This window comes from Gottfriedia sp. ABJ_BB2_2, from assembly GCF_055484705.1.
Window position 1 is genome coordinate 1 of record NZ_JBVFKR010000003.1, and the last position, 115,343, is coordinate 115,343.

Genomic DNA, 115,343 nt, shown 5'->3' on the forward strand with positions numbered 1-115,343 from the left:
ATATGGGACCAAATGAAAACTTCCCACAAACATTGCCAGCATATATGGGACCAAATGAAAACTTCCCACAAACATTGCCAGCATATATGGGACCAAATGAAAACTTCCCACAAACATTGCCAGCATACCAAGGACCAATGGATTATCCTAAGTTCCAAGGTAATAATGGTCCAGTTGTTTCGCCATATTCTGAGGGACCAAATGGCCCAATGTATCGTGGGCAACCAAATCCGTATTTTGATCCGAATTCACAATTATTTACTCCATATGCTCAAAATCAATCTTCTTATGGAGTACCATACTTTGAGGAAGACGAAAATTAAATTGATTGATTTTGTACAGACGATTTCTAACAAGAAATCGTCTGTTTTTTATGATTGCCTTATAATAGTTAGCAACCCATCAATTAACAATTTAAAAATCTCCTAATTGGTCAACCTAACTATGTAATACTTTTGCAGTGTTACAATTAGCTGTAGACAAAGGGAGGTTTTTATTTTGAATAAAAAAGGTCTAATCGTAGCTACTGGTACTGTTATAACTGCATTAGCTTTATCTGGATGTGGCACTGATAATAATGCAATGAATGACCGTAATGACAAAGTTGGATACGAAAGAGTGAACTTCGACAATAGACCGACTAACCCTTATGCGGTGAACGATCGTTATGTAAATGATTTAGATTATCCAAATAATAGAGATATGTATGCAAAACAAAATGTTCATTTTGGTAACGACCGTATTAACGAAGGATTAAATAGTGAATATAAAAATGATGGGATTATCCGTGATGGACATACTTCACGAAATGCCAATAATTATAACAATCAATATTCATTAACTGATCAAACTCGTTATAATACAAATAATAATGTAAATGATAATACGCTCATACCATTTACGAATATTAGCACGAACACTAGAATGAGCGAAGGGGATAGAATATACGCAGACCAAATCTCAAAACGAGTAGAACAAATGACAAATGTAAATGAAGCAAATACAATTGTTGTTGGAAATCAATTACTTGTTGCTGTAGATTTAACAAATAAGAACGTAGACGAAGGTGCTCTTCGTTCAAAAATCAAAAAAACATTATCACCATATACAAGTGGTAAAAAAGTATACGTTACGTTTGATGGTAATGTACGAAATGATATCATGAATATTCCAAACGACACGAATAATATCATTCGTAACACAAAAAATGATGTTAAAGATATGTATCAAGGTGTTAAACGTGGCGTAAAAGATATTACTAATAATAAGTAATGTTAAAAGGAAGAGGCTTAAAAGCTTCTTCCTTTTTTAATAACATTGAGTTGCGTATTAAATCTCATCTGTATAAATTGTTTCCAAAGTAATAAAATAAATGAAAAAAGAATTGAAAAGAGTAATATTGTGTGCTAAAGTGTATTTATCCTAAAAATGACCAGAAAACAAATCTGGTCAGTTTGTCAAAAAGGAGGGACTATGTGAGTAATGTGAAGAAGCAGTTTATTTTAGAGGCAGCAACAAAATCTTTTACAATATTTGGCTATAAGGCGACAACCATGAGTCAAATCGCAAAACAAGCCAATGTTGGTAAAGGAACAATTTATACTTTTTTCAAAAATAAAGAAGAATTATTTGATGAAATCATCAATAACTTAATTATTGAAATGAAATTTTTAGCTGAACAATCAATTCGAGATGAAGATTCATTTATCGAGAAAGCTCATAAAGGGTTAGAAGTATTTATCGCATTCCATAGTGAACATGATTTAACAATTAAGCTGATTCAAGAACAAAAAGAATTAGGTACAACAGCAGTACATGATGCGCTTAAACGTTTAAACAATTCAATTATTATTTACATTAAAAAGAAAATTGAAGAAGCAATAGAGAAAAAAGAAATTGTTGCATGTGATCCTGAAATGACGGCTTTAATTATGTTACGTCTTTATACCACATTGAAAATTGAATGGGAAAAAGAACATGAAGCACTTAGTCCAAAGAAAATAACAGAACTATTTAATTTTTATATTCTAAATGGATTATCAAAATGATATCCATTTAATTTATAGTATAAAATGACCAAATGAACAAAATGGTCAGTTAGTACAAGGGGGAATATAGTTTGAACTCACAATTTGGAAAGGAATTTAGCAATATTGTTCGCAATAAGAAACTTTTAGTTCCTATCATTGCAGTATTGTTAGTGCCATTACTTTATAGTGGTATGTTTTTATGGGCATTTTGGGATCCATACGATAAATTAGATCAAATTCCAGTAGCGGTCGTTAATCTTGATGAAGGTACAGAATTAGAAGGTAAACAAATTCAAGTCGGTAATGAATTGATCGAGAATTTAAAGAATGACGATAATTTTAAATGGACATTTGTCGATAACGAAAAAGCAATGAAAGGCTTGAAAAATCAAGACTATTACATGGCTGTCAGAATTCCAAAAGATTTTTCTAAAAATGCAGCTACAGTAACTGAAAATTCACCTAAGAAATTGACAATGGAATATATTCCAAATGAAGGATTTAACTTCTTATCAGGTCAAATAGGTGGTACTGCTGCTGAAAAAATTAAAGAAAAAATAGCAAACACAATTTCAAGAACTTATGTTGAAACAATATACGATCAAATCGGTGAGTTAACTGATGGAATATCGAAAGCAAGCGATGGATCGTCAAAGCTTGACAAAGGTGTAGGCGATGCCAAAGAAGGATCAACAAAACTTTCGAATGGTTTAAAAGAACTTTCAAGTAAGTCAGTAGAATTAAAAGAAGGCGTTGGCAAGCTTGATGACGGTTCTAAACAAGAATTAAATGGATTAACTCAATATACTTCAGGGGTTAGTCAAGTAAATAACGGACTAAAACAATTAGAATCAAATGCTGGACCACTAGGGTCAGGTATTAATCAATTGGCACAAGGGTCAAATCAAGTTAACACTGGTTTAAGTCAGTTAAATGGAAAAATGCCGGCACTGCAAGAAGGTTCAGCTCAATTACTTGAAGGATCAAAATCGATTTCTTTAGGACTAAAAGAATGGAATAAAGGTGCAACATCGGCAGCAGCGGGTGCAAAACAAGTAGCTGATGGTATTGAACAGCTTCAAAAAGAAATGGCACCATTATTAGCTTCATTACCTGCAGAACAACAAGCAATCTACAAAGCAAAAATTGAAGCTTTAGTTTCAGGCAGTAAATCTGTTTCAACTGGTATTTCTCAACTATCTGCAGGCGCAGAAAAATTATCTGCTGGAGGAGAGAGTTTATCAGGTGGCGCACAAAAACTGAACGATTCTCACAAAGAACTTGCAAATGGTGTATCAAAATTAGCTAAAGGTCAGTCTGAGGTTACAAATGGCTTGACACAATTAAATGATAAGGCACCACTTTTAGTTGATGGAATCAATCAGCTAGCGGATGGCGCAAATAAATTAAATGATAACTCATCTAAACTATTAGGTGGAATGAGTCAAATTTCTAATGGTATTTCAACATTAAATGGAAATACTCCGCAATTAGTATCAGGTGTAGATCAATTAAAAGACGGTTCAATTCAATTAGAAGATGGATTAACTAAAATTAAAGATGGAACTAGTGAATTATCAAGCAAGCTTGGCGATGCGAAGTCTAAAACGAGTGATGTATCAACAAATGATGATCAATTAGATATGTATTCTGATCCAGTTACTCTTGAAAAAGATAGTGTAAATGCAGTTCCTAATTATGGAACAGGTTTTACACCGTATTTCTTATCAATGGGACTATATGTTGGTGGATTATTACTTTCAGTAGTATTCCCACTAAGAGAAGCAGCTTCTAAGCCTCGTAATCCGTTTAGCTGGTATGCTGGGAAAACGAGCATCCTAATTGGTGTTGGGATCATTCAATCATTCATAGCAAGTATTGCATTAATTACATTATTAGGATTAGATGTAAAATCTTTACCGTATTACCTATTAATCAGCTTAGTAGCAAGCTTTGCATTTTTAGCTTTAATCCAAGTGTTAGTAACTGTATTCGGTGACGCAGGTCGATTCCTTGCAATTATTGCGTTAATTTTACAGTTAACAACAAGTGCAGGTACATTCCCATTAGAATTAGTACCAGATTTCTTACAACATTTTAATGCATTTTTACCAATGACTTACACAGTAAATGCATTTAAAGCAGTTATTTCTACTGGAGACTTCAGCTTTATGTGGCAAAATGTCGGTATTCTAGTAGGATTTATCGTGTTATTTAGTGCAATTACTTTAACGTATTTTGTAGTAAGCTTCAAAAAACAACACGGTAGTCAAATAAATGAAAATCAAACGATTAATGCTTAAATCGATGAAACCCTATCAATTTGATAGGGTTTTTGTTTGTTAGTACTGTTTAAATAATTCTATAAATTCTGCTCTGTTCAATGAAGTATGTTGATTTCCACTCCAGGATGCTCGCTTTCCATGGGGCGTACGCTGAGCCTCCTCGGCGCATTCTCGCCTGTGGGGTCTCACCTGTCCCGCATCTCCCATAGGAGTCGAGCATCCTTCCGTTCCAATCAACTTCTATTTGTCACATGTTTTGACTAAATGGAACAGTACATTTTTCTAAAGTATCTAAAAACATTAACGGTTAGAAATGTTTGGTTAAATTTTTAGGGTTCTCCCCTGTACCGTTTCACCTACTAGAGTCGAGTATACTAAAGTGGAAACTTTTATCGTCATTTTTTATAGACTCTTTTAGTCTCAATAGACTTGCTTTGCCATAAGTGCATGAGATAATAGAGGTATGATTAGATGGAAGGAGATCGGATTAATGATTAAACAAATCGATCATCAAGATGGTCATACTGCAAAACAAATTTTGGATGTTCAAATTCCGGCATACAAAGTAGAAGCACAGATTATTGGGTTTGATGGAATCCCACAATTAAAGGATACTGTTGAAACAATCGAGACTTCAACTGAACTATTTATTGGTTATATCCATGAGAATCAATTAATAGCTTTTTTATCATACTCAAAAGATGAAACTGAGTATCTAATATGTAGATTGGTTGTACATCCTGCCTTTTTTAAACAAGGCATCGCCAGGAAATTACTAAGATACTTTATGAGTGAAATTGTTGTTCCGCATGAAAAAGTAATAGTAAGTACAGGGGCAGATAATGTTCCGGCTATTAATTTATATAAAAGTGAAGGATTTGCATTTCTAAAAAATATTGAAGTCGCTCCTAACTTCTATATTTCTTTATTTGAAAGAGGAATGGCAGTTAACTAAAAAGTGAAAAAATTCAAAAAATGTTCAAATATTAAAGAAATACATCAATGATATAATGATAAAATTATATTAATAGGAAGAACTAGAAGTTCTTTTTTACACTTTGAATATCACATTGTTTGCTATTCGTTAACCCCCTTTTAGCTCATAAAGGTGACTCTTTATGAGCTTTTTTTTGTTTGATTGAAATAGGATAAAGTAACAAAAAATGGTCAAACTAAAAAAGCTTGTACAATATGTCTATAGGAGTTGATGTTTGTGAATAAGTTTATTTTGATTCTAGTATGTTTACTTTTCTTATTTATTCCAACACAAACTGAAACATTGGCAGAGCTCAATAAGGTGGATTCATACGATTATTCTAGTGAAGAAAAGGGAATCACGATCATTCTACATAAAGTTTACGTGAATGGTGAAGTGATAGAGGAAATATATGTTAATCAACACAAAACTTTAAATCAAGTTAAACGAGAATTTAAAGATTGGAAAGTAATAGAGGAAAATGATGATGAAATCGTTTTACTGAAAAAAATAGATGACCTTTCACCAACTTTAAAATCAAAAGGCTATATTGGAATTAATGGAAAAGGCATGTTGAATTTATATATTGGGATACCTAGCGGGAATAATATAATTGAATCATTCTTTCAGATTGACACGAATAAGTTAGAAGTCAATAAACAGAAACAACTAGAAAGAGGCATTAAAATATCAACGAAAAAAAGATACGACCATATTTTAAATTATTTAAGAGAATATGCACGAAAAGATACGTAATAGTATCACAAAATAATGGACTTGTCTTAACAAGTCCATTTTTGTATTTTAGACAAAACTAAAAATTAGATTTTCGGTCTTAATATTTCCACTCGTCTCGTAAGATTGAATAGGAAATCGTAGAGTGAGCAATTCCATCTTGAATTAAATAATCTCTCAATAAACCTTCATTTACGAACCCTAATTTTTCAAGTAGTTTTTGAGAAGGTATATTTTCTGGATATACGATTGCACCAATTCGGTTGAGGTTCAATTGATCAAAAGCATATGTACAGATTGCTTTTACAGCTTCAGAAGCATAACCATGTCCCCACGAATCAGGATGGAGCTCATATCCTACCTCGGCTCTTTTGTTTCGTTCTTGATAGGCATTCAGGCCACATGAGCCAATTAGCGTATTCGTTTCTTTATTTACAATCCCCCAACGAATGCCTTTTTTTGTTGCAAACATCTCTTTAAAGTAATGAATAAGATCCAGTACTTCACTACTATTGTTGATAGAATCAAGCCCATAAAAGCGGGTCACATCTTCTATGGTCAATATTGAATACATCCGATTCAAATCAGTTACTTCTATTTCCCTTAAAAAAAGGCGTTCTGTTGTAATGAACGGAAACATATCAAATAATAGCCTCCTTATATGTGAATTATATTTCTATTTTCGACATTTTCGACGGTCGTATATTTTTTTCCTTCTTCTTTATATGGTACAATGGAATACATGTAAAAAGGGGAGAGTACCATGTACGAATATATAATTGGAAAGATAGATTGGGTAGGTCCTGAATATATTGTGATCGACCATAATGGAATAGGATATCAATTAGTAACGCCGAATCCATTCGTTTTTAGACCTTCAAATGAAGAAATAAAAGTTTACACACATCATTATGTTAGAGAAGATATAATGATGCTATATGGTTTTAAAACAATGGATGAACGTACTTTATTTCAAAAACTATTAAGTGTTTCAGGAATCGGCCCAAAAGGTGCTTTAGCAATCGTTGCAACTGGTGAGCCAAATAAAATCGTTCAAGCGATTGAGGAAGAAGATGAAACATTTTTAACAAAATTTCCAGGTGTCGGTAAAAAGACTGCTAGACAAATGATACTTGATCTAAAAGGGAAACTTGAAAAAGTATTTGGCGTTATGCAGGTTGATTTATTTACTGATATTGATGCAATAGAAGAAAAAGAACAAGCGGCTTCATCATTAGATGATGCTATAGAAGCATTAAAAGCATTGGGTTATGCAGACAAAGAAACGAAAAAATTAATACCGATTTTAAAAACAGAAAATCTGTCAACTGATGAATATATTAAAAAAGCTCTTCAATTATTATTGCAAGCTAAGAGGTGATATAAATGGATGACCGGATTTTATCTAGTGAGAGTCAAGGTGAAGAATTTGATCAAGAGCTTTCTTTACGACCTCAGTCACTTAGAGAATACATAGGACAAGATAAAGTAAAAAAGAATTTACAAGTTTTCATAGAAGCTGCCAAAATGCGAAGTGAATCTTTAGACCATGTTCTATTATATGGTCCTCCTGGATTAGGTAAAACTACATTAGCTGCAATAATAGCAAATGAACTTGGCGTTGGGTTTAAAACAACATCAGGTCCAGCCATCGAGCGACCTGGTGATTTAGCTGCTGTTTTAACTTCTCTTTTGCCTGGGGATGTTTTGTTTATCGATGAAATACACCGCCTCCCAAGAACAGTTGAAGAAGTACTTTACCCAGCAATGGAGGATTTTTTCTTTGACATTGTAATTGGTAAGGATGCTACTGCTCGCTCGGTTCGAATTGATTTACCGCCTTTTACTTTAATTGGCGCAACAACTAGAGCTGGATTACTATCAGCACCACTGCGAGATCGATTTGGTGTATTAAATCGATTAGAGTTTTATACAGTAGAACAGCTAGCGTTAATTGTAAAACGAACTGCTGAATTATTTGGAATGGAAATTGAAAAAGATGCTACATTAGAAATCGCTAGAAGATCTCGAGGAACACCTAGGATTGCAAATCGTTTACTACGTAGAGTGAGAGATTTTGCTCAAGTTCAAGGAAGTGGAATCATCACTTTTGACATTGCGAAAAGCTCGCTAATTCAAATGCAGGTTGATGAGGTTGGACTTGACCATATTGATCATAAATTACTTTTAGCTATTATTGAGCGTTTTAGAGGTGGTCCTGTTGGACTGGATACAATTGCAGCTTCAATTGGAGAAGAATCACAAACAATTGAAGACGTTTACGAGCCCTACTTACTTCAAATAGGATTTCTTCAAAGAACGCCAAGAGGAAGAATTGTGACTGATTTAACTTACAAACACTTCGGATTAGAGGTTCCAAAACAATGATAGAAATGTCAAAAGTACTGATAACACTTGGAATTGTTTTACTTGTTGTAGGGCTATCACTACGATTTTTTGGAAAAATACCAGGTGACATATTTGTCAAAAAAGGTAATGTATCTTTTTACTTTCCAATCGTAACATGCATTATTATAAGCGTTATTTTATCACTTATTTTCTCAATTTTTGGGAGAAAATAGGTTAAAGGTAAAAGTTTAGGAAGAGTGGAGAGGCTGTTAGGAACGAAATTGAAAATTCGTTTCTTTATCTCCCATTCTGTTATTAATATAGAAATAGGTGAAAGTATGGATGTACAATTATTTGATTTCGATTTACCAGAAGAGTTAATTGCACAAACACCTCTGTTAGATCGTGAAGCATCTAGATTAATGGTATTAAATAAAGAAACTGGTAAAGTAGAACATAAGCAATTTCCAGATGTATTAGCATATCTGCAAGAAGGGGATTGCCTAGTATTAAATGAGACAAAAGTTATGCCAGCTAGATTATTTGGTGAAAAAGAGGATACTGGTGCGCAAATTGAAGTTTTATTACTTCAGCAAGAAGAAAAGGATGTTTGGGAAACACTAGTAAAGCCTGCAAAAAGAGTGAAAGAAGGCACGATTATTCGTTTTGGTGATGGTCGTTTAAAAGCTGAGTGTGTTGGATCAAGTGAACAAGGTGGAAGAAAATTAAAGTTTCATTATGAAGGTATTTTTTATGAAATACTTGATCAACTTGGTGAAATGCCACTGCCTCCTTATATTAAAGAAAAATTGGATGATAAAGATCGCTATCAAACAGTCTTTGCAAAGGAAATTGGTTCTGCAGCTGCACCGACAGCAGGTTTACATTTTACGAAAGAACTTTTAAACAGAGTTCAAGAGAAAGGCGTTAAACTTGCTTTTATTACGCTACATGTAGGATTAGGTACTTTTAGACCTGTAAGTGTCGACTCAATTGAAGAACATGATATGCATGCCGAATACTACTTTATGTCTGATGAGACTGCAAAGCTATTAAATGAAACGAAGGCAAATGGGGGAAGAATAATAACAGTTGGAACAACATCCACTCGTACTGTTGAAACGATTGCAACGGCAAATGATGGAAAATTTGTAGGCAGTAGTGGTTGGACGTCTATCTTTATCTACCCTGGTTATCAATTTATGGGGATAAATGGTATGATTACGAACTTCCATTTACCAAAATCTACTTTAATTATGTTAATCAGTGCTTTAGCAGGAAGAGAGGCAGTTCTCTCTGCTTATAAACAAGCAGTTGAACAAAAATATCGCTTTTTTAGCTTTGGCGATGCAATGTTAATACTTTAAGAATTGAAAGGAATCTAACAATGACAGCAATACGTTATGAACATATAAAAACTTGTAAACAAACAGGTGCAAGACTAGGAATCGTCCATACACCGCATGGTTCTTTTGAGACGCCTGCATTTATGCCAGTAGGTACATTAGCAACAGTAAAGACAATGTCTCCTGAAGATTTAAAAGCAATGGGAGCAGGTATTATTTTAAGTAATACATATCACCTTTGGCTAAGACCAGGTCATGAAATTATAAAAAACGCAGGTGGATTACATAAATTCATGAACTGGGATCGACCAATATTAACGGATTCTGGCGGATTCCAAGTTTTTAGCTTAAGTCAATTCCGTAAAATTGAGGAAGAAGGCGTACATTTCCGTAATCACTTAAATGGGGATAAGCTATTCTTATCACCAGAAAAAGCAATGGAAATACAAAATGCATTAGGCTCTGATATTATGATGGCATTTGATGAATGCCCTCCATATCCTGCTGAATTTGATTATATGAAACGTTCAGTTGAGCGTACGAGTAGATGGGCAGAGCGATGCTTAAATTCACATGCACGTCCAGAGGATCAAGGATTATTTGGTATCGTTCAAGGTGGAGAGTATGAAGAGCTTCGTAAACAAAGTGCAAAGGATTTAGTTTCATTAGATTTCCCAGGATATGCAATTGGGGGATTATCAGTTGGTGAACCGAAGGACGTAATGAATAGAGTGTTAGAGTTTACCACACCATTACTTCCTACGAATAAACCACGATATTTAATGGGTGTAGGGTCTCCAGATTCATTAATTGACGGTGCAATTCGCGGTGTGGACATGTTTGATTGTGTACTTCCAACTCGTATTGCAAGAAATGGTACATGTATGACAAGTGAAGGTAGATTAGTCATTAAAAATGCCAAATATGCAGAAGATTACTCACCACTGGATCCAAATTGTGATTGTTATACATGTAAGAACTATACAAGAGCATACATCCGACACTTAATTCGCTGTGAAGAAACATTTGGAATGAGATTGACTACTTATCATAACTTACATTTTCTGTTACAATTAATGGAACAAGTTCGTCAAGCAATCCGTGAAGACCGTTTAGGGGATTTCAGAGAAGAATTCTTCGAACAATATGGCTTCAATAAACCGAATGCTAGGAACTTTTAATTTTACATAATGAAAGGAAGAAAAAAATGTCAGGTGGAATAGCAGGGATTTTACCATTAATATTAATGTTTGTAATTTTCTACTTCTTATTAATCCGTCCTCAACAAAAGCGTCAAAAAGCAACTGCTGCAATGCAAGCTTCAATTGCTAAAGGTGATGCGATTGTAACAATTGGTGGATTACATGGAACAGTTGATGCGATCAACGAAGAAAATAACACAATCACATTAAAAACAGCAGATGGTTCACGTTTAGTTTTTGATAGAAATGCAATCCGTGAATCAAAAGCGAATGCATAAATTGTATTGATGAAACATAAAAACGCTAGTTTATTTTATAAGCTAGCGTTTTTTCCATTTTCTAATGGATTAGCGATTATAGGATTTATTACTTGCTGTATTTACCCCGAAAATAGATCCTAACATACAAATGGCAATAAAGATTGCGTGATACATTAGCTGCTCTTTAGAAAATGTACGGTCAAACCCTAGGAATTGTACAAAAAATACAAATACAGAATAAGCTCCACTAGTTAATAAACCTAGTAACCATCCTTTTTCCTTCCCTTTAGCACCTGTTACAAACCCACCAATTAACATAATAATAAAAGATAGGACAAAAGTTGTCGTTGTCACACTTGCTTCAGACAGTGAAGTTAGTCTAAGTAATAATGATAAAATTAAACTAATTGATAATACTAATAACAAAATGGTCAAAACACCATAAGAGACAGCTACTGCTGTTTTTTTCATCTATAATTCCCCCCTTGTACACTCTTTAATACAAGCATATTCATGAGTTGGATTTTTAGAATACTTATAGCGTAAATACAAATAGTAAAATATATAGAACTTACATAGTAGCGTATTTTGTCTTCGTTTTATAGAAAAACTGAAATTAATGATTCGTAATGGGCATGAGGTGAGTAGTAAATGGATATTGGTTCAATGACGATTCGTACGATAGTCATCTATTTAATCATCGCTTTTTTCTTTCGGATTATGGGGAAAAGAGAGATTGGAGAATTAAGTTTATTAGACTTAGTCGTTTTTATTTTATTAACTGAAATTGCAGCAATTGGGATTGATAGACATCAAGAACCAATTTTCGAAGTTGTATATCCTATGTTACTAATTGTCATCATTCAAATTATATTTTCTATCATTTCTTTAAAAAGTGAAAAGTTTAGAAAATTATTAGATGGATCGCCTGTTTTAATTATTAGTAATGGGAAAGTGCTAGAAAAAGAAATGAAAAAACAAAGATATACGTTTGACGACCTCCTTTTACAATTAAGAGAAAAGGATGTTGGTGATATTAGAGATGTTGAGTATGCTATTTTAGAGCCGACAGGGAAACTGTCTATTTTTAAAAAGAATACTGAAGAGAGTGCATTCAGTGCATTAACGTTTCCTCTTATTCTAGATGGAATCGTGCAAGAAGATAATCTATCTCATTATAATAAAGATAAAATATGGTTACTTCAGCAATTAAAAAACCATGGCTATACACATTTTGAGCAAATATCATATTGTAGTGTAAGAGATGGAGAAGTGTTTTTTGATAAGAAAGAGGATAAATGATATAAGTGACCCCTCAGGATGCCCATAGGATGAGGGGCATGCATGAGGACGTCGGGGTTTTAGCATGTCTACCAGGCTTTTGCCCCACGGAAAGGGATCAACATAGTGTTGTAATCCAACTTACGCATTCATTAACATCAACAAAAAAGAATTTGATCATTAGGGGAATGTGCAGAGTCTCTAATGCTTACAGAGTAGCTAAAAGTAGCGGTCAAAAAAAGTGCCTTTATACAATTGTATAATAGACACTTTTTTTGTGGAAAAAATTATTTAAAAACAAAAGATTATCTAGTAATGATTTTTTTGAAGAATGGAAGTCGAATGATTTCATCCTTCTTAATTAAATTAAATAGAAAAATCAATAGTATGTACATTAACGTTACGATTGAAATACTTGATAATGTTTGTACTAATAAAGATGAAGAGAACACTACATAGTGTTTAATAAAATTACCTAAGTATATACAAGCCCCTAATACAACTAAGCAGTATGCATAATCTTTTAAATAGATTGTAAATTGAATTGCTTTTAATACGGTAAAGAAGTGAAGTACTGTGATTGTGACAATACTGATGTTCATTGCTAAAGCGACTCCGTTTATACCAAATTTTGGGTTAGTAGCAAGTAAAATAATACAGGCAATTTTTACTACTGAACCAACAAAACTATTAATCATTGCTGAATTTGCAAGATTTAATGCCTGAAGAACTGCTTGAAGTGGTCCTTGGAAATAATAAAAGATGAAGCAAGGTGCAAGTAGCAAAATGAAAGGAGTTGCTTGGTCACTTTTATACATTAAAGTTAAAATTGGAGATGCAAAAACATAGAGAATAACAACAGACCAACCACCAGCAATCATTGAATATCGAAGCGATTGTTGTAATCTTCGTTCTACTGTAATGCGATCTTTTTTAGCCATTGCTTCACTGATGGCAGGAACAAGGGAGGTTGACAGTGCGTAAGTAATAAATGCTGGGAGTAATAGTAATGGTAATGCATAACCGGAAAGTAAACCGTATTGTTTCGTTGCAGCTATTGCAGTGACGCCGGCGATCGCTAAACTTTGGGAAACTACGATAGGTTCTAAAAACATTGAAATGGACCCAATTAAACGGCTACCTGTAGTTGGTAATGCAATACCCAATAAATCACTTAGTGTTTTTTTACCATCTTTTATATTTGAACGGAAACCAGTTAAAAACTTTGCATTTTTTTCTTTCCTAAACACATACAACATGTATACCAATGAAGCTAATTCTCCGAAAACTGCAGAAATAATGGCCCCACTAGCAGCAAACTCTACCCCATATGGTAAAAATGTTTTGGTACACACGGCTACTAAAACAATACGAACTGTCTGCTCGATCACTTGAGAGAACGAAGATGGACGCATGTTTTGTACACCTTGGAAATATCCACGTAAAACTGATGAAATCGCTATGATCGGTACAACTGGAGCTATAGCGATTAAAGGATACATCGTTCTTTCATCTGTTAATAAATTTTTCGCTATATAAGGTGATAGGAAAATCATTGCTGTTGTAAAGATAATGCTTAAAATACCAGTTATGGTCATTGATACTGCTAAGATTTTCTTGATTCGGTCTTTTCTTTGTTGTGCGACAGCCTCTGCAATCAATTTAGAAATTGCAATTGGTAAACCTAATTGTGTTAACGTCATCACTAAAAACAAAGTTGGTACAGCCATCATATATAATCCGACGCCTTCTTCTCCCATGATCCTTGCTACTACAATACGATTAAAAAATCCTAATATCCGCGTTATTAGTCCCGCAATTAGTAAAAAAAACGTCCCTCTTAAAAACGTTTGCTTTGACATAGCGTTTACCACCTTCTCAAACTGCCTAGAATGATTTACAATTATATATATGCTAGAAATGTAGCCAAGCATGACAAGTTCACATCTAGAGAATGAAATAATATGGACTAACGTCATTTTTCTAAAAATACAGAAAATTAGGAGGGAAGAGTATGTCGGCGTTTCGTGAGAAGGTTTCTGAATATAAACCGAAACTACAAGTTGTGATAGAAAGTAAATTGGACGAGTTTAAAATGCTTGGATATGATACCGTCAGTGAAAATGAATTGTGGCAATGCCTTGAAAATACTCTATGGCGAAAGAATGAGGACGAACCGAAACTATTTCAACTTGTTGAAGACATACTCTCTTTAACTGTAAATGATTATATGAATTATATTCGAATTGAATCGTTTAAATCTCCTACATGGCAGTTTGGAGAGTCAATTTAGACAAAAATTGACAATGAAAAAATTGCATTTGTATAATGAAAGAATGAATACATACCATTTTTATACTAGACTTGGACAATTTAGAGGAGGAAATTCACAAAATGGTGAAGCGTAACAGAATAGTTGCCTTCTTCTTAATTATTGCTGTTTTAGCAGCGGTAATTGGAACGACTGTAATGGGTACAGCGAACAAAATAAAGCTAGGTCTGGATTTACAGGGCGGCTTTGAAGTACTTTATAAGGTCAAACCAATTAAAGAAGGCGAAAAAGTAAATAAAACTGTATTAGTAAGTACAGCAAAAGCATTAGAAAAACGTGTTAATGTATTAGGTGTAAGTGAACCTAATATTCAAATTGAAGGTAAAGATCGTATTCGTGTTCAATTAGCTGGTGTAAAAGACCAAGCGAAAGCACGTGATATTCTTTCGACTGAAGCGAACTTAACGATTCGCGATGTAAATGACAAAGTATTAATGACTGGTGCAGATTTAAAAGAAGGTGCATCAAAACAAACATTTGATGAAATGAACAAACCAAGTGTTTCGATTACATTCAAGGATGCTAAAAAAGTTGAATCTGTAACAAGCAAGGTATTACAAATGGGACCTCCAAATAACATGATGGTTATTTGGTTAGATTTTAAAGAAGGTGTAGATTCATTTAAAAAAGAATCTGCAAAAGAAAAACCTACATACTTATCAGCTGCTAGTGTAAATCAAGTATTTACAGACGATTCTCTTTCAATTGTAGGCTCTACATTTACTGTTGAAAGTGCAAAAGAATTAGCTGATTTATTAAATGCAGGTGCACTTCCTGTACATCTTGACGAATTATATTCTACTTCAATCGGAGCTAAATTTGGTACTGATGCACTTCATGAAACAATCTTAGCTGGTATCGTTGGGGTTATTATCATCTTCTTATTCATGCTTTACTTCTATCGTTTACCAGGATTACTTGCATGTATCATGCTTACTGCATATGTATACTTGACTTTACTTGTATTCGATTGGATGAATGCAGTATTAACATTACCAGGTATTGCTGCCTTAATTCTAGGTGTTGGAATCGCGGTAGATAATAATATCATTACGTATGAACGATTAAAAGACGAGCTAAAACTAGGTAAATCAGTTGCATCTGCTTATCGTGCTGGAAACCAACGTTCATTTGCAACAATTTTTGATGCGAATATCACAACATTGCTTGCAGCGGCAGTATTATTTATCTTTGGTACAAGCTCTGTTAAAGGTTTTGCAACAAGTTTAATTGTTAGTATTTTAGTAAGCTTTATCACTGCGGTTTTTGGAACTCGTTTATTACTTTCTTTATTAGTTCAAAGTCGTTATTTAAATAATAAAAAAACTTGGTTTGGCATTAAACAAAGTGAGATTTTAGGATTAAATCATAATTTAGCTCACCCACCAACTAAGTATGATAAAGTCGATTTCGTAAGTATTGGACGAAAATTTGTTTATTTTTCAATTATTACTACGATTATTGGTGTCATTGTTCTTTCGATTTTCCGTTTAAATCTTGGAATTGATTTCGCAAGTGGGACACGAGTAACGTTTGAATCAAAATCAGCTGTAACGAAACAACTTGTTAACGAAGAATTAGAAAAATTAGGTTTAGAGGCTGAGAGCACGACGATATCTGAAAATGGTGCAAAAGCTGGTTCGATTGCGTTTAAAGGTGTTTTATCTAAAGATGAAATCAACAAATTGAAAAAAGAATTTACATCTGAATTCGGAATTGAGCCGAATGTAAGTACTGTAGACCCAGTTGTTGGTCGTGAATTAGCTGCAAATGCATTAAAAGCATTAGTGATTGCATCAATAGGAATTATCCTATATGTATCTTTACGTTTCCAATTCTCTTATGCTCTAGCTTCAGTAGTTGCATTGATTCATGATGCGTTTTTCATTGTTGTTGTATTTAGTATTTTTAGATTAGAAGTTGATATTACATTTATCGCGGCTGTCCTAACGATTGTTGGTTATTCAATTAATGACTCAATTGTTACGTTTGACCGTGTACGTGAAAATATGAAGCTTAAAAAGAAAATTCGTACTAGAGAAGAATTGAATGAAATTGTGAATGATTCGATTCGCCAAACATTAGGACGTTCTGTTAAAACAGTACTTACAGTAGTTTTAGCAGTAGTTGCATTATTAATTTTTGGTAGTAACGCAATTCTTAATTTCTCTATCGCTTTATTAGTCGGATTAGTTGTTGGAACATATTCTTCAATCTTTATTGCATCTCAAATTTGGTTGTTTATAAAAGGACGCCAGCTTGATAAACATCAGGTAATAGAGACCGAAGAAGCAAAATAATATTTTAAAAGAGAGAGTATAGGCTAAATGCTTATACTCTTTTTGTTTTAGAATGAAACGGAAATGAAAATACTACTTAAATGTGTTAATAGAATCTAGAAGCAATATCAGGAAGTAGGTAGATACTTATGGAGCAAGAAGAACGCTATAAAGAAGCCAAGAAAGGTGCTTATATAGGGATTTATGGCAATCTACTCCTTGCAATTGTCAAAATGATTATTGGCTATATTGGAAATAGTAAAGCGCTTATGGCTGATGCAGTTCATTCAGCATCAGATGTAGTTGGGTCTTTAGCTGTTTTATTTGGTTTAAGGGCAGCAAAAATGCCACCAGATGATGATCATCCTTATGGACATGGTAAAGCAGAATCTATCGCAGCAATCATCGTCGCTGTACTGTTGTTCATTGTTGGAATTGAAATTGGCAAATCTTCTATTAGTTCTTTTTTTAAACCAGTTGAATCACCTGAAATTATTGCCTTACTTGCTGCTTTTATCTCAATATTTTTGAAGGAATGGATGTTTCGTTACAAATTCGCACTTGGGAAAAAATTAAATAGTGATGCGATTATTGCGAATGCATATGAACATCGTTCTGATGTCTATTCATCGGCAGCCGCAATGATAGGGATTGGCATTGCAATTGTTGGAGAGAAAATAAATATGCCAGTTCTTCTTTATGCGGATCCTGCTGCAGGATTAATTGTATCAATCATGATTTTAAAAATGGCATGGGATATTGGAGCAGAATCAATTCATACAACGATGGATCATGTCCTTCATGAAGAAGATGTACAGCAATATAAGGACATTGTGAGGAAGATTGAAGGGGTAAGAGAAATAAATACGCTATATGCAAGGGAGCATGGGTATTATGTCATTATTGATATAAAAGTTTCGGTCGATCCATATATAACCGTTGAAGAAGGACATAGGATTGGAAAAAATGTAAAAGCGAAGTTAATGGAGCATAGGGATGTGGAAAATGTGTTTGTCCATATAAATCCATATAATGATAAAAATAATACTTTCATCCACTAAGTTTACTTTAGTATAATAGTACAGTTAGGGGTGATAGATTTGTTAAAATCAAAAGCACGTTGGAAACCGAAGTCATCGAATGACCAAGCTGAACAATTATTAAGTAAAGAATTACAGATATCCCCTCTTTTAGCAAAATTACTGGTTACACGTGGGGTAACGACAGTAGAGGATGCAAAGAATTTCTTATATGAAGAACAAATGAGTTTTCATGACCCGTTTTTATTAGAGGGTATGGACATAGCGATAGACCGAGTGTTTCAAGCGATAGAAGAAAATGAAAATATATTAATTTTTGGTGATTATGATGCAGATGGAGTAAGTAGTACTTCTGTATTGTATTTAACGTTAAAGGAATTAGAAGCAAATGTAGATTTTTATATCCCAAACCGTTTTAGTGAAGGATATGGACCAAATAAAAAAGCATTTCAGTGGGCGCATGAACAAAATTATTCGTTAATTATTACAGTTGATACTGGTATTTCAGCTGCTAGTGAAGTGGATTTTGCAAATGAACTTGGAATTGATGTGATTATTACTGACCACCATGAACCACCTGAAGAATTACCAAAAGCATTAGCGATTATTCATCCTAAACTTAGTCCTAACTATCCGTTTAAGGAATTAGCCGGTGTGGGTGTTGTGTTTAAATTTGCATCAGCATTATTAGGTAGAGAGCCCGAGGAGTATATGGAGCTTGTTTCAATCGGGACAGTTGCCGACTTAGTGCCACTTGTTGATGAAAACAGATTAATTGTTAAAAAAGGTGTACGTCAGCTAAAGCAAACAAATCGAGTAGGATTGAAAGCTTTACTTGAAATAAGTGGCGTGGCACAAGAATCAATTAGCGAAGAAACGATTGGTTTTGCAATCGGCCCAAGAATTAATGCAGTAGGGCGTTTAGGAGACGCGAAGCCTGCGGTTGATCTAGTATTAGAAACTGATAGACAAGCCGCAAAGACGTTAGCAGAACAAATTGACGTGTTGAATAGAGAGCGACAGGAACTAGTTACTACAATGACTGAGGAAGCGATTAAACAAGTTAATAGCTTAGATAACGCTTGTTCGAACAAAGTAATTATTGTAGCAAAAGAAGGCTGGAATGCAGGCGTAGTAGGGATTGTTGCATCAAAGCTTGTTGATCGTTTTTATAAACCTGTCATTGTTCTAAGTATTGATCATGAAAAAGGCATTGCTAAGGGTTCTGCAAGAAGTATTGAAGGATTTTCATTGTTTGAAAACCTAACAAAATGTAAAGATATTTTACCTCATTTTGGTGGACATACATTAGCAGCAGGTATGACATTAGCGATAGAAGATGTAGAACAATTAAGACAGCGACTAAATGAATTTGCTGATGAAACGATGACAGATGAAGATTTTATTCCACTGAAAGAAGTAGATTTACAATGTCAGGCTAGTGAAGTGTCTATTTCATTTATCAATGAATTAAACCTGCTTTCGCCTTTTGGTATGCATAACCCGAAGCCGGTACTGCAAATACAAGATGTGGAAATTACAAATCTAAAACAAATTGGTAACGAAGGCGCACATTTAAAAGTTCAATTAAAGGAAAGCTCTATGTTTCTTGACGCAGTTGGATTTGGATTTGGACATGTTGTGAATGAGATTGCAAGTGGCTCTAAGATTTCTTGCTTAGGTATGGCATCCATTAATGAATGGAATGGAAAGAGAAAACCACAATTAATGATTCAAGACTTAAGTGTGAACCATTGGCAATTATTCGATTATAGAGGACAAGAACCTCATCGTTTAACATTACCTTCTAATGAACATCAATTTGTGTTTTTACATCAATCTAAAAACGAATATCATCATTTAAAAAATAAATATCCTATTTCCAAATTCGTTTCATATGAATCTGTTCATGAAACGATGATAGATGTTCAAAGTGAATACGTTATTCTCTTAGATTTGCCGAGTTCTGAGCATGACCTAAGAGCGGTATTCCAAAATGGATTATCACAAAGAATATATTTAGTATTTAATCAAGATGAGTTACACTTTTTCTCTCCAATTCCAAGTAGAGAGAGCTTTAAAAAATATTACTCAATTCTTGCAAAGACGAATCCATTTGACATGAGTATGTATGAAATGGCATTATGTCGTAAGATGGGATGGAAAAAAGAACAAGTCGATTTTATGACAAAGGTGTTTTTTGATCTGGAATTTGTTACAATAGAGGATGGGAAAATTCGTTTGTTGCCACAAACTGAGAAGAAAGATCTATCTCAATCAGCTACGTATGCGATCAAACTTGCAAGTATTGAACTGGAACGTTTATTTCTGTACTCAAAATGTGATGAATTAACTACATTTTTTCAAAATATGAAAAGTCATTTTTCCGAAAATGGGGAGGCACTTATTTAATGAATTTTAAAGATTATATTACGATTGTACCAGACTGGCCAAAAGAAGGCGTTCAGTTTAAAGATATTTCTTCATTAATGAATGATGGAAAAGTCTATAAAGCGGCTACTGATAAAATCGTAGAGTATGCAAAAGAAAAAGATGTTGACTTAGTTGTTGGACCTGAAGCGCGTGGATTTATCGTTGGTTGTCCAATTTCATATGCATTAGAAATTGGTTTTGCACCGGTACGTAAACCTGGTAAATTACCTCGTGAAGTAATTAGCTATAACTATGATCTAGAATATGGTACTAACACTTTAACAATGCATAAGGACGCAATTAAGCCAGGACAACGTGTACTAATTACAGATGACTTATTAGCAACTGGTGGTACAATCGAAGCGACAATCAAGCTTGTTGAAGAGCTTGGTGGTATTGTAGTAGGTATTGCTTTCTTAATCGAACTTTCTTATTTAGAAGGTCGTAAAAAATTAGAAGGCTATGATATATTTACACTAATGACTTATTAATATTTAACATAATATAATGTCGTACGATAGGGTACTCTGAATAAATCAGAGTGCTCTTTTTCTATCAGAAACCTGCAAAAAAAATTGAATTTTGACGACTCCTGCTTTACAAAAAACGAAATTTTCACGATAATATAAGAAATAATGATTTAAGGTGATTAAATGGCTAATGAACAAGTTTTGACAGCTGAACAAGTTTTAGAGCAAGCGTCCCATTATTTAAAAGAAGATGATGTGGCGTTTATTAAACATGCTTATGAGTATGCTAGAGATGCGCACAGTGAGCAATTTCGTAAGTCAGGTGAACCATATATAATACACCCTATTCAAGTAGCAGGGATACTTGTTAGCCTTGAGATGGACGCAACCACAATTAGTGCTGGTTTTCTTCACGATGTGGTAGAAGATACTGAAGTATCTAAAGAAGACTTAGAAAATCAATTTGGCAAAGAAGTTTCTATGCTTGTCGATGGCGTTACGAAGCTTGGGAAAATAAAGTTTAAATCAAAAGAAGAACAACAAGCTGAAAATCATCGTAAAATGTTCGTCGCAATGGCACAGGACTTGAGAGTCATTTTAATTAAACTAGCCGATCGCCTTCATAATATGAGAACGTTAAAGCATTTACCTCAAGAAAAGCGAATCAGAATTGCAAATGAAACTTTAGAAATATTTGCACCATTAGCTCATCGATTAGGGATTAATAAAGTAAAATGGGAGCTTGAAGATACAGCTTTACGTTATTTAAATCCTCAGCAATATTATCGTATTGTCAATCTAATGAAGCGTAAAAGAGCCGAACGTGAACAATATTTAGACGAAGTCATCAGCGAGATCCAGTCGCAACTAGAAGATGTAGAAATAAAGCCTGAAATTTCAGGTAGACCTAAACATATATATAGCATTTACCATAAAATGGCAAAGCAGAACAAACAATTTAATGAAATTTATGACTTATTGGCAGTACGTGTAATCGTCAATAGCATTAAGGATTGTTATGCTGTTTTAGGTGTAATCCATACTTGTTGGAAGCCGATGCCTGGTCGATTCAAAGATTATATTGCTATGCCAAAAGCTAATCTTTATCAATCACTTCATACGACTGTAATTGGTCCGAAAGGAGATCCTTTAGAGGTTCAAATCCGTACAAAGGAAATGCATCAAATTGCAGAGTATGGGGTAGCAGCACACTGGGCTTATAAAGAAGATAAATCAAATGTGCCTACTCAGAAATCTTTTGAAAATCGTTTAAGCTGGTTCCGTGAGATTATTGAATGGCAAGATAACTCTACGAATGCAGAAGAGTTTATGGAATCAGTAAAAATGGATTTATTCTCGGATATGGTATTCGTTTTTACACCAAAAGGCGATGTATACGAGTTACCGTTAGGCTCAGTGCCAATCGATTTCGCATATCGAATACACTCTGAAATTGGAAATAAAACAATTGGTACAAAAGTAAATGGAAAAATGGTACCGCTAGATTATAAATTAAAAACTGGCGATATTGTCGAAATTATGACTTCTAAGCATTCATATGGGCCAAGTCAGGACTGGTTAAAGCTTGCTCAATCTTCACATGCAAAAAATAAAATACGTCAATATTTTAAAAAGCAAAGACGTGAAGAGAATGTTGATAAAGGAAAAGAATTAGTTGAAAAAGAAATAAAAGCACTAGATTGCGATATAAAAGAAGTATTAACTTCTGAAAATTTAAAACGTGTTGCTGAAAAGTTTAATTTTTCAAATGCAGAAGATATGTATGCAGCTGTTGGATATAATGGCATTACTGCAGCACAAATTGCACATCGTTTAACTGATAAATTCCGTAAAAGACCAGAAGTGGATTTAGAAGAACGTTTAAAAGAATTGTCTTCAGATCTTAAAAAAGCCCCTTCACGTCGTAAAGATGCTGGTATTTCAGTCAAGGGTGTAGATAATTTACTAATTCGTCTTTCAAAGTGCTGTAATCCAGTTCCTGGGGACGATATAGTTGGATATATTACGAAAGGCCGTGGAGTGTCTGTTCATCGTAGTGATTGTGTAAACATGCTCAATGATAGTGAAGAAGATCGTTTTATCGAAGTAGAATGGGAAGAAAGTCCAACATTTGAACGTGATTATAATGTTGATATTGAAATCTTCGGTTATGATCGTCGTGGGCTTTTAAATGAAGTATTGTCAGTTGTAAATGAAACAAAAACTAATATTTCATCAGTAACAGGTAAAAATGACCGAAATAAAATGGCGACTATTACAATGAGTTTGTCCATTCGAAATATAAACCACCTTCAAAAAGTAGTGGATAAGGTAAAACAAATTCCAGACATTTACTCTGTGCGACGCATTTTCCACTAGAAGAGGAGGTTTAAAACATGAGAGTTTTATTACAGCGTACAAAAGAAGCAAAAGTTGTAGTTGATGGACAAGTAGTAGGACAAATACCTAAAGGATTATTATTACTCGTAGGGATCACTCATGAAGATACAATTGATGATATGAAATACTGTGCTGATAAAGCATTAAATCTTCGAATTTTTGAAGATGGCGATGGCAAAATGAACTTGTCTTTAAAAGAGGTTGAGGGTCAAGTATTATCAGTATCTCAATTCACACTATATGGTGATACTCGTAAAGGTAGACGACCAAGTTTTACAGATGCGGCAAAGCCTGATGTTGCAAATGAACTATACGAACAGTTTAATGCATATATTCGTGAACAAGGCTTCGAAGTACAAACTGGTATTTTCGGAGCTGATATGGACGTATCGTTTACGAACTGGGGTCCGGTTACCATCATGATTGAGAGTTAATTTAATAAAAACGACCTTCTTTCCACAATGTGGGAGAAGGTTTTTTGTTTTGCTCTTAATATCGAATCATTTGTTAAAAAGATATCGCCATGTTGTACTTTTTCTATTTCACATATATTATCGCTATCTTATGAATATAGATAATATATATGGGTTCTATTTTAGAATGCATAGGAGGGTATGAAATGGACTCGATTACAATCATTTTAATCCTGATTGCCGGTGTCATTTTGTTTACAATCCTTAAAAGCTTCTTTAAGGCAATCGTATTTGTTGTGTTAATTCTACTTATTTATTATGGATTAATGTATTTACTAGATGGCTCAGTACAAAGCTCACTTTCTACCTTTACAAAATTTCTTTAACCCATGGAATACTCCATGGGATTTTTATTGGTAAATTGTTAAAGAAAAAGACTTTCAATACTCATTTTATTGGTTTAATCATGCCAAAACTTGGACAAACTAAATATTATGATATTGGAGGGAGACTTTCACCATGAGAATTAATAATCGTAATAGTTTGGGTTCAAATCGTAGAGGTGTTCTTAATATGGATTTTCATGAATTTCAATCAAGAGGACAAGAGTCAAATTCATTAGAGATGGCAAGTGAGTTCGGATTAACGTTAAGAGAAGTGCGCGATCTAAAGAAACAATTAGAACGTTCTTAAAATTTTTCTTTCATGAGTTCTTGACAATTATTGTAACCAAACGTAAGATATAAAATAACATATTGATACATAAAAACTTACCAATGACGGAGAAAAGTATAATAGGATCTCTTGAAGAGAGAGGAAATGTCGTGGCTGAGAGCATTTCCACAAGTAGACTATTTGAAAGACACTCCAGAGGCTTTATTCTGAAAGAGTATTCTAGTAAGGATAAACGTAATCGGCGTTAACGATGAAAGTGGAAGGATGATGATTCATTCTTCAATTAGGGTGGTACCACGGGCTTATAACTCTCGTCCCTACTGTTTTATTTCAGTAGGCACGGGAGTTTTTTGTATATATAGGTTTAATTTAGGAGGATTCACAATGTCGATTAATATTCCAAGAGGTACGCAGGATATTTTACCTGGTACAGTTGAGAAATGGCAGTATATTGAAAAGTTTGCTAGGGACTTATGCAAACGATACAACTACAATGAGATTCGTACACCGATGTTTGAACATACGGAAGTATTCTCAAGAGGTGTAGGTGATACGACGGATATTGTACAAAAGGAAATGTACACATTTACTGACCGTGGTGATCGTAGTTTAACTTTACGTCCTGAAGGTACTGCATCAATTGTACGTTCATATGTAGAAAACAAAATGCACGGAAATAGTAATCAACCAACAAAATTATATTATATTGGACCAATGTTCCGTTATGAGCGTCCTCAAGCAGGGCGATATCGTCAATTTGTTCAATTTGGAATAGAGGCGCTAGGTAGTAATGATCCATCGATTGATGCAGAGGTTCTTGCATTATCAAGGGATTTATATCGTGGACTTGGATTGAAAAATATTAAACTTGTGATCAATAGTTTAGGTGATTTAGAAAGTCGTAAAGCTCACCGCGAAGCACTTGTTAATCACTTTAAACCTGTTGTGCATGAGTTATGTGGTGATTGCCAAAACCGTTTAGAATCTAATCCACTTCGCGTGTTAGATTGTAAAAAAGACCATAATCACCCTTCAATGAAATCGGCACCTTCAATACTTGAGTATTTAAATGAAGAATCTGTGAAGTATTTTGAAGATGTTCAATCTTATTTAACTGCAATGAATATTCCTTTTGAAGTGGATCCGAATTTAGTTCGTGGTTTAGATTATTACAATCACACTGTATTTGAAATCATGTTAGAAGGAAAAGGGTTTGGTTCAATCTCTACGTTAAGTGGTGGTGGCCGTTATAATGGCTTAGTTGAAGAATTTGGTGGACCAAATACACCTGGTATGGGCTTTGCTTTAAGTATCGAGCGTTTATTATTAGCACTTGAGTCAGAAGGAATTGAACTTCCGATTCCACAAGAAATGGATGTATTTTTAATCGCTTTAGGTGATGAAGTGAAAAAAACTGCTACTTCATTATTATATCAATTGCGTAAAGCTGGTCTTGTGTGTGAAAAGGATTACCAAGATCGTAAAATAAAAGGACAATTTAAAGCAGCTGAGCGTTTTAAAGCTAAATATGTTGCTGTATTAGGTGAAGAAGAATTATCTCGTGGAGTCATCAATTTAAAAGATCAAGAAACGGGAGTGCAAGAGGAAGTTGCATTAGATATATTTGTAAAATACGTTAGCTCTAAATAATGAACTGGGGGATATGGAAATGGAACAACGAACGCATTTATGTGGTCAATTAAGAGAATCACATATTGGTCAAAGTGTAACACTAAAAGGTTGGGTTCAAAAGAGACGTGACTTAGGAGGATTAATATTCATCGATTTACGTGACCGTTCTGGACTCGTACAAATTGTATTTAATCCTGAATTATCTAATGAGGCTTTGACATTAGCTGAAACTGTTCGTAACGAATTTATTCTTCAAGTGGAAGGAACAGTAGTTTCTCGTGGAGAAGGTACAGTAAACAATAATTTAGAGACTGGTGCAATTGAAGTTTCTGTTGAAAAACTAGAAATTATCAACAAAGCAAAAAATCCTCCATTCGCTATCGAAAATAAAACTGAAGTTGCAGAAGATCTGCGTTTAAAATATCGTTATTTAGATTTACGTCGTCCTGTTATGTATGACACATTTAAATTACGTTCAAAAATTACAAAATCGGTACGTGATTTCTTAGACGGAGAAGACTTCTTAGAAGTTGAAACACCAATTTTAACGAAGAGTACACCAGAAGGCGCTAGAGATTACTTAGTACCAAGTCGTGTACATCCTGGTGAGTTCTATGCATTACCGCAATCACCGCAAATTTTCAAACAATTATTAATGGTTTCTGGTTTTGAGCGTTATTTCCAAATTGCTCGATGTTTCCGAGATGAGGATTTACGTGCTGACCGTCAACCTGAGTTCACTCAAATTGACATTGAAACTAGTTTCCTTTCTCAAGAGGAAATTATGGAAATGACAGAAAGAATGATGGTTAAAGTAATGAGCGAGACAAAAGGAGTGGATTTAGTAACTCCACTACCTCGAATGAGTTATGAAGAAGCAATGAATCGTTTTGGTTCTGATAAACCAGATACTCGTTTTGGCTTAGAATTAATCGACGTTTCTTCATTTGCAAAAGAAAGCGGATTTAAAGTATTTACTTCAGCTGTAGAAAATGGTGGCCAAGTAAAATGTTTAAACGTTAAAGGTCAAGCAGCTAATTACTCTCGTAAAGATATCGATGGTCTTCAAGATTATGCTTCTCGATACGGTGCAAAAGGTCTTGCATGGCTAAAGCTTGAAGAAGATGGATTTAAAGGACCAATCGCAAAATTCTTTAGTGAAGAAGAATTTGCGACATTAAAATTAGCTGTAGAAGGTGAAGTTGGAGACTTAATCTTATTTGTGGCTTCTGACGCTTCAGTTGTTGCAAATAGTTTAGGTGCACTTCGCTTAAAATTAGGTAAAGAATTAGACTTAATTGATCAATCTAAATTTAATTTCTTATGGGTTACTGATTGGCCATTACTTGAGTACGATGCAGAGCTAGATCGTTATTTTGCTGCTCACCATCCATTTACATCACCAGTTCGTGAAGATTTAGCGAAATTAGATAGCGATCCAGGTAGTGTTAAAGCTCAAGCTTATGACTTAGTATTAAACGGCTATGAGCTTGGTGGAGGATCTGTTCGTATTTACGAAAGAGATGTACAAGAAAAAATGTTTAAGTGCCTAGGTTTTTCTGAAGAGGAGGCACAAGCACAATTCGGTTTCTTAATGGAAGCATTTGAATACGGAACACCACCACATGGAGGTATTGCATTAGGTTTAGATCGTATTGTTATGCTACTTGCGGGACGTACAAACTTACGTGACACGATTGCATTCCCAAAAACAGCATCAGCAAGTTGTTTATTAACAAATGCACCTAGTCCAGTTTCTGTATCACAATTAGAAGATTTATCTTTAAAAACAACTGTAGAAGAGTAAAATAAAACGGAAGGATGAAAGGAGAAATTTCCTCAAATCCTTCCATTTTTCTTGTATTGTTTTCTTTATTCTTTAAAAATAACTTGTTTTTTTAATTCATGCTTGATGAAAACAATATATATCATGTATATTTAAATCATTGTATTCTGATTAAGTTAGTGGGAGTTGAATGGATGTTACACCAATTTTCTCGTAATGAGCTTGCATTTGGTAAAGCAGGTTTAGAGCGATTACAAAAAAGTACGGTAGCAATTTTAGGTATTGGCGGAGTTGGCTCATTTGCAGCAGAAGCATTAGCACGTTCAGGAGTCGGCCGTTTAATTCTAGTTGATAAAGATGTAATTGATATCACGAATGTAAACAGACAGATTCACGCATTATTATCAACTGTTGGTGAACCGAAAGTAGAAATGATGAAACAACGTATTCAAGATATTAATCCTGAATGCGAAATTATTACACATAAAATGTTTTATACAGAAGAAACTTATGAAAAGTTTTTTGAAATTCCTTTAGACTATGTAATTGATGCTTCTGATACAATTTCATATAAAATACATTTGATAAAAGAATGTCGTCGTCGTGGAATTCCACTTGTTTCAAGTATGGGTGCTGCAAATAAAATGGATCCAACTAGATTCAAAGTTGCTGATATTTCTAAAACAACTCATGATCCAATCGCAAAGGTAATCCGAACAAAGCTTAGAAAAGAAGGGATCCATAAAGGCGTAACAGTAGTCTTTTCAGATGAGAGTCCGATTGTCATCCGTGAAGATATTCGTAAAGAAATTGTGCCTGATGAAAATACAAAAATTCGTAAAGCGAAAATGCCTCCTTCATCTAATGCATTCGTTCCGTCTGTTGCTGGTTTAATTGCTGCTAGTCATGCTGTTCGTGAATTAATTAAGGATATTGAAATTAAACGTGTTGGTAAAGAATAAAGACTGTAGGAATTTATTTCCTACGGTTTTTTTGTTTAAAAATGGCATACTTTAGCCATTCAAATACTTAAAAAAGCTACTTGTATCCTTGAGTAAAATCCAAAATTCTTCTTTGCAAAGTAAACCGAGGAAATTTAAAAATATATTGCATATGACTAAACAATTTAGAAATACTACCTCAATAAGGAGGTGTGTGACTTTGAAAAAAAGCTTAAGACTGATTGGTCCTTTTGTAATTTCAGTTGCACTTTTAACTGGTTGTAATAGCTCTAGTGATGATCAAAAAAGTGAGAAACAACAGCGAGTTGATAATTTATCGAATAAAATAAATACAAACTATAAAAAGAATAATGGTGTCGTTGAAAAAGACGGGAAGGTCGACAAAAACGGTGTCGTGAATGATAAAGAATCAAGAAAAATGAATAATAAATAAAAAATAACCCCAGATTTTGAATTCTGGGGTTATTTTCTGACTTAAAACAGTTTGACGATTTGTGAAGCCCATTAGGGGTAAAAGTAATTTCTAAAACGCTAATCTTCAAAAGCCTCAGAAGACAAACGTATACGATCAATCTGACATTCAATTCTGTGTACTTTGTTTACCAATTTTACATATTTACATCATTTTGCTTTGTACTTTTTTTACGTTTTTTTATTAGCGTTCTCCCTATATAAGAAATAGCTACTAATACTAATACTAGCATGAGTATTTCAGCAAAATTTAATTTAAAATATTTTGCACCAGTGACTATTAATAGTGTAGATATTGTACCTTTCACAATAAAAAAGATCAGAACCCATAATCCGCCTTTTTTCCAATTCATTTTGTTACTCCTCACTGTTACACATTCATTATTACATTTTCATTATACAGTAGGAATGTTGATAAAAAAATGAATAAAGTATGACAATTAATTAACGACTAGCCATCAATTTATAATATTTTTTAAAAAGCTTTGATTTTCTTTGATTGAGGTTTTTAGCTGTGAAATCTTAACGATTAGTTCCTCATTTGCTTTTTGCAGCATGTTAATCGAATGTTTAAGTTGGATATTTTGATCGGATAGTTGAAGATTACTTTCATATCTCCTTAAAAATAAAATGACTTTTTCTAAATCAAGATCTGTCTTTTTAAGTGGATTACTACTTGCAGTATGATTCATTTTTTGTTTTCTCAATAATTGGTATCTCGAAGCACAGGCAGCTTTTGAACGGTTAATGATATTTGCAACAGTTACAAATGCATCTTGCTTAGATTTTCCTTTTTTTAAATAGTTTTCAACTAACTCTAAAAGCGTATCCTCATCCTCTGTTGACCACTTTGTTTTTTGTGTATTCATATGACACCTCTTTACATCTTCTATCAATAGCTTGACCATTTAAACAAATGGAAATGAGAAAAAATTTTAATCCAAGATGAAAAATGTTTCCAATTCAATTACAATAGAGTAAATAGTTTGCTGAAATAGGAGGGCGAAAAATGAGTCATGAACCTCTTGCATATCGGATGAGACCAAGGACAATTGATGAGTTAATTGGTCAGGAACAAATAATTGGTAAAGAATCAGCTTTATATCGACTAATTCAAAATGGACGAGTTCCTTCAATGCTAATACATGGAGAACCGGGAATCGGTAAAACATCCTTTGCATATGCAATTGCTGGTACTATAGATAAAAGATTTGTAACGGTAAATGCAACAACATCAGGTAAGAAAGAGTTAGAAGATATCGTGCATGAAGCAAAAATGTTTGGTGAAATTATTTTATTTGCAGACGAAATTCATCGTTGGTCAAAATTACAACAAGATTATTTACTGTCTTATGTTGAAAGTGGATTTATCACATTGATTGGAGCAACAACGGAAAATCCATATCATGATGTTAATAGTGCGATTCGAAGTCGTTGTAACCATATTTTAAAATTAGATCCACTTTTACCAAAGCATATATATAAATTACTAGATCGTGCATTAAGAGACGAGGATAGGGGATTAGGTCATTTACAAATCCAAATATCCGAAGAACAAATTTTAAAAATTGCACACGGTGTAAATGGAGATGCGAGATCATCTTTAAATATACTAGAATCAATTGTATTTGGTTCTCCAAAGGAATCAGATGGAACGATAATTGTTCAAGATGAAATTATTGAGGAATTTTTAAGGTCTAAAGGATTTAATCATGATAAAAATGGTGATTTTCATTATGACACCTTATCTGGGTTCCAAAAGAGTATACGTGGTAGTGATGTAAATGCAGCCCTTTATTATTTAGCAAGACTAATTGAAGCCGGAGATTTGACGAGCATTTGTAGACGATTAACTGTTATCGCTTATGAAGATATCGGATTAGCTGGTGATCCTTGGAAAGTTGTCTTAGCTTGTGAGGCAGCAAAACAAGTCGGTTTTCCAGAGGCAAGAATTATCCTTTCAAATACTGTTATTGAACTTTGTTTATCATCTAAATCCAATTCGAGTGTGTTAGCGATTGATCGTGCATTAGGAGATGTCAGAAGTGGTTTGCATGACGACATACCTGCTCATTTAAAGGATAGCCATTATGCTGGAGCAAAAGATATGGGACATGGTGTTGGATATGTTTATCCACATGACCACCCATTAGGAAACTTTGGTGGTTGGGTAAATCAACAGTATTTACCCGACAGATTAGTTAACCAAGTGTATTATAAGCCAAAAGAAGCAGGTAACGAAAAGCGATATGGAGCAATCTTTGAGAAGCTTGAACAATTTAAAAAGGTACAAAAAAAGGAGAGTTAGCATAGCGCTAATTTCTCCTTTTTATTTTAAGCACTTAAATCATTTTCATATACATCGATAATTGGTTGCTCGACTAAATGGTTTGTGAGCATTTGGATTTCAGTCATTAACTGTGAAGTGTTAACAAATGTTGAGGGGATTGCTAAGATTTCATTTTCATCCTTATCATAAAAAACGATATATTTAACTTTCAGCTGATACGCAGCCATTTTTCCTTCGTTTTTTCCCCATTTCCGAAGCTCAGTGGTCATTCGGTAAATTTTATGAAGCTCAATTGTAATACTTTCATTTGCCTTTATGAATGTTAATTGTCTTCTTTTTAGAATGACTTTTGACTCTTTTCGAAGTTTGATCGTTGCATAAACTTTGAAAAGAAATACGCCCCAGAGTAATGCTAATAGTAAGAAGTAAATCGGATCATTGTTTGAAAATGATGTCCACGTACGAACAGCTGAAATAAATCCGAGAACAATAGTACCGTAATGCCAATTCGGTTTGGACTCTAAAATTACTTCTGAATCATGTTTGGCATAGTCATCCTTGTTAAATTGTTCAAGCTGTTGAATATGTTCAACTTCTGATAATTGATTCCAGCTAGTAAAAGTAGTGATTGTATCTTCAAACATTTTTGGACTAGGAATCTGTTCAGTCAAGTATGCACCAACATATCCTGCCATCCAGCCCTTTTCAGCCCAATCATCCCGTTGACTTTTAAACTTAACAAGATAATAAGTAACCTTTTGTCCGTAATAATCAGTTGTATCATGTCGTTTCACGACTTCAATTTCATCAGGTACCATACCAAATTCATCATGATCAACTAAGTAATGGAAAAAACGATTTTTTACAAAGCTATGTTGTATTTCTTCATTAATTTTATAAAAATGTTCTTTTGAACTTTCACTTAATCTAGTATAGAACCAAACGCACGCTTCAATATTGTAAGCACAAGATTCAATTGTTTCACGAGACACATTATATCCACGTTCAAGTAATGAAATAACTGCATCAACTTTTAAATAGGCATCTTTAAATTGTAGTGCTTCAAGTAAATATGACTGAATCTCATCATCAAAAAAGTATTGCATTAGTTGGAGATAAATACCCATTTCTGAGCGGATCATAGCATATGACTCTTTCCATGCTTGATAAACGAATTGTAGACTATAATCCTGGTCATATGATAAATACGCAACTCTTTTATGTTGGTAATTTCGTTTTATCTGATCCATAATTAGGTTCTTTTCATCAATCGTTAAAGACAAATCTACTCCACTATTTCTTAAACATAAAAGCATCATATGGAAAATTGAAGCATTAAGATTATCATCTTTAAGTAATGGTATGAATTTTTTTACTAACTTTGGAGCCCACTCTGTTTCCTCAAAGATATATGCTACATCTATTCCTAATTCATATTGTTTAGAATGTTTTTCAATGATTCGAATATATGCATCTCTTGCAACATCTGTTTTAATCGTAATTAATAAATAGAGCGCCTGGAGTTTTGCACGTTCACTATAACGTTCAAAGTTTTTTTCTATAGGCTTAACTAAATCTGAATGAGGATATTCAGAACAGAAACCAACTAAATGATAGCTTCCGTCATCCCAATCTTCCAATGAATTTGGGAAGCTTTTACCTGCTGCTTCTAATAGATAAATTAATGAATCGAGATAAACATCCTTATGAAGAGACTTTCTAAGTTGGTCAATTCCTTTTGCTCGGTTGTAAAGATCTGTTGATGATAGTTTTTTAACAATTTGTTTAAATTTGGTTTGTATGGCCAACTTAACACCTCCTCTAGCTGCCTTTCAATACAAATATAACATAAGTGGAAGGGCGGGATATAGAGGAACTAATAGTATGATAGTACAGTAATTTTACTAACCCTCATGGGACTCTTACCTTATTTTTTGTCACAATTGGATATATTTAACAAATTCTTTTGATAATTTTTTTTTACGCTCTTATAATAATAGAAACAAGCAGTCTATATGAAAAAATCGTTCTCGTTTAATCCTAATGTCTCTTTCGTCAACTTTCCCATTTTCGAAGGATATTAGGAATTCTTTTTGCATTTAAACTTTATGAGGAGGATGAAAATGGTCAAGCTCTATGTGTTGGCACTTGTCATTGGTGGAGTAACCGGCTTAATTTTTCACGTCCTGTTTAACAAAGGGACAATCATGCTTCCTGTAAAACGAAAAAAGGGCTTCTTCTTAGGGTTTCTTGCAGATATACTATTCGGAGCAACAGCTGCTGCATTGTTTGTTTCATTATTTATTCCTGAAAATATGCTGAAAGATATGCGAATGGTGATTGGCTATTGTATTTTAGCAGGTCTCTCTTCACAGAGCTTTTTATTAAGCAGAGCACTCAATACTGAGCGTGAGAGGGTGTCTTCGCTACACAACATATCGAAACAAATTGTGTAAAAACCTTATTATTTTCTTAACAGAATTGAAGGAGGCAGATATGTTGAAGCAAGCACTCACACCCGAAGAGAAAGCGATTTATCTTGAATTATTACAGGATTTAATCAATGCCGGTACTGAGTTAGAAATTAAAAGAATTGAAGAGGAAATACTCAAGTTTTTATGTAAAGCAAGAGAATTGCCAATCAATATAGAAGAGATAGACGAGAAAGCTGCTACGGCACATTATATCCGTGCGGGAATCTTGAAAAATTAAATGATTTAAGAGATAATACACTTTTCCAATTGGATTAGTGTATTTTTTTTAGAAATGTGAAAATGCTTTTTAAATAGTGTACAATAATTGTATAAATACTGTATTAGATAAGGTGTAAAATAGATAAAATGATTGAAATAAGTTATTGAACGGAGTGAATAGATGAAAATTTCAACTAAGGGAAGATACGGATTAACAGTAATGATTGAGTTAGCTAAAAGATATTGTGATAAGCCAATTTCTTTAAAAAGTATTGCAAATGCACAAAATCTTTCAGAACATTATTTAGAGCAAATTATTTCACTGCTACGTAATGCAGGACTTGTAAAAAGTATTCGAGGAGCATATGGTGGGTATATTTTAACCAAGGAGCCAAATGAAATTTCTGCGGGAGAAGTTATTTCTGCTTTAGAAGGATCTTTATCTCCAATCGAAAATATTGAAGACGAAAATCCAGCGCAAAGAGAACTATGGACTCGAGTGCAAAAAGCAATCAATGATGTTTTAGACCACACAACTCTTGAAGATTTAGCAAAATTAGAATCAGATGATTTAAATGGATATATGTTTTATATTTAATAGAATTGCATTCAAATCGGAATTTGAATGCTTCATCAAGAAAGGATTATGAGAATGGAACGTATTTATGTAGATCATGCAGCGACTTCACCTATGCACAAAGAGGTAATTGATATAATGGTTATTGAAATGAACGAAACCTTTGGTAACCCTTCTAGTATCCACTCTTTTGGTCGACAAGCTCGCCAAAAAGTTGATACAGCTCGTTTAGTATGTGCAAGTAGTATTGGTGCGAAAGTGAATGAAATTATATTTACAAGTGGCGGAACGGAAAGTGATAATTTAGCCATTAGAGGTGCTGTATATGCGAATCAAAAGTTTGGTAAGCACATTATTACCTCTGCGATAGAACATCATGCTATATTACATACATGCCAAGCACTTGAAAAAGAAGGTTTTGAGGTAACGTATTTGCCAGTAGATCATACCGGGCGAGTGAATATAGAGGATGTTAAGTCTGCATTACGTGAAGACACAATTCTTGTATCTATTATGATGGTAAATAATGAAATTGGAACTGTTCAACCGATTCAAGAAATTGGAGAAATCCTAAAAAATCATAAAGCATTGTTTCATACAGATGCTGTTCAAGCATACGGGTTAATTCCAATAGATGTGAATGAATTAGGGGTAGACTTTTTATCCATATCTTCACATAAAATTAATGGACCTAAGGGTGTAGGCTTTTTATATGCGAGAGAAAATGCCACATTTTCACAACTACAATTCGGTGGTCAACAAGAACGTAAACGTCGAGCAGGGACTGAAAATGTACCTGGAATCGTAGGTTTAGCAAAAGCAGTAGAATTGATTCAAGACGAACGAGAAGAGCGAGTTGAAAATTACTTGCGATTCCAAGAAATATTTATAAGTGATTTAAAAGAAAACAACATTCGGTTTGAAAAAAATGGAAACGAGACGTTTTTTGCTCCACATGTGTTAAACTTATCATTTGATGATATTTCGATTGAATCGTTTTTAGTTAATTTAGACATAGCAGGAATTGCAGCTTCGAGTGGTTCAGCTTGTACAGCTGGTAGCGTTGATCCTTCACATGTACTTGTTGAAATGTTTGGAATTGATTCACCTAAAATTCGTTCTTCAATCCGATTTAGTTTTGGTTATGGAAATACAGAAGAGCAAATCCATGCTCTTGCTAAACGTGTTACTTCTATCGTTCAACGATTAGTTAAATGAGTGAATTTTTCTAAATACAGTAAGAGTATGAAAGAAGAGTTGGTTATAAAGGAATGGAAATTAACATTCTTTTTTAACTGAGTCAAAATATAAAAAATGCGAGGTTGGAAAAATGATAAATAGAAAAGATCCAAAAGACACTCGCGTAGTAGTAGGAATGTCAGGTGGGGTTGATTCATCTGTTACGGCATATTTATTAAAAGAGCAAGGTTATGATGTCATTGGTATTTTTATGAAAAACTGGGATGACACTGATGAATTTGGCGTATGTACAGCTACTGAAGATTATGAAGATGTAATTGCAGTATGTAATCAAATTGGTATTCCTTATTATGCAGTGAATTTTGAAAAACAATATTGGGATAAAGTATTCACTTATTTTTTAGATGAATATAAAAAAGGACGCACACCAAATCCAGATGTAATGTGTAATAAAGAAATTAAATTTAAAGCATTTCTTGAACACGCGATGACACTAGGAGCTGACTATGTAGCAACTGGTCATTATGCCGGAGTTGATTATCGTGATGGTGAATATAAAATGCTTCGTGGTATAGATAGTAACAAAGACCAAACTTACTTTTTAAATCAACTTGGACAAGACCAGCTTTCAAAAGTAATGTTCCCACTTGGCGAATACACTAAGCCTGAAATTCGCAAAATTGCCGAAGAAGCAAACCTAGCAACTGCTAAGAAAAAAGATAGTACTGGAATCTGCTTTATTGGAGAACGAAACTTTAAAGAATTCTTAAGTAATTATCTACCGGCTCAACCAGGTGATATGATGACGATGGACGGCGAATTTAAAGGTAAACATGATGGACTAATGTATTATACAATTGGTCAACGTCATGGACTAGGTATTGGTGGGAATGGAGATCCTTGGTTTGTTGTAGGTAAAGATCTTGAAAAGAACATCTTACTTGTAGAACAAGGCTTCCATAACGAACTTCTATATAGTAATGAAGTGTTAGCTTCTGATATTAGTTGGACTTCTGAGTTACCAAAAGAAGCTTCATTTACATGTACAGCAAAATTCCGTTACCGTTCAGAAGATAATGAAGTAACTGTTGAAATATTGGATAATAACTCTGTTAGAATTTTATGCCATGAAAAAATCCGCGCCATTACACCAGGACAAGCAGTTGTATTTTACGACGGTACAGATTGCCTAGGTGGCGGAACAATTGATCGTGCATTTATTGATGGTAAAGAATTAACGTATTTAAGATAAGACAAAGTAAAATGACCCCATCCATATAGGTTGGGGTTGTTTTTTTATCATAGATGGTCTTTGAAATGTATCTTACTGTATGATAGTGTTAAATACATATGGGGTTTAGAATAATTGAAAGAAAAATACATAGAGGTGTTACAAATGACGAATTTTGAACGTGGTGTTTCTGCTTTACAGGAAGGTAATCTAGAAGAAGCAGCCAATTATTTGACGAAGGAAATTGAAGAAAATCCAACTAATTCATTAGCGTATGTAAACTTTGGACAGTTATTACTGACAATGGGTGATGTTGAACGCGCTTGTCGTTTTTTTGAAAAAGCTTTAGAAGTCGACCCAGAATTAGCTGCAGCTCATTATGCTGTAGGTACAGTTTATTTTGAAGATGGAAAATTTGAGTTAGCAAAGAATCATTTTCAACATTGCGTAAAACTTGGTATGGATGATAGCGATGTTCATTTTATGATCGGCCTTTGCTGTGTGAATAATGGGGAAGACCGTTTTGCACTTCCATTTTTCCAATGTGCAATTGAATTAGATGAGTCAGATATTGATGCATTATTTCAATATGGATTAACGCTAGCGAAATTAGAGATGTTAGAAGAAGCTAAGCAAAGCTTAGATAAGGTTTTGGCACTTGACGAGAGTCATTCTGATGCACATTACAATTTAGGGATTATTGATATGTTTAATGATGATGTAGAGGGTGCGAAAGAACACTTTGAAAAGGCGATAGAACACCAACATGATCATATACTAGCAATGCATGCATTAAAAGTAATAGAAAATAAAGAGTAAAAAATAACATGAACAAGTCAGGTCTGGAGGTGGAACCCTAGTGCAGGCACAAAATGAGATGGAATTGTTTGTAGATGAAACTCCGTATATTAAAGGTAATGTAACAACAGTTATCTTTTATAATGCTGAAAATTTCTATACAGTTGCCAAAGTAAAAGTCGTTGATACAAACTTGTCGAACTGTGAACAGGAAATAACAATTACAGGAAACATCCCTCGTATGAATGAAGATGAATCCTATACATTTAAAGGAATTTTAAAAGATCACCCTAGATATGGTAAACAATTTCAAATTTCATCTTTTGCCAAAGAGCTTCCATCAACTAAAAAAGGCGTTATTCAATATTTATCTTCAGATTTGTTTAAAGGTATTGGAAAACGAACAGCTGAAAAAATCGTTGAACATTTAGGTGAAGGTGCCATTAATAAAATATTAGATAATCCAGATAGCCTGGAATCAGTACCACAACTACCGAAAGCAAAAGCAAAAGACATATATGAAACGATTTTATCTCACCAAGGCTTAGAGAAAGTGATGAGCTTTTTAAGCGGTTATGGAATCGGAACTGCTTTATCAATCAAAATATATAAAACATATAATGAATCGACATTAGAGGTCATTCGAACAAATCCATTTAAACTAATTGAAGATGTTGATGGAATCGGCTTTGGTAGAGCTGATGAAATTGGTCGTGCGATCGGAATTACAGGTAATCATCCTGACCGTATTAGAGCAGGGTGCGTATATGTATTAGAGCATTTATCGATGCAGGATGGGCATGTCTATATTACACAAGATCAATTTATAGACGAAACAAGAGTGTTATTAATGAAACAAGATCCAGAGCTAGTGGAGGCTGTCGACATTTCTCGGGAAATGAATCGATTAGTGGCAGATGGAAAACTTGTATTAGAAGATGACAGAATTTATTTAGCAGCATTATTTTATGCTGAAAAGGGTATCGTTAAAGCAATTCAAAAGCTATTGAGTGAAGCGCCAGATTTAGGTGAAATGACAGATAGTCGATTTAAAAAAGAATTAGAAACGCTAGAAGCAACAATGAATGTACGATATGCTCCTTCTCAAGCTGAAGCAATAAAGAAGGCTGTTGAATCTCCAATGATGGTTTTAACTGGAGGTCCAGGTACTGGTAAAACGACAGTTATAAAAGGAATCGTAAATCTGTTTTCAACAATCCATGCTTTATCTCTTGATCAACATGCTTATCCTAAGGACGTTCCATTTCCATATTTACTTGCAGCACCAACGGGAAGAGCTGCAAAACGTATGAGCGAAGCAACCGGTTTACCAGCGGTGACAATTCACCGTTTATTAGGTTGGACAAGAGAAGGCGAATTTAGCCATCATGAGGATAATCCACTAAATGGAAAATTACTGATTATTGATGAGTTTTCAATGGTTGATGTTTGGTTAGGTAATCAATTACTGAAAAGCATACCTCAAGGGTGTCAGGTTATCTTTGTAGGTGACGAAGATCAACTTCCATCGGTTGGGCCAGGACAAGTCTTGAAGGATTTATTAAATTCTGGAACGGTACCAACGGTAAGGTTGAAGGACATTTATCGTCAGTCTGAAGATTCCTCGATTATTACAATGGCACATTATATAAAAGATGGAAAAATTTCAGAGGATTTATTTCAGCAAAAAAAAGACCGATCATTTATTGGCTGTTCAAGTGGGCAAGTTGTAGAAGTTGTTAAAAAAGTATGTGAAAATGCAAATAAAAAAGGTTTTCCAGTTAGAGATATCCAAGTATTAGCACCAATGTACCGTGGCCCAGCTGGAATTGACGCATTAAATCAAGGTCTACAGGAAGTATTTAACCCAAAACGAGAAAAACAGCGAGAAATGAAATTTGGTGATACGACTTTTAGAACAGGTGATAAAGTACTCCAATTAGTAAATGTTCCTGAGAATAATGTTTTTAATGGTGACATGGGAGAAATCGTTAATATTTTTTTTGCTAAAGAAAATGTTGAACAACAAGACATCATCATTGTTTCCTTTGATGGAAATGAGGTTACTTACACTAGACCAGATTTTACTCAGCTAACATTGGCTTATTGTTGTTCAATTCATAAATCACAGGGTAGTGAATTTGATATTATTGTTCTACCAATCGTAAAAAGTTATTATCGAATGCTTCGCAGAAATTTAATTTACACTGCAGTAACAAGAAGTAAAAAATTTCTTATTTTATGTGGTGAACAAGATGCCTTTATTCAAGGAATTGGGCGGACCGACGACGGACAACGCCAAACAACCCTTTGCATGAAACTAAAAGGGATTGAAAATGCAGAGATTTCATTAGATGATGAGTTACCTTTTAAGTTATCTGATGAATTACCAAATCTTTCTCCTTATGATTTTATGTAATTGACCAATAATACTTAGTGCAAGACGATTCCTGTAATTTACGTATATTTTCCTTTTTACTTGGCCACAATGCTTAGAAAGATTGCCTTTTTTAGGCTAAGGGAGCGAGCGTTGTGATTTGTCCAAATTGTCAAAGTAAAGACTTGGGTAAAATTGGTGTAAATCAATATTATTGCTGGGGATGTTATATAGAACTTTCAATTAATAAAGGCATGATTTACACGCACCAAGTTGAAGAGGATGGTACGTTAAGTTCGTTAGATGACTTATTCGACGAAGAGGATCGAAAACTTAGTATGTAGGAGTGATTAGTAATGGCTAGAAAGAGCTCTTTATTAGGTTTAGGTTTGGGTGCAGGTGCACTTGCGATGAAACTAATGTACGATAACAAATGGTATTCTCAAAAAAGCATTAAAAAAATGAGAAAGTCTTTAAAAAAGATGCTTTAATGTAAGGATGTAATTAGCACATGTCTGAGTGGGACATGTGCTTTTTGTGTCCGGTTTGATGGTAATTGATTTTAAAAACAATTCAAAATCAAAACTAACGATTACATAATTTATCTTAAAAACCTCCATACTAATTCCAGTATGGAGGTTTGTTATGGACGGATTAAAACTTAAGTGGATCTATCGATTATGTCTCGTTTTATTAATAGGACTAATCGGAATTGTATTTTATTATTTAAAACCGGTTTATTTTCATATCATTATTGGTATTTTAAAAGCGTTAATTCCATTTTTAATTGGACTCATTATAGCGTATTTATTACACCCAGCAATTGAGTACATTCATAAAAAAGGTTTGAAAAGAGTATATGCCATTCTTTTAATATATTTATTATTTTTTGGCGGAGCGGTATTGGGGTTATATTTATTGATACCGATATTTAAACAACAATGGAATGATATTCTTCTTTCTTTCCCTAAGGTACTTTCATTATATGATACGTTCCTATCGAAAATTGAGCGTAAAACCTCTAGAATGCCAATCTTTTTACATAATCGAGTGGATTTAATGATTAATGGTGCAGAGCAATTTGGTATTTCTTTAGTCAATCGAACCGGGGATTGGATGAAGCATTTTGTGAATAATTTCATCTCAATTGTCATTATTCCATTTATCGTTTTTTATTTTTTAAAGGATTATAAAGTTCTAGCAGATATATTAATCAAGTTTATTCCAACTAAATGGAGAGATGAGACAAAGGGTTTAGCTATTGAATTGGACAATACATTTGGTAAGTATATTCGTGGTCAAATTTTTGTTTGTTTCTTATTGTTTATTATGGCAACTATCTTTTTATGGATTGGAAAAATGAAATATGCACTGGTTTTAGGGCTGATAATTGGCATAACAGATATCATTCCATACTTTGGACCAATTATCGGTGCATTGCCTACTTTATTTTTAGCTGCATCTGAAGGTACGAGTCTGTTAATTCGTGTTGGTATTATATTAATTGTGTTGCAATTAATTGAAGGGAATGTATTGTCACCATTAATTATTGGAAAGTCGATTCACACCCATCCTGTGATCATTATGTTTACTTTATTAGTAGCAGGTGAAGTTGCAGGATTTACTGGTTTATTATTAGCAGTGCCTGGTTTAGTTGTGTTTATTTCAATCCTGAGGTATTTCCACAATAGAAAACAACATCTATCATCTTGACTTTCAATTTTTACAATGATACTATTTTTTCATACAATAAAATTTGCAAAATTTTGAAGGAAAAAGTATGTCACAGTCCATTTAAGCAATATTTGTGTAGAGAGAAGTTTCCTTGGCTGAAAGAAACTTTAATGAAGGGTGACAGAACAGCTACTCCTGAATGCAGCTAATCACTGACGTCTGGCCACGTTACGGTCTCTTGAGGTGATGAATAGACTAAGAGGCATGTAATGGCCTAAGCATTTGCTTTCTATTCATAATCAGGGTGGTATCGCGAGTACATCTCGTCCCTGTTTTAGGGACGGGATTTTTTTGTTTTTTCGACAAAATAATTTACATAAATATGGAGGTATACACTAAATGAAAAAGCTAACTGCTGCTCAAATTCGTCAAATGTATTTAGATTTCTTTAAACAAAAAGGTCACTCTGTTGAACCAAGTGCATCTTTAGTACCTGTAGATGATCCAACATTATTATGGATTAATAGTGGTGTTGCAACTTTAAAAAAATATTTTGATGGTCGAGTAATTCCTGAGAACCCAAGAATTACAAATTCTCAAAAATCAATCCGTACAAATGATATTGAAAATGTAGGGAAAACAGCTCGCCACCATACTTTCTTTGAAATGTTAGGTAACTTTTCGATTGGAGATTATTTCCGCGAAGAAGCAGTTACTTGGGGCTGGGAATTATTAACTTCAGATGAGTGGTTTGGATTTGAAAAAGAAAAATTATATGTGACTGTATATCCTGAAGATAAAGTTACTTATGATTTATGGATTAAATTAGGATTAGATCCTGAGCATATCATTCTGTTAGAAGGTAACTTCTGGGAAATTGGTGAAGGTCCATGTGGTCCTTGTACTGAAATTTTTTATGACCGTGGTACAAAATACGATGAAGAAAATATCGGCATTAAGCTGCTTAAAGAAGATTTAGAAAATGATCGTTATTTAGAAATTTGGAATATCGTATTTTCTCAATTCAATTCAAAAGACGGCTTAAATAGAAATGAATATCCAGAGTTACCAAGTAAAAACATTGATACTGGAATGGGCTTAGAGCGTATGGCAAGTGTCTTACAAGAAGTAGACACAAACTTTGATACAGATTTATTTATGCCAATTATCAATGTTGTAGAGACAATCTCTGGTCAATCATATAGAAATGGTGATTTAGATAAAGATACTGCGTTTAAAGTAATTGCAGATCACATCAGAACTGTATCATTTGCTGTAGCAGATGGTGCACTTCCATCAAACGAAGGAAGAGGATATGTTTTACGTAGACTGATTCGCCGTGCTGTACGTTATGCGAAAAAGCTAGGTGTAGAGCGTCCATTTATGTTTGAATTAGTACCTGTAGTTGCTGAAATTATGGAAAGCTACTATCCAACAGTGAAAGAAAAAATACCTTTTATTCAAAAAGTTATTAAAAATGAAGAAGAGCGTTTCCATGAAACATTACATGAAGGATTAGCACTTCTAACAACTGTTATGAAAGGTGCTAAAGCTGAAGACAGTACTGTTATTAAAGGGGAAGATGTGTTCCGTCTGTACGATACTTACGGATTCCCAATCGAATTAACAGAAGAGTACGCTGAAGAAGAAGGCTTAACAGTAGACCATAATGGCTTTGAAGTTGAGATGGAGAAGCAACGTGAACGTGCTCGTTCTGCTCGTCAAGACGTTGATTCTATGCAAGTGCAAAGTGAAGCACTTCGTGAAATTAAAGAAGTATCTACATTCGTAGGATATGGTGAAGGCATTGCCCAATCAACTGTTCTAGCTTTAGTAAAAGATGGCGAAAGAGTTGAAGATGTAGCGAATGGAGAAGAGGCTCACTTAATTCTTGATGTAACACCTTTCTACGCTGAAAGTGGCGGACAAATTGCGGATAGAGGAACTTTAACTGCAGCTGGATTAAAAGTAGAAGTTCTTGATGTACAAAAAGCACCTAATGGACAAAATTTACATCGTGTAAAAGTTGTTGAAGGCGCACTTTCAGTTGGTTCAAAGGTAACTGCTACAATTAATAAAGCTAATCGCTCTAGCATTGTTAAAAACCATACAGCAACTCATTTATTACACCAAGCATTAAAAGATGTATTAGGAACTCACGTGAATCAAGCTGGATCATTAGTAAACCAAGAACGTCTTCGTTTTGACTTTTCACATTTTGGTCAAGTTCTACCAGAAGAACTTGAAACAATCGAAAAAATTGTAAATGAAAAAATTTGGGAGAGCATTCCAGTTGTTATTTCTGAAAAAGCAATCGCTGAAGCAAAAGCAATGGGCGCGATGGCATTATTCGGCGAAAAATATGGCGATGTTGTAAGAGTTGTTCAAGTTGGTGACTATAGTCTTGAATTATGTGGTGGATGTCATGTTGATAACACAGCATCAATTGGTACTTTCAAAATTATTTCTGAGTCAGGTATTGGTGCAGGAACTCGTCGTATCGAAGCTGTTACAGGAAAAGCAGCTTACGAATATATGCAAGAGCAAATCGGTCAATTAAAAGATGCTGCAGGACTTTTAAAATCAAATACAAAAGATGTTGTATCTAGAATTGAAATTTTACAATCAGAATTAAAGCAAGTACAAAAAGAAAATGAATCACTTTCTTCAAAATTAAGTAACATTGAAGCAGGGAATATTAGTAACAATGTAAAAGAAGTAAATGGAGTTAAATTTGTTGCTGCCAAAGTAAATGGTGCAGATATGAATAGCCTTCGTACAATGGTTGATGATTTAAAAAATAAAGTTGGATCTGTAGTTGTATTGCTTGGATCTGCTAATGAAGGAAAAGTTAACCTAATTGCAGGTGTAACGAAGGATTTAGTGACTCAAGGATATCATGCTGGAAATCTTATTAAAGAAGCTGCTACAATTTGTGGCGGTGGAGGCGGAGGCCGTCCAGATATGGCTCAAGCTGGTGGTAAGGATGCATCTAAACTTGATGAGGCAATTGCATTTGTTGAACAATGGATGGCAACGATTTCTAAATAATAAAGAAATTGTGTACAATAACAGATAGATACGTTTAATGAAATTTTAGTTAATTCGTAATCTACCATATAAAAATGGTACAATATGATTAGCTAGAAATAAACGGATAAGTGGGGTGCCTTATATGGATTCATTTGATAAAACGATGAAGTTTAGTTTGCAAGACGAGGGACAAGATATTCGAGTAAATGAAGTATTATTAAAGGTTCATGATGCATTACAAGAAAAGGGCTATAATCCAATCAATCAAATAGTAGGATACTTATTATCAGGCGATCCTGCGTACATTCCTCGTCATAATGATGCAAGAAGTATGATGAAAAAGCTTGAACGTGATGAAATTATTGAAGAATTAGTAAAATCTTACTTACAACAACATCGTGGAGAATAATAAATGAGAGCACTTGGGCTAGATGTAGGAACTAAAACAATAGGCGTAGCTGTAAGTGATGCACTAGGTTGGACAGCTCAAGGAATTGAGACAGTTAAAATTAATGAAGAGCGCCAAATATTTGGACTTGACCGACTAAAAGAAATCATTGATAGCTATGAAATAGACAAAGTAATAGTAGGTTTGCCAAAAAATATGAATGGAAGTATTGGTGAACGTGGAGAAGCATGCCAACGTTTTGCCAAATTAATTGAAGAAGAATTCAATCTTCCGGTTATACTATGGGATGAAAGACTTTCTACGATGGCTGCTGAACGATTTTTAATCTCTGCGGATGTCAGTCGTAAAAAGAGAAAACAAGTAATTGATAAAATGGCTGCAGTAGTTATTTTACAAAATTACTTAGATAGTATAAAGTGATAATGAAAAGTGGAAGTGTGGAATGCATTTAACCATTCCACAATCCACTATACATATTTTGTTAAATGATAACGAGGTGATACAAATGGAACACGGTGAAGACAGACAAATTACGATCATAGATGAAGAAGGTAATGAGATTCTTTGCAATATCGTTTTAACTTTTGAATCTGATGATTATAATAAATCATACGTAATCTACACTGCAGTTGGACAAGAGTTCGATGAAGATGGAGATCCTGAATACCATGCTTCTAGCTTTATTCCTGCAGAAGATGGTGAAGACGGAGAATTATTCCCAATCGAAACTGATGAAGAGTGGGAAATGATTGAAGAAGTTCTTAATACTTTCTTTGATGAAGAAGAAGGCGAATAATTCAAATCACTTTTTTAAAATGCTAAACGCTTAATTAAGCGTTTAGCATTTTTTATGTAGAAAATTGCCGATAATTGGAATGTTTGTAGTATACTAATACGTGATAAAGGAGGTAGATAAGTCAATGTCATTTTCGAAGTTTGAAAAAAGAGGAATGAAATCATCAAATAAAAATAGAAGTGGAATGCGAGTTTTTCTATACATAATTATAGCGATCATAGTATGTATTGTAGCTGGTTTAGCTTCATACAAGTATATGTTAATGCCAGTTAATGCATCTAATAAACAAGAACAGCTAGTAACAATCCCACAAGGTAGCTCTGTAGGGGACATAGCATCAATTTTTAAGAAGCAAAAATTAATAAAAAATACTGATGTATTTAAGGTTTATGTAAAATTACATAATAATGCGAGTTTAAAGGCTGGTAATTATAATTTCAGTCAAAATCAAGATGTTGCTACAATCGTTAAACATCTACAAATGGGTGGGAAATACCAAGTTGCAGTTAAGGATTTAACAATTCCTGAAGGTACTCAACTGAAAGAAATCGCTGGTATTATTGCGAAAGAATTTAAGTTAGATGAAGCAACTGTACTAAAACAGTTAAATGATAAAGCGTTTATCCAATCACTACAAAAAAAGTACCCAGACTTATTAACGAATGAAATGTTCAAAAAGGGTATTCGTTATCACTTAGAAGGGTATTTATATCCATCAACCTATCTTTATGGTGAATTCAAACCAAGTCTAGAAGAAATTATTACACCTATGTTAAATCAAACAAAAAGTGTATTAGACAAGTATAAAAATGAGATGGCTGAGAAAAAACTGACACCTCATTCAACGTTAACAATGGCTTCCCTTATTGAAGAAGAAGCAAATGAATTAACAGATCGAAAATTAATTTCAAGCGTATTTTATAATCGACTTGATATTGATATGCCTTTACAAACAGATCCAACTGTTCTATATGCGTTAGGGAAACATAAAGCAAGAGTACTTTACAAAGATCTAGAGGTTGAGTCGCCATATAATACTTATTATATTAAAGGCTTACCAATCGGGCCAATTGCAAGTGCAGGAGTTGAAAGTATCGAAGCTGCATTAAAACCTGCAAAATCTGACTATTTATACTTTTTAGCGAATAAAGAGGGTGAAGTTATCTTCACTAAATCACTAGAAGAACATAATACAGAAAAAGATAAGCATATAAATTAAGAAGTTGGCAATACTTGTATAAAAAATAACAAATTCCTCAGTAAAATCATCGTTTTCACTGAGGAATTTTGTATATTAAAACGCTTTAAAAACTTGTTACTATTCTTGGTACTAGCCAAGGGTCTTTTTTTTATGTTAGAATATTACGGGTCAAAATAAATTCAGATATAGTAAATTTGCACGTATACCTTGTTTAAAAAGGTTGCAGTTTTAATGAAATTATAAAAATAAGAGATTCAGACTGACTGAAAACGTTTGTCTTTCGAGTCGCAGGAGCATGTTACCTTTTACGGTTATGAGCACCACAAGCATTCGATACAACGAAGAAAGCGAGCATTTGGCGTGAAGTCTGACACCTTGTTATACAAGGTTGTATTCTATTGGAGGCTTTATAAGAAATGGATGAAGTTTTAGTTCGCCAGTATTTGGCGAATTTTTATAAACATAGAGAACCTTTTATAGAAGAAATGGAATTGTATGCACTTGAGCAGCATGTTCCGATCATGGATAAAGCGGGCATGGAGTTTATGCTAGGATTATTGTATTTAATACAACCTACATCCATTTTAGAAATTGGAAGTGCAATCGGTTATTCAAGTATTCGAATGGCAAAAGCTTTCCCAGAGTTAAGTATTGTTACAATGGAACGAAATGCAGAGCGCATTCGTAAAGCGAAGGAATATATAGACAGAAGTGGATATAGTAATAGGATTACACTTTTAGAAGGAGATGCTTTACTTTTAAAAGATAATTTGCCAGACAACAGACAATTCGATGTCATATTTATAGATGCTGCGAAAGCTCAATATCAACGCTTTTTTGAATTGTACGAGCCATTATTATCTGACAGAGGTGTAATCATCTCAGATAATGTTTTATTTAAAGGACAAGTAGCAGAAAGTGCCGAGCTTGTTGATGATCGACGTAAACGAGCTTTAATTAAAAGGATACAAAATTACAATGAATGGTTAATGAATCATCCTATGTATGACTCGACAATTATTCCAATAGGTGATGGAGTGGCCATCAGTAAGAAAAGGGGAGTTAACAATGTTCAAGCCTGAATTATTAGTTACGCCAACAAACGTAAATGACATAGAAAAATTAGCCGATGCAGGTGCTAATGCAATTATGATTGGTGAACAGCGTTTTGGATTACGATTAGCAGGTGAATTTAATCGCGAAGCTGTAAAGGAAGCTGTTACTATTGCACATCAAAAAGGTATCAAAGTATATGTAGCAATGAACGGATTATATCATAATGAAATTTTAGAGGAAATTGACGACTATATTACATTTTTGCGTGATGCAAATGTAGACGCAATTGTATTCGGTGATCCGGCTGTATTAATGTCAGTACGTCAGATTGCGCCAAATATGCAATTACATTGGAATACAGAAACAACTGCAACTAACTGGTTTACTTGTAATTATTGGGGTAAACGTGGTGCGAAACGTGCTGTACTAGCAAGAGAGCTTAGCTTTGAAGCAGTAACAGAAATGAAAGAAAATGCTGAAGTAGAAATAGAAGTACAAGTTCATGGTATGACTTGTATGTTCCAATCTAAGAGATCACTTGTTGGAAACTACTTTGAATACCAAGGCAAAAATATGGAAGTTATTCAACAAAAAAAATACGAAGAAAATATGTTCTTAGTAGATAATGAACGAAATAATAAATATCCGATTTTTGAAGATATCAACGGAACGCACATTATGAGCCCAAATGATATTTGTATCATTAATGAGTTAGAAGAATTAATCGATGCCGGCATTGATTCATTAAAAATCGACGGAGTATTAAAATCATCAGAATACATCGTTGAAGTAACAAAACTATACAGACAAGCAATTGACCTATGTGTTGAAGACAGAGATGCTTACGAAGATATTAAAGAAGAGCTTTTCGAAAAAATCGAAGCAATCCAACCTGTAAACCGCAAATTAGATACAGGATTCTTCTTTAAAGAAACAGTTTATTAAACAAAACTAACATAAGGTCCTGACAAATATCAGAACAGAACAAGTGCAGTTGGTTTGTTCAATCTAACCTTTTGTACTCGAGGACTTCGTGTAGAAACTTGATAGAACGTAATGCTAAAGGGTGTTAAATGAAGGCCCAAATTTAAATAGAAAACAATAATTAACATGAAATATTGTAAGAGGAGGAAGAACAATGGCAATTGGACAATTAGATAAAATCGTTGATGGTAAACGCGTAATTGTAAAAAAACCAGAACTTTTAGCGCCAGCGGGTAATTTAGAGAAATTAAAAATTGCAGTCAGATACGGTGCAGATGCCGTGTTTATTGGTGGAAGAGAGTTTGGATTACGTTCGAATGCTGATAACTTCTCTTTAGAAGATATGGCTGAAGGTGTAGAATTTGCAAATAAATACGGAGCAAAAATTTATGTAACAACTAATATTTTTGCTCACAATGAAAACATGGACGGACTTGTTGAATATTTACAAGGAATTGAAACAGCAGGAGTAACTGGTATCATCGTAGCTGACCCATATATCATTGAGACTTGTAAACAAGCTGCTCCTAAATTAGAAGTACATCTAAGTACACAACAATCACTTTCAAATTATCGTGCAGCACAGTACTGGAAAGAAGAAGGATTACACCGATTAGTTTTAGCTCGTGAGACAAGCTATGAGGAAATCAAAGAAATTAAAGAAAAAGTAGATGTTGAAATTGAAACATTTATCCACGGAGCAATGTGTATTGCTTACTCAGGTCGCTGTACTTTAAGTAATCATATGACTGCACGTGATTCAAATCGCGGAGGATGCTGTCAGTCATGCCGTTGGGACTATGATTTAGTACAAACTGAATCACAAGTACAAGGCGCATCTGAAAGTTCATTATTCGAAGAAGAAGATGCTCCGTTTGCAATGAGCCCTAAAGATTTAAATTTATTAAGATCAATTCCTAAATTTATTGAAATTGGTGTAGATAGCTTAAAAATTGAAGGACGCATGAAATCAATCCATTACGTAGCTACAGTTGTTTCTGTTTACCGTAAAATTATTGATGCATATTGTGCTGATCCTGATAACTTTGAGTTTAAAGAAGAATGGGTTGAAGAATTAGACAAATGTGCGAATCGTGAAACAGCTTCTTCATTCTTTGAAGGGTTCCCAGGAATGAAAGAACAGATGTTTGGAAATCATAGCAAAAAAACTACGTATGATTTTGCTGGACTTGTATTAGACTATGATGAGCAAACAGGTATCGCAACAATTCAACAACGTAATTACTTTAAGCCTGGTGATCAAATTGAATTTTTTGGTCCGGAACTGGAAAACTTCAAACAAACTGTTGGCGTAATTGTTGATGAAGAAGGTACGGAATTAGATGCGGCAAGACATCCATTAGAAATTGTAAAAATTAAAGTTGATCAAAAGGTATATCCTTACAACATGATGAGAAAAAAGTTAGTTTGATAAGAAAGAGGGATTGAAGTATGGGGAATAAGCCCATTGTTATTGGAATTGCTGGAGGTACTGGCTCTGGTAAAACATCTGTGACTAAGGCAATTTATGACCAATTTAAAGGTCATTCGATTTTAATGATTCAGCAAGATTCTTATTATAAAGATCAAACTCACTTACCAATGGAAGAAAGATTAAAAACAAATTACGATCATCCATTAGCATTTGATAATGATTTATTTATTGAACATATCAATCAATTATTACAATATAAAGCAATTGAAAAACCTGTATATGATTATACAATTCATACTAGATCTTCAGAAACAATCCCTGTTGACCCAAAAGAAGTTATTATTTTAGAAGGTATATTGGTTTTAGAAGATGAGCGTTTACGTGATTTAATGGATATTAAAATATTCGTTGATACTGATGCTGATTTAAGAATCCTTCGTAGAATACAGCGTGATATAAAAGAACGTGGTAGAACAGTTGACTCAGTTGTAGACCAATATGTTAATGTTGTTCGACCAATGCACAATCAATTTTGTGAGCCATCAAAGAAATTTGCTGATATCATTATTCCAGAAGGTGGACAAAATTTTGTTGCAATTGACTTAATGGCAACGAAAATTCAGACTATACTTGAAAGAGTAAGTGTATTATAATACCTTAATATGAGAGAATAATTCATAAATCATAGATAAGAAAGATGGAGAAGGTCTAGCTTCTTCATCTTTCTATATAAAAAGAATGCGTTTTCATAAAGTGAATGAATCATTAATTATTCTCATACACTGTTTGTACAACTACATTGTATAAACATAACATTAGGAATTCTACATAAAGAAACGGTGGATACTAAAAGGAGTGTACAAAATGGCTATTGAAAAAAAATTCCCAATGACATTAGCTGGGAAAGAAAAATTAGAACAAGAATTAGAAACTTTAAAAACAGTAAAACGTGCTGAGGTTGTAGAACGTATTAAAATTGCTCGTAGTTTTGGTGATTTATCAGAGAACTCAGAGTACGATGCAGCTAAAGATGAGCAAGCGTTTGTTGAAGGCCGTATTACAACTTTAGAAAACATGATTCGTAATGCTGAAATTATTACAGAAAGCAAAGAAGCTTCTGATACAGTAGCTTTAGGAAAATCAGTAACATTTTTAGAATTACCAGCAGGCGATGAAGAAACATACGCAATCGTAGGTAGTGCTGAAGCTGACCCATTTGAAGGTAAAATTTCAAACGACTCTCCAATTGCTAGAAGCTTATTAGGTAAAAAAGTCGGTGAAGAAGTTACAGTTTCAACTCCAGGTGGAGATATGCAAGTTAGAATTATTGCTGTTAAGTAATCAGTAATTGTTTAAAAATTTAAAATAATAGTTTGAAATAAGAACACCCCGTCTACAATGTAGATGAGGTGTTTTTTTATGAAAAGAAGAATTAAAGCCGTACTCATTTTATTTTCATTATTATTTTCTGTATTATTATTCAGATGTTTAGATATAGGGGTTCTACATCAAAAAAACTTTGGGCCAAGTCATGTTAATTTAATTGAGAGAAGTGTGGCGCAAAGAACATTTCAATTTCGAATTGATAATGGACGCGGAAAAATTTTGGATCGAAATGAAAAGCTACTAAGTGCGGCATATACACCAAAAGTAATATTATTTCCATTCTTAAAAAGTATAGATTGGCCAATTGAGAAATTGTCGGCTATTACTGGAGTCTCCGAATATGATATTAAAAACCAATTCATTGGGAAAAAAGAACCTTTTACATTAAAAGGAATTTCGAAAGAATTAACATCAGAAAAAATAGATCAGATTAATAATTTACATGTTTCTGGCTTAATCTCAATGTTGTCACAAGATGAAGATGATCAGCATTTAGCTGAACATCTAATAGGAATTGCAAGGGAAAATAAAGAACAATATGAAAAGCAATACGAGAGTGACCGTGATTATAAGCCAAAAGAGTTTGGCGTAATTGGATTAGAAGCACAATTTGAAGATTTTCTAAAGTCAGATGGAACGTCTAATTTAATGCTTCATGTTGATAATTTAGGTAAACCAATGTTTGGAAATGAAGTTAAGTATGCCAAACCTAGTAATCCTTTCTATCCGGTCTCTTTAGCAACGACAATAGATAAAGAATTACAACAAATACTTGAACAAGCTGTGAATCAAGCAAAGCTACAAAAAGGAGCAGCTGTTCTAATAGATGTGAAAACAAATAAATTACTAGCAATGGTAAGTAGACCATCTATGAACTATCAAAATTTATTTTCAAAAAATGATAATACAGCTACGAACTTTGCCTTACAGCCTAGTACACCGGGATCTGTCTTTAAAACAGTTGTAGCTGCTGCGGCAATTGATCAAGGAATTGTACAAGATAAGCAAATGTATAACTGTAATAAGGATCTCCGTGGTAATTATGAAACAGATGAAGATAAAAGAAAAGGGAATTTAACTTTTGAAGAAAGCTTTTATGCTAGCTGTAATTATACATTTGGATTGTTAGGACAGAAATTATCATTAAAAAATAAAGATATGTTTGAAACATATGCAACTAAATTAGGTATGAATGGTCCTGTAGGTTGGACAGGTTCTGTATATCATGAAGCAAGTTTTAGCCAATTTCAAAACGAAGGAAATTCAACCTACTTTGGTGGAAATAAACCACTAGAGGGATTAAGAAATACCTCAATCGGTCAAAAGGATGTAAAAGTAACGCCATTAGCTGTTGCTAATATGATGTCAACAATCGCTCGGGGAGGATCACCAAAGCAAGTTAAAGTAGTGGATTCAGTTCTGTATAAGAATGGTACAGAAATGTTTTCATTTGAAGATCAAGCATTAACAGATGATTACTTATCGCCCGATTCTATGCAACAGTTAAGAGAAATGCTGCGTGGTGTCATCATAAATGAAAAAGGGACGGGAAGAAGATATAGTACGCTTCCTTACACACTAGCTGGAAAAAGTGGTACTGCTGAAACAAAAAAAGAAAAAGACAAAATTACTGAACAGAATAAATGGTTTGCAGGCTATTTTCCATATGAAAAACCAAGGTATGCCTTTGCGGTCGTGAGCTTAAATGTGAAAGATGATATTACATCGACATCGGATACGGTTACAAATTTAGTAAAATCTATCTACCAATACGACAAAACTCACAAAAAATAGACTATTTTGTATTAATGAACTCTATGATAAAATAGGGAAAATTAGTTGTTTTTGGGGGATTTTGTCAATGGCTTCAGTAGAAAAGAATGGAAGGGTTCGCAAGCTAAGAAGAGTACGTAGAGGAAATTACTTTTTTCAAATTCTATTAGTACCACTACTTATTGGTATCGTTTATTTAGGCGTAAAAATATCTGTGCCTATAATTGAACAAAAAAAAATCGAGCCGAAGCAAGCAATAGCAGAACACTCTACACCAGCTATGGAAACAAAACCGATTGCAACAGATGAACCGAACCCATACCAAGCAAAATTTAGAGATAAAGTTAATGAGATTATAAAGAATTCTATTGAAGATGAAAATATCATTCAATCTACAGTTAAGGAGTGGAAACCAACTGCCACTTCACAAACTGGTGATCATATCGTTCAATACAGTTTTCAATCAAGTGATTTCTACGAAATGGAAGAAGCAGTTTCTAATGCGATTTCATTAACGAAAAAGGATTTTTCAGTATGGCATCTTGGAAAGGGTTATGACGATCAAAGTGTAAAGGTATATGTTGCTACGACAGACTTAACATATAAGTATGTGGTGCATTTACATTGGGTAGAAAATGAAGGTTGGTTGCCAATTCTAGTACAAGAAGTGAATGAGTTAAAATATTAATAATAAAATTTTCTTCAAGCAGTAGATTTCTCACTTAATCAATAAGGAGGTCTTCTGCTTGTTTTTGCGCGATATAGGTGTAGGATTTGTTTGTGTGTGGTAAAATGATAAAAGTTTGATAGAAAGTAGGGATTTAGTTTGAAAATAGCAATTATTGGTGCAATGGAAGAAGAAGTACACGTATTACGTGATAAATTAGATAACTTAAAAAAAGAAGTAGTAGCTGGTTCGGAATATAATGTTGGTACATATGAAGGTAAAGAAGTCATTTTATTAAAATCAGGAATTGGTAAAGTAAATGCTGCAATGGCAACTGCTATTTTATTAGAAAAATATCAACCAGATGTAGTCATTAATACTGGATCTGCTGGTGGGTTGCATACTGATCTAAATGTAGGTGATGTAGTTATCTCTACAGAAGTTCGTCATCATGATGTTGACGTAACAGCATTTAATTATGAGTACGGACAAGTTCCAGGTATGCCTGCAGCGTTTCCAGCAGACGAGAAATTAAAAGAGATTGCTAAAAAATGTGCAGAAAAAGTAAATGGCATTCAAGTTGTTGAAGGCTTAATCGTGACTGGTGATTCATTCATGAATGATCCAGTAAGAGTTGAGTTTGTAAAAGGCAAATTCGGTGATCTTTATGCAGTAGAAATGGAAGCAGCGGCTATTGCTCAAGTTTGTTATGCATTTAAAGTACCATTTGTTGTAACACGTGCATTATCAGATATCGCTGGTAAAGAATCAAGCATTTCATTTGATCAATTTATCCATACGGCAGCTGTCAATTCTACTCTTATGGTAGAGGAAATGATTAAAGCGCTATAATGTAGGAAAAGATGCCTTTTTGAAAAGGCATCTTTTATTTTATGGCACTATAGATATATACTTTGTGCAAGAAATGTGAAGAGATTAATCCTTATCTATAGGTTAATTATAGAGTAGATAGATTACACGGAATTCACCAGTTTAATAAATAAGTATGGATTAATGTAACTTTAAATTAAGACAAGCAGCCACATAATTGTGCCTGCTTGTTTTTTCATTTTATTTTTTAACGACAGGTACCCAAAATTCGCCGGAAAAAGTGCCGTCGCCGTTATCTTTGCGATAAGTAGCGTTTGGACCGCCAACGTAAGCATAGTCAGTAATTTGGGCCAAGACTTCGCCAAAAGCACGGTATGTTAGCTGATCAAACAAAGTTTCCTTGTCGCCATTTCCTGCGACCACGATATACTCGCCTTCTGGAAACTCGATGATTCGCGTTGCGTCAGCCACTGATTTACCAGCTTCTACTGCAAAATAATTCCACGGTTTGCCTTGATACACTTCGTTGACTGACCATTCGCGATCGTCCTTTGCTGCGTTTTTAAGCTTATCAAAACGGCCGTCAGCTTTAAGTAAGCCCCAAAACTCAGTTTTTTCTTTTTGCATAGCTTGCATGTCTTGAAAATTCGACTGGATTGAAAAACCATAAGCGGTCAATGTGAATGATTTTTTATGTTCAAGTGTGTAATTAGCCATATAAGCACTCCTTTTTTCATGTTTATTTTTCCGAGAGGTCGAGCACCGCTAAAAATACCAACGTATCTCAAATTGGTTAAGCAAAACCCTTATATTACCTAAAGCTTACATTAATTTTGAAAAATTTTACAGAGTTTATCCTTCAATTTTTTTTACACGAAGCCACATTTCTCCGTAGAATTCACCGTTTTCAGCTGATTTGACGAATGTTGAGTTACCAGGACCAACGTATTTGTAGTCTGTGATTTCTTGCAACATGCCGCTGAAAACCTTGCCTGTAATTTCGTCAGCTAGGTATTCTTTGTTAGTACCTGTGCCAGGCACGACAAGGTAGTCGCCAGCTAGGAAATCAAGTACGACAGCACCTTCCACATCGAATTCACCCATTACGCCGAAGCCACGCCAAGCCTTATGGTCGATGACGTAGTTAATTTGATATTCTTGCCCATCAGCTTTCGAGAGTAGTTCAGCTAGCTTTCCATTTTCAGTGATTTCAGCTTTTTTCGCTGCAGTTTTTGCTGCATTACCTGCCCAGTCGTTGTAGTCCTCAAGTGAAACACCGAAAGCAGTCATTTTGTAGTTTTCTGAGATAGTTTTGATTGAGTATTTAGACATTTTATTCTCTCCTTTGTGGATTTAGTTTTTACAAGATTGATTCTATTTGCCAAATGTATCAAAAAATGATACTTTTTTTACGGAAATCAATTATTTAATTTTTATTAACTTATCCACTTAAAAATTAAAAATAAAATTTAACTATTATTTCTGTTATTGATTTTGCTACATTTTTGATACAATAAAAATATGAAGAAAATAGAACGAGTTAACTTAATCATGCGCTACATAAATAATCGTGCACATTTTACGATTGCCGAGATTCAACGGGAGTTCAAAATATCCCGCGCGACGGCAATCCGCGACATTAATGAGATTCAGGCGATGGGATTTCCACTGACCTCCGAGCTTGGACGAGGTGGAGGCTACTATGTCATGCAAAATCAGTATCTGCCCGCCACCCGCTTCACGCCAGAAGAGCTGAAGGCGATGTTTATCAGCTTTATCGCTTCAAAAAATTCGCAGCTACCTTATCTGCAAAATCGCCGGTCAATTACTGAAAAACTCATCGGCATTGCTTCGCAAACCCAGCAGGACGAACTAATTGAACTGAATAATATTTTGCTTTTTGAAAATACAAATCCTGCCAATCCAAATCTTTTGGAGCTCGATGATGCTGCGCCTGCAGAGCTAAACAAACTGATTTCTCTTGCTGTACAGGATAAGCATTTGCGCGTGACTTATGAGTTGACTCCTGGATGGCCGCAGTTGATGGATGTTTTTTTACTGCATATTTTTAACTCGAATGCTCAGTGGCTGGTCGAAGTTTTTGATTTTGATTCGGAGGAGTTTCGTTATTTGCCTGTTGAAATGCTGAGGGATTCGGCATTTTCTGAGCAGGAGATGAAGTGGTCCGAGCAAGAAATTTTAAGTAAAAAACTGCTTTTTGCACGTGAGTCCAATCTTGTTGTGAAGCTTGATACGACAGGGATTATGCGTTTTAAGCGAATGCATCCGCCGGGGATTATTTTATCATTTACAGGGATGTTTCAGTCGAGTGGGATATTCAATGTTCAGCTGGATGTAACCGATGTTGAGGCATTGGAGTATTATGCTGATTGGCTTTTGTTTTTGGGAAAAGGGGTTGAGTTTGAGAGGATTCCTATTGAGCTGCGAGTGATTTTGGAAGACCGATTAGCCAATTTAAGATTTCCTTGAGTTTTGCGTTGGATGGAATTAGTTTTAACAATTTATTGTAACTTGGAAGGGCCTGTCATCAATGAACAAAAATTGTTTATTGTGATAGGCGCTTTTTATTTCTAAATGAATGCGCAGAAGCTTAACTAATTATATAAAAAAATCAAAAGTAAGTATGGTCAACACGACTAATTTCAATTATGACTCTTTATCAATTGGTGAATGTATTTTATCTTTGTATAAATCAAAATATAGTTGATTATTTGTCCCTTGAACACAATATGAAACATCAGTTAAAGTTAGTCCTCGTTGCTTTAATTCCGTATATATCCAACTTTTTGTTAAGTGATGCTGCGTAAAATTTTTGGTAATAATTTGACCATCCATAATTAATTCAATAGGAAATGATGATTGAGGTGGAGTTGAAATACCCAAATCTTTTCTAGTTACATATCGATATGGAGGTTTTTTTAATACGGATAATTGTCCATCAGCTTCAATGATTGCGTATTCTACTTCATCTATATCGAATATATCCTTTTTTCTCAAGGATTGATTTAAAGAATCAAGTGTAAATTTTAATTTTTTCAAGTTCTTTTCTAGAATTTTTCCATCTTCTATAACAACAGTAGGTCCTCCGTTAAATAATGCTCGGGCTTTTCTATTTTTCAATGAAATTAACGTGGCGATAAATATAATTGTGCTAAAAATTACTAATGCAGTTATAAAGTTACTGAAATCTATGGAAGTATTAAAAGTCAAATTTCCAGCAATAGATCCAAGAGTAATTGAAGCAATATAGTCATGAGATGTCATTTGAGATATTGTTTGTTTTCCAAGTATATGTGCAATACAAGTAAGTAAAACAAAAGCTGACAGAGTTCTAAGTATGACTTCAATAGTCACAATCATTATAATCACCTTGGGACGTTTTATTTAATCTAGCATCTTTACTATTAGCTAATTACTGCTCTTCCATTCCTATTCTTTATTACTCAATAACATTAATAGTGCTTCTTAATTTTGAAAATCAGTAACCCAACAATGCAGCAAATCCCAATTCTAGTAAATGGTGAAACAGATATCATAAAAATATTGAAACTACCATCAAAAGGATGAGGGGAAAGTAAGCGTTAGGTTTCTTAGGAAAAAGCAATGGCCACAAAATTGTGGTCATTTTTTTAAAATCAAATACAATGTATATTTCGTTGGTTATTGAGTGAGTACTCACTTTTTTGTTGACGTTATCTTAAATAGCGAATATGATAAAAGTGAGTACTCACTCATTCCGAAATATAATATAAATAATTATAATAGAACGGAGGATGATGATGAACGAAGTTGTACGAATTCACAAGGTTGATCGTCTTTTTGGAAAAAAAAGTGTTTTAAAAAGTATTTCAATGAATATTGGTGAAGGAGAAATTTTTGGAATATTAGGCCCATCTGGATCAGGTAAGACAACATTAATTAAGTTAATTGCAGGTATTGATAAATGTACAAAAGGGGAGGTACTAGTATACGGAAAAGAAATGCCCGATTTTACTGTACTTACCAAAATCGGTTATATGGGACAGTCTGATGCATTGTATACAGATCTAACTGGCTACGATAATTTAAGCTTCTTTTGTTCTCTTTATAATTTAAAAGGCAAGGAATTAAAAAATAGAATTCAAGAAGTAGCAGAAATTGTTGGATTGGAAGAGGCACTGAATAAGCAAGTACATCATTATTCAGGTGGAATGAAGAAAAGATTATCACTTGCGATTTCAATACTCCATAAACCAACATTGTTAATCCTTGATGAACCTACTGTGGGAATTGATCCAGTTTTAAGAAAACAAATTTGGAAGCAATTTACGGATATGAAGGAGCAAGGAACGACAATTATTATTACAACTCACATTATGGAAGAAGCAGAGAAATGTGAACGAATCGGTTTAATACGTGAAGGTGAGTTAATTGCTTTAGATACGACAGAAAGTTTAATCTCTAAGTCTGAAACTGGAAAAATTGAAGATTTATATTTTAAAAATGAGGTGAGCTTATGAAAGTCTTTGCGATCGCAAAAAGAATCATCAAACAATTTTTGAAAGATAAACGTTCTCTTGCAATGATTTTTGTAGCTCCTATCGTTTTATTATTTTTATTTTCTTATATTCTAAAACAAGATGATTCAAAACCAACATTGGCACTAATAAATGCACCACAAATTTTTGAAAATGAACTTAAAAATTTTGCAAAGATAGTAGATGTTGATAAGTCTAAGATAAAAGATCAACTGAAAGATAAAAAAATTGATGGGGCAGTTCTATTTAAAAATGAAAAAATTATTGTTCAGTTTGAGGGAACTGATAATGCAAGAACCTCAGCTGTAGTAACTGCGATTCAAGACACAATAAAAGAAATTACACCAACACAATTCAAAATTGTAATGGACCCAATTTATGGTAGTGATAAAATGGAAACCTTTGATTCAATTGGACCAATTTTTATCGGATTTTTCTCATTCTTATTTGTATTTATTCTAGCGGGTATTTCATTTGTTCGTGAACGTTTAACAACAACTTTAGAACGATTACTAGTAACACCTGTAAAACGGTGGGAAATTGTTTTTGGTTATATACTGGGCTTTGGATTCTTTGCATTAATCCAATCTTTGATTATAACAATCTTTTCAATCAATGTATTAGATATGTATAATGTAGGTGATGCATGGGAAGTGTGTATCGTTAATATTTTACTATCATTAACTGCGCTTACACTTGGGATGTTATTATCTGCTTATGCAAATAATGAGTTTCAAGTTGTTCAATTTATTCCAGTTATCGTTGTCCCTCAAATACTGTTTTCTGGTATTTTTTCTACTGCCTTCTTACCAAACTGGTTTAAAGTATTTGGTAGTATCCTACCTTTAACATATGGTGCAGAAGCATTACGAGCTATTATGATAAAAGGGCAATCATTATCTGATATCGGTTTGCAAATTGCCATTTTACTTGGATTTTCAATTTGCTTTATCGTGATCAATATTTTTGCTTTAAAGAAACAGCGTTCTATATAAGGAGTGTTACCCATTAAATTAGAAGATTTCCTACCACATGATAAATTACAAGAAATGAATGAGAAAGAAATAAAGATTCTTGAAGCAGCCATTGATATTTTTGCAGAAAAAGGTTTTGTTAGTACCTCAACAAATGAAATTGCAAAAAAAGCAAATGTTGCAGAAGGAACAATTTTTCGTTATTTCAAAACAAAAAAAGATTTATTAAAAAGTATTATAAAACCAACTCTTGTCAAAACAATTGCGCCATTTGAGATGGATCGTTTTTCTAAAGCGGTATTTCATATGGAGTATGAAACCTTTGAAGATTTTCTAAAAGTGTTAATTGTAAACCGAATGGAGTTTGCAAAAAAGAATACCGCTGTCATAAAAATCATCATTCAAGAAATTCCATTTCAGCAAGAGATGCAAGAAGAACTAAAAAAACTGTTTAAAGAAAAAATGTATCCAAGAGTTGAAGCAGTTCTTCAATACTTTATAGATAAGGGTCAAATTGCAGATATGCCGATTCATACGATATTACGTTTAATTATTACAAGTGTAATGGGGCTTGTTGTTTCAACAATTGCATTAAAAGATATTACGATTTGGGATGAAAATCTAGAAATCGAACGGACCATTCAATTTATTAAAAAAGGCTTACAATAATGATTCAATTTTTGAAAAATATGGGGAAGTAGAAATGAAAACCAACGCTAATGAGATTTCAATCTCTAAGCGTTGGTTTTTAAGTTCATTAATTTTTGAATGATAATCCGTTTTCTAATAAAGCAGTTCTGAGTTTAGGTAAGGAAGCTGGGCCCATGCCGTGAAATTTCAAAATTTCTTTTTCACTAAAAGTTGATAGTTTTTCCAATGAAGTTATATCATTGTTTTCTAAAGCGCGTCTAGCAGGTGCTGAAAGTAGTGACAGAAATCCGTTTTCAGGTTTTCGTTCCTGCTCACAAGTCGGGCAGGTTGGACAATCAGTACTTTTATAATATTTGTGTCCTTTGTTGCAAACCCTTAAATTCTTTTCAGAAGTTGCCATTTTAAAGATCTCCTTAATCCACTTTACGTTTTATAAAGTACGAATCTAACACCTTCATTTTATCACAAATGGATTATAGTCAATCAATATAGATTGATGTATGTAAAAATGTAGCTATTTTGAAGCTGTTTTTATTACAATCTATTCCTTCCATTTTCCTTCTTTTCCTCTAATTCCCTGCTCAAAGTATGAATAAATTATGTTATAGTAAGTTAGACATTGAGAAGGGAAGGTGTAGATCACGTGAATATAAAAAAACTACAAGCAAAAGTAAATGATTTTAAAACATTCGGTGCAATTACGACAGCATTAGCAACTTTTTTCTATATCGGGACTCTACTACCAAAGGACGGTTTATCCCAATCTAAAATTATCGTAATAGAATGTATTGTGTTCGGAATGCTTATTTTATCTCTAGTATTTTTCCTAACATCTAATCATTTTTATCGTAAGCTGAAAAATGAAGAACAAGCATAAAAAACCACTGTGAAAACAGTGGTTATTTTTTATCCTTTTTCTTATCCTTTTCTGCTCTTAAAAATTCATGGTACATTTTCATTAATGCACGTTTTTCAATTCTCGAAACATAACTCCTAGAAATACCCAATTTTTTGGCAATTTCACGTTGTGTTAGCTCCTTATCCATATCAATACCAAATCTTTGTATAATAACATCTTTTTCACGTTCATCCAAAATTTTGATATATTGTTTTATTTTTTCTAATTCCATATTTAATTGAATTTGATCAACAACGTCTTCTGTTTCTGTTTTTAATATATCGAGCAGAGAGATTTCATTCCCCTCTTTATCTTGGCCAATAGGGTCATGTAAAGAGACATCTTTTTTCGTTTTCTTTAAAGCTCTTAAATGCATAAGTATTTCGTTTTCAATACATCGAGCAGCATAGGTTGCTAATTTGGTTCCTTTTCCTTGAACGAAGCTCTCAATTGCTTTAATAAGACCGATAGTACCAATTGAAATCAAGTCCTCGGCATCTTCACCTGTATTTTCAAATTTCTTCACAATATGCGCTACGAGTCTTAAATTATGTTCTATTAATAAATTTCTTGCTTCTCCATCACCCTCAGCCATCCGATTTAAGTAAAGTGTTTCTTCAGCTTGTGAGAGCGGCTGCGGAAATGCATTGTTTTTTACATACGAAACAAACACAAACACTTCTTTTAAGAAAAGACTTAAGGCGGTAAATAAACCAGGCATATTATCACTCCTAAGGAAGGTTAGGTAAGTTGTTATTTATATATCTATGAGTTGAAAGCTTCTTGTGTGTCTGTACCATATAAAAAATGTAAGGAAAGTAAAAAAAATGTTGAAAAGAGTAAGCGCTACCATTTCAGTAGACATGTATCTTTTTAAAAAATGTCACATATTCTAAGAAAAAAATGCATTGACAGTCCATTTAGCAGTACTATATAATCCTCATTAATACCTTTTATGAAGAATTTTTTGACAATTTAATACGTTGTGATGAAAAGAGCACAGTAGGCATAACTTCACTGTTTTAGAGAGCTGACGGTCGCTGAAAGTCAGTACAAAAGCTATGCTGAATTACATTCTTGGAGCAATTTCTTTCTCTTCTTTAGAATGAGATAGAAACGGTCGATGATCGATCGTTAACAAAACGAAGGTGGTGAACATTTTTTGTTCACAACTAGGGTGGTACCGCGAACAAATTAATTCGTCCCTACTGTTTATTCAGTAGGGATTTTTTATTTTCATTTTTTACATACTTACTTCAATTTTTATGAAGTTGTATTGGCATTATAAAAACTAATAATCAAAAATTTGGGAGGAAAAAGAAATGAGTACAAACAATGAATTAGTACAATTACGTGACAAGGTGGATGAAATTAATTTAAAAATTGTTGAGCTTTTAAATGAGCGAGGTACAGTTGTACAGGAAATTGGTAAACAAAAAATAAAGCATGGAATTAAACGTTTTGATCCGGTACGTGAACGTGAAGTACTAGATATGATTGCGAATGTAAATGATGGACCGTTTGAAACATCGACACTACAACATATTTTCAAAACGATATTCCAAGCAAGCCTTGAATTACAAGAAGACGATCACAGAAAAGCACTGTTAGTATCAAGAAAGAAAAAACCAGAAAATACGATTGTAAGAGTGAAAAACGACTTACTTGGTGATGGTTCACAATCATTTATTATGGGGCCATGTGCAGTAGAAAGTTATGAACAGGTTCGTGCAGTTGGGCAAGCAATGAAGCAACAAGGTTTAACAATGATGCGTGGTGGAGCATTTAAACCAAGAACATCTCCATATGACTTCCAAGGATTAGGATACGAAGGATTACAAATTTTAAGAGATGTTGCAGATGAATTCGGTCTTTCAGTCATTAGTGAAATATTAAATCCAAACGATGTGGAACGCGCTTTAGAATACGTTGATGTAATCCAAATTGGTGCACGTAATATGCAGAACTTTGATTTACTTCGTACGGTAGGTCAAGTAAATAAACCAGTATTATTAAAACGTGGTTTATCTGCTACAATCGAAGAATTTATTAATGCAGCAGAATACATCATTTCTCAAGGAAATGATCAAATCATCCTTTGTGAACGAGGAATTCGAACTTATGAGCGAGCAACTCGTAATACATTAGACATCTCAGCAGTTCCAATTTTAAAGAAAGAAACACATTTACCTGTAGTTGTTGATGTTACACACTCTACTGGTAGAAAAGATTTATTATTACCAGCTGCAAAAGCTGCTTTAGCGATTGGTGCAGATGCAGTCATGGCTGAAGTTCACCCAGATCCAGCGGTAGCACTATCGGATTCAGCTCAACAAATGAACATTCCACAATTTGAAGAATTCATGCATGAGCTAAAAGATTTCCGTGCAAAACTTCAGTCATAAGCTTCAACAATCTATTTAAGGAAAGATGGGCGGTGAGGGCGTGAGAAAGAATGTCCTCTTAATTGGCACAGGTCTAATTGGCGGTTCTATCTCACTCGCAATCAAAAAAGTTCATGATGTGAATATAATCGGTTTTGATGTGAATGAATCGCAGTTAGAAATAGGTAAGAGAATGAAAATATTAGATGCATCCTCGCTTCAACTGAAAGAATGTGCCGAGGATGCACATCTTATCATCTTTTCATGTCCTGTTGAAGAATCAATCAAATATATTCATATTTTGAGTGAGTATCAATTAAGAGAAGATGTCATTATTACGGATGTAGGTAGTACGAAAGGTGAGATTATGAGGCATTCGAAAATTCTTACTGATAAAGGTTACTGCTTTATCGGTGGACATCCAATGGCTGGTTCTCACAAAACTGGAATTGAAAGTGCAAAGGTTCATTTATTTGAAAATGCATACTATATTTTATCACCTAATGAACATACTACTAAGGATCAAATTGATGAGCTCAAAAATTGGTTAAAGGGGACAGGGTCTCATTTTGTTGTCATAGATGAAAAAACGCATGATAACATAACTGGGGTTGTCAGTCATTTCCCTCATTTAATTGCTGCTAGCTTAGTAAAGCAAGTCCAAAAATATTCTAAAATTGAACCATTAGCAACTTCGCTTGCTGCTGGAGGGTTTAGAGATATAACGAGGATTGCATCAAGTAGTCCGAAAATGTGGACTGATATTGTGGTTCAAAATAAAGATACGCTTCTCTCTCTCATCTCAAACTGGATAGAAGATATGAAAGAAATGTATCATTTAGTTGAGCAGCAAGAACATGAAGAAATATACAATTATTTTAAAGAATCAAAGGAATTTCGTGATAACATGCCTGCAAAAGCAAATGGAGCAATACCAAGCTATTTTGACTTATATGTAGATGTGATGGACCGTGTTGGAGAGTTATCCAATATCACGACAATTTTATCAATTCACCAAGTCAGCATTACTAATTTAAGAATAATTGAATCAAGAGAAGGCTTACCAGGTGTCCTTAGAGTTAGTCTTCAAACTGAAAAAGATCGAGACAAAGCAAAAAACTTTTTGAATGTTAACGGCTATGAAACATATATTGTCAATTAAATGAAAGCACTTCATCAGGATTGGTGAAGTGCTTCTTTATAGAAATAAAAATGAATAGTCAGTCTATTTTGTGTACCAATTTTCTGAAATTTATATTATAATTTAGTTGTTAGTCAAAAAAACGTTTAATGGAGGGAATTTTTATGTCTCAGTTTGAACAATTACTAGAAAAATATGCTGAACTTGCTGTAAAAAGTGGAGTAAATATCGTACCAGGACAAACATTACATATAAACGCACCAATCATTGCTGCTGAATACGTTCGTAAGGTTGTTAAGTATGCTTATGAAGCAGGAGCTAAGCTTGTAAACATTGATTGGAATGACGATGCAGTAACACGTACGAAATATGAATTAGCTCCAGATGAAGTATTTGGAGAGTTCCCAGCTTGGAAAGTAACAGCTATGGAAGAATTAGCTGAAAATGGTGGTGCTGTTCTTTCAGTCATCTCACCAAATCCAGAGTTATTAAAAGGAATCGACCCAAAACGTATTGCAACATTCAACAAAACAGCTAATACAGCATTACATAAATATCGTGAATATATGATGGCCGACCGAATTCGTTGGTCGATCGTTGCTATTCCTTGTAAAGAATGGGCAGAAAAAGTGTATCCAAATGAAAATATTGATAAGGCAATGGAATTACTTTGGGATTCTGTTTTCAAAATTTGCCGTGTAGACAATGAAAACCCAGTTCAAGCTTGGGAAAAGCACAATGATTTCTTACAAGAAAAAGTTGTTCAATTAAATGACAAACGTTATAAAACATTACATTATACTGCACCGGGTACTGATTTAAAACTAGACTTAGTTGATGATCATGTATGGAAAGGTGGAGGAGCAAACAGTGAAGATGGAAAATGGTTCAATCCAAATATTCCAACTGAAGAAGTTTTCTCTATGCCACATAGCCACGGCGTAAATGGTACTGTTACAAGTACGCTTCCTTTAAACTATGGTGGAAATTTAATCGAAAACTTCTCTTTAACATTTAAAGATGGTAGTGTAGTTGATTTCACAGCTGAAAAAGGCTACGATACATTACAACATTTACTAGATACTGATGAGGGAGCTCGCCGTTTAGGTGAAGTAGCATTAGTTCCTCATGATTCTCCGATTTCAAATACGGGATTAATTTTCTTTAACACGTTATATGATGAGAATGCATCTTGTCATTTAGCACTTGGTAAAGCATACCCGAACAATATGAAAGATGGAGAAAAATTAGCTCCTGAAGAGCAAGCAAAACGTGGTATTAACCAAAGTTTAACTCATGTTGATTTCATGATTGGATCAGCAAAACTAAACATTGATGGTATTAAAGAAGATGGCACAGTGGAACCAATTATGCGTAATGGTAACTGGGCATTCTAATCTTAGTTAAGAAAAGACATCACTTAATTTATTAAGTGGTGTCTTTTTATTCGAATTTAATATGTAGTTTTAAATTAAGTGATGGGATAAACAGGTTATTGGTATATAATGGAAATGATATTTTAAATATGTCTATTGATACCAAATTGAGTGAAATAATTGGAGGTTATTGTATGGATCTTTCGTATGAAATTTATATTAATTCAAAACCTGAGGACATTTGGAATATTTTTATTTCCCCTGAAGGTACAAAAGCTATTTTTTTCGGATGTATATTGAAATCTACTTTTGAAATAGGAGCATCTTATGAATATATTGGCCCTGGAGCAGATGGAGATGAAACAGTTCATGTATATGGTGAGATACTTGCTTATGAACCATATAAAATGATGAGTTACACAGAGCATGCAGGACCATCATATCGAGAAAACCATGCAGAACTTGAGACTAGAATAACTTTATACCTTGAAGAGGTAGGGAATTGTACGAAACTTAAACTAGTTAATGACAAGTGGCCAGAAAATCATCCATCATACGAAAATACGAAATCAAGTTGGCCGATGATCTTGAGTAATGTTAAAACACTTGCAGAAACAGGTAAAACTTTGGATTTTGGTTGGTAAATAAACCTTAAAGATTATTTCAATGGGAACATAATAAATAAGACCTCCGACTAAATGTTTGAGGTCTTATTTTGTATTCTTATTTAAATATATGTAGTCCAAGATAAGCACTGAAAATACACAATATAGTAGAAAGTAAAACATAATAAATGGCTATTTTATATTTCTTGGAAATCATTAATTGAATTGCCTCATAACTAAAAGTCGAAAAGGTTGTGAAAGCACCTAAAAACCCCACCCCAAAAATGAGCCAAAGCTTAGTGGAAATAACTTGATCCATATACAAATGATTTGTTATTCCGAGAAGCATCGATCCTATGATATTGATAAGAAAAGTACCAAGTGGGTATGAAGTTTTATTATATTTTGAAATGATATTACCAAGAGCGAACCTCGAAACTGCACCTAAACCACCAAATAAACCAATCATCATCATGAAATAGCTGCACCTTCTTTTTTATTAAATTGGGTTGATAGCTTATATCCAGAAAAAGATAAAAAGGTCCCAATCAAAATGCTAAGAAATATATAAAGGATGCTAACAATAAATTGTTTTTCGTTCATAAGAAGTACATTTTCTAGTGAAAATGTAGAGAATGTTGTAAATGCTCCTGTAAAACCTGTTCCAATTAATAAACTATATTCAGGTTTAAATCGTGTTTTTGCGAAAGGTAAAAATGCTCCAAGAAAGAAGCTACCAATGCAATTAATGAAAAAGGTTTGAACAGGAAATCCACTTGCTAATGGATGAATCGCGTTACCAACAAGATATCGAGAGATTGATCCAATAAATCCGCCTATAAAAACAAATAAGTAATTCATCATCGTGAACTTCACCTCTTTAAATCTATCAATAGAAAAACGCTCCAGTTCGGAGCGTTTAACAAATTTACTTTATCAAATAAAAAGCCAAAATTGAAACAAAGTTGTTTAAAAAATGAGCTAAAATAGAAACTTCTATACGCTTCGTCTTGATATATAGTAAACCAAAAATTAATCCTGCTAAAGAATATTGAATTAAGGCATAAAATGAAAATCCTGCAATCATATGCAATAATCCAAATCCAAATGAACTAACAACTAATCCAACATATGGAAGTTTTTTGAAAATGGAACCGATAATTAATTTACGTGTGATCCATTCTTCTTTGATTGGTGCTAAAATGATTGCTGAGATCATCATTAATACAGGATTTGAAGTTAATAAATCTTCTACTGCTTTTTGATTATCTGGTGTAGCAATTGAAACGCCGAAACTTTTAAAGATAAAATCTAACAATGCCGCAGTTACTATTAGCGCTATATATCCACCTATTATTAAAAAGATATCGTATACAGAAATTTTAATTCTTCTTAATTTAAGAATGCCGTTCTTTTTTGTATAGTAGTATAGCCACCATAGACTGATGAAACCAAAAATTGTGTCTAAATAAATAGAAACATCTGTAAATACTTTATAAAGTTCGTCATTTGATATATTCATCCCAGTTACAGCAACTACAATTGCACCTATGATCGAACCAAGAAATATAAGGACATTCAAACCGATTACAAATATTAAAATATAATAAACTAGTGTCTTAATAGCTGTCTTTCGTTCATTAGGAATATTTTCAGGTATGAATGTATTGTAATGTAAGTCGTTTTTCATTCGTTTCCCCCAATACACAGTTTATCTATAAGTACAAATTTTAATAAGAATTTTAACACAACTTCATACTAACATATCTTATTTTATCTTAAAATTGATGTTGAAAGAACTAATTTTACGCCTGAAGAAAAAATAAATCAATAAATTAAAGTTAATACCTTGATTGATAGTTTTTAACTTCATTTGGTGAATGGGGTCTAAGGTCTAAATTACTTCTACTATTATTTGATTCTTGTACTTTCGTATTTAGCGATACAATTCAAAATAGCGATTTATTAATAAGGGCTACATTCGTATCCATTGCAACTTCCACTATTATCAACTTTTGTCTTAATCATTACATAAAAAAGGAACAATCTGTTAAAAGTGCATTAAAAAAAGTGACTGATAGAATGGACCATCAGTCACTTAATCAGTACGATTATTTTTGATATTCTAGTTCTCTTACTTGTTCCATTTGATTTTTAATACTCTCCATTTTATAGTCCAAAGCATTAACAGTAGTTGAAGCTTCATGTAAGCTCTCAATAATTTCGTATGGGACTTTTTTATTGTATTTATAGAAAATTTTATGTTCAAGACTTGCCCAAAAATCCATAGCAACTGTTCGTATTTGAATTTCAACTTTGACTCTTTTCGTTTCAGATGCAAGGAAAATAGGTATTTCAATAATCATATGAAAACTTTTATATCCGTTTGGTTTTGGATTTTTTATATAATCTTTAACTTCTATTATATAGATGTCATCTTGCTGCTTTAACAACTCATAAATTTTATAAATATCACTGATAAACGAACAACTAATTCGAACGCCAGCTACATCATTAATATAGTGTTCAATATTATGTTGTGACAATTCAAGTCCTTTACGTTCAAGCTTTTGAATAATACTTTCGGGTTTTTTAATGCGAGATTTTACGTGTTCAATTGGATTATGATCATGATTTAATGTGAATTCTTCATTTAATATTTTAATTTTCGTATTAATTTCATCTAACGCAAATTTGTATATTAAAAGAGTGTTTTTCCATTCACCTAAGCTTTGTTCTTCAAACATAGGCTACCTCCTAATAGTCATTACATCCGTATTGTAACAGGTGAATGTGAACTTAGTGTGAAATACAGATGAACGATTAGTGACAGTATTATAAATCTAGAGTAAAGTAGAAGAATAAGGAGTTTATAGATATGGGCAGTTCAGATGTAAGAAAGAGTAGACAAGAAGAACGATTAATGAAATAAGAAGAATAGGAATTAAGAAATTAAATTAGATAAGAATATAAAAAAGTCATTTTATTTTAGTAAATAAGGGGTAAATAGATGAAACAAGGATTTTATCGTATGTTTATTGAGCTTACAAATAACAGGTTAACTTCGGGATTTCTTAGGAATTTCTCGACTTCGAAATTGAGTAAGGTACTCATTAAACCATATATTAATGCGTTTAAGCTAAATATGGAAGAAAGTAAGAATACATCCTTTCCAACATTACATGCATTATTTACAAGAGAATTAAAAAATGGTGCAAGACCAATTTATGCAGGTGATAATGAATTAGCTTGTCCAGTTGATGGTGTATTAGAATCTCATGGGAAAATTGAAAAGGATATACAATTTGTTGTTAAAGGAAAAACATATAGTATTATTGAAATGTTAGGTTCAAAAGAAATGGCAGATAAGTATAATGAGGGATATTATATGGTGCTATATTTAAGTCCTAGTCATTACCATCGTATACATAGTCCAATCGAAGGTGAAGTCCTTTCTCAATTTGAATTAGGTGCTAAATCATATCCCGTGAATAAAGCTGGTTTAACATATGGTAAAGATCCTCTTTCAAAAAACTATCGAGTAGTTTCAGAGGTGAAAAGTTCTGAAAACGGGAAGCATGTAGCGATGATTAAAGTTGGAGCGATGTTTGTCAATACAATCGTAGTAACTGCAAAAGAAAAACAACTTAAAAAAGGTACTGAAGTTGGATATTTTTCTTTTGGTTCAACAGTTGTCTTATTATTTGAAGCAGATAGTTTTACACCAAATAATGAATTAAAGTCTGGTCAACCTATAAAAGTAGGAGAAAACCTAGGGAAACTACACTAAACTATGATGTAGTTTGCACTTTTTTTCACGAAATGAGAGCCATCGTGTAGAAAGATGGTTCTTTTTCTGTTATTGTAAAGAGTGCTTGTATTTTTATTTTACTTGTATTATTTGCTTATATTGAAAATAATAAAAAGTATTAGGATGTTTGTCTAATATAATAGTCGAGGCCTCTTCTTTTTATTTCTTTTTCAATTAAATAAATAAAGGCCGGATCTAATTGCAGACCAAGTGCTTTTTTGTAGGACTCAAGTAACAAATCATCATTTAATTTGTACATAATATTGCCCAGCTGGGCTTCACCTCCGCGTGATAAAAGTGTTGGAAATACTTTGTAAGCCTAATGTATCAAATTTTTTTCAATAGAACAATCGTTCGTTTATCCACACAAATCGGTGGATAAGTTGTTAGTAATTTGTTTATATTTTCTGAAAATGCAGATGTATGGCAATAGGATAATGTGTATATTCTTATCCACAACGATGGTATTTGTTGTTATTTGTCGAACGATTTTATGAATATTATGAGGTGTTTATCATGTTAAAAAAGTTTTTACCGAATGAATTTGTAAATAATGTCTATGCAATCACGCCTGAGCATTTGAAAAACTTAGGTATTAAAGGAATTATTACCGATTTAGATAACACATTAGTTGAATGGGATCGTCCTTTAGCTACACCGGAGTTAACAAATTGGTTTAGAAGCATGAAAGATGCAGGGATTAAAATAACTGTTGTTTCAAACAACAATGAAACACGAGTAGGAAAGTTTTGTGAGCCACTTGGCATTCCATTTATACATCGTGCTCGAAAACCTTTATCAGTATCATATAAGAAAGCATACCAATTATTGAACTTGAAGGCTGATGAGGTTTGTATGATTGGAGATCAGCTTTTAACAGATGTATTTGGAGGAAATCGACAAGGTATTCATACAATCCTAGTTGTTCCAGTTGCGAGTACGGATGGAGTTTGGACAAGATTTAATAGAATGGTTGAACGTAGAATTCTTTCCTCATTTAAGAAACAAGGATTACTACAATGGGAGGATAAAAAGTGAGTCATAATGAAATAAGATGTATTGGTTGTGGAGTCGAAATTCAAACAGAGGATAAAAACAAATTAGGTTTTGCACCACCATCATCATTAGAAAAAGAAGAAATTATTTGTCAACGCTGCTTTCGTTTAAAGAACTATAACGAAATTCAAGATGTCGAGTTAACAGATTCTGACTTTATCCGTATTTTAAATGGAATTGGCGATAAAGATTGTCTTGTCATTAAAGTAGTCGACATTTTCGATTTTTCGGGAAGCTGGTTAAATGGGTTAAACCGTTTTGTTGGAAAAAACAAAGTCTTACTAGTTGGAAATAAAGCTGATTTAATTCCAAAGTCAGTTAAGAAGAATAGACTTACACAATGGATGAGTGGAACAGCAAAGCGTTGGGGATTACATCCGGTTGGTGTACATTTAATAAGTGCAGCTAAAGGTACTGGAATTGATGAATTGGCTGATCGTATTGAAGAGCTAAGAGAAGGTAAAGATGTGTACGTGGTAGGTTGTACAAATGTTGGTAAATCAACATTTATTAATACAATGATTAAGCGTTATAGCGAAGAAAATAATAATATTATCACAACATCACATTTTCCTGGAACAACTCTTGATTTAATACAAATCCCTCTTGATGATGAAAGTGATTTAATTGATACGCCGGGAATTATTAATCATCATCAAATGGCTCATTTTGTTGATAAAAAAGGTTTGAAAATCATTACGCCTAAAAAAGAAATCAAGCCGATGGTTTATCAATTAAATGAAAGTCAAACATTGTTCTTTGGTGGATTAGCACGTTTCGATTATCTAGAGGGTGGTAGACGATCATTTACTTGTCATTTCTCAAATGATCTATCAATCCATCGTACAAAACAAGAGAATGCAGATGATTTATATGAAAGACAAGCAGGTGAACTGTTAGTACCACCATATGGCGAACAAATAAATGAGTTACCAAAATTGGTAAAGCATGAATTTATGATAAAAGAAGGAAAAACGGATATCGTTTATTCTGGACTTGGTTGGATTACTGTAAATGAACCAGGTGCAAAAATTGTTGCTTATGCACCAAAAGGCGTAGGTATAACACTTCGTAATTCAATTATATAAGATTGATTTGGGGGCGGGAGAGATGAGAGACCAATTTTATGTGATCGGTCAACCGATTGGTCATTCAATGTCACCAACTATGCATAACGAATGGTTCCATGAAAATCAAATCCATGGTCATTATGCTGCGAAAGAGGTTGGTATATCAGATCTAGAATCAATTGTGACTGAATTCCGTTCAACATCGAATGGATTTAATGTTACAGCACCTTTGAAAGTTGAAGTTATGAAGTATTTAGATGAAATCGATCCATTAGCCAAAGAAATAGGTGCAGTCAATACTGTTATCAATAAAAATGGTCGACTTTATGGGAAAAATACAGATGGAATTGGTTATTGTAGAGGATTATCTCTTGTTTTAAAAAGTCCAATTGAGCAGGAAAATATTTTAATCATTGGTGCAGGCGGTGCGGCAAGAGCAATATTGTGTAGCTTATTGCACTTAGGTGTAAGGCAAATTACGATAACAAACCGTACGACGGAAAAAGCACTGGAATTAAAAAATGGATTATTATTAAAAGATCAAGATGTAAAAGTTATTTCTATTACAGAAGCCGAAGAACAATTAGGTTCTTATTCTCTAGTTATTCAAACAACGTCTGTTGGAATGAAACCGAATGAAGCTGCAAAACCAATGTCTCTTCATAACTTATCAGCTGATACAGTTGTGTCTGATTTAATCTATAGCCCGTACAAAACTGCTTTTTTAAATGAAGCAGAACAAAAAAATGCAAAGATTCAAAATGGATTACCGATGTTTATTTATCAAGGTGCGTTAGCATTTCAAGAGTGGACAGGAATTTTTCCAAATACAATTAATGCATATAAATTATTAGAAGAAAAGCTTGGAGGAACAAAATGTTAACTGGTAAACAAAAAAGATTTTTACGTTCAAAAGCACATCACTTAAACCCTATTTTTCAAGTAGGTAAGGGTGGAGTTAATGAAAATATGGTTAAGCAAATTTCAGAAGCACTTGAAGTTAGAGAGCTTTTGAAAGTAAGTATACTTCAAAATTGCGATGATGATCGTTATGATGTAGCTGATCAGCTAGTTGAAGGTACAGACGCTGAACTAGTACAAGTAATTGGACATACAATTGTTTTATATAAAGAATCAGAAGAAAATAAAACAATCGTATTACCTTAATGAGACAATACCGTTAATTAGAGGAGAAGCGAATTAATGGATAAACAAAAAGCACTTTCTATTGTAAAAGATAAACTAACAAACGCGCGTTTTACACATACTATTGGTGTGATGGAAACTGCTGTCCGTCTTGCCGAACAGTATGGTGCAGATGTGAAAAAGGCTGAGTTAGCTGCAATTTTCCATGACGTCGCAAAATGTATGCCGATTATTGAATTAAAAGAAATAATGGAGAATAATCAACTCTCATTAGAACTTTTACAACATAATAAAGAACTTTGGCATGCTCCTGTAGGTGCATTTCTTACAAAACATGAATATGGAATAGAAGATGAAGATGTATTACAAGCAATAACTTATCATACGAGTGGTCATGAAGAAATGAACATTTTAGATAAGGTAATTTATGTAGCAGATTATATTGAACCTAACCGCCAATTTCCGGGTGTCGAAGAAGCGAGGAGATTAGCTAATTTGGATTTAAATCAAGCACTGTTGTATGCATTAAAAAATACTATCACATACTTAATTGAGAAAGAACAAAGTGTTTACCCATTAACGGTTAAAACCTATAATTCAATATTAAAGCAAGTTAAATGTTAGGGGGAACTAAAATGAATGAAAAAGAACTAATGATGCTAGCTGTTAAAGCTGCTGATGATAAAAAAGCTGAGGAATTAGTGGTTTTAGATATGAAAGGAATATCTGCAATCTCGGATTATTTCATTATTTGTCATGGTAACTCAGATAAACAAGTACAAGCTATTGCAAGAGAAGTAAAGGATCAAGCACTTCAAAATGGGAGAAATGTGAAACGTTTAGAAGGTTTTGACGAAGCTCGTTGGGTATTAGTAGACCTTGGAGATGTAGTCGTACACGTATTCCATCGCGAAGAACGCGGATATTATAATTTAGAAAAATTATGGGGAGATGCTCCGTCACTTGATGTTTATGGAGAGCTTCTTTCATGACATACAATCGCTTCGCGTATTTGTATGATGAATTAATGAATGATGTACCTTATGATAAGTGGTTACAGTTCGTTAATGACGTTTTTCAAAAGTATGACATAAATCAACCGACAATTCTTGATCTCGGATGTGGGACAGGTACGCTACCCATTTTATTAGCAAAACAAAATTACATGGTAAGTGGTGTAGATTTATCTGAAGAAATGTTAAGTGTTGCAATGGCAAAAGCAGACCAAGAACGAGTGCAAATTCCATTTTTTCAACAAAATATGATGGAATTAGAAGGATTCGAACAATTAGACTGTATTACCATATTTTGCGATTCACTTAATTATTTAGATTCCGAAGATCAAGTATTACAAACGTTTAAAAAGGTTCACGAAAGTTTAAAGGATCAAGGGCTATTCTTATTCGATGTTCATTCTCCATATAAAATTGAAGAAATTTTTGGTGAAGAAACATTTTTCATCGATGATGAAGAATTAAGCTTAGTCTGGTCTTGCACTCAAGGTGAACAGTCTTTAAGCGTAGAGCATGATTTAGTGTTCTTTATGAAAGAAGAAAGTCGTGATTCATATGAACGTTTTGAAGAATATCACATTCAAAGAACGTTTCCAATCGAAACGTATCGTGCTTTATTAAATCACGCAGGATTTGTTGTGAAAGAAATAATTGGTGATTTTGACCAAGTAGTAGAAGAAGCATCAGAGCGAATCTTTTTTATAGCAATTAAAAAATAAAAAACCCTTTAGAGAAAATTCTTTTTCTTAAAGGGTTTTTTGCTTTATTAACGAGCAAAAAATGAAATTTCTTGCTTTGAAGTTTTATTTGAGAAATCATATACTTATAAAAAATTAAAATTGCTCTTTCACTTTTTCGATTTCTTTATCAAATTTATTATGTGTTTTTTCGAAAATCTCTTCAAATAAATCACCGACACGTTCTTCTAATACTTTAATTCCTTCTCCGGTAATACCACCCTTTACACAAACCTTTTCTTGTAGCGTTTCCAATGTAAAATGTTTTTGTTCAATTAGTTTTCCGAAACCTATAATCATTTCCTCTGCTAAGATCGTTGCTTGTTGTTTAGTAATCTCAGTTTGACATACGGCAGCATCAATGAATTTTTGGAGTAAGTAACTAAAAAATGCAGGGCCGCAGCTTGCTATATCAGATGAAACTCTAGTTATTTCATCTGTAATCATAACGGGCTTTGAAATGTTCGAAAATAGTTCGATGATACTTTCCTTAGTTTTTGCAGAACAACTTTTTCCAAAGTTAACCAACGTTACGCCACTTAATGCTTGATTCGTAATACTTGGAATAACACGTGCTACCTGACAAGGTAAAATGGCTTCTAACTGTTCAACATTGATTGGGCTAGTAATGGAAATAACACAATGATCCTTTGTAAATGATGATTGTAATGATGAAAGGAGTGGTTGAATTTCCAATGGCTTTACACAAATCAGTACGATTTCAGAAGCACTAATTACATCTTTAGCATGCTCTGCGACTTTCAGTTCAGGGTATATATTTTTGAGCTCATAAGCTTTATGAATCGAACGGTTTGTAATTGTTAACTCGGAAGGTTTAAGGGCTTTTGATTTAATAAACCCGTTAAGCAAAATGGATCCCATATTTCCTGTACCTATGATGCCTACATTCATGAGTACATCACTTCCTTTGCATACATTCTCTCCTACACTATATGAAGCAAGTTAGAAAATAATGTTATAAGTTCTAAGGAGGATTTAACATGTTCATAAAAATCATTCGAAATAAGTTCTTTTGGTTATCGATTATCTTTCTTTTTATTTTTGTCATTAACTTAATTCAAAGTAATCGGCAAAATGAAGTTGTCATCACGCCTGAATCTACACAAACAAAGGATTCTAATGCTGTAGATAAAAACAATGAGACGAAAGAAGGAAAGCAGTATAAAGAGCAAGATGAAATTATTGTTGATCTGAAAGGAGCGGTTACATCACCTGGTATTTTTCGTTTAGAAGCTGGAAGTAGGGTGAATGATGCAATTAAACTAGCCGGAGGATTTAAAAGTGAAGCAGACCGAAATAAAGTAAATTTAGCAGAGAAATTAAAGGATGAAATGGTCATTTACGTTCCAAAAATAGAAGAAGAAATAGCAGTTGATATACCAGTAAGTGCAGTGTCAGATGAAGAAGTAGATCAAAAAGATGTAATTGACATTAATCACGCAACTCTTGAAGAGCTCCAAAAAATTCCTGGTATCGGTCCGTCTAAAGCAAAAAATATAGTAGAGTACATCGAAATGAATGGTTCTTTTACCTCGATTGAACAATTGGATGAAGTAAATGGAATAGGTACGAAATCATTGGATCAAATGAGACCATTTATTTTGATTCGTTAAGATTTCTTATGAGTATCTATTTAGCGTATGTTTGTATTGTACAACTAATAACAATTGCCTTTTTTAAAGAATATGATTTACTTGTACTATTATTTTTAATGATTCCTTTTGCGGTACTAATAATGAATAAAAAGTGGATCCATATTTCCTATTGTATATTATCAATCCTAGTTACATCCTTAATTTGTCTATATCAAAACCAAATATTAGATCCATCGAAAACACAGCCTGGTCAAACTATACAAGGTGAAATTCAAACAAATCCAATTATAGATGGAAATAAAATTTCTTTTACGTTTAAATTAGAACAACAAAAAATAATGGTTGTAGCGTTTGCAAATAATCAAAGTGACTTGTCAATTTTTCAAAGAAGGACAATAGGTGATATATGTATACTGAAAGGTGAAGCTTCTTTGCCAGAGCCAAATACAAATCCTTATTTATTTAATTACCAACAATATTTATCGTATCAAGACATTCAGTGGGTACAAACAATTGAACCAAAAAGTTTAAATAATTGCATAATAAGTAAAAAGTCAATCATTCAGACATTAAATAGTGGAAGGCAGTATGTAACCAAATATGTTGAGAGTAAATTTAATGAAAATATTGAAGGGGTTATAAATGCTCTTCTTTTTGGAGACCGGACAAGAATGAGTCAGGAAGTAGAATCACAATATCAAATAGTAGGAATTGTTCATTTACTGGCTATTAGTGGTTCTCATATTAGTTTATTAAGTTTAGTAACATATTTTATACTGATAAGAATTGGCATCACAAAGGAAAGCAGCTTAATCTTTACGATAATGATCATTATTTCCTATGGATTTTTAGCTGGTGCCTCAGCATCAGTGGTTCGAGCAGTGATCATTGGCGTTTTAGTATGTCTCATTAGATTATGTAAAATAAAGCTAGATTTCATGACGCCACTAATTCTTTCATGTATTCTCATGCTCGTCGTGAATCCAAATTATATATATGATATAGGATTTCAGTTTTCTTTTATTTCGAGTTTTACCATCCTACTGACCACGAAACGTATTTTAAGTTATAAATCATGGTATGCAAAAGCTTTATTTACCTCAAGTACAACTCAATTATCCTCATTACCAATCCTCCTAGTAAATTTTCATGAATTTTCACCTTACAGTATTTTAATGAATCTTATTTACATACCATTTATTACTTTTCTAGTTCTCCCACTATGTATTTTTTGTTTTATTGTAAGTTTAATCTTACCTAGTGTAAGTTGGATTTTCGAATGCATATTAACATTTTTTATTGAGTGCTCAAATAAATTTCTTGATTTATTTATGCAACTCCCATTCGTGAAGTTAGTTTTTATGCATCCGTCGAAGACAGTCGTACTTTTATATTTCATCATCATATTTGCAGTCTTTTATTTTATGGAAGAGAAGAAGGAACATATAAAATTCAATATTAGCTTGTGTGGATTTGTCCTTCTCATTTGCTGTCATTACTTTTACCCAAATGTAAATCCGGTAGGAAAAATAATATTTATTGATGTTGGTCAAGGTGACTCTACTCTCATTAAACTTCCTTTTAATAAAGGGAATTATATTATTGATACAGGTGGAATTGTCCAATTTAATCAAGAAAAATGGATGAAAAGGAAAAAAGTGTTTTCAACTGGAACCGATATTCTACTTCCGATTTTAAAGGGAGAAGGTATTCGAAAAATAGATAAATTAATCTTTACACATGGAGACTATGATCATTTAGGTGGGGCATATGAAGTTTTGCAATTATTTCCTGTTAAGAACCTGTTAGTTGGTAATAAGTTAAACTTTGGAAAAGTTGAACAAGAGCGAATAGCTCTTGCGATGAAAAAAGGTACTAACATACAAAAAGTAAGTGAAGGTTTTAGTTGGAAAGTAGAGGATTTTACTTTTCAAGTACTTTCACCAATTAAAGGATATGTTGGTGAAGAGAATCATGGTTCAATTGTGATTAAGGCAAAAATTGGAGATAAAATATGGATGTTTACTGGGGATTTAGACGAAAGCGGTGAAAAAAGTATCATTTCTAAATATGAAAATATAAGGTCAGATGTATTAAAGGTGGGGCACCACGGGAGTGATACATCGACTTCAGATGTGTTTGTTAGAGCAGTCGCACCTAAGTTTGCGATCATTTCAGTTGGTGCCAATAATCGTTATGGTCATCCAAAAAAAGAAGTGCTTGATCGTTTGCAAAAGGAAAAGATCATTATTTTGCGAACTGACCGTGATGGAGCTATATTTTATGAATTTAAAAAGGGACAAGGTACCTTTTCAACATTTAACGCATACCGTAAATCAAGAGACAAAAACCCAAAAGAAAAATAAAAAAGACTGCTAAAAGCAGTCCCATCATTTGATTCTATGTATTATCGAGCAACGAATTCTACGATTGTTGCAATGATAAATAGAGTAGCGAAGAAACCAAATGAAACAGCAAAACCAACGCCTGAATCAACTGCATCATTACGTTTGCTTTGTACGTTTTTTTCAAATGTATTCACAATAACCCCTCCTAATTCACAATTTTAGTATAAATCAATATAACTAAAAAATCCATAGTATGTTTGTTTTAGTTATACCGTTTTAAATGAAGAGACCGGGTCTTTATTTAAAACGTTAATATAAATTAGAGATTAGTATTTACTAATCTCTTCCTTCTAATGTAGGACATGTTATACTATATTAAGAAAATTAGTGTAGGGGAGCAAAACATGATTACAGATTTACATAAAAAATTGAAAAAAAGTGTATCGCCGATCTATTTGTTGGTAGGTACTGAAGATTTTTTGCTTCAAGAAGCTGAAAACGCAATCGTGAAATCAGCTTTACAAGGAGAAATCGATGACTTTAACTTTCAGTCTTATGATTTAAAGGAAGGTTTTTTAGGAGATGCACTTGAAGATGCTCAAACTCCATCTTTTTTTGGAGGGCATAAAGTAATAATCATTAAGTCATGTACTTTTTTAACTGCCCAAAAAGAAAAGAATGTACAAGATGTTGAGCCTCTTTTTGATTATATAGAAAATCCATCACCTTTTACTACAGTGGTATTTGTCGCACCGTATGAAAAATTGGATGAAAGAAAAAAAGTAACGAAAGCATTAAAGAAGCAGGTAGAACTTGTAGAATGTCATCCTGTAGAAGTGAATAATTTAGATAGCTGGATTAAAGATCAATTTTCTGGAAACATTACAATCACAAATGATGGTGTTGAATCGTTAAAACTTCTTGTAGGAAATAATTTATCTATCTTAAAGCTAGAATGTGAAAAGCTACAACTATTTATCGGAGACGAAGGCGAAGTAAATGCTGAACTCGTTGAATTAATGGTTGCTAAAACAATAGAGCAAAATATCTTTTCATTAATTGAAAAAATTGCAGCAAGACAAACGACAGAAGCACTGAAAATTTTACAAGAGCTATTGTATGTTGGCGAAGAACCAATAAAAGTAGTAGCATTATTGGCTAGTCAAATTAGATTACTTTATGAAATTAAACAATTATCAAGTAATGGATATTCTAATAATCAAATTGCATCCTCTGTTGGCGTATCACCAGGAAGAGTTTTTTATGGTCAAAAACAATCGAATTTATTTCAAGCGAATGAATTAAAGGAAGCAATAAAATTAATTGCAAAAGCAGATTATAATATGAAAACAGGACAAGGGGATAAAGTGCTGATATTAGAAATGCTAATTTTACAAATGAATAAATAAAAACGAAAAAATGGTGTCTCATATGAGACACCATTTAATTCATTACGCGTTCATAGCGTTAACTTTTTTAGCTAAACGAGATTTTTGACGTGAAGCAGCGTTTTTATGGATTAGATTGCTGTTAACAGCTTTGTCTAATTTTTTAGAAGCAGATAAGAAAGCTTCTTTCGCTTTTTCAGTTTCGTTATTAGTAACTAAAGCTTCAACAGTCTTCACTGCAGTACGCATTTCTGATTTTAGAGATGCGTTGTGAGCACGATGAGCCTCAGCTGTTTTTACACGCTTAATCGCTGATTTAATATTTGGCATACCTTTCACCTCCCGAATGCAGTCGAGAAATTTGCCCTCGATTACAAATAGAACAAAACTTATTTTATCAAAACAAGTACCATTTTGCAATAGAATTCATAAAGCTATTTTCGCCTTTTCAAAAGAAAAATAAACAATTCGTTTAGAATTGGTAACATCTAGCTAAACTAACTAAGAAGAGACTAGTTAAATTTTGATGTATTATGGAGGCTAAAGACATGAGTGAGTTAGATTTAAGTCAATATAGCGTTCGAACAGATTTAGCAGTAGAAGCAAAAGAAATGCTAGAAGAACGTGAGCAAACAAAGGAAGAAATTACTGGTGTCATTCTTAAAGAACGAGAAGTTGACGGCGTAAGTATCTCACATGTACATATAAACGAATCCGCAACTGAAAGAATTGGGAAAAAAGCAGGTAATTATTTAACATTACAAGTTCAAGGAATACGTGAACAAGATACAGAACTTCAAGAAAAGGTTGAAAAAGTTTTTGCAAATGAGTTTTCTGCTTTCTTAAAAAATTTAGGTATTACAGAAGATCAAACATGTTTAGTAGTTGGCTTAGGTAACTGGAATGTAACACCAGATGCTTTAGGACCAATGGTAGTAGAAAACTTAGTTGTCACGAAGCATCTATTTGAACTGCAACCGGAAAGTGTTCAAGAAGGTTATCGACCAGTATGTGCACTATCACCTGGAGTAATGGGAATTACTGGTATTGAAACGAGTGATATTATTGCTGGTGTAATTGATAAAGTAAAACCAGATTTTGTTATTGCAATTGATGCACTAGCTGCAAGATCTATTGAACGAGTAAATACAACCATTCAAATAACTGACAATGGCATTCATCCTGGTTCAGGAATTGGAAATAAACGAAAAGAATTAAGTAAAGATACTTTAGGGATTCCTGTAATTGCGATTGGTGTACCGACCGTTGTTGATGCTGTTGCCATTACGAGTGACACGATTGATTTTATATTGAAACATTTTGGTCGAGAAATGAAAGAAGGAGACAAGCCTGCTAGAGCATTGATTCCTGCTGGTATGACATTTGGTGAAAAGAAAAAATACACTGAGGAAGATCTTCCTGGTGAAAAAGAACGTATGGCTTTTATGGGTATTGTAGGAACGCTGGAGGATGAAGAAAAGCGTAAATTAATACATGAAGTTTTATCTCCACTTGGTCATAACTTAATGGTGACACCAAAAGAAGTGGATACATTTATTGAAGACATGGCTAATATTATTGCCGGTGGAATGAATGCGGCATTACATTCTAAAATAAATCAAGATAATGTTGGTTCATATACACATTAATTTTAAAGTGAGGAGAAACCTGTGAAATATTTGTTTCGGTATTTTACATTGATCACTTTGTCAACAATCATCATTTTTACTTGTATGCAGATTGCGAAAAATGGAATAGGTAAAGTTACATCTACTGATTATTATCATGTAGATGATGTTGTAACATTATCTAAGCAGGATGGGAAGGCTGGAGCAGTTGTATTTGGCAAGGATTATACTGACAAAGGGTTGGCTGTAAGAGAAGAGCATCTAGAAAGACTAGGCGCGTTTAATTATTTTACGGTAGTTGGAAAAGGGATTACTAATTTTGTTTCATATATTACGGAAAAAGGAATGAAGATTTTTGAAAAAATTCCTTCTTTAATTGATGAGTTAAGATAGTCCTTCTAAACTTCATTCGACATATACTGCTAATAGAGATTGAATAATGGCCTCGTTTTTTGATATAATCAAAACTATCTATGCTGTCGAGAAATTTAGGAGTGATGAAATGAATAAAGAGTCAAGATCAGAAAGACAAAAGAGAATTAGAAACTTTTCAATCATCGCACACATTGACCATGGAAAATCTACATTAGCAGACAGGATTCTTGAGAAGACAAATGCTTTAACTCAGCGTGAAATGAAATCACAGCTGTTAGACTCAATGGATTTAGAACGTGAACGTGGGATTACCATTAAATTAAATGCTGTGCAATTACAATATAAAGCGAAAAACGGTGAAGAATATATTCTTCATTTAATTGATACACCAGGGCATGTCGACTTCACGTATGAAGTTTCACGAAGCTTAGCAGCTTGTGAAGGTGCAATTCTTGTAGTAGATGCTGCGCAAGGAATCGAAGCCCAAACATTAGCTAACGTGTATTTAGCTTTAGACAATGATTTAGAAATTTTACCAGTTATAAATAAAATTGACTTACCAAGTGCTGAGCCAGAGCGCGTAAGACAAGAAGTTGAAGATGTAATTGGTTTAGATGCTTCTGAAGCAGTATTAGCTTCTGCTAAGGCTGGTATCGGAATTGAAGAAATCCTAGAACAAATCGTAGAAAAAGTACCTGCTCCGACTGGTGACCCAGATGCACCATTAAAAGCACTTATTTTTGACTCGTTATTCGATCCATACCGTGGGGTTGTCGCTTATATCCGTATTGTAGAAGGTACAGTTAAAGTTGGACAAAAAATCAGAATGATGGCTACAGGTAAAGAATTCGAAGTTGTTGAAGCGGGTGTATTCACTCCACGTACAACACAAAGAGATGAATTAACTGTTGGTGACGTAGGTTTCTTAACAGCTTCAATTAAAAACGTTGGAGATACTCGTGTAGGTGATACGATTACACTTGCTAGTAATCCAGCAACAGAGCCATTACCAGGTTATCGTAAATTAAACCCAATGGTATTCTGTGGTTTATATCCAATTGATACATCAAAATACAATGATTTACGTGATGCGCTTGAAAAGCTTCAATTAAATGATGCTGCACTTCAATTTGAAGCTGAAACATCTCAAGCATTAGGCTTTGGTTTCCGTTGTGGATTCTTAGGACTATTACACATGGAAATCATTCAAGAACGTATTGAGCGTGAATTTAAAATTGATCTGATTACAACTGCTCCAAGTGTTATCTATAGTGTATACACTACAAAGGGTGAAATGATTACGGTTGATAACCCTGCTCACATGCCAGATCCTCAATCAATTGATCGAGTAGAGGAGCCTTATGTAAAAGCAAAAATTATGGTTCCAAACGATTTTGTTGGAGCGATTATGGAGCTTTGCCAAAAGAAACGTGGTAACTTTATCGATATGCAATATTTAGATGCAAACCGTGTAACATTAACTTATGAAATTCCATTATCTGAAATTGTTTATGATTTCTTTGACCAATTAAAATCTAGTACAAAAGGATATGCTTCATTTGACTATGAATTAATTGGTTATAAAGCGTCTAAACTTGTGAAGATGGATATTCTATTAAATGGTGAGCAAGTGGATGCATTATCATTCATCGTGCATAGAGATTCTGCATATGACCGCGGAAAAATTATTGTTGAGAAGCTGAAAGAACTGATTCCAAGACAACAATTCGAAGTACCAGTTCAAGCGGCAATCGGACAAAAAATTGTTGCTCGTTCAACAATTAAATCAATGGGTAAAAACGTATTAGCAAAATGTTACGGAGGGGACATCTCTCGTAAACGTAAGCTATTAGATAAGCAAAAAGAAGGTAAAAAACGTATGAAAGCTGTAGGTTCTGTTGAAGTACCTCAAGAAGCATTCATGGCTGTTTTACGTATGGACGACTAAAATTAGAACATGATTCTTGAACCTGCCCCTTTATACAAGGTGGCAGGTTTATTTATTGAAGTGACGAAAAAGATTTAATATTAATATGGGTATATAAATTAATAAAATTTTGGCTAAAATAAAGGTATATTTCATTCTATTCTTTCTTTAAGGTTTATTAATTCACAGTTATTGTAAGATGTTGAATGTAAGGATAACCTCGACTTCTGTGGGAGATTTGGGACGGTTGAGACCCCTAAGGAATTAATGTAAGTATGTTAGTAAAACTCACTATAGAATATCGAAACGCATTCATAAATCATGAAAGTGTATCCTGAAGTAGAAATCAACCTACATTAAAGTTTAGAAAGTAACCTAAGATAAGTTTTCATTTTATTAGACAAAAACCTAATGAAGATATACAATTCTAAAGAAAATAAATCACAAGAGTCCCTGGATCGAGACCTAAGAAGGTATTTGATCAGGGGCTTTTCGCTACATAGAAAAGAGGAGAAACAATGGTATCTTCCGTTTATATTCATATACCGTTTTGCCAGCAAATTTGTTATTACTGTGACTTTAATAAATTTGTGATGGATCGTCAGCCAGTTGATCAGTATTTAGAATATCTGGAGAAGGAAATAATAGAGAGTTTAAAGAGAACTCCTATTACAAATTTGAAAACAGTTTTTGTGGGTGGGGGAACGCCAACTGCATTAGACTTAGAACAAACTCAAAAATTAATTAATATGATTAATAGCCATATTATTAAAGGTCAAAACGGGGTTGAAATGACTTTTGAAAGTAATCCAAATGAAATTTCAAAGGAAAAGCTTCAAATCTTAAAGGACGGTGGAGTGAATCGTATTAGTTTTGGAGCACAAACATTTGATGAAGGGTTATTGAAGAAAATAGGACGAACTCATTCCCCAAATGAAATAGAAGAAGCAATCCAGACAGCTAAAGAAGTTGGTATTGATAATATTAATCTTGATCTGATGTACGCACTACCAGGTCAAACGATGGAACAATTTATTGACTCATTAGATAAAGCGATGGAGTTACCGATTCAACATATATCCGCATATTCATTAATTATTGAACCAAAAACGGTTTTTTACATAGAAATGAATAGGGGAAAACTAAAGCCTGCCCCAGAAGAAGATGAAGCAGCAATGTATGATTTCTTAATGAAGTATTTAAAAGAAAAAGGGTTTCATCAATATGAAATAAGCAATTTTGAGAAAAATGGGTTAGAAAGTAAGCACAATCTTGTTTACTGGAATAATGATGAGTATTTTGGATTTGGTGCAGGTGCTCATGGTTATGTCAACGGAGTCCGTTATTCGAATGCAGGACCTCTAAAGAAGTATTTCCAGCTTATCGATGAAAAAGGTGTACCAGTCATCCACGAGCATACCGTGGCAAAACAAGAAAAAATGGAAGAAGAAATGTTTCTTGGACTTAGAAAAATGCAAGGTGTTTCTGAAGTGAACTTTCAAGCGAAGTATGGCGCGACCTTTAATGAAATCTTTCCAAATGTTATTGAAAAGTTAAGTAAAGGTGGACTAGTTGAGCGTAAAGATGATTACTTACGATTAACGCATAAAGGCAAACTATTAGGCAATGAAGTATTCCAAGAGTTTCTATTATAAAGTTGAATGATATCTGACCAAGCGCTTTTCTTTTTTAATTGACATTATAAAAAGGATTTGTTAAGTTAATAATATATTTAGCACTCACTTGATAAGAGTGCTAATAGAGGTGATAATCATGTTGACTGAAAGACAATTAATGATTCTTCAAATTATTGTCGATGACTTTATTCGCATGGCACAGCCTGTAGGTTCAAGGAGTCTTTCTAAAAAAGAAGGTATTTCATTTAGTTCGGCAACGATCAGGAATGAGATGGCGGATTTAGAAGATCTTGGGTATATTGAAAAACCACATAGTTCCGCAGGTCGAATCCCTTCTGAAAAAGGGTATCGTTTTTATGTTGACCATCTTTTATCACCACAGCTTGTAAATGAAGATGATGCTCGTTCTGTAAAAAGTGTTTTTGCTGAACGCATTTTTGAGATTGAAAAGCTTGTGAAAAACTCTGCTGACATATTATCTGATTTAACAAATTATACGACTATTGCGCTTGGTCCAAAGGTTTCTGAAAACAGGTTAAAAAGTATTCAGTTGATTCCAATTGGAACAAATCAAGCAGTATCGATTATTGTGACAGATACTGGTATTGTAAAAAATCGTACTGTTACGATTCCACCAGGCGTGTCGATGAGTGATATTGAAAAAATGGTAAATATATTAAATGAGCGTTTAATAAATGTACCAATTCATCAATTAAATGACAAACTCTATAAAGAAGTTGCGATGATCTTACGTTCACATATTACTAATTATGAGAGCGTACTAAAGATGGTTAGTAACACAATTGATGTACCAATTGAACAAAAACTGTTTTTGAGTGGGAAAACGAATATTTTAGCTCAGCCGGAATTTCATGATGTAGAAACAATGAGAGTATTGTTAAACATGATTGAAAAAAAGGATGAATTAAAGAGTATTCTTCCAATTGAACAGTTAGGTCTTAGTGTCAAAATTGGTAAAGAAAATGAAAAGTCTGGTTTAGAAAACGTTAGTATTATCAGTGCGACTTATTCTTTAGGTGAAAATCAAATCGGTACATTTGCTGTTTTAGGGCCTACTCGAATGGAATATTCTCGCGTGATCTCACTAATGCATTTAATCACAGGACAATTAAACTTATTATTTTCATCTAAGGATGTTGAATAAATCCATTGTGAATAGAAACAATGGATTACATATAAAAAAATAGGAGGTGAAGGTGACATGACAGAACGTCAAGAAGATCTTGTAAAAGAAGAAACAATTACTGATGAGGTAGTGAATGAAGAAACTACTGTTGAAGAACCTTCAATCTTTACAGAAGAACAAACTCAAGAAATGAATTCAAACGAGGACGAGCTTCAAAAGCTACGTGCTGAGATTGAAGAAAAAGAAAACAAATACTTACGTCTACATGCTGACTTTGAAAATTACAAACGTCGTGCATTAATGGACCAACAATCGTTAATGACTTATCGAGCACAAAGTCTAGTAACAGATCTATTACCTGTACTAGATAATTTCGAAAGAGCATTACAGGTTGAAACAACTGATGAGCAAACTGCATCTTTAAAACAAGGGATGGAAATGGTTTATCGTCAATTAGTTGAAGCTGTTAAAAAAGAAGGTATTGAAGAAATTCCTGCACTTGGACAACAGTTTGATCCAAACTTCCACCAAGCAGTCATGCAAGAAAGTGATTCTTCAAAACCATCAAATGAAGTCCTTCAAGAATTCCAAAAGGGCTACAAGTTGAAAGATAGAGTGATTCGTCCTTCAATGGTTAAAGTTAACGAATAAAACATTAGGGCAAATGATTAATAGTGTTAGTGAATGGTAAAGATGTTCTTTGCTAATCACTGATTACATAATCAGACCACACCCAATGTTGTCATTCAATATAATCAAATTGCTAAATACTAATTATAAAATATTTTTCTAGATTTTAGGAGGAACATGCAATGAGTAAAATTATCGGTATTGACTTAGGTACAACAAACTCTTGTGTAGCAGTATTAGAAGGCGGAGAGCCTAAAGTAATTCCAAATCCAGAAGGTGGACGTACAACTCCGTCAGTTGTTGCGTTCAAAAATGAAGAGCGTCAAGTTGGGGAAGTAGCAAAGCGTCAAGCAATTACAAACCCTAACACAATTATGTCAATCAAACGTCATATGGGTACAACTCATAAAGAACATATCGAAGGCAAAGATTATTCTCCACAAGAAATCTCTGCTATCATTCTTCAAAACTTAAAGGCATCTGCTGAAGCATACTTAGGAGAGCCTGTAACAAAAGCTGTTATTACAGTACCTGCTTATTTCAACGATGCTGAGCGTCAAGCAACTAAAGATGCTGGTAGAATCGCTGGTTTAGAAGTAGAGCGTATTATTAACGAGCCAACTGCTGCTGCTTTAGCTTATGGTTTAGATAAAATGGATGAAGACCAAACAATCTTAGTTTATGACTTAGGTGGCGGTACATTCGACGTATCAATCCTTGAATTAGGTGATGGTATTTTTGAAGTAAAAGCAACTGCTGGTGACAACCGTCTAGGTGGAGACGACTTTGACCAAGTGATCATCGATTATTTAGTAGCTGAATTCAAAAAAGAAAATGGCGTTGACTTAAGCCAAGACAAAATGGCTTTACAACGTTTAAAAGATGCAGCTGAAAAAGCGAAAAAAGACTTATCAGGTATTACATCTACTCAAATTTCATTACCATTCATCAGCATGGGTGCAGCTGGTCCATTACACTTAGAGTTAAACTTAACTCGTGCGAAATTTGAAGAGCTTTCTCATAACTTAGTAGAAAGAACATTAGGCCCAACTCGTCAAGCAATGAAAGATTCAGGCTTAACAGCTAGTCAAATCGACAAAGTTATCTTAGTTGGTGGATCTACTCGTATTCCTGCAGTTCAAGAAGCAATCAAAAAAGAAACAGGAAAAGAGCCACATAAAGGTGTTAACCCTGATGAAGTAGTAGCTTTAGGTGCTGCAATTCAAGGTGGCGTATTAACAGGTGATGTAAAAGACGTAGTATTACTAGACGTAACACCACTTTCATTAGGTATTGAAACAATGGGCGGAGTGTTTACAAAATTAATCGATCGTAACACTACGATTCCTACAAGTAAATCACAAGTATTCTCAACAGCTGCTGACAATCAACCTGCAGTAGACATTCACGTGCTACAAGGTGAGCGTCCAATGGCTAATGACAATAAAACATTAGGTCGTTTCCAATTATCTGATATTCCACCAGCACCACGTGGAATTCCACAAATCGAAGTATCATTTGACATCGATAAAAACGGTATCGTTACTGTACGTGCGAAAGATCTTGGAACGCAAAAAGAGCAAAACATTGTAATCCAATCTTCTTCAGGCTTAAGTGACGAAGAAGTAGAACGCATGGTTAAAGAAGCGGAATTAAACGCTGAAGCTGATGCAAAACGTAAAGAAGAAGTAGACCTTAAAAACGAAGCTGATCAATTAGTGTTCCAAGTTGAAAAAACATTAAAAGATCTTGAAGGTAAAGTTGATGAGTCAGAAGTTACAAAAGCGAACGAAGCAAAAGACGCTTTAAAAACTGCTTTAGAAGCTGGAAACTTAGACGACATCCGTACGAAGAAAGATGCTCTTTCAGAAATCGTTCAAGCTTTATCAATGAAACTTTATGAGCAAGCAGCTGCAGCTCAGCAAGCAGCTCAAGGTGCTGAAGGTGGAGCAAAACAAGACGATGTAGTAGACGCTGAGTTTACTGAAGTGAAAGACGAGAAATAATAAACGTAAAACCGATTGACTTATTCAGCCCTAATTATCAAATAAACAAGTTAAGTAATGCTTTAGTTTTATCGATTACTTAGCTTGGACATTTATCTAAAGAGGCAAGTCATTCGAGTTAGTTCATAAATATATAGACACAATGGGAAAGTCAAAGTCAGGGTAGTCTTGGCTTTGACTTTTCTCACTTTAAGAAAGTATAAATTGGAAGCAATGATGAGCACTCGACGTAGTAGCCAATTTTATGAATAAAGTATAAGTGCAACTACGCCTCTGACTTCGTCCAAATGGCTCGTCAGTCGACGAGTTTTCTTTATTTTCTTTTAGAAAAGCACAGAATATGTTAAAATATTCTTTATGTGAAAGGAGCGGATTGAAACACTATGAGTAAACGTGATTACTATGAAGTCCTTGGTGTAAGTAAGAGTGCTTCAAAAGATGAGATAAAAAAATCGTTTCGTAAGTTAGCAAAATCATATCACCCTGATGTAAATAAAGATGCTGATGCACCTGAAAAATTTAAAGAGGTACAAGAGGCATATGAAACGTTAATGGATGACCAAAAACGTTCTCATTATGATCAGTTTGGTCACACAGATCCAAACCAAGGCTTCGGCGGAGGCGGCTTTGGTGGTGGAGGTTTTGGATTTGAAGATATTTTCAGTCAGTTCTTTGGTGGTAACGGAGGCGGTCGTCGTCGTGATCCTAATGCACCGAGAGCAGGAGCTGATTTACAATATACAATGACAATTCAGTTTGAAGAAGCTGCTTTTGGAATGGAAAGAGAAATTGAAATTCCAACAGAAGAAACATGTAACACTTGTAGTGGATCGGGTGCTAAACCTGGAACGTCAAAAGAAACATGTAAACATTGTAGTGGTTCAGGTCAAATGAGTGTTGAACAAAATACACCATTTGGACGTATTGTTAACCGTACAACATGTTCACACTGTCAAGGAACTGGACAAATCATTAAAGAGAAATGTAATACTTGTCATGGTGCAGGACGTGTGAAAACACGTAAGAAAATTATGGTGAAGGTCCCAGCTGGTATCGATGATGGACAACAAATTCGTTTATCAGGTCAAGGTGAACCAGGTAAAAATGGTGGACCTGCTGGAGATTTATATATTGCATTCCATATTCGTGATCACGAGTTCTTTGAGCGTGATGGAAATGATATTTACTGTGAATTACCGTTAACTTTTGCGCAAGCAGCCTTAGGTGATGAAGTTGAAGTACCAACACTTCATGGTAAAGTGAAAACAAAAATTCCTGCAGGAACGCAAACTGGTACTAGAATGCGTCTAAAAGGAAAAGGGATTAAAGATGTTCGTGGATATGGTCAAGGTGATCAACATGTTATCGTAAAAGTTATCACACCTACGAAACTAACAAGTCGTCAAAAAGAGCTTTTAGAAGAGTTCTATAATATTGGTAAAGACCATAAAGACGATAAACATGACTCATTTTTTACAAAGTTAAAACGTGCAGTGAAGAATTTTAACGATTGAGTCATTGATAAATAAATGTTCGGCCGTTATGTAAGGTAGAAAATGGTAACAATAATAATTGAAGAGTAAAATAAATGGCACCCTCTATACCGTTGGAATAGGTTAGAGGGTATTGCCGACTAAAGAAGAGAGTATGAATGGAGTTGGTAGATTTATGAAATGGTCAGAGTTAAGTATTCACACTACACAAGATGCGGTTGAACCGATTTCTAACATCTTACACGAAGCAGGTGCAAGTGGTGTTGTCATTGAGGATGTGTTTGATTTGACGAAGGAACGAGCGCAGGTGTACGGTGAAATCTACCAACTAAACCCAAAAGATTATCCAGAGGAAGGTGTAATCGTAAAAGCATACCTTCCTGTGAATAGTTTTTTAAATGATACTGTCGACGGAATTAAAGAAGCAATCAATAATCTGATTTCATTTGATATTGATTTAGGTAAGAACACATTTACAATCCATGAAGTAAATGAAGAAGACTGGGCAACTGCTTGGAAAAAGTATTATCATCCAATCTCTATTTCAGATCGATTTACGATTGTTCCTACTTGGGAAGAATATGAGCCTAAAAAAGATGATGAACTAATTATTGAATTAGACCCAGGTATGGCATTTGGTACTGGTACTCATCCAACTACAGTTATGTGTATTCGTGCACTTGAAAAAGTTGTGAAAGTAACAGACCGCGTCATCGATGTTGGAACAGGTTCTGGTGTTTTAAGTATTGCAGCAGCTAAACTTGGTTCTACGAATATTGAAGCATATGATTTAGATGATGTAGCGGTAAATAGTGCAAAAGAAAATGTTCGTTTAAACCGAGTTGATGATGTCATAAAAGTAGACCAAAACAATCTATTACAAGGTATCGATGGACCATTCCAAGTTGTTGTAGCAAACTTACTTGCAGAAATTATTCTTCGTTTTGTAGAAGATGTATATAATGTTTTATCACCAGAAGGAACTTTCATTTCTTCAGGAATTATTGGTTCAAAGCAACAAGATATTGAAGATGAACTGAAACGAGTTGGATTTGAAATTGAAGAAGTGATTCATTTGGAGGACTGGGTTGCAATTATTGCAAAAAAACCAGCCCAAGTGATTTAATATGCAAAGATATTTTATAGAAGCAACACAACTACAAAATGATATTGTCACAGTTAGTGGTGATGATGCGCATCATATTTCAAATGTTATGCGAATGAAGCCAGAAGCAGAAATCATTTGTACAGTACCAGGATCTTCAACAGTGCGTTGTGTCCTTACAAATATTTCTAGTGAAACAGTAACTGCTACTGTTGTAGAATATGTTGAGAATACAAATGAACTGCCAATTTCAATTACGATTGCAAGTGGTCTTCCAAAGGGAGATAAATTAGAACTGATTATCCAAAAAGGTACAGAATTAGGTGCCTCTGGATTTTTACCATTTGCTGCTGCTCGTTCAATTGTTAAATTAGATGATAAAAAAGCAAGTAAAAAAACAGATAGATGGCAAAAGATTGCAAAGGAAGCTGCGGAGCAATCGTATCGATATATTGTCCCAACCGTCGATCAACCAGTAGCTTTTCAACAATTACTTAATATCATACCGAAATTTGATGCGTGTATTGTAGCATATGAAGAAAGTGCAAAAACAGGAGAAACAGCACAGCTCGTTCAAACATTCCAGTCATTAAAAGAAGGGACACGATTATTAGTTGTATTCGGACCTGAGGGTGGATTGTCTGAAAAAGAAGTTGACCAGCTAACAGCGAAAGGTGCAAAACTTTGTGGGTTAGGACCTAGAATTCTACGGACAGAAACAGCACCATTTTATGTATTAGCGGCTGCCTCCTATCATTTTGAATTAATGGGGTGAAGAAATGCCACAAGTAGCTTTTCATACATTAGGCTGTAAAGTTAATCATTATGAAACAGAAGCAATTTGGCAGCTATTTAAAGCAGCAGGTTATGACCGTACGGAATATGAAAGCCAAGCTGATGTTTATGTAATTAATACTTGCACAGTTACAAATACAGGTGATAAAAAGAGCCGACAAGTGATTCGTCGTGCCGTGCGCAAAAATCCAGATGCGGTTATTTGTGTAACTGGTTGCTACGCGCAAACATCACCAGCTGAAATCATGGCGATTCCAGGTGTCGACATAGTAGTTGGTACACAGGATCGAACTAAAATGCTAGATTATATCGAGCAATATCGTATTGAACGACAACCAATTAATGGTGTAGGAAATATTATGAAAGCGCGTGTTTATGAGGAACTAGATGTACCAGCTTTCACTGATCGTACACGTGCATCTTTAAAAATTCAAGAAGGTTGTAACAACTTCTGTACTTTTTGTATCATCCCTTGGGCTCGTGGATTAATGCGTTCTCGTGATCCAAAAGAAGTTGTTCGCCAAGCAACTCAATTAGTTGAATCTGGTTACAAAGAAATCGTACTAACAGGTATTCATACTGGTGGATATGGTCAAGACATGAAGGACTATAATCTTTCAATGTTATTAAAAGACCTAGAGGCTGTCGATGGTTTAAAACGTGTTCGTATTTCTTCGATTGAAGCTAGTCAAATTACTGACGAGGTAATTGAAGTGTTACGTCATTCAAATATTGTTGTAAGACATTTACATGTTCCATTACAATCAGGATCTGACACTGTACTGAAACGTATGCGTCGTAAGTACACGATGGCACAGTTTGCTGAAAGAATTGAGAAATTACGAGAAGTATTACCAAATTGTTCGATTACTTCTGACGTAATTGTTGGTTTCCCAGGCGAAACTGAAGAAGAATTTATGGAAACTTATAATTTTATTAGAGACAATAAATTCTCTGAGCTTCATGTATTCCCATACTCAAAACGTACAGGTACGCCTGCTGCACGTATGGAAGATCAAGTTGATGAAGAAATTAAAAACGAACGAGTACATCGTTTAATCGAACTTTCAAACCAATTGGCAAAAGAATACGCATCAATGTTTGACGGTGAAGTTCTTGAGGTTATTCCAGAAGAAACATACACTGAAGACGGTCATGAAGGCTATCTAATCGGATACACTGATAACTATCTTAAAGTTGTGTTTAAAGGAACTGAAGATATGATTGGTAAAATTGTCAAAGTCAAAATTGCTCAAGCTGGTTACCCAGTGAACAAAGGTGAATTTGTTCGAGTATTTGAAGATGTAGCAGTTAACTAATTAACATAAATACGAAATATCATTGCCTAGTTCAGTAATTGAACTAGGCTTTTTGTATTTTATGAGTTTTAATTTTTAAAAATACTTTATTTCTCACATCTCACTATCATAACCATGAAATGAACGTGATTACCTTCTATTTTATTCAAGGATTTTTTTGTTTTTTTGAGATATAAAAGATGCATTTTTGAAAATGTAAAGGGAATAGTAAAATTTGTAGTTTAAAAAATTCTTAATTTTTGAGGGATGGTGTAGTAGCAAGTGAAGAAATTTAATGGAGCAAAAATTGCTCATGACAAAAATCAATCTATCATTCGTTTTAGTAAAAAAAGCTTTAGAACAGTTTTATTATCATTGATGCTAGCACTTGGTTTATCTACGACAGGTTTTGCTTTTGGAAAAGGATCTGAAGGACCTGATGTTTTCGTAGTACAAGGTATGCTGAAATCAATTGGTAGTTACTCTGGTAAAATAACAGGTCATTATAATAGCTTAACAGTTAAAGGTGTAAGATATTTCCAAAAGACTCATGGACTTCCAGTAACTGGAGCAGTCGATAAAGCTACATTTGAATCTATTTCTTATGCGTATGCAGTTGTGAAATTTAATGCTGGCGGTGGAACTGGAAATGGAGCAGGTGAAGGTAACGGTGCTGGAAGCGGAGCAGGAAATGGCAACGGTGCTGGAGGCGGAGCAGATGAAGGCGGCGGAGCAGGAAATGGCAACGGTGCTGGAGGCGGAGCAGGTGAAGGCGGCGGCACTGGAGGCGGAGCAGGTGAAGGCGGCGGCACTGGAGGCGGAGCAGGTGAAGGTGGCGGCACTGGAGGCGGAGCAGGTGAAGGTGGCGGCACTGGAGGCGGAGCAGGTGAAGGCGGTGGCGCTGGAGGCGGAGCAGGTGAAGGCGAAGGCCAAGGCGGCGGTCAAGTTGAACAACCAGGTAAAGGTGAAGCTGAACAACCAGGTAAGGGTGAAACTGAACAACCTGGAAAAGGCGAAACAGAGCAACCAGGTAAAGGTGGAAATGAAGAGCCAAGCAAAGGTGGAAATGAAAACCCACCACCAAGTAAGGGTGGAAATTAATATTCTCAAATGGAATCTGTAGGAAAAAAGAGCATCGTATCTCCGATGCTCTTTTCGTTTCATAAGAATTAGTCTCACGAATTTGCGTGATAAACTTTTCTTTTGATGATAGACTTGAAAATTGTATGTGTCATGACAATGAAAAATGAAACAAATCCACTAATCCAAATGCTTTGAAAGTCACTTACAAACGGAAGAAAAATGAACGAAACAATGATACCAAAAACAGTACTGAATGGAATGATATTCGAGACTTTGCCCTTACTAAAAACAATTGCAACAATTGGTGCCAATAATGCTGAGTAAATATTTCCTGAGTAAAATAATAATTCTACAATTGATGAGGAGTTTAAGATTGTAGCAAAATATATGATGACCCCAATACAAATAGATAGTAAATATGACATTCTTAGTTTTTGTTGGTCATTCGAGTTCTTCCGAAACGGTCCAATTACATTCAATACAATGAAACTAACTAGCGAATGAAGCCCTGCCCCAAAAGTCGTTATGATGGCACTAAATGCACATAAAACAAACAGAATAAAAAAGAATGGGGTCGTAATTTTATTTGCCAGTCCAACTAGAATTGATTGAATATCCGTGAACCCACCTGTGAAAATGACAATGATAAAAAGTGATGAAAATGATAATGGGAAGATTAACCATATCAGTCCCGTTAATGAAAAAGTTAATGGTACTTTTTTGATTTCTATCATAAATAATCGATGCCAAGAAGTCAGGTCAAAGAAAAACTGACCGAATCCAACGAGCATACCCGCAATCAGAAAGCTCCATATATCAAAATGATTAATCACTAACATATAAGGGTGATAAAGACGAATTCCGTCATACACAGGTTGAATCCCTTCTTTGACGAAAAAATATAAAGGAATAAGTATGACGGCAGCAAACATAATAATAATTTTAAATGCTGATAGATGATGAATCATTTTTAACCCACCAAATCCTGCAAACAGAACACAAAAACTAATAAAAAGAAACATTTCAATAGTAAGAGGGGAATGAAATAAAAATCTAAAAAGTGTAGAAGCAGCCATTCCTTGGATAAATAAAATATGTAAACTCGTTACGAATAATATGAGTACGAAAGTCCAATAGCCAAGTGGATTTAATTTTGTTTTTAAATAATCTCCGATCGTTAATCCGTCTGGAAAATCCCTTCTAACTCTTTTACCGATAAAACTAAAAGCAAATAAAGCGAATGCTCCCATCAATGCATAACCAATTCCACCGAATACGCCATATTTCACCATTGATTCAGGAGAAGATAAAATTGTTGACCCTGTCACCCAGCGAGCTAATAAAGAGAGAATTCCCATTCCCATCCCAATTTGAACGGGGCCTTGTACATATTCTTTAAATGATCGTTGATTCAATGTTTACTTTCCTTTCTCACGGTACTCTTTCGGTGTAATTCCTTCTATTTTTCGAAATAATGTACTGAAGTAATGCTGACTATTAAATCCTGAGTTTTCAGCAACATCTGAAATATTCCAAGTTGGATTATTCGTTAAGAAACGTTTAGCGGCTTGAATTCTATAATGAATAATATATTCCGAAAAGGGCATGCCGACTTCTTCATGAAATTTTCTACTTAAATATGTTGGGTTTGTATGCACTTCTCGTGCAATTTCAGAAAGTGTTAACTTCTCTGCAAAATTTTCATGGATAAATAAAAGTGCTTGAAAAATTAAACTTGAATAATCATTAGACGATTGATTATCCTGATATTTTGCTAATACTTTTTGTAAATCACTCTCAATAACTGGCTTCGTTAAATAATCAACAACACCAATTCTAATGGATTGCCTAGCATAATCGAAACTTTGATAGGCTGTGACCATTATAATATCTACTTCTTTATTAATTGTCCTTAATTCTTCAGCAAACTCAAGACCAGACCGACCTGGTAGATTAATATCTAAAAAGGCTATGTTAATTTTATGATTTTGGTTGATTGTTAGAGCTTGGCATGCGTCGGCAGCTTTATGAAACTTCCATAAAGGAAAAGTAGTTTTAATCATGTATTCCATCTGTTCTAGTTCTAAAGGTTCGTCATCTACTAATAATACATTCATTTTTTGGCTACCTCCTCATTTGTCTGATTGTAAACTATTGGCCAAACAACCTTTACCTTTGTTCCTGATTCAATTGAAGAAATCTGAATTAGGGCTCGGTCATTAAAATATAACTCCAAACGTTTTTTTATATTGTCCAATCCATGACCATCTTGATCTGAAACTGAAACATTTAAACCCATTAATCCATTATCAATCACTTCTAAATAAACAGATTCAGATTCCTGGTAGAAACGAATATTGAGAAGAGCTTCGCCAACTTTTTTTTCTAAACCATGTTTAAATGAATTCTCAACCAAGGTCTGCAAAATGAATGGGGGAACAAGAGCAATATATAATTGCTTCGGACAATCCATATCGATCTTCAATCGATCGCCAAATCGAATACTTTGGATATCTAAATAATGCTTCGTATATTGTATTTCTTGTTCAAGGGGGATTAATGGTTCGGACGCTTTATATTTAAATTTCAAGAATTGTGAAAAAGCTTCAAGCGCACGAATCAATTCAGATTTTCTATTTAAGCGTGCTAACCCTAAAATAACATTGAGTGTATTAAATAAAAAATGAGGTTGAATTTGCTGGTTTAATTTATTATATTGTGCTTCTTGAAGTGCCTGTTCTAAGCGGATTTCCCTGTTTTTATTTTCAAGCAAATCAATTTTTTTCTCAAATACAAATAGAAATAAAAGAGCAATAGCTCCCATAATAGGAGCTAAGATAAATAGCATAATTAATAATGTAAATCCTTCGTAACTAAGCATCGATGAACCTCAATTTTAAAATATTTTGTTCGAAATAAAATCAATCTTCTAACTGATTTAAAGTTACCTTTCGAAAAACTATACTACTTATGACACGATGTGACAAGCCACTTGATGATTTTGAGCAGAAATTTTCAATTCAGGAGCTTGTGATTTACAAATATCAATTGCGAAAGGACAGCGCGTATGAAAACGGCAACCACTTGGTGGATCAATCGGTGAAGGTACGTCACCTGTTAAAATGATTCTTTCTCTTTTTTGCACCGGATTTGGTACGGGTATGGCTGATAATAATGCTCTCGTATACGGGTGTTGAGGCTGTTCAAAAATGGACTTCTTATCAGCGATTTCCACGACTTTCCCTAAATACATTACCATTACACGATCAGATATATGTCTAACAACACCTAAATCATGAGATATGAAAAGAAAAGTTAAATTAAATTGTCTTTGAAGTGATTTTAATAAATTTAAAACCTGAGCTTGAATTGAAACATCAAGTGCAGAAACAGCTTCATCACAAATAATTAACTTTGGTTCAACTGCAAGCGCTCTAGCAATACCAATTCGCTGACGTTGCCCTCCACTAAATTCATGAGGATATCTTTCCATTGATTCAGGTCTTAAGCCAACATGACCAAGTAATTCCTCAATTCTATGTTTTCTATTTTCCTTTGGTACTACATTTTGAATAGCCAATGCTTCACTAAGGATTTGTTCCACAGTTTGTCTTGGATTAAGTGAAGCAAATGGATCTTGAAAAATAACTTGTAAATCTTTTCTTACCTTGCGCATTTCTTTCGTACTTAAAGCAAGCAAATCTTTTTCTTGAAATTGAATTGTACCGCTAGTGGGTTCATCTAGTCGAAGGATCGCTCTTCCAGTTGTCGATTTGCCACAACCAGATTCACCAACGATACTTAACGTCTCACCTTGATAGATATCGAAGCTAATGTCGTCAACAGCTTTAACATGATTCACTGTTCTTCCGAAAATGCCACCTTTGATCGGGAAATATTGTTTTAATTGATTTACACTTAATAAAACCTTTTTCTCTTCAACTGTGATACTCATTATTCGACACCTACTTTCTCATGTAAAACAAATTCTCGATCCCACTGAACAGTATGCTTCCAACAGCTAACTTGTGTACTCCGATCAACGTGTTGTAAATCTGGGACTATTTCTTCGCAAATTTTCTTTGCATATGCACAACGAGGAGCAAAGCTACACCCCTTTGGCATGTTATATGGACTAGGAACAGTACCGGGAATTGTTGTTAATTCTTCCTGGTCCATGTCTAATCGTGGTAAAGAGTTTAATAAACCAATCGTATATGGATGTTTAGGATTTTCGAATAGTTCTTTTGCTGTTGTATATTCAACGATTTTCCCTGCATACATAACTGCAACTCGATCACATGATTCGTAGACAACGCCAAGGTCATGGGTTATCAAAATAACCGCAGTTCCGAACTCTTTTTGTAAATTTTTAATGAGTTCTAATATTTGTGCTTGAATGGTTACATCGAGGGCTGTCGTCGGTTCATCTGCAATTAATACCTCAGGATGACATGCAAGTGCCATTGCAATCATTACCCTTTGTCTCATTCCTCCACTAAGCTCATGTGGCTCTTGTTTTGCCCTTTTTTCTGGAGAGGGGATTCCAACAAGCTTCAGCATGTCTACAGCCTTTTGCCACGCTTCTTTTTTTCCAAGGTTTTGATGAAGGCGAATTACTTCTGCAATTTGTTCGCCGACTGAATAAACTGGATTCAGTGAAGTCATCGGCTCTTGAAAAATCATCGAAATTTCATTGCCACGGATAGAGCGCATTTGTTTATCTGTTTTCGTTAGTAAATCCTCACCTTTAAAGTAAATATTACCCCCAACTATTTTTCCAGGAGGGGAAGGTATTAATCTTAAAAGGGATAATGAAGTAATACTTTTTCCACTTCCAGATTCACCGACAATCCCGAGTGTTTCACCTTTTTTTAATGAAAAACTGACTTTATTAACAGCTTTACTCGTTCCTTCTTCTGTAAAAAAGTAGGTCTCGAGATCTTTAACTTCTAGTATGTTTTCGTTAAATTGTTTCATCTAAGTACCTCCTTAGTTTAAGTCAATTCGTTTATTAAAATATCGATATAGTACGTCAACAGCTAAGTTCATAAATACGAAGATGACAGAAGCGATTAAAACGCCACCTTGAACCATCGGCAAATCTCTCGTTCGGATTGCATCAACTATTAGTCTACCAAGTCCATTAATCGCAAATACTGATTCTGTTAATACAGTGCCACCAAGCAGGGCACCAAATTGAAGGCCAACAACTGTAATGACTGGGATTAAGGCATTTTTCAGTCCATGCTTGTAAATGATGACATGTTCTTTTAATCCTTTTGCTCTTGCAGTTCGAATATAATCTTGTCGTACAACCTCTAGCATGCTAGAGCGTGTCATTCTGGCAACTATCGCCGCACCACCTGCTCCGAGTGTAATGGCAGGTAGAATCATATGCTGAATCGTACCCCAACCTGCAACAGGGAATATATGAAGGTTAACAGAGAAAAAGTAGATTAACATGAGTCCAAACCAAAAACTAGGTAAAGAGATTCCTAATAGTGCAATAATCATAATTGAAATATCAGCAATCGAATATTGCTTCGTAGCGGATATAATACCAGCAATCATACCAAGGACAACTGTGATCATAATACTTGCAAGGGCAAGCTCTAATGTAATAGGTAGTCGGACCATAATCTCGTCTAAAACAGGTCGATTGTTACGAAGAGATTCGCCGAAATCCCCTTGAATCGCATGAAATACATAATCAAAATATTGGTATAGGATTGGACGATCCAATCCAAGTTGATGACGGACCATTTCAATTGTTTGTTTTGTTGCACCTTCACCTGCAAGAAGTGTTGCAGGGTCACCAGGAACCATCTGCATAATAAGAAAAACGACTAAACTTACTCCGAGTAAAACAGGTATTGTTTGAAAGATTCTTCTAATAATGAATAGTAACATTCGCTTTCCTCCTTATTTTTTCATTCTAGGGTCAAGTGCGTCTCTTAAACCATCACCAAAAATATTAAAGCCAAGTACGAGAGTTGATATCGCAATTCCAGGGAATAAGGCTATATGTGGGGCACTAAATAAATAATCCCGTCCACTACTTAACATTGCACCCCATTCTGGCGAGGGAGGTTGTGCACCTAATCCAAGATAAGATAAACCTGCTGCTGATAAAATAGCTGTAGCTAAACGAAGAGTAGCTTGGACGATTACAGGTGATAGAATATTCGGAAAAATATGTTTCATAATAATTGTTACATCCGTTGCACCTAATGCACGAATGGCATCTATATATTCAAGCTTTCTAACTGATAGCGTTGAACCACGTACGATTCGAGCAAACATCGGAATTGAAAATACACCAACTGCTACCATTACATTGATTAAACTTGGTCCAAGTGCACTAATAATAGCTAATGCAAGTAAGATTCCAGGGAAAGCAAGAAGTACATCAACGATTCGCATAATAATCGTATCCATCCATTTTCCGTAATATCCAGCCAATAAACCTAGGAAAATTCCAATGGCTGCCCCAAAAAATACTGACACAAAACCAACTGTTAGTGAAAGTCTACTACCATATATTAATCTACTTAATATATCTCTTCCTTTATCATCAGTACCCATCCAATGATCTAATGACGGGGGCTGGAGCTTATTTACTAAATCAATTTTAAAAGGATCCTGTGGTGAAATAATTGGTGCAAAAATAGCGACTAAAATATAAAACAGTACAATATATCCACCAATCAGTGCCAATTTATTTCTCTTAAACTTCTTATAAAATGCTTTCCAGCGTTTTAGTTTTTGAGATTCTTTTTTTACAATAGTCATTTCGGATTGATTCATAGCGATCTCTGGCTTCATTGTAGTTCCTCCTTTTCTTTCATTAAATTTATTCAAAATAGGTATTGAAGTAAATATGATGATGGAAAGCAGTAAAGATATTAAAAAAACGAGTAAAGATTCTGAAAATATAAAATTTTGTTTTTTTTTATAATTTGATTAAGCCTGATGTACTCATTACAAAAACTTGGAGAAACAAAGGCAAGGATGAAATGGAGGAATCAAAATGAGAAAGAAAACGGTTGGATTATTATTTGCATCACTATTAACAGTCTCGTCTGTTTTATCAGCTTGTACATCAGATAAAACAAGCAGTAATGCATCGGGAACAAAAGCAAAAGCAGGAGGAACACTAGTTGTTGCACGACTATCCGATGCGACGACATTAGATCCGCATTTCATTACAGATATCCCATCTGCAAATGTTGTGTATGAAAAGGTATATGAAACATTAGTCGTTCCAGACAAAAATATGGAACCACAGCCATTACTTGCAGAAGAATGGAAGCAGCTTGATAACGTTACTTGGGAGTTTAAACTTCGTGAAGGTGTGACATTTCATGATGGTGCACCATTTAATGCAGAAGCAGTCAAAACAAATTTTGAAAGACTACTAGACCCAAAGACAGCTTCACCTCAAGCGGGTAAATTAGAAATGATTAAAGAAATTAAAGTAATCGATGAAACAACAGTTCAATTTGTATTGAAATATCCATATGCTCCACTTTTATCAATTCTTGAAAGTAATGAGGGTAGTATTATTAGTCCGAAATCAATTAAAGAGAACAGCGATAAAATTGGACAAAACCCAGTTGGAACAGGCCCATTTGTCTTCGATTCTTGGAAATCAGGCGAAGAAATTACGATTTCTAAAAATAAGGATTATTGGGGAAATAAACCAAAAATTGATGGAGTCGTTTTTAAAGTTGTACCTGAAGATGCAACGAGGATTGCAATGATTGAAACAGGTGAAGCTCATGTAACAGATCAAGTTCCAGTAACGGAAATTGAAAGAATTGAAGCATCAGACACAATGGACTTGTACAGAACAGATGGACTTGCAGTTGAATACTTAAGCTTCAATACGAAGAAAAAACCATTTGATGATATTCGAGTTCGAAAAGCAGTAGCACATGCAATTGAGGTCGATGCAATTATTAAAGGTGTTTATAACGATATTGGTACAAAGGCTAATTCTACAATGAGTCCAAAGGTATTCGGGTATGATCCAACAATTAAAGGATACGAATACGATATTAATGAAGCAAAAAAATTATTAGAAGAAGCTGGAGTAAAAGACGGCTTAGAATTTACATTAACAACAAGTGATCGTAAAGAAAGAATTAATATGGCAGAGGTTATTCAGTCACAATTAAAAGGAATTGGAATCAATGTGAAAATTCAAGTTCTAGAATATGGAGCTTATATTGATGCAACAGCAAAAGGTGAGCACCAAGTTTCAATCGGTGGTTGGGGAAATGCAACTGGAGATGGAGACTATAACCAATTTAATCTTTTTAATAGTAAATCGCAAGGTGCAGCGGGTAACAGTGCATTCTATAGTAATCCAGAAGTAGATCAATTAATTGAATCAGCTCGTAAAGAATCTGATAGTGAAAAACGGAAAGTACTTTATTCTCAAGCACAAAAAATTGAAAGGGAAGAAGTACCATACGTACCAATTCGTAACTATGAGCATTTAGCTGTTTATGGAAAATCTGTTAACGGTTTATGGTTAAACCCTGCAAACTATTTAATGCTTGATGATATTACAGTGAAATAATTGCAAAATAAACATGTAAAGACAGCATAAGTTAAATATGCTGTCTTTACAGTTTAGGAGGATAAAAGTAAATAATTTTGGGGCATACCCGTTTTTATGTTGGAGAAATAAGAGATGTAGAAAAAGGAGATAAAGATGAAAACAAAGCTAAAAGGTCGATACGTAATTGCTTTTAATGGTGAGGATCACGTTATGTTGGAAAATGCAGAAGTCGTCTATGAAAATGATACGATCATTTATGTCGGAAAGTCTTATGATGATGAGGTTTCAGAAGTGATCGATATTGGAAACTCTATTATTAGTCCAGGATTCATTGATTTAAATGCGCTAGGTGATATTGACCATGATATTCTGCATTTAGAAGCTAGTAGCACAAAACAAAAGAATCTACTGTGGTCTAAAGAATATATCAAAAAAGGACATAGTGAATGTATGACTGCAGAGGAGGAAGAATTTAAATCTCTTTATGCATATTCCCAACTCATTCTTCATGGAATCACAACCGCAATGCCAATCACTTCAGTTTTTTATAAAAAATGGGCCGAAACATATGAAGAATTAACTGCTGCTGCAAAACATGCTGCTAATTTAGGTTTAAGAATTTATCTTGGTCCAAGTTATCAATGTGGGATTCGAGCTGTTGAACCTGATGGAACAATTAATATGTATTGGGATGAAAAGGAAGGTGAAGCTGGTTTAGAAAGAGCTGTACAATTCATTGAAGAATTTGATGGTAGCTATGATGGATTAGTTCGAGGTATGCTAGCACCTGAAAGAATCGAGTCCCAAACCGCAAATGTACTAATGAAGACAAAAGAATATAGTGAAACATTAAATGTTCCAATCAAGCTGCATGCAGCACAAGGTAGTTTTGAATTTAACACAATCCTAAAAGAACATGGTGTCACACCAATTAGGTATTTATATAATTTAGGATTCCTTGGCAAAAAAACCGGTATCCCTCATGCTCATTTTGTGTCAGGGTATAGCGAAGCAAATTGTGACATTGATAACGATATTTCACTACTTAAAGAAACAAACACTACAGTTATTCATTGCCCATTGATTATCGGAAGACATGGGTCTCTGCTAGAGTCATTTGCAAAATATAAAAGAGAAGGAATCAATATTGCAATTGGTACAGATACTTTTCCTCCCGATATTTTTCAAAATGTAAGAACAGGAAGCATGCTCTCACGCTTGTTTGAAAAAGAGGTCGAAGGGTCAACATATGCTGACTTCTTTCGTTCAGTGACGCTTGATGCCGCAGCTTTTCTCGGTAGAGATGATCTAGGACGAATTGCGAAGGGAGCAAAAGCAGATATAATTGCCATTGACTTGAATGGATTTCATATGGGGGTAATTGATGATCCGATTCGGACTATGTTTGTTAGTGCATCAGGTAGAGATGTTAAATTATCAATTATAAATGGCAAAATCGTCATGAAAAACCAACAGATTCCAAATATAGATATAGAAGAAGTAAAAGCAAAAGGTCAAATATATTTCGAAAAGATGAGAAAAGGATATTTGGATAGAGATTATCAGCAACTGCCAGAGACGGAGTTATTTAAACCATCTTTTCAATATGTAGAATCGATTGAATAAATAAACTCAACTAACCTTGAATTTCAAACAAAATTTTAAAAACTGAGGAAATGAAATAGGTAAAGAAACTGAAAAAGATAGTAAAGATTTTCGAAAATAATATTCTGAATATTTTATATAATTAGATAAATGTTGAGGTTGCAAAATAAAAGCAGGGGGTCGAAGTCCATGAAATTCAAATGTGAGATTGGAAAGATTTTTCTTGTACTGATTACAGCTATTATTTTAACTGGATGTTCATCTAATGAAAATGTAGGCACAAAAGCAAATGACCCGAACCAAAGTTCAAATGAAGGAGGTACATTAGTCATTGCTCGCCTTTCAGATGCTGAAAACTTGGACCAGCAGTTTATGTCCACAATTAATGCTGCGAGTGTTACACATCATAAAGTTTATGAAGGACTTGTACAACGAGATAAAAATAATGAAATTCAGCCGATGCTAGCAGATGAATGGCAACAACTGAATGATACAACTTGGGAATTTAAACTAAAACATGATGTGAAGTTCCATGATGGAACACCTTTTAATGCTTCTGCAGTGAAAAAGACATTTGATAGATTACTAGATCCAAATGTAGCCTCACCAAGAGCCGTCGTTTTGAAAATGGTAAAAGAAATAAAAGTTATAGATGAGTATACAGTTCAATTTATTTTAAAAGAACCGTTCTCACCATTACTTTCAATTCTAGCAAATCATGAAGGTGGAATTATTAGTCCAAAGACAATTGAAAAATACGGCAAAAACATTATTCAAGAACCGAATGGAACTGGACCTTTTAAGTTTGACTCATGGTCACCAGGACAAGAAATTAGATTAGTTAAAAACACTGCCTACTGGGGAGATGAGCCAAAAGTAAACAAAGTAGTCTTCAAAGTTGTACCAGAAGATTCTACAAGGATATCAATGATCGAAACAGGTGAAGCACATATTGCTGAACCACTTCCAGTTGCTGTTATGGATCAAGTAGAGTCTTCTCAAGCAATGGATATTTATCGAAGTGAAGGCTATGGAACAGAATATATTGGGTTTAACGTGACCAAAAAGCCATTTAATGATGTTCGAGTTCGTAAAGCAATTGCTCATGCAGTTGAAATGGATTCAATTATAAAAGGAGTATTTAATGATGTTGGTGTAAAAGCAAACTCGTTAATGGGGTCAAAAGTATTTGGATATGACGAAAAGCTAAAAGCTTACGAGTATAACTTAAAAGAGGCAAAGAAATTAATGGCTGAAGCAGGGTATGCAAAAGGCTTTGATGCAACAATTTTAACAATGGATAGTAAAGAAAGAGTGAACTTAGCAGAGGTTTTACAATCGCAATTAATTGGGATTGGGATTCATCTAAAGGTACAGGTTATGGAATATGGCTCGTTTGTTGAACGAGTAAATAGTGGACAATCGGAAATGTTCATCATTAGTTGGAGAAATGCAACAGGCGATGCGGATTATAACCAATATAATCTGTTTCACACTGACTCACAAGGTGGAGCAGGAAACACGTTTTTTTATAGTAACCAACAGGTTGATGATTTAATTAATGCTGCACGTAAAGAAAAAGATGAAGATAAACGAAAAGAATTTTATGCAGAGGCTCAGGAAATAGAAATGAATGACACACCTTATATTCCTGTAAGAGTAATTGAAAATGTCGCTGCAGTGGCAAAAGACGTAAAAGGGTTTTCAATCAGTCCTTCTGGCTATTTAGAAATCAATGATGTAGCAATTAAATAATAGGCCGACTGCCTTCAAATGCGCATTATTTCTTTCTTCTTGCCGTTATTGCCGTCATAAGTAGTAACCTCAACATGCTTGGCTCATAGAAAGGTGTTTACCAACAGTCTGAAATCTATTTTTGTTGAAGCCGATGCACTAAAAAGTTCATCTATTTATAGGTGAACTTTTTCTACGCTAGTACTTGTGCATAAATAGTAAAAATAACATAAAAATGTGTAAATATACTGAAATGATTTCATTTTTACTAGATTTATAATGGAATAGATACAAATATAAATTGGAATGGAAGGGTGATTAGATTGTCAAAATCATATTGGTTAACAAATGTACGTCTGGAAAATGGGTTTACTTACAATGAAAATGAAACGATTAACGGAACTGCAACTCAACATTACAATGTAAAGGTAGAAAATGGGAAAATAGCTTCGATAATTTTAAAGAACGAACCGATTTCAGATGGAATTCCTCAGCATGATGTGAACGGTCTACTAATGATCCCTTCATTTAAAGAAATGCATATTCACATTGATAAAACCTATTATGGCGGGCCTTGGAAGGCATGTATGCCTGCTTATAATGGCGTAAGAACACGTATAGAAGAAGAACAAATTTTATTACCTCAGTTATTACCAACTGCCAAAGAAAGAGCAGAAAAGATGCTGGATTTATTATTAAGTTACGGTTCTACGCATGTTCGAACGCACTGTAATATAGATCCTGTCATCGGTTTGAAAAATCTTGAAGCTACAATTGAAGCCTTAGAAGGATATAAAGATAAATTATCTTATGAAATCGTTGCGTTTCCACAACATGGACTATTACGTAGTAACTCTGTTGGTCTGATTAAAGAAGCGATGAGAAATGGTGCGGGTCTTGTTGGAGGAGTTGACCCGGCAACGATTGATGAAAATATTGAACGCTCACTTGAAACAATTATGGATATCGCTGTGGAGTCTAATGCTGGTATTGATGTGCACTTACATGACCCAGATCATCTTGGATTATTTACAATGCAACGTCTTGCTGCATTAACGGAAGAGGCTGGCTGGCAAGGTCGAGTAACTGTTAGTCATGCTAGTGGGTTAGCAGACCTTTCAGTTGTTGAAGCAACTGGCATTGCTGAAAGATTTGCAGAATTAGGTATCTCAATTACGTCAACTGTTCCTATCTTTAGAACAATTCCGATCCCATTATTACATGAAAAAGGTGTGAAGGTTGAATTGGGTAATGATAGTCTAACTGATCATTGGTCTCCATTTGGTATCGGTGATAATTTAGAAAAAGTTGGTCGTTTAGCTGAAAGATTCCGAATGATAGAAGAAAAATCGTTAGCAAGTAGCTTGCAATTTATAACAGGTGGAAAAACACCATTAAACAACGAAGGAGAAAAAGTTTGGCCACAAATTGGAGACGAAGCAAATATTGTCCTAGTTGAAGCAAGTTGTTCAGCTGAAGCAGTAGCAAGACGAGCAAAACGTGCAGCTGTTATTTTTAAAGGTAAAATCGTAAGTGGTTCAATTTCTACGTTAGAAACAACGAATATCTAAACTTCATTTAAAGAGAGTGATGAAATGGAACAATCATATTGGCTGTTAAACGTTACACTTGATGATGGATTTATATTTGAAGACGGAAATATAATTGGCACAAAAACAGGATTATATAATCTTTATATTCATAACGGTGTAATTGAAACGATTCAATTGGCAGAAAAACCAATAGAATCAACTAAAACACCAGTTCATGATGCTGGAAGCTTATTAGCACTACCAGCTTTTAAAGAAATGCATAATCATCTCGATAAAACATATTTAGGACTGCCATGGAAATCTTGCATTCCAGCGGCAAATTTAATAGAGCGTCTAAACTTAGAGGCAAAAGAGTTAGCTGAGCTTGCTAGTTCCGGACAACATAGAGCAGAGCAAATGCTAAAACTTTTATTAAAAGGTGGCGCTAATCACGTTAGAACACATGTCAATATTGACCCTTATATCGGTTTGAAAAATTTAGAAGAAATTCAAAAAGCACTTGAAACATTTGAGGGGAAAATGACAAATGAAATCGTCGCTTTTCCACAACATGGTTTGTTGCGAACAAATTCAAGCTCTTTAATGAGACAAGCGATGAATGAGGGGGCAACGATTGTAGGAGGACTAGATCCGGGTGGTGTTGACCTAAATATCGAAGCTTCTCTGTATGAAATGATGGATATTGCTGTTGAATTTGATGCTGATATCGATATCCATATCCACGACCCAGGTCATCTTGGTTTCTATACGATCCAAAAATTAATGTCCTTTATCGAAGACGCCAATTGGCATAATAGAGTTTCTTTAAGTCATGCCTTCGCATTAGGAGATGTGCCCGTTGAAAAATCACGTGAGATGGCTACTATTCTAGCAAAATTAGGCGTCTCGGTTATGTCAACAGTGCCAATTAATCGTATCATGCCACCAGTTGACTTACTCCATAAATATGGAGTCCATGTTGCACTTGGCTGTGATGGGTTTTATGATTCATGGTCACCATATGGTACGGGCGATATGTTAGAAAAAGTTGGCCGTTTAGCTGAAAAATATAAATGGATCGATGAATATTCCTTATCCCAATCACTTCAATTTATAACCGGTGGAGTGAAGACACTGGACAAAGATGGTAAGCGCTTATGGCCAAAAATTGGTGATGAAGCAAGTATGGTACTTGTTGAGGCATCCTGTTCAGCAGAAGCTGTTGCAAGAAGGGCTAATCGCAACGCAGTGATTTCACATGGTAACCTCGCTTATGGAGAACTAGTTTTAGAACCGGCATTGAAGTAAAATTGACTGCTTATGAAGTGAAGGGATGATGTTCATGAAAGCAATTTATTGGTTAAAGAATGTACGATTAGAATGTGGCTTTGAAAGACAAAATGGTAGGGTAATAGGGACACAAACTGAATTAGCTCATTTGTTAATAGAGAATGGAACTATCGTGAAGATTGTGAAAGGTGAATTCATCGGAACTGACTTACACGAGGAGGATGCAGGAGGATTATTATTATTACCTTCATTTATAGAAAAGCATGTCCATTTAGACAAAACATTAATGAGCGATGTTTGGAGAGCTTGCACACCTACTTCTAGTGTAATTGAACGATTTGAACATGAAAAAAATGTACTTCCTACAATTGGAACGAGCACAAATAAACGTGCTGAAGCTTTACTGGAAATCCTATTAGCATCAGGTTCGGCACATGTACGAACTCATGTTGATATTTACCCGGAAATAGGCTTGGAAAATTTGGAACAGGTTCAAATGGCATTAGAGAACTATTCTGATAAACTTAGTTCAGAGATTGTCGCATTTGCACAACATGGATTATTACGATCAAAATCTACTAAGCTAGTAAGAGAAGCTTTAAGAAATGGAGCAGGAATTGTTGGAGCAGTTGATCCTGCTGTAGTTGACCAAAATATCGAAGCTTCTTTAGTTGAATTATTTGAATTAGCTACGGAAGGAAATGCTGATATCGACTTACACTTACATGATCCAGGTCATCTAGGTACTTTTACAATGAAAAGACTAGCAGCTTTAACAAAACAAGCAGGCTGGGAAGGAAGAGTTGCCATAAGCCATGCATTTGGTTTAGGAGATGTTGCTAGAGAAGAAGCAATCGAACTAGCAGATATATTAGCAGATGCAGGAATCTCTATTGTCACTAGTGTTCCAATTAATCGAAATATGCCACCAGTTGATTTATTAAATGAAAGAGGCGTTTCTGTATCAGTTGGAAATGATAATATCTTTGATGTTTGGTCTCCGTTAGGAACAGGAGATATTCTAGAGAGAGCTGGTCGTCTTGCTGAACGCTTTAAATGGATTGATGAAGTCTCTTTATCGCAATCTCTTAAATATATTACAGATGGAATTACGCCTTTAGATGTTAATGGCAATCAAGTTTGGCCAAAAGTAGGCGATGCTGCTAATCTAGTATTAACCCCAGCAAGCTGCTCAGCTGAAGCAATTGCAAGACGCACAAAGCGTAAAGCTGTCATGTATAAAGGGAACATCGTACATGGTTCTCTAGGTAAGCAAAATCAATCCATTCAAGTATAATTGGTTTGTTCGAAAAAAGGATTTCTAGATTCTTCTGGATTTCCTTTTTCGTTTTGTTTAATAGATGATCAGAAAGCGGGATTATACTATGGTAAAATCTTATTTGTTATTGCTAATTTGTGTAGTCTGTTGGGGGAGCAATTTTGTTTTTGGAGCTATTTTAGTTAAGTCATTCTCACCGATGTATCTTGCAGTATTCAGATTATTTTTTATCGTACTGTTTATGATAATCTATGCTGTAATGGTGAATAAATGGAAAAAGATTGATAAAAAGGACTGGCTCATGATGTTTCTGTTAGGAGTAATAGGTACTTGTATCAATCAATGGTCATTTTATGCAGCGCTAGAAACTGCACATCCAACAACTTCCGCATTAATACTTGCACTTGCACCGATTACGACATCACTCTTCGCATCAATCTTTCTAAAAGAAAGTTTAACAAAGCAATTTTGTATCGGATCAATTATTGCTCTCATAGGTGTCTTTTTAGTCATCACAAATGGAAAAGAACTCAATTTTTCAATTGGACTGATTTGGATTTTTATCACGATGCTCACTTTTGCAATCTCAATCATCATGATTAAGAAATTGACAGAGAAATATCATTCTATTACAATTTCACTTTATTCGAATATAATTGGATTCGGTAGTTTCATTCCTTTTCTGGCAGCAGAAAAAACTTCAAAGATTAGTATAGAGATTTTGCCTTGGGCTTTATTAATTGTCACTGCCATTTTAATGCATGGGATTTGTACTTTCATCTGGAATCATCAAATTCAAATTGTCGGTGCTTCAAAGGCTGCCATGTTTTTGAATCTTGAGCCATTTATCGCTATGCTAGTAGGACTGATAGTCTTAAGAAATAGTGTTTCAATTTCTCAATTATCTGGGGGGCTACTCATTATTATTGGTGTCATCCTTTCAACTTCTATAAAAATAAAAAAAGAAGTTGGAGAACAATTGTATTCACAAAAATCTTAGAAATGAAATAAGGAGGGGGTCAAGATGAAAAGCTTAAAAGGCTCTGTAACGCTTTTTTCTTCTTTTCAATGGTTATTTTTTATTTTTGCAAACACAGTAGTAGTTCCAATTTCAATCGGAGCTGCATTTCATCTTCCTTCAAGTGTTACTGAAATGACGATGAGAAGCTCGCTAATCATAACTGGAATTGCATCTTTTATTCAAGGATGGAAGGGACATAAATATCCGATTATGGAGGGGCATTCTGGTTTATTATGGGGCGTTATGTTGAATTTAGGTTTAACTGCACCTGCGATTGGATTAAGCTACACCCAAATTGGCGGGGGTATTGCAACTGGCTTTATAGCCGCAGGAATCGTAACGTTATTACTAGCTGCAATGAATCTAGTATCTTACGTGCAGAGAATTTTTCCGCCTATGGTGATGACAGTCTATTTATTCCTACTATCCTTTCAACTGATCTTTGTCTTTTTTAAAGGGATGCTTGGGATAACGGAAGACGGGAAAATGAATCTACCAGTTAGCTTACTATCTTTAGGAATTGTATTATTTGTTAGCATTTTGAAAATAAAAGGATCAAAACATATTAGCAATTTCTCAATCTTAATCGGGATGATTGTTGGATGGATTTTTTATTCAATATTATTTTCTGATTCTACGCCAAAAATGGATTCAGCTAATGCCACT

At 34.2% G+C, this 115,343-nt stretch carries 116 protein-coding genes and 2 other annotated features (1 of these 118 running past the window's edge); of the genes, 90 read left to right on the top strand and 26 right to left on the bottom strand.

The features are described 5' to 3' along the window. The 6 genes from ACX6U0_RS08715 to ACX6U0_RS08740 all read left to right on the top strand — a co-directional run. Positions 1 to 323: hypothetical protein (locus tag ACX6U0_RS08715; protein ID WP_464959573.1), on the top strand; the 323-nt coding region annotated here is incomplete at its 5' end. Positions 324 to 498: 175 nt separating this feature from the next. Continuing rightward, positions 499 to 1,272: a YhcN/YlaJ family sporulation lipoprotein gene (locus ACX6U0_RS08720; protein WP_464959574.1), complete on the top strand. Its 774-nt coding sequence runs from the start codon at positions 499 to 501 to the stop codon at positions 1,270 to 1,272. Positions 1,273 to 1,475: 203 nt separating this feature from the next. Continuing rightward, positions 1,476 to 2,048 carry a TetR/AcrR family transcriptional regulator gene (locus tag ACX6U0_RS08725; RefSeq protein ID WP_464959575.1) on the top strand — a complete coding sequence of 191 codons (573 nt, stop codon included), beginning with the start codon at positions 1,476 to 1,478 and terminating at the stop codon, positions 2,046 to 2,048. Positions 2,049 to 2,119: 71 nt separating this feature from the next. Further along, positions 2,120 to 4,333 (top strand): YhgE/Pip family protein, encoded by a 2,214-nt coding sequence (locus ACX6U0_RS08730; protein ID WP_464959576.1) that lies wholly within the window; start codon positions 2,120 to 2,122, stop codon positions 4,331 to 4,333. 472 nt (positions 4,334 to 4,805) lie between these two features. After that, complete coding sequence (locus tag ACX6U0_RS08735; RefSeq protein ID WP_464959577.1) at positions 4,806 to 5,270, top strand: GNAT family N-acetyltransferase; 465 nt, start codon at positions 4,806 to 4,808, stop codon at positions 5,268 to 5,270. 258 nt (positions 5,271 to 5,528) lie between these two features. Next, positions 5,529 to 6,047 (top strand): BofC C-terminal domain-containing protein, encoded by a 519-nt coding sequence (locus ACX6U0_RS08740; protein WP_464959578.1) that lies wholly within the window; start codon positions 5,529 to 5,531, stop codon positions 6,045 to 6,047. 79 nt (positions 6,048 to 6,126) lie between these two features. Here ACX6U0_RS08740 and ACX6U0_RS08745 read toward each other — a convergent pair whose 3' ends face one another. Then, positions 6,127 to 6,666, bottom strand: coding sequence for a GNAT family N-acetyltransferase (locus ACX6U0_RS08745; RefSeq protein ID WP_464959579.1), 540 nt, complete (start codon positions 6,664 to 6,666; stop codon positions 6,127 to 6,129). A gap of 123 nt (positions 6,667 to 6,789) precedes the next feature. On the opposite strand from ACX6U0_RS08745, the gene ruvA reads away from it, so the two are divergent. From ruvA to yajC, 6 genes are all read left to right on the top strand, one after another. Continuing rightward, entirely contained in the window at positions 6,790 to 7,407 is a 618-nt protein-coding gene (gene ruvA, locus ACX6U0_RS08750) for a Holliday junction branch migration protein RuvA (protein WP_464959580.1), read from the top strand. 5 nt (positions 7,408 to 7,412) lie between these two features. Continuing rightward, the gene (gene ruvB, locus ACX6U0_RS08755; RefSeq protein WP_464959581.1) at positions 7,413 to 8,414 is read left to right on the top strand and encodes a Holliday junction branch migration DNA helicase RuvB; all 1,002 of its coding nucleotides are present in this window, start codon (positions 7,413 to 7,415) and stop codon (positions 8,412 to 8,414) included. After that, the gene (locus ACX6U0_RS08760) at positions 8,411 to 8,608 is read left to right on the top strand and encodes a DUF2905 domain-containing protein (RefSeq protein WP_464959582.1); all 198 of its coding nucleotides are present in this window, start codon (positions 8,411 to 8,413) and stop codon (positions 8,606 to 8,608) included. Before ruvB ends, ACX6U0_RS08760 begins: the two co-directional genes overlap by 4 nt. A gap of 105 nt (positions 8,609 to 8,713) precedes the next feature. Further along, entirely contained in the window at positions 8,714 to 9,742 is a 1,029-nt protein-coding gene (gene queA / locus ACX6U0_RS08765) for a tRNA preQ1(34) S-adenosylmethionine ribosyltransferase-isomerase QueA (protein ID WP_464959583.1), read from the top strand. A gap of 20 nt (positions 9,743 to 9,762) precedes the next feature. Continuing rightward, on the top strand, positions 9,763 to 10,902 hold the full coding sequence (gene tgt, locus ACX6U0_RS08770) for a tRNA guanosine(34) transglycosylase Tgt (protein WP_464959584.1): 1,140 nt from the start codon (positions 9,763 to 9,765) through the stop codon (positions 10,900 to 10,902). Between the two features lie 26 nt (positions 10,903 to 10,928). Then, positions 10,929 to 11,201: a preprotein translocase subunit YajC gene (yajC, locus tag ACX6U0_RS08775; protein WP_464959585.1), complete on the top strand. Its 273-nt coding sequence runs from the start codon at positions 10,929 to 10,931 to the stop codon at positions 11,199 to 11,201. A 69-nt stretch (positions 11,202 to 11,270) separates the two neighbouring features. On the opposite strand, the gene ACX6U0_RS08780 is transcribed toward yajC, so the two are convergent. Beyond that, the gene (locus ACX6U0_RS08780) at positions 11,271 to 11,654 is read right to left on the bottom strand and encodes a TIGR04086 family membrane protein (protein ID WP_464959586.1); all 384 of its coding nucleotides are present in this window, start codon (positions 11,652 to 11,654) and stop codon (positions 11,271 to 11,273) included. A 180-nt stretch (positions 11,655 to 11,834) separates the two neighbouring features. Between ACX6U0_RS08780 and ACX6U0_RS08785 the strand changes: the two genes are divergently transcribed. Beyond that, on the top strand, positions 11,835 to 12,485 hold the full coding sequence (locus ACX6U0_RS08785; RefSeq protein ID WP_464959587.1) for a DUF421 domain-containing protein: 651 nt from the start codon (positions 11,835 to 11,837) through the stop codon (positions 12,483 to 12,485). A gap of 284 nt (positions 12,486 to 12,769) precedes the next feature. Here the strand turns inward: ACX6U0_RS08785 and spoVB are convergent, their stop codons facing one another. Beyond that, the gene (spoVB, locus tag ACX6U0_RS08790; RefSeq protein WP_464959588.1) at positions 12,770 to 14,326 is read right to left on the bottom strand and encodes a stage V sporulation protein B; all 1,557 of its coding nucleotides are present in this window, start codon (positions 14,324 to 14,326) and stop codon (positions 12,770 to 12,772) included. Positions 14,327 to 14,478: 152 nt separating this feature from the next. Between spoVB and ACX6U0_RS08795 the strand changes: the two genes are divergently transcribed. The 13 genes from ACX6U0_RS08795 (at position 14,479) to ACX6U0_RS08855 (ending at position 29,319) form a co-directional block, all read left to right on the top strand. Next, positions 14,479 to 14,757: a post-transcriptional regulator gene (locus ACX6U0_RS08795; protein WP_464959589.1), complete on the top strand. Its 279-nt coding sequence runs from the start codon at positions 14,479 to 14,481 to the stop codon at positions 14,755 to 14,757. A gap of 101 nt (positions 14,758 to 14,858) precedes the next feature. Next, positions 14,859 to 17,096 carry a protein translocase subunit SecDF gene (secDF, locus tag ACX6U0_RS08800; RefSeq protein WP_464959590.1) on the top strand — a complete coding sequence of 746 codons (2,238 nt, stop codon included), beginning with the start codon at positions 14,859 to 14,861 and terminating at the stop codon, positions 17,094 to 17,096. Between the two features lie 128 nt (positions 17,097 to 17,224). Next, positions 17,225 to 18,136, top strand: a complete 912-nt coding sequence (locus ACX6U0_RS08805) for a cation diffusion facilitator family transporter (RefSeq protein ID WP_464959591.1) — start codon at positions 17,225 to 17,227, stop codon at positions 18,134 to 18,136. Between the two features lie 39 nt (positions 18,137 to 18,175). Then, on the top strand, positions 18,176 to 20,527 hold the full coding sequence (gene recJ, locus ACX6U0_RS08810; protein ID WP_464959592.1) for a single-stranded-DNA-specific exonuclease RecJ: 2,352 nt from the start codon (positions 18,176 to 18,178) through the stop codon (positions 20,525 to 20,527). After that, a complete protein-coding gene (locus ACX6U0_RS08815) occupies positions 20,527 to 21,039 on the top strand; it encodes an adenine phosphoribosyltransferase (protein WP_464959593.1) in 513 nt (170 codons plus the stop codon). The genes recJ and ACX6U0_RS08815 overlap by 1 nt, the downstream gene beginning before the upstream one ends. A gap of 162 nt (positions 21,040 to 21,201) precedes the next feature. Beyond that, entirely contained in the window at positions 21,202 to 23,397 is a 2,196-nt protein-coding gene (locus ACX6U0_RS08820) for a RelA/SpoT family protein (RefSeq protein WP_464959594.1), read from the top strand. A gap of 17 nt (positions 23,398 to 23,414) precedes the next feature. After that, on the top strand, positions 23,415 to 23,852 hold the full coding sequence (dtd, locus tag ACX6U0_RS08825) for a D-aminoacyl-tRNA deacylase (RefSeq protein ID WP_464959595.1): 438 nt from the start codon (positions 23,415 to 23,417) through the stop codon (positions 23,850 to 23,852). Positions 23,853 to 24,037: 185 nt separating this feature from the next. Next, positions 24,038 to 24,217, top strand: coding sequence for a hypothetical protein (locus tag ACX6U0_RS08830; RefSeq protein ID WP_464959596.1), 180 nt, complete (start codon positions 24,038 to 24,040; stop codon positions 24,215 to 24,217). 133 nt (positions 24,218 to 24,350) lie between these two features. Next, positions 24,351 to 24,524, top strand: a complete 174-nt coding sequence (locus tag ACX6U0_RS08835; RefSeq protein ID WP_087998648.1) for an RNA polymerase subunit sigma-70 — start codon at positions 24,351 to 24,353, stop codon at positions 24,522 to 24,524. A gap of 74 nt (positions 24,525 to 24,598) precedes the next feature. Next, positions 24,599 to 24,828: a binding site (T-box leader), on the top strand. A 62-nt stretch (positions 24,829 to 24,890) separates the two neighbouring features. Continuing rightward, the gene (gene hisS / locus ACX6U0_RS08840; RefSeq protein WP_464959597.1) at positions 24,891 to 26,156 is read left to right on the top strand and encodes a histidine--tRNA ligase; all 1,266 of its coding nucleotides are present in this window, start codon (positions 24,891 to 24,893) and stop codon (positions 26,154 to 26,156) included. Positions 26,157 to 26,175: 19 nt separating this feature from the next. Beyond that, positions 26,176 to 27,945 (top strand): aspartate--tRNA ligase, encoded by a 1,770-nt coding sequence (aspS, locus tag ACX6U0_RS08845; protein ID WP_464959598.1) that lies wholly within the window; start codon positions 26,176 to 26,178, stop codon positions 27,943 to 27,945. Between the two features lie 173 nt (positions 27,946 to 28,118). Further along, positions 28,119 to 28,886, top strand: coding sequence for a tRNA threonylcarbamoyladenosine dehydratase (locus ACX6U0_RS08850; protein ID WP_464959599.1), 768 nt, complete (start codon positions 28,119 to 28,121; stop codon positions 28,884 to 28,886). Between the two features lie 199 nt (positions 28,887 to 29,085). Beyond that, positions 29,086 to 29,319 carry a hypothetical protein gene (locus ACX6U0_RS08855; protein ID WP_464959600.1) on the top strand — a complete coding sequence of 78 codons (234 nt, stop codon included), beginning with the start codon at positions 29,086 to 29,088 and terminating at the stop codon, positions 29,317 to 29,319. A 175-nt stretch (positions 29,320 to 29,494) separates the two neighbouring features. On the opposite strand, the gene ACX6U0_RS08860 is transcribed toward ACX6U0_RS08855, so the two are convergent. Both ACX6U0_RS08860 and ACX6U0_RS08865 read right to left on the bottom strand, forming a co-directional pair. Then, positions 29,495 to 29,710, bottom strand: coding sequence for a hypothetical protein (locus ACX6U0_RS08860; protein ID WP_464959601.1), 216 nt, complete (start codon positions 29,708 to 29,710; stop codon positions 29,495 to 29,497). A 105-nt stretch (positions 29,711 to 29,815) separates the two neighbouring features. Further along, positions 29,816 to 30,226, bottom strand: a complete 411-nt coding sequence (locus ACX6U0_RS08865) for an SANT/Myb-like DNA-binding domain-containing protein (protein WP_464959602.1) — start codon at positions 30,224 to 30,226, stop codon at positions 29,816 to 29,818. Positions 30,227 to 30,366: 140 nt separating this feature from the next. On the opposite strand from ACX6U0_RS08865, the gene ACX6U0_RS08870 reads away from it, so the two are divergent. Further along, complete coding sequence (locus ACX6U0_RS08870; protein WP_464959603.1) at positions 30,367 to 31,665, top strand: replication-associated recombination protein A; 1,299 nt, start codon at positions 30,367 to 30,369, stop codon at positions 31,663 to 31,665. A gap of 26 nt (positions 31,666 to 31,691) precedes the next feature. Here the strand turns inward: ACX6U0_RS08870 and ACX6U0_RS08875 are convergent, their stop codons facing one another. Further along, positions 31,692 to 33,455 (bottom strand): hypothetical protein, encoded by a 1,764-nt coding sequence (locus tag ACX6U0_RS08875; protein WP_464959604.1) that lies wholly within the window; start codon positions 33,453 to 33,455, stop codon positions 31,692 to 31,694. A gap of 315 nt (positions 33,456 to 33,770) precedes the next feature. Between ACX6U0_RS08875 and ACX6U0_RS08880 the strand changes: the two genes are divergently transcribed. The 23 genes from ACX6U0_RS08880 (at position 33,771) to mtnN (ending at position 55,789) form a co-directional block, all read left to right on the top strand. Then, a complete protein-coding gene (locus tag ACX6U0_RS08880; RefSeq protein ID WP_464959605.1) occupies positions 33,771 to 34,103 on the top strand; it encodes a DUF4257 domain-containing protein in 333 nt (110 codons plus the stop codon). Between the two features lie 43 nt (positions 34,104 to 34,146). Next, complete coding sequence (locus ACX6U0_RS08885; RefSeq protein ID WP_464959606.1) at positions 34,147 to 34,359, top strand: hypothetical protein; 213 nt, start codon at positions 34,147 to 34,149, stop codon at positions 34,357 to 34,359. Between the two features lie 162 nt (positions 34,360 to 34,521). Next, the gene (gene cymR, locus ACX6U0_RS08890) at positions 34,522 to 34,938 is read left to right on the top strand and encodes a cysteine metabolism transcriptional regulator CymR (protein WP_087998659.1); all 417 of its coding nucleotides are present in this window, start codon (positions 34,522 to 34,524) and stop codon (positions 34,936 to 34,938) included. Positions 34,939 to 34,992: 54 nt separating this feature from the next. Then, positions 34,993 to 36,135, top strand: a complete 1,143-nt coding sequence (locus ACX6U0_RS08895) for a cysteine desulfurase family protein (RefSeq protein WP_464959607.1) — start codon at positions 34,993 to 34,995, stop codon at positions 36,133 to 36,135. Between the two features lie 112 nt (positions 36,136 to 36,247). After that, the gene (mnmA, locus tag ACX6U0_RS08900) at positions 36,248 to 37,369 is read left to right on the top strand and encodes a tRNA 2-thiouridine(34) synthase MnmA (RefSeq protein ID WP_464959608.1); all 1,122 of its coding nucleotides are present in this window, start codon (positions 36,248 to 36,250) and stop codon (positions 37,367 to 37,369) included. A 144-nt stretch (positions 37,370 to 37,513) separates the two neighbouring features. Then, positions 37,514 to 38,167, top strand: coding sequence for a tetratricopeptide repeat protein (locus tag ACX6U0_RS08905; RefSeq protein ID WP_464959609.1), 654 nt, complete (start codon positions 37,514 to 37,516; stop codon positions 38,165 to 38,167). A gap of 40 nt (positions 38,168 to 38,207) precedes the next feature. After that, the gene (gene recD2, locus ACX6U0_RS08910; protein ID WP_464959610.1) at positions 38,208 to 40,565 is read left to right on the top strand and encodes an SF1B family DNA helicase RecD2; all 2,358 of its coding nucleotides are present in this window, start codon (positions 38,208 to 38,210) and stop codon (positions 40,563 to 40,565) included. Between the two features lie 113 nt (positions 40,566 to 40,678). Beyond that, positions 40,679 to 40,867, top strand: a complete 189-nt coding sequence (locus ACX6U0_RS08915) for a hypothetical protein (protein ID WP_087998664.1) — start codon at positions 40,679 to 40,681, stop codon at positions 40,865 to 40,867. 12 nt (positions 40,868 to 40,879) lie between these two features. Then, a complete protein-coding gene (locus ACX6U0_RS08920) occupies positions 40,880 to 41,014 on the top strand; it encodes a DUF3918 family protein (RefSeq protein WP_464959611.1) in 135 nt (44 codons plus the stop codon). 154 nt (positions 41,015 to 41,168) lie between these two features. After that, complete coding sequence (locus tag ACX6U0_RS08925) at positions 41,169 to 42,236, top strand: AI-2E family transporter (RefSeq protein ID WP_464959612.1); 1,068 nt, start codon at positions 41,169 to 41,171, stop codon at positions 42,234 to 42,236. 360 nt (positions 42,237 to 42,596) lie between these two features. Further along, a complete protein-coding gene (gene alaS, locus ACX6U0_RS08930) occupies positions 42,597 to 45,248 on the top strand; it encodes an alanine--tRNA ligase (RefSeq protein WP_464959613.1) in 2,652 nt (883 codons plus the stop codon). Between the two features lie 124 nt (positions 45,249 to 45,372). Next, on the top strand, positions 45,373 to 45,639 hold the full coding sequence (locus ACX6U0_RS08935) for an IreB family regulatory phosphoprotein (protein WP_056472706.1): 267 nt from the start codon (positions 45,373 to 45,375) through the stop codon (positions 45,637 to 45,639). A 3-nt stretch (positions 45,640 to 45,642) separates the two neighbouring features. Then, positions 45,643 to 46,059 carry a Holliday junction resolvase RuvX gene (gene ruvX, locus ACX6U0_RS08940; RefSeq protein WP_464959614.1) on the top strand — a complete coding sequence of 139 codons (417 nt, stop codon included), beginning with the start codon at positions 45,643 to 45,645 and terminating at the stop codon, positions 46,057 to 46,059. 85 nt (positions 46,060 to 46,144) lie between these two features. Next, positions 46,145 to 46,435 (top strand): DUF1292 domain-containing protein, encoded by a 291-nt coding sequence (locus ACX6U0_RS08945; protein ID WP_087998669.1) that lies wholly within the window; start codon positions 46,145 to 46,147, stop codon positions 46,433 to 46,435. A 124-nt stretch (positions 46,436 to 46,559) separates the two neighbouring features. Continuing rightward, complete coding sequence (gene mltG / locus ACX6U0_RS08950; RefSeq protein ID WP_464959615.1) at positions 46,560 to 47,654, top strand: endolytic transglycosylase MltG; 1,095 nt, start codon at positions 46,560 to 46,562, stop codon at positions 47,652 to 47,654. A 398-nt stretch (positions 47,655 to 48,052) separates the two neighbouring features. Further along, on the top strand, positions 48,053 to 48,718 hold the full coding sequence (locus ACX6U0_RS08955; protein ID WP_464959616.1) for an O-methyltransferase: 666 nt from the start codon (positions 48,053 to 48,055) through the stop codon (positions 48,716 to 48,718). Beyond that, on the top strand, positions 48,705 to 49,637 hold the full coding sequence (locus tag ACX6U0_RS08960; RefSeq protein ID WP_464959617.1) for a peptidase U32 family protein: 933 nt from the start codon (positions 48,705 to 48,707) through the stop codon (positions 49,635 to 49,637). The genes ACX6U0_RS08955 and ACX6U0_RS08960 overlap by 14 nt, the downstream gene beginning before the upstream one ends. A gap of 193 nt (positions 49,638 to 49,830) precedes the next feature. After that, positions 49,831 to 51,108, top strand: a complete 1,278-nt coding sequence (locus ACX6U0_RS08965) for a peptidase U32 family protein (protein WP_464959618.1) — start codon at positions 49,831 to 49,833, stop codon at positions 51,106 to 51,108. A gap of 20 nt (positions 51,109 to 51,128) precedes the next feature. Then, positions 51,129 to 51,764 (top strand): uridine kinase, encoded by a 636-nt coding sequence (gene udk, locus ACX6U0_RS08970; RefSeq protein ID WP_464959619.1) that lies wholly within the window; start codon positions 51,129 to 51,131, stop codon positions 51,762 to 51,764. Between the two features lie 211 nt (positions 51,765 to 51,975). Beyond that, complete coding sequence (gene greA / locus ACX6U0_RS08975; protein ID WP_087998674.1) at positions 51,976 to 52,452, top strand: transcription elongation factor GreA; 477 nt, start codon at positions 51,976 to 51,978, stop codon at positions 52,450 to 52,452. A gap of 78 nt (positions 52,453 to 52,530) precedes the next feature. Then, positions 52,531 to 54,291: a peptidoglycan D,D-transpeptidase FtsI family protein gene (locus ACX6U0_RS08980; protein ID WP_464959620.1), complete on the top strand. Its 1,761-nt coding sequence runs from the start codon at positions 52,531 to 52,533 to the stop codon at positions 54,289 to 54,291. A 67-nt stretch (positions 54,292 to 54,358) separates the two neighbouring features. After that, positions 54,359 to 54,958, top strand: coding sequence for a YrrS family protein (locus ACX6U0_RS08985; protein WP_464959621.1), 600 nt, complete (start codon positions 54,359 to 54,361; stop codon positions 54,956 to 54,958). A 138-nt stretch (positions 54,959 to 55,096) separates the two neighbouring features. Next, on the top strand, positions 55,097 to 55,789 hold the full coding sequence (gene mtnN / locus ACX6U0_RS08990; RefSeq protein ID WP_464959622.1) for a 5'-methylthioadenosine/S-adenosylhomocysteine nucleosidase: 693 nt from the start codon (positions 55,097 to 55,099) through the stop codon (positions 55,787 to 55,789). Between the two features lie 219 nt (positions 55,790 to 56,008). Here the strand turns inward: mtnN and ACX6U0_RS08995 are convergent, their stop codons facing one another. After that, on the bottom strand, positions 56,009 to 56,485 hold the full coding sequence (locus ACX6U0_RS08995; protein ID WP_464959623.1) for a GyrI-like domain-containing protein: 477 nt from the start codon (positions 56,483 to 56,485) through the stop codon (positions 56,009 to 56,011). Between the two features lie 135 nt (positions 56,486 to 56,620). Beyond that, a complete protein-coding gene (locus ACX6U0_RS09000) occupies positions 56,621 to 57,100 on the bottom strand; it encodes a hypothetical protein (protein WP_464959624.1) in 480 nt (159 codons plus the stop codon). Between the two features lie 189 nt (positions 57,101 to 57,289). On the opposite strand from ACX6U0_RS09000, the gene ACX6U0_RS09005 reads away from it, so the two are divergent. Continuing rightward, positions 57,290 to 58,258 (top strand): helix-turn-helix transcriptional regulator, encoded by a 969-nt coding sequence (locus tag ACX6U0_RS09005; protein WP_464959625.1) that lies wholly within the window; start codon positions 57,290 to 57,292, stop codon positions 58,256 to 58,258. A gap of 177 nt (positions 58,259 to 58,435) precedes the next feature. Here the strand turns inward: ACX6U0_RS09005 and ACX6U0_RS09010 are convergent, their stop codons facing one another. Beyond that, a complete protein-coding gene (locus ACX6U0_RS09010; RefSeq protein ID WP_464959626.1) occupies positions 58,436 to 59,149 on the bottom strand; it encodes a DUF421 domain-containing protein in 714 nt (237 codons plus the stop codon). Between the two features lie 416 nt (positions 59,150 to 59,565). Here ACX6U0_RS09010 and ACX6U0_RS09015 point away from each other — a divergent pair, with 416 nt between their 5' ends. Genes ACX6U0_RS09015 through ACX6U0_RS09025 form a run of 3 tightly spaced genes read left to right on the top strand, consistent with a single transcriptional unit; the run spans position 59,566 to position 61,949 of the window. Beyond that, a complete protein-coding gene (locus tag ACX6U0_RS09015; RefSeq protein WP_464959627.1) occupies positions 59,566 to 60,288 on the top strand; it encodes an ABC transporter ATP-binding protein in 723 nt (240 codons plus the stop codon). Beyond that, positions 60,285 to 61,301 carry an ABC transporter permease gene (locus ACX6U0_RS09020; RefSeq protein WP_464959628.1) on the top strand — a complete coding sequence of 339 codons (1,017 nt, stop codon included), beginning with the start codon at positions 60,285 to 60,287 and terminating at the stop codon, positions 61,299 to 61,301. The genes ACX6U0_RS09015 and ACX6U0_RS09020 overlap by 4 nt, the downstream gene beginning before the upstream one ends. A gap of 3 nt (positions 61,302 to 61,304) precedes the next feature. Next, positions 61,305 to 61,949 carry a TetR/AcrR family transcriptional regulator gene (locus ACX6U0_RS09025; RefSeq protein WP_464959629.1) on the top strand — a complete coding sequence of 215 codons (645 nt, stop codon included), beginning with the start codon at positions 61,305 to 61,307 and terminating at the stop codon, positions 61,947 to 61,949. A gap of 88 nt (positions 61,950 to 62,037) precedes the next feature. Here ACX6U0_RS09025 and ACX6U0_RS09030 read toward each other — a convergent pair whose 3' ends face one another. Continuing rightward, complete coding sequence (locus ACX6U0_RS09030) at positions 62,038 to 62,331, bottom strand: RNA polymerase alpha subunit C-terminal domain-containing protein (RefSeq protein ID WP_464959630.1); 294 nt, start codon at positions 62,329 to 62,331, stop codon at positions 62,038 to 62,040. Between the two features lie 243 nt (positions 62,332 to 62,574). On the opposite strand from ACX6U0_RS09030, the gene ACX6U0_RS09035 reads away from it, so the two are divergent. Further along, the gene (locus tag ACX6U0_RS09035; RefSeq protein ID WP_464959631.1) at positions 62,575 to 62,808 is read left to right on the top strand and encodes a YrhC family protein; all 234 of its coding nucleotides are present in this window, start codon (positions 62,575 to 62,577) and stop codon (positions 62,806 to 62,808) included. A 22-nt stretch (positions 62,809 to 62,830) separates the two neighbouring features. Here ACX6U0_RS09035 and sigK read toward each other — a convergent pair whose 3' ends face one another. Then, positions 62,831 to 63,550 carry an RNA polymerase sporulation sigma factor SigK gene (gene sigK, locus ACX6U0_RS09040; RefSeq protein ID WP_087998686.1) on the bottom strand — a complete coding sequence of 240 codons (720 nt, stop codon included), beginning with the start codon at positions 63,548 to 63,550 and terminating at the stop codon, positions 62,831 to 62,833. A gap of 258 nt (positions 63,551 to 63,808) precedes the next feature. After that, positions 63,809 to 64,039: a binding site (T-box leader), on the top strand. A gap of 112 nt (positions 64,040 to 64,151) precedes the next feature. Here sigK and ACX6U0_RS09045 point away from each other — a divergent pair. The 4 genes from ACX6U0_RS09045 to ACX6U0_RS09060 all read left to right on the top strand — a co-directional run bounded on the left by ACX6U0_RS09045 (position 64,152) and on the right by ACX6U0_RS09060 (position 68,374). Then, complete coding sequence (locus tag ACX6U0_RS09045; protein WP_464959632.1) at positions 64,152 to 65,234, top strand: bifunctional 3-deoxy-7-phosphoheptulonate synthase/chorismate mutase; 1,083 nt, start codon at positions 64,152 to 64,154, stop codon at positions 65,232 to 65,234. Between the two features lie 40 nt (positions 65,235 to 65,274). Beyond that, complete coding sequence (locus ACX6U0_RS09050) at positions 65,275 to 66,375, top strand: prephenate dehydrogenase (RefSeq protein ID WP_464959633.1); 1,101 nt, start codon at positions 65,275 to 65,277, stop codon at positions 66,373 to 66,375. A 143-nt stretch (positions 66,376 to 66,518) separates the two neighbouring features. Next, positions 66,519 to 67,751, top strand: a complete 1,233-nt coding sequence (locus ACX6U0_RS09055; RefSeq protein WP_464959634.1) for an aminopeptidase — start codon at positions 66,519 to 66,521, stop codon at positions 67,749 to 67,751. Positions 67,752 to 67,924: 173 nt separating this feature from the next. Further along, positions 67,925 to 68,374 (top strand): SRPBCC domain-containing protein, encoded by a 450-nt coding sequence (locus ACX6U0_RS09060; RefSeq protein WP_464959635.1) that lies wholly within the window; start codon positions 67,925 to 67,927, stop codon positions 68,372 to 68,374. Between the two features lie 79 nt (positions 68,375 to 68,453). Here ACX6U0_RS09060 and crcB (ACX6U0_RS09065) read toward each other — a convergent pair whose 3' ends face one another. The 4 genes from crcB (ACX6U0_RS09065) to ACX6U0_RS09080 all read right to left on the bottom strand — a co-directional run bounded on the left by crcB (ACX6U0_RS09065) (position 68,454) and on the right by ACX6U0_RS09080 (position 71,082). Beyond that, a complete protein-coding gene (gene crcB / locus ACX6U0_RS09065; protein ID WP_464959636.1) occupies positions 68,454 to 68,810 on the bottom strand; it encodes a fluoride efflux transporter CrcB in 357 nt (118 codons plus the stop codon). After that, positions 68,807 to 69,199, bottom strand: a complete 393-nt coding sequence (crcB, locus tag ACX6U0_RS09070) for a fluoride efflux transporter CrcB (RefSeq protein ID WP_464959637.1) — start codon at positions 69,197 to 69,199, stop codon at positions 68,807 to 68,809. Before crcB (ACX6U0_RS09070) ends, crcB (ACX6U0_RS09065) begins: the two co-directional genes overlap by 4 nt. Before the next feature lie 64 nt (positions 69,200 to 69,263). Beyond that, positions 69,264 to 70,025: a lysostaphin resistance A-like protein gene (locus ACX6U0_RS09075; RefSeq protein ID WP_464959638.1), complete on the bottom strand. Its 762-nt coding sequence runs from the start codon at positions 70,023 to 70,025 to the stop codon at positions 69,264 to 69,266. 421 nt (positions 70,026 to 70,446) lie between these two features. Next, positions 70,447 to 71,082 (bottom strand): GTP pyrophosphokinase, encoded by a 636-nt coding sequence (locus tag ACX6U0_RS09080; protein WP_464959639.1) that lies wholly within the window; start codon positions 71,080 to 71,082, stop codon positions 70,447 to 70,449. A 263-nt stretch (positions 71,083 to 71,345) separates the two neighbouring features. Here ACX6U0_RS09080 and ACX6U0_RS09085 point away from each other — a divergent pair, with 263 nt between their 5' ends. Continuing rightward, positions 71,346 to 72,125 (top strand): phosphatidylserine decarboxylase, encoded by a 780-nt coding sequence (locus ACX6U0_RS09085; RefSeq protein WP_464959640.1) that lies wholly within the window; start codon positions 71,346 to 71,348, stop codon positions 72,123 to 72,125. Between the two features lie 139 nt (positions 72,126 to 72,264). Here ACX6U0_RS09085 and sda read toward each other — a convergent pair whose 3' ends face one another. Then, positions 72,265 to 72,405 carry a sporulation histidine kinase inhibitor Sda gene (gene sda, locus ACX6U0_RS09090; RefSeq protein WP_087998695.1) on the bottom strand — a complete coding sequence of 47 codons (141 nt, stop codon included), beginning with the start codon at positions 72,403 to 72,405 and terminating at the stop codon, positions 72,265 to 72,267. A gap of 257 nt (positions 72,406 to 72,662) precedes the next feature. On the opposite strand from sda, the gene ACX6U0_RS09095 reads away from it, so the two are divergent. The 7 genes from ACX6U0_RS09095 to ACX6U0_RS09125 are packed head-to-tail and all read left to right on the top strand — an operon-like array spanning position 72,663 to position 77,150. Further along, complete coding sequence (locus ACX6U0_RS09095; RefSeq protein ID WP_464959641.1) at positions 72,663 to 73,184, top strand: YqeG family HAD IIIA-type phosphatase; 522 nt, start codon at positions 72,663 to 72,665, stop codon at positions 73,182 to 73,184. Then, positions 73,181 to 74,290 carry a ribosome biogenesis GTPase YqeH gene (gene yqeH / locus ACX6U0_RS09100; RefSeq protein WP_464959642.1) on the top strand — a complete coding sequence of 370 codons (1,110 nt, stop codon included), beginning with the start codon at positions 73,181 to 73,183 and terminating at the stop codon, positions 74,288 to 74,290. Before ACX6U0_RS09095 ends, yqeH begins: the two co-directional genes overlap by 4 nt. A 22-nt stretch (positions 74,291 to 74,312) precedes the next feature. After that, positions 74,313 to 75,155: a shikimate dehydrogenase gene (aroE, locus tag ACX6U0_RS09105; protein WP_464959643.1), complete on the top strand. Its 843-nt coding sequence runs from the start codon at positions 74,313 to 74,315 to the stop codon at positions 75,153 to 75,155. Further along, the gene (yhbY, locus tag ACX6U0_RS09110; protein ID WP_087998699.1) at positions 75,149 to 75,439 is read left to right on the top strand and encodes a ribosome assembly RNA-binding protein YhbY; all 291 of its coding nucleotides are present in this window, start codon (positions 75,149 to 75,151) and stop codon (positions 75,437 to 75,439) included. The genes aroE and yhbY overlap by 7 nt, the downstream gene beginning before the upstream one ends. 36 nt (positions 75,440 to 75,475) lie before the next feature. Beyond that, positions 75,476 to 76,042 (top strand): bis(5'-nucleosyl)-tetraphosphatase (symmetrical) YqeK, encoded by a 567-nt coding sequence (gene yqeK / locus ACX6U0_RS09115; RefSeq protein ID WP_464959644.1) that lies wholly within the window; start codon positions 75,476 to 75,478, stop codon positions 76,040 to 76,042. A gap of 11 nt (positions 76,043 to 76,053) precedes the next feature. Continuing rightward, a complete protein-coding gene (gene rsfS / locus ACX6U0_RS09120; RefSeq protein WP_192602805.1) occupies positions 76,054 to 76,410 on the top strand; it encodes a ribosome silencing factor in 357 nt (118 codons plus the stop codon). Further along, complete coding sequence (locus ACX6U0_RS09125) at positions 76,407 to 77,150, top strand: class I SAM-dependent DNA methyltransferase (RefSeq protein ID WP_464959645.1); 744 nt, start codon at positions 76,407 to 76,409, stop codon at positions 77,148 to 77,150. The genes rsfS and ACX6U0_RS09125 overlap by 4 nt, the downstream gene beginning before the upstream one ends. A 114-nt stretch (positions 77,151 to 77,264) precedes the next feature. On the opposite strand, the gene comER is transcribed toward ACX6U0_RS09125, so the two are convergent. Further along, positions 77,265 to 78,080, bottom strand: coding sequence for a late competence protein ComER (gene comER, locus ACX6U0_RS09130; protein WP_464959646.1), 816 nt, complete (start codon positions 78,078 to 78,080; stop codon positions 77,265 to 77,267). A gap of 89 nt (positions 78,081 to 78,169) precedes the next feature. On the opposite strand from comER, the gene ACX6U0_RS09135 reads away from it, so the two are divergent. After that, positions 78,170 to 78,802, top strand: coding sequence for a helix-hairpin-helix domain-containing protein (locus tag ACX6U0_RS09135; protein WP_464959647.1), 633 nt, complete (start codon positions 78,170 to 78,172; stop codon positions 78,800 to 78,802). A gap of 8 nt (positions 78,803 to 78,810) precedes the next feature. After that, positions 78,811 to 81,150 carry a DNA internalization-related competence protein ComEC/Rec2 gene (locus tag ACX6U0_RS09140; RefSeq protein WP_464959648.1) on the top strand — a complete coding sequence of 780 codons (2,340 nt, stop codon included), beginning with the start codon at positions 78,811 to 78,813 and terminating at the stop codon, positions 81,148 to 81,150. A 41-nt stretch (positions 81,151 to 81,191) separates the two neighbouring features. Here ACX6U0_RS09140 and ACX6U0_RS09145 read toward each other — a convergent pair whose 3' ends face one another. After that, entirely contained in the window at positions 81,192 to 81,326 is a 135-nt protein-coding gene (locus ACX6U0_RS09145; RefSeq protein WP_087998706.1) for a YqzM family protein, read from the bottom strand. Positions 81,327 to 81,536: 210 nt separating this feature from the next. Here ACX6U0_RS09145 and holA point away from each other — a divergent pair, with 210 nt between their 5' ends. Then, a complete protein-coding gene (holA, locus tag ACX6U0_RS09150) occupies positions 81,537 to 82,541 on the top strand; it encodes a DNA polymerase III subunit delta (RefSeq protein WP_464959649.1) in 1,005 nt (334 codons plus the stop codon). 42 nt (positions 82,542 to 82,583) lie between these two features. Here holA and rpsT read toward each other — a convergent pair whose 3' ends face one another. Further along, the gene (rpsT, locus tag ACX6U0_RS09155) at positions 82,584 to 82,850 is read right to left on the bottom strand and encodes a 30S ribosomal protein S20 (protein WP_087998708.1); all 267 of its coding nucleotides are present in this window, start codon (positions 82,848 to 82,850) and stop codon (positions 82,584 to 82,586) included. A gap of 218 nt (positions 82,851 to 83,068) precedes the next feature. Here rpsT and gpr point away from each other — a divergent pair, with 218 nt between their 5' ends. The 12 genes from gpr (at position 83,069) to ACX6U0_RS09215 (ending at position 97,662) form a co-directional block, all read left to right on the top strand. Further along, positions 83,069 to 84,169, top strand: coding sequence for a GPR endopeptidase (gpr, locus tag ACX6U0_RS09160; protein WP_464959650.1), 1,101 nt, complete (start codon positions 83,069 to 83,071; stop codon positions 84,167 to 84,169). A 21-nt stretch (positions 84,170 to 84,190) separates the two neighbouring features. Next, positions 84,191 to 84,541, top strand: a complete 351-nt coding sequence (locus ACX6U0_RS09165) for a DUF3679 domain-containing protein (RefSeq protein ID WP_464959651.1) — start codon at positions 84,191 to 84,193, stop codon at positions 84,539 to 84,541. A gap of 109 nt (positions 84,542 to 84,650) precedes the next feature. Next, entirely contained in the window at positions 84,651 to 86,471 is a 1,821-nt protein-coding gene (lepA, locus tag ACX6U0_RS09170; protein WP_464959652.1) for a translation elongation factor 4, read from the top strand. Between the two features lie 497 nt (positions 86,472 to 86,968). Next, entirely contained in the window at positions 86,969 to 88,105 is a 1,137-nt protein-coding gene (gene hemW / locus ACX6U0_RS09175; RefSeq protein ID WP_464959653.1) for a radical SAM family heme chaperone HemW, read from the top strand. 118 nt (positions 88,106 to 88,223) lie between these two features. Further along, on the top strand, positions 88,224 to 89,252 hold the full coding sequence (hrcA, locus tag ACX6U0_RS09180; RefSeq protein ID WP_464959654.1) for a heat-inducible transcriptional repressor HrcA: 1,029 nt from the start codon (positions 88,224 to 88,226) through the stop codon (positions 89,250 to 89,252). Positions 89,253 to 89,309: 57 nt separating this feature from the next. Then, on the top strand, positions 89,310 to 89,885 hold the full coding sequence (gene grpE, locus ACX6U0_RS09185; protein WP_464959655.1) for a nucleotide exchange factor GrpE: 576 nt from the start codon (positions 89,310 to 89,312) through the stop codon (positions 89,883 to 89,885). A gap of 161 nt (positions 89,886 to 90,046) precedes the next feature. Continuing rightward, positions 90,047 to 91,870: a molecular chaperone DnaK gene (gene dnaK, locus ACX6U0_RS09190; RefSeq protein ID WP_430509669.1), complete on the top strand. Its 1,824-nt coding sequence runs from the start codon at positions 90,047 to 90,049 to the stop codon at positions 91,868 to 91,870. Between the two features lie 383 nt (positions 91,871 to 92,253). Further along, positions 92,254 to 93,384 carry a molecular chaperone DnaJ gene (dnaJ, locus tag ACX6U0_RS09195; RefSeq protein ID WP_464959656.1) on the top strand — a complete coding sequence of 377 codons (1,131 nt, stop codon included), beginning with the start codon at positions 92,254 to 92,256 and terminating at the stop codon, positions 93,382 to 93,384. A 154-nt stretch (positions 93,385 to 93,538) separates the two neighbouring features. Beyond that, a complete protein-coding gene (gene prmA / locus ACX6U0_RS09200) occupies positions 93,539 to 94,489 on the top strand; it encodes a 50S ribosomal protein L11 methyltransferase (protein WP_464959657.1) in 951 nt (316 codons plus the stop codon). Position 94,490: 1 nt separating this feature from the next. Then, positions 94,491 to 95,243 (top strand): 16S rRNA (uracil(1498)-N(3))-methyltransferase, encoded by a 753-nt coding sequence (locus tag ACX6U0_RS09205; RefSeq protein WP_464959658.1) that lies wholly within the window; start codon positions 94,491 to 94,493, stop codon positions 95,241 to 95,243. Positions 95,244 to 95,247: 4 nt separating this feature from the next. After that, a complete protein-coding gene (gene mtaB, locus ACX6U0_RS09210) occupies positions 95,248 to 96,582 on the top strand; it encodes a tRNA (N(6)-L-threonylcarbamoyladenosine(37)-C(2))-methylthiotransferase MtaB (protein ID WP_464959659.1) in 1,335 nt (444 codons plus the stop codon). 261 nt (positions 96,583 to 96,843) lie between these two features. Further along, complete coding sequence (locus ACX6U0_RS09215; RefSeq protein ID WP_464959660.1) at positions 96,844 to 97,662, top strand: peptidoglycan-binding domain-containing protein; 819 nt, start codon at positions 96,844 to 96,846, stop codon at positions 97,660 to 97,662. 74 nt (positions 97,663 to 97,736) lie between these two features. On the opposite strand, the gene ACX6U0_RS09220 is transcribed toward ACX6U0_RS09215, so the two are convergent. The 7 genes from ACX6U0_RS09220 to nikC all read right to left on the bottom strand — a co-directional run bounded on the left by ACX6U0_RS09220 (position 97,737) and on the right by nikC (position 104,439). Beyond that, a complete protein-coding gene (locus tag ACX6U0_RS09220; RefSeq protein WP_464959661.1) occupies positions 97,737 to 99,059 on the bottom strand; it encodes a sodium:solute symporter family transporter in 1,323 nt (440 codons plus the stop codon). A gap of 3 nt (positions 99,060 to 99,062) precedes the next feature. Then, complete coding sequence (locus ACX6U0_RS09225) at positions 99,063 to 99,761, bottom strand: response regulator transcription factor (RefSeq protein WP_464959662.1); 699 nt, start codon at positions 99,759 to 99,761, stop codon at positions 99,063 to 99,065. After that, complete coding sequence (locus ACX6U0_RS09230; protein ID WP_464959663.1) at positions 99,758 to 100,525, bottom strand: sensor histidine kinase; 768 nt, start codon at positions 100,523 to 100,525, stop codon at positions 99,758 to 99,760. The genes ACX6U0_RS09225 and ACX6U0_RS09230 overlap by 4 nt, the downstream gene beginning before the upstream one ends. An 87-nt stretch (positions 100,526 to 100,612) precedes the next feature. Next, positions 100,613 to 101,599: an ABC transporter ATP-binding protein gene (locus ACX6U0_RS09235; protein WP_464959664.1), complete on the bottom strand. Its 987-nt coding sequence runs from the start codon at positions 101,597 to 101,599 to the stop codon at positions 100,613 to 100,615. Then, on the bottom strand, positions 101,599 to 102,624 hold the full coding sequence (locus ACX6U0_RS09240) for an ABC transporter ATP-binding protein (RefSeq protein WP_464959665.1): 1,026 nt from the start codon (positions 102,622 to 102,624) through the stop codon (positions 101,599 to 101,601). Before ACX6U0_RS09240 ends, ACX6U0_RS09235 begins: the two co-directional genes overlap by 1 nt. 12 nt (positions 102,625 to 102,636) lie before the next feature. Then, positions 102,637 to 103,557 (bottom strand): nickel ABC transporter permease, encoded by a 921-nt coding sequence (nikB, locus tag ACX6U0_RS09245; protein ID WP_464959666.1) that lies wholly within the window; start codon positions 103,555 to 103,557, stop codon positions 102,637 to 102,639. A 12-nt stretch (positions 103,558 to 103,569) separates the two neighbouring features. After that, on the bottom strand, positions 103,570 to 104,439 hold the full coding sequence (gene nikC / locus ACX6U0_RS09250) for a nickel transporter permease (RefSeq protein WP_464959963.1): 870 nt from the start codon (positions 104,437 to 104,439) through the stop codon (positions 103,570 to 103,572). A gap of 238 nt (positions 104,440 to 104,677) precedes the next feature. Between nikC and ACX6U0_RS09255 the strand changes: the two genes are divergently transcribed. The 8 genes from ACX6U0_RS09255 to ACX6U0_RS09290 form a co-directional block, all read left to right on the top strand. After that, complete coding sequence (locus tag ACX6U0_RS09255) at positions 104,678 to 106,234, top strand: glutathione ABC transporter substrate-binding protein (protein ID WP_464959667.1); 1,557 nt, start codon at positions 104,678 to 104,680, stop codon at positions 106,232 to 106,234. 135 nt (positions 106,235 to 106,369) lie between these two features. After that, the gene (locus tag ACX6U0_RS09260; protein ID WP_464959668.1) at positions 106,370 to 107,842 is read left to right on the top strand and encodes an amidohydrolase family protein; all 1,473 of its coding nucleotides are present in this window, start codon (positions 106,370 to 106,372) and stop codon (positions 107,840 to 107,842) included. Between the two features lie 168 nt (positions 107,843 to 108,010). Continuing rightward, positions 108,011 to 109,576, top strand: a complete 1,566-nt coding sequence (locus ACX6U0_RS09265; RefSeq protein ID WP_464959669.1) for a glutathione ABC transporter substrate-binding protein — start codon at positions 108,011 to 108,013, stop codon at positions 109,574 to 109,576. Positions 109,577 to 109,872: 296 nt separating this feature from the next. Further along, the gene (locus ACX6U0_RS09270) at positions 109,873 to 111,126 is read left to right on the top strand and encodes an amidohydrolase family protein (protein ID WP_464959964.1); all 1,254 of its coding nucleotides are present in this window, start codon (positions 109,873 to 109,875) and stop codon (positions 111,124 to 111,126) included. Positions 111,127 to 111,150: 24 nt separating this feature from the next. Further along, positions 111,151 to 112,395: an amidohydrolase gene (locus ACX6U0_RS09275; RefSeq protein WP_464959670.1), complete on the top strand. Its 1,245-nt coding sequence runs from the start codon at positions 111,151 to 111,153 to the stop codon at positions 112,393 to 112,395. A gap of 34 nt (positions 112,396 to 112,429) precedes the next feature. Continuing rightward, positions 112,430 to 113,674: an amidohydrolase gene (locus ACX6U0_RS09280; RefSeq protein ID WP_464959671.1), complete on the top strand. Its 1,245-nt coding sequence runs from the start codon at positions 112,430 to 112,432 to the stop codon at positions 113,672 to 113,674. Between the two features lie 88 nt (positions 113,675 to 113,762). Continuing rightward, the gene (locus ACX6U0_RS09285; protein ID WP_464959672.1) at positions 113,763 to 114,656 is read left to right on the top strand and encodes a DMT family transporter; all 894 of its coding nucleotides are present in this window, start codon (positions 113,763 to 113,765) and stop codon (positions 114,654 to 114,656) included. Positions 114,657 to 114,680: 24 nt separating this feature from the next. Then, positions 114,681 to 115,343: the 5' portion of a uracil/xanthine transporter gene (locus ACX6U0_RS09290; RefSeq protein WP_464959673.1), read on the top strand. Its footprint extends 621 nt past the window's final position; the window shows 663 of its 1,284 coding nt (coding positions 1-663); it begins with the start codon at positions 114,681 to 114,683; its stop codon lies off the right edge, out of view.

What these genes read in the sequence shown, in the direction of transcription:
- rsfS (WP_192602805.1), top strand. Translation starts at nt 76,054, where the DNA reads ATGAATGAAAAAGAACTAATGATGCTAGCTGTTAAAGCTGCTGATGAT.
- sda (WP_087998695.1), bottom strand. Translation starts at nt 72,405, where the DNA reads ATGTACAAATTAAATGATGATTTGTTACTTGAGTCCTACAAAAAAGCA.
- ACX6U0_RS09075 (WP_464959638.1), bottom strand. Translation starts at nt 70,025, where the DNA reads ATGAAAAACGACTTACATTACAATACATTCATACCTGAAAATATTCCT.
- greA (WP_087998674.1), top strand. Translation starts at nt 51,976, where the DNA reads ATGGCTATTGAAAAAAAATTCCCAATGACATTAGCTGGGAAAGAAAAA.
- udk (WP_464959619.1), top strand. Translation starts at nt 51,129, where the DNA reads ATGGGGAATAAGCCCATTGTTATTGGAATTGCTGGAGGTACTGGCTCT.
- ACX6U0_RS08795 (WP_464959589.1), top strand. Translation starts at nt 14,479, where the DNA reads ATGTCGGCGTTTCGTGAGAAGGTTTCTGAATATAAACCGAAACTACAA.
- mtaB (WP_464959659.1), top strand. Translation starts at nt 95,248, where the DNA reads ATGCCACAAGTAGCTTTTCATACATTAGGCTGTAAAGTTAATCATTAT.
- ACX6U0_RS08780 (WP_464959586.1), bottom strand. Translation starts at nt 11,654, where the DNA reads ATGAAAAAAACAGCAGTAGCTGTCTCTTATGGTGTTTTGACCATTTTG.
- hemW (WP_464959653.1), top strand. Translation starts at nt 86,969, where the DNA reads ATGGTATCTTCCGTTTATATTCATATACCGTTTTGCCAGCAAATTTGT.
- dtd (WP_464959595.1), top strand. Translation starts at nt 23,415, where the DNA reads ATGAGAGTTTTATTACAGCGTACAAAAGAAGCAAAAGTTGTAGTTGAT.
- alaS (WP_464959613.1), top strand. Translation starts at nt 42,597, where the DNA reads ATGAAAAAGCTAACTGCTGCTCAAATTCGTCAAATGTATTTAGATTTC.
- ACX6U0_RS08870 (WP_464959603.1), top strand. Translation starts at nt 30,367, where the DNA reads ATGAGTCATGAACCTCTTGCATATCGGATGAGACCAAGGACAATTGAT.
- ACX6U0_RS08965 (WP_464959618.1), top strand. Translation starts at nt 49,831, where the DNA reads ATGGCAATTGGACAATTAGATAAAATCGTTGATGGTAAACGCGTAATT.
- ACX6U0_RS08865 (WP_464959602.1), bottom strand. Translation starts at nt 30,226, where the DNA reads ATGAATACACAAAAAACAAAGTGGTCAACAGAGGATGAGGATACGCTT.
- ACX6U0_RS09045 (WP_464959632.1), top strand. Translation starts at nt 64,152, where the DNA reads ATGAGTACAAACAATGAATTAGTACAATTACGTGACAAGGTGGATGAA.
- nikC (WP_464959963.1), bottom strand. Translation starts at nt 104,439, where the DNA reads ATGACTATTGTAAAAAAAGAATCTCAAAAACTAAAACGCTGGAAAGCA.
- ACX6U0_RS08925 (WP_464959612.1), top strand. Translation starts at nt 41,169, where the DNA reads ATGGACGGATTAAAACTTAAGTGGATCTATCGATTATGTCTCGTTTTA.
- ACX6U0_RS09135 (WP_464959647.1), top strand. Translation starts at nt 78,170, where the DNA reads ATGTTCATAAAAATCATTCGAAATAAGTTCTTTTGGTTATCGATTATC.
- ACX6U0_RS08895 (WP_464959607.1), top strand. Translation starts at nt 34,993, where the DNA reads ATGGAACGTATTTATGTAGATCATGCAGCGACTTCACCTATGCACAAA.
- crcB (WP_464959636.1), bottom strand. Translation starts at nt 68,810, where the DNA reads ATGATGATGATTGGTTTATTTGGTGGTTTAGGTGCAGTTTCGAGGTTC.
- ACX6U0_RS08955 (WP_464959616.1), top strand. Translation starts at nt 48,053, where the DNA reads ATGGATGAAGTTTTAGTTCGCCAGTATTTGGCGAATTTTTATAAACAT.
- ruvX (WP_464959614.1), top strand. Translation starts at nt 45,643, where the DNA reads ATGAGAGCACTTGGGCTAGATGTAGGAACTAAAACAATAGGCGTAGCT.
- ruvB (WP_464959581.1), top strand. Translation starts at nt 7,413, where the DNA reads ATGGATGACCGGATTTTATCTAGTGAGAGTCAAGGTGAAGAATTTGAT.
- holA (WP_464959649.1), top strand. Translation starts at nt 81,537, where the DNA reads ATGATTACAGATTTACATAAAAAATTGAAAAAAAGTGTATCGCCGATC.
- yhbY (WP_087998699.1), top strand. Translation starts at nt 75,149, where the DNA reads ATGTTAACTGGTAAACAAAAAAGATTTTTACGTTCAAAAGCACATCAC.
- queA (WP_464959583.1), top strand. Translation starts at nt 8,714, where the DNA reads ATGGATGTACAATTATTTGATTTCGATTTACCAGAAGAGTTAATTGCA.
- ACX6U0_RS09005 (WP_464959625.1), top strand. Translation starts at nt 57,290, where the DNA reads ATGAAGAAAATAGAACGAGTTAACTTAATCATGCGCTACATAAATAAT.
- ACX6U0_RS08980 (WP_464959620.1), top strand. Translation starts at nt 52,531, where the DNA reads ATGAAAAGAAGAATTAAAGCCGTACTCATTTTATTTTCATTATTATTT.
- ACX6U0_RS09010 (WP_464959626.1), bottom strand. Translation starts at nt 59,149, where the DNA reads ATGATTGTGACTATTGAAGTCATACTTAGAACTCTGTCAGCTTTTGTT.
- ACX6U0_RS08815 (WP_464959593.1), top strand. Translation starts at nt 20,527, where the DNA reads ATGAATTTTAAAGATTATATTACGATTGTACCAGACTGGCCAAAAGAA.
- cymR (WP_087998659.1), top strand. Translation starts at nt 34,522, where the DNA reads ATGAAAATTTCAACTAAGGGAAGATACGGATTAACAGTAATGATTGAG.
- rpsT (WP_087998708.1), bottom strand. Translation starts at nt 82,850, where the DNA reads ATGCCAAATATTAAATCAGCGATTAAGCGTGTAAAAACAGCTGAGGCT.
- ACX6U0_RS09080 (WP_464959639.1), bottom strand. Translation starts at nt 71,082, where the DNA reads ATGTTTGAAGAACAAAGCTTAGGTGAATGGAAAAACACTCTTTTAATA.
- prmA (WP_464959657.1), top strand. Translation starts at nt 93,539, where the DNA reads ATGAAATGGTCAGAGTTAAGTATTCACACTACACAAGATGCGGTTGAA.
- aspS (WP_464959598.1), top strand. Translation starts at nt 26,176, where the DNA reads ATGGAACAACGAACGCATTTATGTGGTCAATTAAGAGAATCACATATT.
- yajC (WP_464959585.1), top strand. Translation starts at nt 10,929, where the DNA reads ATGTCAGGTGGAATAGCAGGGATTTTACCATTAATATTAATGTTTGTA.
- ACX6U0_RS09125 (WP_464959645.1), top strand. Translation starts at nt 76,407, where the DNA reads ATGACATACAATCGCTTCGCGTATTTGTATGATGAATTAATGAATGAT.
- ACX6U0_RS08985 (WP_464959621.1), top strand. Translation starts at nt 54,359, where the DNA reads ATGGCTTCAGTAGAAAAGAATGGAAGGGTTCGCAAGCTAAGAAGAGTA.
- ACX6U0_RS08935 (WP_056472706.1), top strand. Translation starts at nt 45,373, where the DNA reads ATGGATTCATTTGATAAAACGATGAAGTTTAGTTTGCAAGACGAGGGA.
- ACX6U0_RS08830 (WP_464959596.1), top strand. Translation starts at nt 24,038, where the DNA reads ATGGACTCGATTACAATCATTTTAATCCTGATTGCCGGTGTCATTTTG.
- ACX6U0_RS09085 (WP_464959640.1), top strand. Translation starts at nt 71,346, where the DNA reads ATGAAACAAGGATTTTATCGTATGTTTATTGAGCTTACAAATAACAGG.
- ACX6U0_RS08995 (WP_464959623.1), bottom strand. Translation starts at nt 56,485, where the DNA reads ATGGCTAATTACACACTTGAACATAAAAAATCATTCACATTGACCGCT.
- ACX6U0_RS08905 (WP_464959609.1), top strand. Translation starts at nt 37,514, where the DNA reads ATGACGAATTTTGAACGTGGTGTTTCTGCTTTACAGGAAGGTAATCTA.
- spoVB (WP_464959588.1), bottom strand. Translation starts at nt 14,326, where the DNA reads ATGTCAAAGCAAACGTTTTTAAGAGGGACGTTTTTTTTACTAATTGCG.
- ACX6U0_RS09275 (WP_464959670.1), top strand. Translation starts at nt 111,151, where the DNA reads ATGGAACAATCATATTGGCTGTTAAACGTTACACTTGATGATGGATTT.
- grpE (WP_464959655.1), top strand. Translation starts at nt 89,310, where the DNA reads ATGACAGAACGTCAAGAAGATCTTGTAAAAGAAGAAACAATTACTGAT.
- ACX6U0_RS09030 (WP_464959630.1), bottom strand. Translation starts at nt 62,331, where the DNA reads ATGGCAACTTCTGAAAAGAATTTAAGGGTTTGCAACAAAGGACACAAA.
- ACX6U0_RS09265 (WP_464959669.1), top strand. Translation starts at nt 108,011, where the DNA reads ATGAAATTCAAATGTGAGATTGGAAAGATTTTTCTTGTACTGATTACA.
- ACX6U0_RS09225 (WP_464959662.1), bottom strand. Translation starts at nt 99,761, where the DNA reads ATGAATGTATTATTAGTAGATGACGAACCTTTAGAACTAGAACAGATG.
- gpr (WP_464959650.1), top strand. Translation starts at nt 83,069, where the DNA reads ATGAGTGAGTTAGATTTAAGTCAATATAGCGTTCGAACAGATTTAGCA.
- ACX6U0_RS08820 (WP_464959594.1), top strand. Translation starts at nt 21,202, where the DNA reads ATGGCTAATGAACAAGTTTTGACAGCTGAACAAGTTTTAGAGCAAGCG.
- ACX6U0_RS09015 (WP_464959627.1), top strand. Translation starts at nt 59,566, where the DNA reads ATGATGAACGAAGTTGTACGAATTCACAAGGTTGATCGTCTTTTTGGA.
- aroE (WP_464959643.1), top strand. Translation starts at nt 74,313, where the DNA reads ATGAGAGACCAATTTTATGTGATCGGTCAACCGATTGGTCATTCAATG.
- ACX6U0_RS08860 (WP_464959601.1), bottom strand. Translation starts at nt 29,710, where the DNA reads ATGAATTGGAAAAAAGGCGGATTATGGGTTCTGATCTTTTTTATTGTG.
- lepA (WP_464959652.1), top strand. Translation starts at nt 84,651, where the DNA reads ATGAATAAAGAGTCAAGATCAGAAAGACAAAAGAGAATTAGAAACTTT.
- ACX6U0_RS09055 (WP_464959634.1), top strand. Translation starts at nt 66,519, where the DNA reads ATGTCTCAGTTTGAACAATTACTAGAAAAATATGCTGAACTTGCTGTA.
- ACX6U0_RS08880 (WP_464959605.1), top strand. Translation starts at nt 33,771, where the DNA reads ATGGTCAAGCTCTATGTGTTGGCACTTGTCATTGGTGGAGTAACCGGC.
- ACX6U0_RS08805 (WP_464959591.1), top strand. Translation starts at nt 17,225, where the DNA reads ATGGAGCAAGAAGAACGCTATAAAGAAGCCAAGAAAGGTGCTTATATA.
- ACX6U0_RS09280 (WP_464959671.1), top strand. Translation starts at nt 112,430, where the DNA reads ATGAAAGCAATTTATTGGTTAAAGAATGTACGATTAGAATGTGGCTTT.
- nikB (WP_464959666.1), bottom strand. Translation starts at nt 103,557, where the DNA reads ATGTTACTATTCATTATTAGAAGAATCTTTCAAACAATACCTGTTTTA.
- hisS (WP_464959597.1), top strand. Translation starts at nt 24,891, where the DNA reads ATGTCGATTAATATTCCAAGAGGTACGCAGGATATTTTACCTGGTACA.
- ACX6U0_RS09095 (WP_464959641.1), top strand. Translation starts at nt 72,663, where the DNA reads ATGTTAAAAAAGTTTTTACCGAATGAATTTGTAAATAATGTCTATGCA.
- dnaK (WP_430509669.1), top strand. Translation starts at nt 90,047, where the DNA reads ATGAGTAAAATTATCGGTATTGACTTAGGTACAACAAACTCTTGTGTA.
- ACX6U0_RS08920 (WP_464959611.1), top strand. Translation starts at nt 40,880, where the DNA reads ATGGCTAGAAAGAGCTCTTTATTAGGTTTAGGTTTGGGTGCAGGTGCA.
- yqeK (WP_464959644.1), top strand. Translation starts at nt 75,476, where the DNA reads ATGGATAAACAAAAAGCACTTTCTATTGTAAAAGATAAACTAACAAAC.
- tgt (WP_464959584.1), top strand. Translation starts at nt 9,763, where the DNA reads ATGACAGCAATACGTTATGAACATATAAAAACTTGTAAACAAACAGGT.
- ACX6U0_RS09260 (WP_464959668.1), top strand. Translation starts at nt 106,370, where the DNA reads ATGAAAACAAAGCTAAAAGGTCGATACGTAATTGCTTTTAATGGTGAG.
- ACX6U0_RS09285 (WP_464959672.1), top strand. Translation starts at nt 113,763, where the DNA reads ATGGTAAAATCTTATTTGTTATTGCTAATTTGTGTAGTCTGTTGGGGG.
- ACX6U0_RS09240 (WP_464959665.1), bottom strand. Translation starts at nt 102,624, where the DNA reads ATGAAACAATTTAACGAAAACATACTAGAAGTTAAAGATCTCGAGACC.
- mnmA (WP_464959608.1), top strand. Translation starts at nt 36,248, where the DNA reads ATGATAAATAGAAAAGATCCAAAAGACACTCGCGTAGTAGTAGGAATG.
- ACX6U0_RS08735 (WP_464959577.1), top strand. Translation starts at nt 4,806, where the DNA reads ATGATTAAACAAATCGATCATCAAGATGGTCATACTGCAAAACAAATT.
- crcB (WP_464959637.1), bottom strand. Translation starts at nt 69,199, where the DNA reads ATGATGAATTACTTATTTGTTTTTATAGGCGGATTTATTGGATCAATC.
- ACX6U0_RS09255 (WP_464959667.1), top strand. Translation starts at nt 104,678, where the DNA reads ATGAGAAAGAAAACGGTTGGATTATTATTTGCATCACTATTAACAGTC.
- ACX6U0_RS08850 (WP_464959599.1), top strand. Translation starts at nt 28,119, where the DNA reads ATGTTACACCAATTTTCTCGTAATGAGCTTGCATTTGGTAAAGCAGGT.
- ACX6U0_RS09020 (WP_464959628.1), top strand. Translation starts at nt 60,285, where the DNA reads ATGAAAGTCTTTGCGATCGCAAAAAGAATCATCAAACAATTTTTGAAA.
- ACX6U0_RS09230 (WP_464959663.1), bottom strand. Translation starts at nt 100,525, where the DNA reads ATGCTTAGTTACGAAGGATTTACATTATTAATTATGCTATTTATCTTA.
- comER (WP_464959646.1), bottom strand. Translation starts at nt 78,080, where the DNA reads ATGAATGTAGGCATCATAGGTACAGGAAATATGGGATCCATTTTGCTT.
- ACX6U0_RS09140 (WP_464959648.1), top strand. Translation starts at nt 78,811, where the DNA reads ATGAGTATCTATTTAGCGTATGTTTGTATTGTACAACTAATAACAATT.
- ACX6U0_RS08785 (WP_464959587.1), top strand. Translation starts at nt 11,835, where the DNA reads ATGGATATTGGTTCAATGACGATTCGTACGATAGTCATCTATTTAATC.
- dnaJ (WP_464959656.1), top strand. Translation starts at nt 92,254, where the DNA reads ATGAGTAAACGTGATTACTATGAAGTCCTTGGTGTAAGTAAGAGTGCT.
- sigK (WP_087998686.1), bottom strand. Translation starts at nt 63,550, where the DNA reads ATGCCTGGTTTATTTACCGCCTTAAGTCTTTTCTTAAAAGAAGTGTTT.
- ACX6U0_RS08945 (WP_087998669.1), top strand. Translation starts at nt 46,145, where the DNA reads ATGGAACACGGTGAAGACAGACAAATTACGATCATAGATGAAGAAGGT.
- ACX6U0_RS09235 (WP_464959664.1), bottom strand. Translation starts at nt 101,599, where the DNA reads ATGAGTATCACAGTTGAAGAGAAAAAGGTTTTATTAAGTGTAAATCAA.
- ruvA (WP_464959580.1), top strand. Translation starts at nt 6,790, where the DNA reads ATGTACGAATATATAATTGGAAAGATAGATTGGGTAGGTCCTGAATAT.
- ACX6U0_RS08760 (WP_464959582.1), top strand. Translation starts at nt 8,411, where the DNA reads ATGATAGAAATGTCAAAAGTACTGATAACACTTGGAATTGTTTTACTT.
- ACX6U0_RS09060 (WP_464959635.1), top strand. Translation starts at nt 67,925, where the DNA reads ATGGATCTTTCGTATGAAATTTATATTAATTCAAAACCTGAGGACATT.
- mltG (WP_464959615.1), top strand. Translation starts at nt 46,560, where the DNA reads ATGTCATTTTCGAAGTTTGAAAAAAGAGGAATGAAATCATCAAATAAA.
- hrcA (WP_464959654.1), top strand. Translation starts at nt 88,224, where the DNA reads ATGTTGACTGAAAGACAATTAATGATTCTTCAAATTATTGTCGATGAC.
- ACX6U0_RS09205 (WP_464959658.1), top strand. Translation starts at nt 94,491, where the DNA reads ATGCAAAGATATTTTATAGAAGCAACACAACTACAAAATGATATTGTC.
- secDF (WP_464959590.1), top strand. Translation starts at nt 14,859, where the DNA reads ATGGTGAAGCGTAACAGAATAGTTGCCTTCTTCTTAATTATTGCTGTT.
- ACX6U0_RS08745 (WP_464959579.1), bottom strand. Translation starts at nt 6,666, where the DNA reads ATGTTTCCGTTCATTACAACAGAACGCCTTTTTTTAAGGGAAATAGAA.
- ACX6U0_RS09000 (WP_464959624.1), bottom strand. Translation starts at nt 57,100, where the DNA reads ATGTCTAAATACTCAATCAAAACTATCTCAGAAAACTACAAAATGACT.
- ACX6U0_RS08835 (WP_087998648.1), top strand. Translation starts at nt 24,351, where the DNA reads ATGAGAATTAATAATCGTAATAGTTTGGGTTCAAATCGTAGAGGTGTT.
- ACX6U0_RS08960 (WP_464959617.1), top strand. Translation starts at nt 48,705, where the DNA reads ATGTTCAAGCCTGAATTATTAGTTACGCCAACAAACGTAAATGACATA.